82 protein-coding genes and 15 pseudogenes (2 of these 97 only partly in view) are annotated in these 115,343 nt (G+C 59.9%); 59 read left to right on the plus strand and 38 right to left on the minus strand.

Annotated elements, in window-relative coordinates; all coding sequences use genetic code 11:
• On the minus strand, positions 1-924 hold the 5' portion of the coding sequence (gene yejK, locus RHM58_RS14015) for a nucleoid-associated protein YejK (RefSeq protein WP_201200832.1). Its footprint begins 81 nt before the window's first position; the window shows 924 of its 1,005 coding nt (coding positions 1-924); the start codon lies at positions 922-924; its stop codon lies off the left edge, out of view.
• Between the two features lie 486 nt (positions 925-1,410).
• Between yejK and RHM58_RS14020 the strand changes: the two genes are divergently transcribed.
• On the plus strand, positions 1,411-1,692 hold the full coding sequence (locus RHM58_RS14020) for an HU family DNA-binding protein (protein WP_007905514.1): 282 nt from the start codon (positions 1,411-1,413) through the stop codon (positions 1,690-1,692).
• Positions 1,693-1,891: 199 nt separating this feature from the next.
• Here RHM58_RS14020 and rlmF read toward each other — a convergent pair whose 3' ends face one another.
• From rlmF to RHM58_RS14045, 5 genes are all read right to left on the minus strand, one after another.
• The gene (rlmF, locus tag RHM58_RS14025; protein ID WP_322270596.1) at positions 1,892-2,914 is read right to left on the minus strand and encodes a 23S rRNA (adenine(1618)-N(6))-methyltransferase RlmF; all 1,023 of its coding nucleotides are present in this window, start codon (positions 2,912-2,914) and stop codon (positions 1,892-1,894) included.
• Positions 2,915-3,148: 234 nt separating this feature from the next.
• Positions 3,149-5,995, minus strand: coding sequence for a valine--tRNA ligase (locus RHM58_RS14030; RefSeq protein WP_322270597.1), 2,847 nt, complete (start codon positions 5,993-5,995; stop codon positions 3,149-3,151).
• Positions 5,996-6,208: 213 nt separating this feature from the next.
• Positions 6,209-6,592, minus strand: coding sequence for a DNA polymerase III subunit chi (locus RHM58_RS14035; protein ID WP_322270598.1), 384 nt, complete (start codon positions 6,590-6,592; stop codon positions 6,209-6,211).
• Positions 6,593-6,600: 8 nt separating this feature from the next.
• Positions 6,601-7,029 (minus strand): DNA polymerase III subunit chi, encoded by a 429-nt coding sequence (locus RHM58_RS14040; RefSeq protein ID WP_201200843.1) that lies wholly within the window; start codon positions 7,027-7,029, stop codon positions 6,601-6,603.
• A 60-nt stretch (positions 7,030-7,089) separates the two neighbouring features.
• Positions 7,090-8,580 (minus strand): leucyl aminopeptidase, encoded by a 1,491-nt coding sequence (locus RHM58_RS14045; RefSeq protein WP_322270599.1) that lies wholly within the window; start codon positions 8,578-8,580, stop codon positions 7,090-7,092.
• Between the two features lie 307 nt (positions 8,581-8,887).
• Here RHM58_RS14045 and lptF point away from each other — a divergent pair, with 307 nt between their 5' ends.
• From lptF to pdxJ, 8 genes and pseudogenes are all read left to right on the plus strand, one after another.
• On the plus strand, positions 8,888-10,006 hold the full coding sequence (gene lptF, locus RHM58_RS14050; RefSeq protein ID WP_201200847.1) for an LPS export ABC transporter permease LptF: 1,119 nt from the start codon (positions 8,888-8,890) through the stop codon (positions 10,004-10,006).
• The gene (lptG, locus tag RHM58_RS14055) at positions 9,999-11,066 is read left to right on the plus strand and encodes an LPS export ABC transporter permease LptG (protein WP_201200849.1); all 1,068 of its coding nucleotides are present in this window, start codon (positions 9,999-10,001) and stop codon (positions 11,064-11,066) included. The genes lptF and lptG overlap by 8 nt, the downstream gene beginning before the upstream one ends.
• 171 nt (positions 11,067-11,237) lie before the next feature.
• Positions 11,238-13,039, plus strand: a pseudogene (lepA, locus tag RHM58_RS14060) (translation elongation factor 4).
• A gap of 5 nt (positions 13,040-13,044) precedes the next feature.
• Positions 13,045-13,899 (plus strand): signal peptidase I, encoded by an 855-nt coding sequence (gene lepB, locus RHM58_RS14065; protein ID WP_201200851.1) that lies wholly within the window; start codon positions 13,045-13,047, stop codon positions 13,897-13,899.
• 184 nt (positions 13,900-14,083) lie between these two features.
• Positions 14,084-14,773: a ribonuclease III gene (rnc, locus tag RHM58_RS14070; protein WP_201200852.1), complete on the plus strand. Its 690-nt coding sequence runs from the start codon at positions 14,084-14,086 to the stop codon at positions 14,771-14,773.
• Entirely contained in the window at positions 14,766-15,668 is a 903-nt protein-coding gene (gene era / locus RHM58_RS14075; RefSeq protein ID WP_123405550.1) for a GTPase Era, read from the plus strand. The genes rnc and era overlap by 8 nt, the downstream gene beginning before the upstream one ends.
• A gap of 175 nt (positions 15,669-15,843) precedes the next feature.
• A complete protein-coding gene (gene recO, locus RHM58_RS14080) occupies positions 15,844-16,533 on the plus strand; it encodes a DNA repair protein RecO (protein WP_322270600.1) in 690 nt (229 codons plus the stop codon).
• A gap of 49 nt (positions 16,534-16,582) precedes the next feature.
• Positions 16,583-17,329 carry a pyridoxine 5'-phosphate synthase gene (gene pdxJ, locus RHM58_RS14085; RefSeq protein WP_201200854.1) on the plus strand — a complete coding sequence of 249 codons (747 nt, stop codon included), beginning with the start codon at positions 16,583-16,585 and terminating at the stop codon, positions 17,327-17,329.
• Positions 17,330-17,455: 126 nt separating this feature from the next.
• Here pdxJ and mltF read toward each other — a convergent pair whose 3' ends face one another.
• Positions 17,456-18,916 carry a membrane-bound lytic murein transglycosylase MltF gene (mltF, locus tag RHM58_RS14090; protein ID WP_201200855.1) on the minus strand — a complete coding sequence of 487 codons (1,461 nt, stop codon included), beginning with the start codon at positions 18,914-18,916 and terminating at the stop codon, positions 17,456-17,458.
• A gap of 274 nt (positions 18,917-19,190) precedes the next feature.
• On the opposite strand from mltF, the pseudogene purL reads away from it, so the two are divergent.
• Together purL and RHM58_RS14100 are read left to right on the plus strand one after the other, a co-directional pair.
• A pseudogene (gene purL, locus RHM58_RS14095) lies at positions 19,191-23,086 on the plus strand (phosphoribosylformylglycinamidine synthase).
• 5 nt (positions 23,087-23,091) lie between these two features.
• On the plus strand, positions 23,092-23,403 hold the full coding sequence (locus RHM58_RS14100) for a YqfO family protein (RefSeq protein ID WP_201200858.1): 312 nt from the start codon (positions 23,092-23,094) through the stop codon (positions 23,401-23,403).
• Positions 23,404-23,506: 103 nt separating this feature from the next.
• Here RHM58_RS14100 and RHM58_RS14105 read toward each other — a convergent pair whose 3' ends face one another.
• The 8 genes and pseudogenes from RHM58_RS14105 to RHM58_RS14140 form a co-directional block, all read right to left on the minus strand.
• The gene (locus RHM58_RS14105) at positions 23,507-29,329 is read right to left on the minus strand and encodes a membrane-targeted effector domain-containing toxin (protein ID WP_322270601.1); all 5,823 of its coding nucleotides are present in this window, start codon (positions 29,327-29,329) and stop codon (positions 23,507-23,509) included.
• Positions 29,330-29,893: 564 nt separating this feature from the next.
• Positions 29,894-31,605 (minus strand): annotated as a pseudogene (gene nagE / locus RHM58_RS14110) (N-acetylglucosamine-specific PTS transporter subunit IIBC).
• Between the two features lie 43 nt (positions 31,606-31,648).
• Positions 31,649-34,165, minus strand: coding sequence for a phosphoenolpyruvate--protein phosphotransferase (ptsP, locus tag RHM58_RS14115; protein WP_201200862.1), 2,517 nt, complete (start codon positions 34,163-34,165; stop codon positions 31,649-31,651).
• 38 nt (positions 34,166-34,203) lie between these two features.
• Positions 34,204-35,227: pseudogene (locus RHM58_RS14120) on the minus strand (SIS domain-containing protein).
• Positions 35,208-36,314, minus strand: a complete 1,107-nt coding sequence (nagA, locus tag RHM58_RS14125; RefSeq protein ID WP_322270602.1) for an N-acetylglucosamine-6-phosphate deacetylase — start codon at positions 36,312-36,314, stop codon at positions 35,208-35,210. The pseudogene RHM58_RS14120 and the gene nagA overlap by 20 nt, the downstream one beginning before the upstream one ends.
• A gap of 37 nt (positions 36,315-36,351) precedes the next feature.
• Positions 36,352-37,083 carry a GntR family transcriptional regulator gene (locus tag RHM58_RS14130; RefSeq protein WP_092272830.1) on the minus strand — a complete coding sequence of 244 codons (732 nt, stop codon included), beginning with the start codon at positions 37,081-37,083 and terminating at the stop codon, positions 36,352-36,354.
• A gap of 492 nt (positions 37,084-37,575) precedes the next feature.
• Positions 37,576-38,079 (minus strand): L,D-transpeptidase family protein, encoded by a 504-nt coding sequence (locus tag RHM58_RS14135; RefSeq protein WP_201200870.1) that lies wholly within the window; start codon positions 38,077-38,079, stop codon positions 37,576-37,578.
• 52 nt (positions 38,080-38,131) lie between these two features.
• The gene (locus tag RHM58_RS14140; RefSeq protein ID WP_201200872.1) at positions 38,132-38,683 is read right to left on the minus strand and encodes an NUDIX hydrolase; all 552 of its coding nucleotides are present in this window, start codon (positions 38,681-38,683) and stop codon (positions 38,132-38,134) included.
• A gap of 303 nt (positions 38,684-38,986) precedes the next feature.
• Between RHM58_RS14140 and RHM58_RS14145 the strand changes: the two genes are divergently transcribed.
• The 5 genes and pseudogenes from RHM58_RS14145 to purT all read left to right on the plus strand — a co-directional run bounded on the left by RHM58_RS14145 (position 38,987) and on the right by purT (position 42,302).
• On the plus strand, positions 38,987-39,586 hold the full coding sequence (locus RHM58_RS14145; protein WP_201195620.1) for a CoA pyrophosphatase: 600 nt from the start codon (positions 38,987-38,989) through the stop codon (positions 39,584-39,586).
• A 55-nt stretch (positions 39,587-39,641) separates the two neighbouring features.
• Positions 39,642-40,166, plus strand: a complete 525-nt coding sequence (locus RHM58_RS14150) for a gamma carbonic anhydrase family protein (protein WP_201200874.1) — start codon at positions 39,642-39,644, stop codon at positions 40,164-40,166.
• The gene (locus RHM58_RS14155; RefSeq protein ID WP_201200876.1) at positions 40,163-40,378 is read left to right on the plus strand and encodes a DUF1289 domain-containing protein; all 216 of its coding nucleotides are present in this window, start codon (positions 40,163-40,165) and stop codon (positions 40,376-40,378) included. Before RHM58_RS14150 ends, RHM58_RS14155 begins: the two co-directional genes overlap by 4 nt.
• Positions 40,379-40,555: 177 nt before the next feature.
• Complete coding sequence (locus tag RHM58_RS14160; RefSeq protein WP_201200880.1) at positions 40,556-41,023, plus strand: VUT family protein; 468 nt, start codon at positions 40,556-40,558, stop codon at positions 41,021-41,023.
• Positions 41,024-41,122: 99 nt separating this feature from the next.
• Positions 41,123-42,302, plus strand: a pseudogene (purT, locus tag RHM58_RS14165) (formate-dependent phosphoribosylglycinamide formyltransferase).
• A gap of 116 nt (positions 42,303-42,418) precedes the next feature.
• On the opposite strand, the pseudogene RHM58_RS14170 reads toward purT, so the two are convergent.
• The 3 genes and pseudogenes from RHM58_RS14170 to RHM58_RS14180 form a co-directional block, all read right to left on the minus strand.
• A pseudogene (locus tag RHM58_RS14170) lies at positions 42,419-43,737 on the minus strand (MFS transporter).
• A 344-nt stretch (positions 43,738-44,081) separates the two neighbouring features.
• Entirely contained in the window at positions 44,082-45,323 is a 1,242-nt protein-coding gene (locus RHM58_RS14175; protein WP_201256225.1) for a transporter associated domain-containing protein, read from the minus strand.
• A gap of 12 nt (positions 45,324-45,335) precedes the next feature.
• On the minus strand, positions 45,336-46,148 hold the full coding sequence (locus RHM58_RS14180; RefSeq protein WP_201200891.1) for a cytochrome C assembly family protein: 813 nt from the start codon (positions 46,146-46,148) through the stop codon (positions 45,336-45,338).
• Positions 46,149-46,358: 210 nt separating this feature from the next.
• Between RHM58_RS14180 and ffh the strand changes: the two are divergent.
• The 12 genes and pseudogenes from ffh to RHM58_RS14240 all read left to right on the plus strand — a co-directional run bounded on the left by ffh (position 46,359) and on the right by RHM58_RS14240 (position 57,461).
• A pseudogene (gene ffh / locus RHM58_RS14185) lies at positions 46,359-47,734 on the plus strand (signal recognition particle protein).
• Between the two features lie 250 nt (positions 47,735-47,984).
• Positions 47,985-48,236: a 30S ribosomal protein S16 gene (gene rpsP, locus RHM58_RS14190; protein WP_201195607.1), complete on the plus strand. Its 252-nt coding sequence runs from the start codon at positions 47,985-47,987 to the stop codon at positions 48,234-48,236.
• A gap of 5 nt (positions 48,237-48,241) precedes the next feature.
• Positions 48,242-48,778, plus strand: a complete 537-nt coding sequence (rimM, locus tag RHM58_RS14195; RefSeq protein WP_201195606.1) for a ribosome maturation factor RimM — start codon at positions 48,242-48,244, stop codon at positions 48,776-48,778.
• Complete coding sequence (gene trmD / locus RHM58_RS14200; RefSeq protein WP_201200902.1) at positions 48,760-49,533, plus strand: tRNA (guanosine(37)-N1)-methyltransferase TrmD; 774 nt, start codon at positions 48,760-48,762, stop codon at positions 49,531-49,533. The genes rimM and trmD overlap by 19 nt, the downstream gene beginning before the upstream one ends.
• A 45-nt stretch (positions 49,534-49,578) precedes the next feature.
• Positions 49,579-49,929 carry a 50S ribosomal protein L19 gene (rplS, locus tag RHM58_RS14205; RefSeq protein ID WP_003175895.1) on the plus strand — a complete coding sequence of 117 codons (351 nt, stop codon included), beginning with the start codon at positions 49,579-49,581 and terminating at the stop codon, positions 49,927-49,929.
• A gap of 193 nt (positions 49,930-50,122) precedes the next feature.
• Positions 50,123-51,019: pseudogene (xerD, locus tag RHM58_RS14210) on the plus strand (site-specific tyrosine recombinase XerD).
• A gap of 324 nt (positions 51,020-51,343) precedes the next feature.
• On the plus strand, positions 51,344-52,075 hold the full coding sequence (gene dsbC / locus RHM58_RS14215; protein WP_201200916.1) for a bifunctional protein-disulfide isomerase/oxidoreductase DsbC: 732 nt from the start codon (positions 51,344-51,346) through the stop codon (positions 52,073-52,075).
• A gap of 131 nt (positions 52,076-52,206) precedes the next feature.
• Entirely contained in the window at positions 52,207-53,511 is a 1,305-nt protein-coding gene (locus RHM58_RS14220; protein ID WP_092281511.1) for a homoserine dehydrogenase, read from the plus strand.
• Positions 53,512-53,577: 66 nt separating this feature from the next.
• Positions 53,578-54,987: a threonine synthase gene (gene thrC / locus RHM58_RS14225; protein ID WP_201200918.1), complete on the plus strand. Its 1,410-nt coding sequence runs from the start codon at positions 53,578-53,580 to the stop codon at positions 54,985-54,987.
• Between the two features lie 120 nt (positions 54,988-55,107).
• Positions 55,108-56,487 (plus strand): transporter substrate-binding domain-containing protein, encoded by a 1,380-nt coding sequence (locus tag RHM58_RS14230; protein WP_322270603.1) that lies wholly within the window; start codon positions 55,108-55,110, stop codon positions 56,485-56,487.
• A 111-nt stretch (positions 56,488-56,598) separates the two neighbouring features.
• Positions 56,599-57,006: a response regulator gene (locus RHM58_RS14235; RefSeq protein WP_201256223.1), complete on the plus strand. Its 408-nt coding sequence runs from the start codon at positions 56,599-56,601 to the stop codon at positions 57,004-57,006.
• 167 nt (positions 57,007-57,173) lie between these two features.
• On the plus strand, positions 57,174-57,461 hold the full coding sequence (locus tag RHM58_RS14240; protein WP_201200924.1) for a DUF3509 domain-containing protein: 288 nt from the start codon (positions 57,174-57,176) through the stop codon (positions 57,459-57,461).
• Positions 57,462-57,631: 170 nt separating this feature from the next.
• On the opposite strand, the pseudogene RHM58_RS14245 reads toward RHM58_RS14240, so the two are convergent.
• Together RHM58_RS14245 and RHM58_RS14250 are read right to left on the minus strand one after the other, a co-directional pair.
• Positions 57,632-58,584: pseudogene (locus RHM58_RS14245) on the minus strand (TIGR02285 family protein).
• Complete coding sequence (locus tag RHM58_RS14250) at positions 58,538-59,737, minus strand: CaiB/BaiF CoA transferase family protein (RefSeq protein WP_201200928.1); 1,200 nt, start codon at positions 59,735-59,737, stop codon at positions 58,538-58,540. The pseudogene RHM58_RS14245 and the gene RHM58_RS14250 overlap by 47 nt, the downstream one beginning before the upstream one ends.
• 146 nt (positions 59,738-59,883) lie before the next feature.
• Between RHM58_RS14250 and RHM58_RS14255 the strand changes: the two genes are divergently transcribed.
• The 3 genes from RHM58_RS14255 (at position 59,884) to RHM58_RS14265 (ending at position 63,665) form a co-directional block, all read left to right on the plus strand.
• Positions 59,884-60,426: a YaeQ family protein gene (locus RHM58_RS14255; protein ID WP_008151638.1), complete on the plus strand. Its 543-nt coding sequence runs from the start codon at positions 59,884-59,886 to the stop codon at positions 60,424-60,426.
• 66 nt (positions 60,427-60,492) lie between these two features.
• Entirely contained in the window at positions 60,493-62,202 is a 1,710-nt protein-coding gene (recJ, locus tag RHM58_RS14260) for a single-stranded-DNA-specific exonuclease RecJ (protein ID WP_201256221.1), read from the plus strand.
• Between the two features lie 356 nt (positions 62,203-62,558).
• Positions 62,559-63,665: an NADH:flavin oxidoreductase/NADH oxidase gene (locus tag RHM58_RS14265; RefSeq protein ID WP_322270604.1), complete on the plus strand. Its 1,107-nt coding sequence runs from the start codon at positions 62,559-62,561 to the stop codon at positions 63,663-63,665.
• 192 nt (positions 63,666-63,857) lie between these two features.
• On the opposite strand, the gene RHM58_RS14270 is transcribed toward RHM58_RS14265, so the two are convergent.
• A complete protein-coding gene (locus tag RHM58_RS14270; RefSeq protein WP_322270605.1) occupies positions 63,858-65,483 on the minus strand; it encodes a glucan biosynthesis protein D in 1,626 nt (541 codons plus the stop codon).
• 410 nt (positions 65,484-65,893) lie between these two features.
• On the opposite strand from RHM58_RS14270, the gene RHM58_RS14275 reads away from it, so the two are divergent.
• On the plus strand, positions 65,894-66,079 hold the full coding sequence (locus tag RHM58_RS14275; protein ID WP_154850916.1) for a hypothetical protein: 186 nt from the start codon (positions 65,894-65,896) through the stop codon (positions 66,077-66,079).
• A 177-nt stretch (positions 66,080-66,256) separates the two neighbouring features.
• Here RHM58_RS14275 and RHM58_RS14280 read toward each other — a convergent pair whose 3' ends face one another.
• Complete coding sequence (locus RHM58_RS14280; protein WP_322270606.1) at positions 66,257-66,760, minus strand: Bro-N domain-containing protein; 504 nt, start codon at positions 66,758-66,760, stop codon at positions 66,257-66,259.
• A 439-nt stretch (positions 66,761-67,199) separates the two neighbouring features.
• On the opposite strand from RHM58_RS14280, the gene RHM58_RS14285 reads away from it, so the two are divergent.
• On the plus strand, positions 67,200-68,453 hold the full coding sequence (locus RHM58_RS14285; protein WP_322270607.1) for an AAA family ATPase: 1,254 nt from the start codon (positions 67,200-67,202) through the stop codon (positions 68,451-68,453).
• A gap of 2 nt (positions 68,454-68,455) precedes the next feature.
• Positions 68,456-69,082, plus strand: a complete 627-nt coding sequence (locus tag RHM58_RS14290; RefSeq protein ID WP_322270608.1) for an RloB family protein — start codon at positions 68,456-68,458, stop codon at positions 69,080-69,082.
• 37 nt (positions 69,083-69,119) lie between these two features.
• Here RHM58_RS14290 and RHM58_RS14295 read toward each other — a convergent pair.
• The 8 genes and pseudogenes from RHM58_RS14295 to RHM58_RS14330 form a co-directional block, all read right to left on the minus strand.
• Positions 69,120-70,603 (minus strand): annotated as a pseudogene (locus RHM58_RS14295) (APC family permease).
• Positions 70,604-70,838: 235 nt separating this feature from the next.
• Positions 70,839-72,263, minus strand: coding sequence for a gamma-aminobutyraldehyde dehydrogenase (locus RHM58_RS14300; RefSeq protein WP_322270609.1), 1,425 nt, complete (start codon positions 72,261-72,263; stop codon positions 70,839-70,841).
• Between the two features lie 174 nt (positions 72,264-72,437).
• The gene (locus RHM58_RS14305) at positions 72,438-73,265 is read right to left on the minus strand and encodes an ABC transporter permease (protein ID WP_108574865.1); all 828 of its coding nucleotides are present in this window, start codon (positions 73,263-73,265) and stop codon (positions 72,438-72,440) included.
• Positions 73,255-74,202: an ABC transporter permease gene (locus RHM58_RS14310; RefSeq protein WP_201200941.1), complete on the minus strand. Its 948-nt coding sequence runs from the start codon at positions 74,200-74,202 to the stop codon at positions 73,255-73,257. The genes RHM58_RS14305 and RHM58_RS14310 overlap by 11 nt, the downstream gene beginning before the upstream one ends.
• A gap of 1 nt (position 74,203) precedes the next feature.
• Positions 74,204-75,250 (minus strand): annotated as a pseudogene (locus RHM58_RS14315) (ABC transporter ATP-binding protein).
• A gap of 244 nt (positions 75,251-75,494) precedes the next feature.
• Complete coding sequence (gene ydcS / locus RHM58_RS14320) at positions 75,495-76,646, minus strand: putative ABC transporter substrate-binding protein YdcS (RefSeq protein ID WP_322270610.1); 1,152 nt, start codon at positions 76,644-76,646, stop codon at positions 75,495-75,497.
• An 82-nt stretch (positions 76,647-76,728) separates the two neighbouring features.
• Positions 76,729-78,185, minus strand: a pseudogene (locus RHM58_RS14325) (gamma-aminobutyraldehyde dehydrogenase).
• Between the two features lie 132 nt (positions 78,186-78,317).
• On the minus strand, positions 78,318-79,232 hold the full coding sequence (locus tag RHM58_RS14330; protein WP_201195580.1) for a LysR family transcriptional regulator: 915 nt from the start codon (positions 79,230-79,232) through the stop codon (positions 78,318-78,320).
• A 198-nt stretch (positions 79,233-79,430) separates the two neighbouring features.
• Between RHM58_RS14330 and RHM58_RS14335 the strand changes: the two genes are divergently transcribed.
• From RHM58_RS14335 to RHM58_RS14405, 15 genes and pseudogenes are all read left to right on the plus strand, one after another.
• Positions 79,431-80,153 carry a tellurite resistance TerB family protein gene (locus RHM58_RS14335; protein ID WP_201256217.1) on the plus strand — a complete coding sequence of 241 codons (723 nt, stop codon included), beginning with the start codon at positions 79,431-79,433 and terminating at the stop codon, positions 80,151-80,153.
• A gap of 316 nt (positions 80,154-80,469) precedes the next feature.
• Positions 80,470-82,092, plus strand: coding sequence for a methyl-accepting chemotaxis protein (locus tag RHM58_RS14340; protein ID WP_322270611.1), 1,623 nt, complete (start codon positions 80,470-80,472; stop codon positions 82,090-82,092).
• Entirely contained in the window at positions 82,092-82,622 is a 531-nt protein-coding gene (locus RHM58_RS14345; protein ID WP_201200963.1) for a chemotaxis protein CheW, read from the plus strand. The genes RHM58_RS14340 and RHM58_RS14345 overlap by 1 nt, the downstream gene beginning before the upstream one ends.
• Positions 82,619-83,890 carry a CheR family methyltransferase gene (locus RHM58_RS14350; RefSeq protein ID WP_201200964.1) on the plus strand — a complete coding sequence of 424 codons (1,272 nt, stop codon included), beginning with the start codon at positions 82,619-82,621 and terminating at the stop codon, positions 83,888-83,890. The genes RHM58_RS14345 and RHM58_RS14350 overlap by 4 nt, the downstream gene beginning before the upstream one ends.
• A complete protein-coding gene (locus tag RHM58_RS14355) occupies positions 83,887-84,570 on the plus strand; it encodes a chemotaxis protein CheW (protein ID WP_322270612.1) in 684 nt (227 codons plus the stop codon). The genes RHM58_RS14350 and RHM58_RS14355 overlap by 4 nt, the downstream gene beginning before the upstream one ends.
• The gene (locus tag RHM58_RS14360; protein ID WP_201200966.1) at positions 84,567-86,858 is read left to right on the plus strand and encodes a hybrid sensor histidine kinase/response regulator; all 2,292 of its coding nucleotides are present in this window, start codon (positions 84,567-84,569) and stop codon (positions 86,856-86,858) included. Before RHM58_RS14355 ends, RHM58_RS14360 begins: the two co-directional genes overlap by 4 nt.
• Positions 86,855-87,865, plus strand: a complete 1,011-nt coding sequence (locus RHM58_RS14365) for a chemotaxis response regulator protein-glutamate methylesterase (protein ID WP_322270613.1) — start codon at positions 86,855-86,857, stop codon at positions 87,863-87,865. The genes RHM58_RS14360 and RHM58_RS14365 overlap by 4 nt, the downstream gene beginning before the upstream one ends.
• 48 nt (positions 87,866-87,913) lie before the next feature.
• A complete protein-coding gene (locus RHM58_RS14370) occupies positions 87,914-88,915 on the plus strand; it encodes a response regulator (protein WP_201200968.1) in 1,002 nt (333 codons plus the stop codon).
• Between the two features lie 295 nt (positions 88,916-89,210).
• Positions 89,211-90,306, plus strand: a protein-coding gene (gene prfB / locus RHM58_RS14375; protein WP_322270614.1) for a peptide chain release factor 2 whose coding sequence is annotated in 2 segments (ribosomal slippage) — positions 89,211-89,282 and positions 89,284-90,306 — 1,095 coding nt in all. Because the reading frame shifts where the segments join, the coding sequence is not laid out codon by codon here.
• Between the two features lie 103 nt (positions 90,307-90,409).
• Positions 90,410-91,913: pseudogene (gene lysS / locus RHM58_RS14380) on the plus strand (lysine--tRNA ligase).
• Positions 91,914-92,015: 102 nt separating this feature from the next.
• Entirely contained in the window at positions 92,016-92,732 is a 717-nt protein-coding gene (locus RHM58_RS14385) for a TetR/AcrR family transcriptional regulator (RefSeq protein ID WP_201256215.1), read from the plus strand.
• Positions 92,733-92,893: 161 nt separating this feature from the next.
• A complete protein-coding gene (locus RHM58_RS14390) occupies positions 92,894-93,454 on the plus strand; it encodes a hypothetical protein (protein WP_201200972.1) in 561 nt (186 codons plus the stop codon).
• Positions 93,455-93,490: 36 nt separating this feature from the next.
• Positions 93,491-94,768, plus strand: a complete 1,278-nt coding sequence (locus tag RHM58_RS14395; RefSeq protein ID WP_201195562.1) for a flavohemoglobin expression-modulating QEGLA motif protein — start codon at positions 93,491-93,493, stop codon at positions 94,766-94,768.
• A gap of 213 nt (positions 94,769-94,981) precedes the next feature.
• Positions 94,982-95,896, plus strand: coding sequence for an alpha/beta hydrolase (locus tag RHM58_RS14400; protein WP_201200973.1), 915 nt, complete (start codon positions 94,982-94,984; stop codon positions 95,894-95,896).
• Positions 95,893-96,222 (plus strand): hypothetical protein, encoded by a 330-nt coding sequence (locus RHM58_RS14405; protein ID WP_201200974.1) that lies wholly within the window; start codon positions 95,893-95,895, stop codon positions 96,220-96,222. The genes RHM58_RS14400 and RHM58_RS14405 overlap by 4 nt, the downstream gene beginning before the upstream one ends.
• Positions 96,223-96,468: 246 nt before the next feature.
• Here RHM58_RS14405 and RHM58_RS14410 read toward each other — a convergent pair whose 3' ends face one another.
• The 3 genes from RHM58_RS14410 to RHM58_RS14420 form a co-directional block, all read right to left on the minus strand.
• Positions 96,469-97,257 (minus strand): OmpA family protein, encoded by a 789-nt coding sequence (locus tag RHM58_RS14410; protein WP_201200976.1) that lies wholly within the window; start codon positions 97,255-97,257, stop codon positions 96,469-96,471.
• Between the two features lie 55 nt (positions 97,258-97,312).
• The gene (locus tag RHM58_RS14415) at positions 97,313-97,726 is read right to left on the minus strand and encodes a DUF4398 domain-containing protein (RefSeq protein ID WP_201200977.1); all 414 of its coding nucleotides are present in this window, start codon (positions 97,724-97,726) and stop codon (positions 97,313-97,315) included.
• Positions 97,727-98,102: 376 nt separating this feature from the next.
• Positions 98,103-98,447 (minus strand): pilin assembly protein, encoded by a 345-nt coding sequence (locus RHM58_RS14420; protein WP_201195553.1) that lies wholly within the window; start codon positions 98,445-98,447, stop codon positions 98,103-98,105.
• A gap of 200 nt (positions 98,448-98,647) precedes the next feature.
• Here RHM58_RS14420 and ppc point away from each other — a divergent pair, with 200 nt between their 5' ends.
• From ppc to RHM58_RS14455, 7 genes and pseudogenes are all read left to right on the plus strand, one after another.
• Complete coding sequence (gene ppc / locus RHM58_RS14425) at positions 98,648-101,278, plus strand: phosphoenolpyruvate carboxylase (RefSeq protein WP_322270615.1); 2,631 nt, start codon at positions 98,648-98,650, stop codon at positions 101,276-101,278.
• Positions 101,279-101,566: 288 nt separating this feature from the next.
• Entirely contained in the window at positions 101,567-102,214 is a 648-nt protein-coding gene (adk, locus tag RHM58_RS14430; protein WP_054047246.1) for an adenylate kinase, read from the plus strand.
• Positions 102,215-102,307: 93 nt separating this feature from the next.
• A complete protein-coding gene (tsaB, locus tag RHM58_RS14435) occupies positions 102,308-102,982 on the plus strand; it encodes a tRNA (adenosine(37)-N6)-threonylcarbamoyltransferase complex dimerization subunit type 1 TsaB (RefSeq protein ID WP_322270616.1) in 675 nt (224 codons plus the stop codon).
• Positions 102,983-103,258: 276 nt separating this feature from the next.
• On the plus strand, positions 103,259-103,567 hold the full coding sequence (locus RHM58_RS14440) for a hypothetical protein (protein WP_201200986.1): 309 nt from the start codon (positions 103,259-103,261) through the stop codon (positions 103,565-103,567).
• Entirely contained in the window at positions 103,567-104,427 is an 861-nt protein-coding gene (locus RHM58_RS14445; protein WP_322270617.1) for a DUF72 domain-containing protein, read from the plus strand. Before RHM58_RS14440 ends, RHM58_RS14445 begins: the two co-directional genes overlap by 1 nt.
• A gap of 32 nt (positions 104,428-104,459) precedes the next feature.
• Positions 104,460-105,282 (plus strand): annotated as a pseudogene (locus RHM58_RS14450) (isocitrate lyase/PEP mutase family protein).
• A gap of 2 nt (positions 105,283-105,284) precedes the next feature.
• Entirely contained in the window at positions 105,285-105,980 is a 696-nt protein-coding gene (locus RHM58_RS14455) for an extensin family protein (RefSeq protein WP_201256214.1), read from the plus strand.
• 4 nt (positions 105,981-105,984) lie between these two features.
• On the opposite strand, the gene RHM58_RS14460 is transcribed toward RHM58_RS14455, so the two are convergent.
• Complete coding sequence (locus RHM58_RS14460) at positions 105,985-106,605, minus strand: energy transducer TonB (RefSeq protein ID WP_322270618.1); 621 nt, start codon at positions 106,603-106,605, stop codon at positions 105,985-105,987.
• Between the two features lie 93 nt (positions 106,606-106,698).
• On the opposite strand from RHM58_RS14460, the gene RHM58_RS14465 reads away from it, so the two are divergent.
• On the plus strand, positions 106,699-107,481 hold the full coding sequence (locus RHM58_RS14465) for a class I SAM-dependent methyltransferase (protein WP_207200186.1): 783 nt from the start codon (positions 106,699-106,701) through the stop codon (positions 107,479-107,481).
• Positions 107,482-107,598: 117 nt separating this feature from the next.
• On the opposite strand, the gene RHM58_RS14470 is transcribed toward RHM58_RS14465, so the two are convergent.
• Entirely contained in the window at positions 107,599-108,243 is a 645-nt protein-coding gene (locus RHM58_RS14470; RefSeq protein ID WP_201201002.1) for a TetR/AcrR family transcriptional regulator, read from the minus strand.
• Positions 108,244-108,337: 94 nt separating this feature from the next.
• Here RHM58_RS14470 and RHM58_RS14475 point away from each other — a divergent pair, with 94 nt between their 5' ends.
• Positions 108,338-109,438: an efflux RND transporter periplasmic adaptor subunit gene (locus RHM58_RS14475; protein WP_201201005.1), complete on the plus strand. Its 1,101-nt coding sequence runs from the start codon at positions 108,338-108,340 to the stop codon at positions 109,436-109,438.
• A gap of 6 nt (positions 109,439-109,444) precedes the next feature.
• Positions 109,445-112,514, plus strand: a pseudogene (locus RHM58_RS14480) (efflux RND transporter permease subunit).
• Positions 112,515-112,609: 95 nt separating this feature from the next.
• Here the strand turns inward: RHM58_RS14480 and RHM58_RS14485 are convergent.
• From RHM58_RS14485 to plsB, 3 genes are all read right to left on the minus strand, one after another.
• Entirely contained in the window at positions 112,610-113,299 is a 690-nt protein-coding gene (locus RHM58_RS14485) for a DUF4197 domain-containing protein (RefSeq protein WP_201256211.1), read from the minus strand.
• A 27-nt stretch (positions 113,300-113,326) separates the two neighbouring features.
• Positions 113,327-113,725 (minus strand): YbaY family lipoprotein, encoded by a 399-nt coding sequence (locus RHM58_RS14490; RefSeq protein WP_322270619.1) that lies wholly within the window; start codon positions 113,723-113,725, stop codon positions 113,327-113,329.
• 116 nt (positions 113,726-113,841) lie between these two features.
• Positions 113,842-115,343: the 3' portion of a glycerol-3-phosphate 1-O-acyltransferase PlsB gene (gene plsB, locus RHM58_RS14495; RefSeq protein ID WP_201201022.1), read on the minus strand. It continues 1,000 nt past the right edge of the window; only the last 1,502 of its 2,502 coding nucleotides appear in the window; the start codon falls outside the window, past its right edge — the gene reads right to left on this strand; its stop codon occupies positions 113,842-113,844.

Raw genomic sequence — 115,343 nt, forward strand, 5'->3', positions numbered from 1 at the left:
GATCTTCGAGCCCAGCAGGTGCGCTTCAAAGCTGATGGACAGCCCTTCAGCGCGCCCGGTGAAGCGGCGGAACTGGTTCAGGGTGCGCTTATCCGCCGGAATCTCCGGGGACAGGCCGTAATCCTTGTTGCGGATGTGATCGTAGAAGGCTTTCGGGCGTTCTTCGTCGATCAGCTCCGAGAGTTCTTCCAGGCCCATCGGCTCGCCGAGTTTGGCTTGGCTGCTGGCGTAATCAACCAGGGTTTTGGTTTTCTCGCGGGCGGACTCTTCCGGCAAGTCTTCGCTTTCGACGAAGTCACTGAAGGCTTTGAGCAAGGTGCGGGTTTCGCCGGGGCCGTCGACGCCTTCCTGGCAGCCGATGAAGTCGCGGAAATACTCCGAAACCTTTTTGCCGTTCTTACCTTTGATAAACGAAATGTACTGCTTGGATTGCTTGTTGTTCTGCCACTCGGAAATGTTGATCCGCGCCGCCAGGTGCAACTGGCCCAGATCAAGGTGGCGGGACGCGGTGACGTCCAGCGCTTCGGTCACGGCAACGCCTTCGCTATGGTGTAACAGGGCGATGGCCAGGTAATCGGTCATGCCTTGCTGGTAGTGCGCAAACAGCACGTGGCCGCCCACCGACAGGTTCGACTCCTCCATCAGCTTTTGCAGGTGTTCCACCGCCACCCGGCTGAACGCCGTGAAATCCTTGCCGCCGTCGAGGTATTCCTTCAGCCAGCCGCTGAACGGATGCGCCCCGGACTCGGCATGGAAGAAACCCCAGGCCTTGCCTTGTTTGGCGTTGTAGCTCTCGTTGAGGTCGGCGAGCATGTTCTCGATGGCGGTGGACTCTGCAAGTTCCGAGTCGCGAGCGTGAAGAACTGCAGGTGTGCCGTCGGGTTTTTTGTCGATCAGGTGGACGATGCAATGACGGATCGGCATGGGCTTCTCGGCTGATTGAAGAGAGGAGGGCGTGCTCCCCCAAAAAGTGCCAAGTGTACCGCAAACAGGCCAGCACGCCCCCTTTGTAGGAGCTGCCGAAGGCTGCGATCTTTTGATCTTGTTTTTTAAAATCAAAGTCCAAAGATCGCAGCCTTCGGCAGCTCCTACAGGGGCGGGAAGGCAAAATCGCCGGTGCGCGATGGCCCTTATGCAGTTTTTTACCGGTTTAGAGCAATAAAGCTGACCAAATGGGTAGCAAGAGGCGGATATTTCCCCGTCTCTGTGCTAGTTTTGCCCCGTCTTACGCGAAGTCACTGCGTTAAGCGTGCATTCAGCATTTGTCAGGTCGAACCAAACCCTGATTTCGGTATCTATAACCCCGACTCGTCGCGGTTATGGCCGAGGGTGCCAGATCCAGAAGATCGGGCTCGATGGCTGACACTGCACTCTGCAATCCATATGAATTTGATAGGGAAGGAACACTACATGGCTCTTACTAAAGACCAACTGATCGCCGACATCGCTGAAGCTATCGACGCGCCAAAAACCACCGCGCGTAACGCTCTGGACCAACTGGGCCAAATCGTTGCCGATCAGCTGGAAAACGGCGGCGAAATCACTCTGCCGGGTATCGGCAAACTGAAAGTGACCGAGCGTCCTGCCCGCACTGGCCGTAACCCTTCGACTGGCGCTGCCATCGAAATCGCTGCCAAGAAAGTTATCAAGCTGGTTGTGGCCAAAGGCCTGACCGACGCTGTTAACAAGTAAGACGCAGTAAAAAAGCCGTGCACCGGAGTGATCCGGGCACGGCTTTTTTGTGTCTGCGATTCGGCCCTTAAAACACCTCGAAACCAATGTGGGAGCGGGCTTGCTCGCGAAGGGGCCTTAACATTCAGCATCAATGTTGAATGTTAGACCGTATTCGCGAGCAAGCCCGCTCCCACAGTTGATCTGCGTCGCTAGTGACTCAGCCCTTGCGAACCCAGCGCTCGCGCCAGACTTGCTGCTCGGATTTGGTCTGGAAGGTCCAGGCAACGAAGCGACTTTGCTTCTGCCCTTGGGACATTTCCACGACCTGGCTTTCCAGGACGCCGGCCTTTTTCAGCGCGGTCTGGATCGCTGGCAGGTTCGAGGCTTTCGACACCAGCGTGCTGAACCACAGCACTTTGTGTTGGAAGCTCGCGCTTTCGGCGATCAGTTGGGTCACAAAGCGTGCTTCGCCACCTTCACACCACAATTCGGCGGATTGACCGCCAAAGTTCAGCACCGGCAGTTTGCGTTTCGGGTCGGCACGGCCCAGGGCGCGCCATTTACGCTCGCTGCCCTTGGTGGCCTCGTCCATCGACGCGTGGAACGGCGGGTTGCACATGGTCAGGTCGAAGCGTTCGCCGGGCTCGAGCAGGCCCAGCAGAATGTGCTTGGGATTGCTTTGCAGTCGCAGCTGGATGGCTTTGTTCAGCCCGTTGGACTGGACGATGGCTTTGGCGGCGGCCACGGCCGTAGGGTCAATTTCCGAACCGAGGAAGTGCCAGCGGTAGTCGCTGTAGCCGATCAGCGGATAAACGCAGTTGGCGCCCATGCCGATATCGAGCACTTTGACCGGAGCGCCACGCGGGATCTCGCCGTCGTTGACGCTGGCCAGCAGGTCGGCCAGGAAGTGCACGTAGTCGGCACGCCCCGGAACCGGTGGGCATAGGTAGTCAGCCGGGATGTCCCAGTGGGCCACGCCGTAGAACGACTTGAGCAGCGCCCGGTTGAACACCCGCACCGCGTCAGGGCTGGCGAAGTCGATGCTTTCCTTGCCATACGGGTTGAGGATCACGAACTTCGCCAGTTCCGGCGTGCTCTTGATCAGCTCCGGGAAGTCGTAACGACCCTGGTGACGGTTGCGCGGGTGCAGGCTGGCCTTCGGACGTGGTTCCACGGCGTTGGCCGGGGTGGCGGAGTCAGGCTTCTTGCGCGCAGGGCGGGGTGTGCGGGGGGCGTTCATGGGTGTGGTCGATTCGGGTATGGCTGAAAGTGGGGGGCATTGTCCCACAGACGATGGCCGCGCGGGGATCCTGTAGGAGCGAGGCTTGCCCGCGAAGGCCGCGACACGGTCAATAAGATACACCGCGTTATCGTTCTTCGCGGGCAAGCCTCGCTCCTGCGGACAGCATGGGAGAATGTGGCGGGCATAAAAAGGGAGGCCACAGGGCCTCCCTCCTTCATTGCGATTTAGCAGTTACAAACTGGCAATCCGCGCATGTTGCTCCGCCAACTTGCCCAAAGCCTGTTCAGCTTCGGCCAATTTGGCGCGTTCCTTGTCGATGACTTCAGCCGGGGCCTTGTCAACGAAACCAGCGTTGGACAGTTTGCCGCCCACGCGCTGGACTTCGCCCTGCAAACGCAGGATTTCCTTGTCCAGACGCGCCAGTTCGGCGTCCTTGTCGATCAGGCCGGCCATCGGCACCAGCACTTCCATCTCGCCAACCAGAGCGGTAGCGGACAGCGGTGCTTCTTCGCCAGCAGCCAACACCGTGATCGACTCCAGACGCGCCAGCTTCTTCAGCAGCGCTTCGTTCTCGGTGAGACGACGCTGGTCTTCGGCACTGACGTTTTTCAGAAACAGGTTCAGCGGCTTGCCTGGACCGATGTTCATCTCGGCGCGAATGTTGCGCGTGCCGAGCATCAGCGTCTTCAGCCACTCGATGTCATCTTCGGCGCCCTGATCGATGCGTGCTTCGTTGGCCACAGGCCAAGGTTGCAGCATGATCGTCTTGCCTTCGATACCGGCCAGCGGCGCGATGCGCTGCCAGATTTCTTCGGTGATGAATGGCATGAACGGGTGCGCCAGACGCAATGCGACTTCCAGCACCCGAACCAGGGTGCGGCGGGTGCCGCGCTGGCGTTCAACCGGGGCGTTTTCGTCCCACAGCACAGGCTTGGAGAGTTCCAGGTACCAGTCGCAATACTGGTTCCAGATGAACTCGTACAAGGCTTGTGCCGCCAGGTCGAAGCGGAACTGGTCGAGTTGACGGGTCACTTCGGCTTCGGTGCGTTGCAGTTGCGAGATGATCCAGCGATCCGCCAGGGACAGTTCGTAGGCTTCGCCGTTCTGGCCGCAGTCTTCGCCCTTGTCCAGAACGTAACGCGCGGCGTTCCAGATCTTGTTGCAGAAGTTGCGATAGCCTTCGACGCGGCCCATGTCGAACTTGATGTCACGACCGGTGGACGCCAGCGAGCAGAAAGTGAAGCGCAGAGCGTCGGTGCCGTAGCTGGCGATGCCGTCGGCGAACTCGTCGCGGGTCTGCTTCTCGATCTTCTTCGCCAGTTTCGGCTGCATCAGGCCGTTGATGCGTTTGTGCACCAGGTCTTCCAGCTCGATACCGTCGATGATGTCCAGCGGGTCCAGGACGTTGCCCTTGGACTTGGACATCTTCTGGCCCAGGCCATCGCGTACCAGACCGTGAACATAAACGGTCTTGAACGGAACCTGCGGCGTGCCGTCTTCGTTCTTCACCAAGTGCATGGTGAGCATGATCATCCGGGCAACCCAGAAGAAAATGATGTCGAAACCGGTCACCAGCACGTCGGTGGAGTGGAATTTCTTCAGGAACTCGGTTTGCTCAGGCCAGCCGAGCGTGGAGAAGGTCCACAGGCCCGAACTGAACCAAGTGTCGAGAACGTCGTTGTCCTGCTGCAACGCAACGTCCGGGCCGAGGTTGTGCTTGGCACGTACTTCGGCTTCGTCGCGACCGACGTAGACTTTGCCCGACTCGTCGTACCAGGCCGGAATCCGGTGGCCCCACCACAGCTGACGACTGATGCACCAATCCTGGATGTCGCGCATCCACGAGAAGTACATGTTTTCGTATTGCTTTGGCACGAACTGGATGCGGCCGTCTTCAACGGCAGCAATCGCAGGCTCGGCCAATGGCTTGGTCGACACGTACCACTGGTCGGTCAGCCACGGCTCGATGATGGTGCCGGAGCGATCGCCTTTCGGCACTTTCAGGTTGTGATCGTCGACGCTGACCAGCAGGCCGGCCGCATCGAACGCAGCAACGATCTGCTTGCGCGCTTCGAAGCGGTCGAGGCCAGCGTATTCTGCCGGGATCTTGCCGTCGATGCTTTCGTTCAGCGTGCCGTCGAGGTTAAACACCTGACAGGCCGGCAGGACGGCGGCGTTCTTGTCGAAGATGTTCAGCAGCGGCAGGTTGTGGCGCTTGCCGACTTCATAGTCATTGAAGTCGTGGGCCGGGGTGATTTTCACGCAGCCGGTGCCGAATTCAGGGTCGCAGTAATCGTCGGCGATGATCGGGATGCGGCGGCCAACCAGTGGCAGCTCGACAAACTTGCCGATCAGGGCTTTATAGCGCTCATCGTTCGGGTTCACCGCGACGGCGGAGTCGCCGAGCATGGTTTCCGGGCGAGTGGTCGCGACGATCAGGTAATCGTTGCCTTCAGCAGTCTTGGCGCCGTCGGCCAGCGGGTACTTCAGGTTCCACAGGAAACCTTTCTCGTCGTGGTTTTCCACTTCGAGGTCGGAAATCGCCGTGTGCAACTTGGTATCCCAGTTGACCAGGCGCTTGCCGCGGTAGATCAGGCCGTCTTCATGCAGGCGCACGAAGGCTTCTTTAACGGATTCCGAGAGGCCGTCATCCATGGTGAAGCGCTCACGGCTCCAGTCTACGGACGAGCCAAGGCGACGGATCTGACGGCTGATGTTGCCGCCGGATTCATCTTTCCATTCCCAGATTTTCTCAAGAAATTTCTCGCGGCCCAGGTCGTGGCGGCTCTGGCCTTTGGCTTCGAGCTGACGCTCCACCAGCATTTGCGTGGCGATACCGGCGTGGTCGGTGCCCGGCTGCCACAGGGTGTTGCGACCCTGCATGCGACGGAAACGGATCAGGGCATCCATGATCGCGTTGTTGAAGCCGTGACCCATGTGCAGGCTGCCGGTGACGTTCGGCGGCGGGATCATGATGGTGTAGGACTCGCCCGCGCCTTGCGGGGCGAAGTAATTCTCGGACTCCCAGGTGTTGTACCAGGAAGTTTCAATGGCGTGCGGCTGGTAGGTCTTATCCATGCGCGGCGGGACCCTATTGGCATTTATTCAGGAAAAGCCGGCAAGTATAGCGGGGCATGGGGCATAGGGCGAGCAGGGGCGGACAGCACGCATTTTCTGTCAGTGGCGCAAATCAATGTGGGAACGAGCCTGCTCGCGATGCAGGCGCCTCGGTCTTTCATGAGACCGAGGTTATGCAATCGCGAGCAGGCTCGCTCCCACAGGGATAGATGCTTATTCGTACTGGCTGAGCAACCGCTCCATCCGCGCATCCAGCCGACGTTTGATCTCGGTTTCAATATGCGGAGCGAAGTCGTCGATCACGTCTTGCATGATCAATTGCGCGGCGGCGCGCAGTTCGCTGTCCAGGTGCAGCAGGGCGTCGGGGCCTTTGCTGGCGGCCGCTGCCGGTTGGGCGGCAGGGGCGGGAGGCGGTTCGACGGCTTGCGGCGCGGCGCTAACGTTATCGAACAACATCGGAATCTGTTCCTGATCACCGTCATGGACCGTGTCGGTCAGCAACGGCGGTTGCAGGTTGTCATCACCGAGCAGTTGGCGGATCGACTCAAGGTCATCCAGCAGGTGCGCGGACTTTTGCTGCGGTTTTGGAGTGTCCATCGGAATGCTCAGAGTCGCTGTAAACGGTGATCTTGCAGAGGATAGCCCTGTTCGCGGTAGAAACGGAAACTCTCCCGCGCAGCCGCACGAATCGTCGGATCTTCCACCACCACTTCCGCCACTCGGGCGAATTTGTTGGCAAAGGCCGGGACTTTCAGGTCGAGATTGACCAGCAGATCCTGATGCGCACCGCAGTCATCGCCAAGTCCCAGGACAATCAAACTGTCCGGTTCGCTTTCAGCGGGACCGTGAGGTACGAAGGTTTCACCTTTGAACGTCCACAGGCGTGCATCGAGGTCGTCACGCTGGGCGGCATCGCTGCAATGCAGGTAGATGCGGTGCCCCATGCGCCAGGCTTTTTCGGTGAGCTTGCAGGCAAAGTCCAGCCGCGCTGATGGATCGGCGCTGGGCAGGATATAGAAGTCGACTTTGGTCATTGCGGTTCCTGAGCCTTGTACGGCGTCACTCGAAAGTGACGCCGTACAAGTTCATTGGTTTCAGGCTTTGGCGCGGTCCAGCAGGTATTGGGTCAGCAGAGGAACCGGACGGCCAGTGGCGCCCTTGTCCTTGCCACCGCTGGTCCACGCGGTGCCGGCGATGTCCAGGTGCGCCCAGTTCAGGTTCTTGGTGAAGCGCGACAGGAAGCAGGCCGCAGTGATGGTGCCGCCCTTCGGGCCGCCGATGTTGGCGATGTCGGCGAACGGGCTGTCCAGCTGCTCTTGATACTCATCGAACAGCGGCAGTTGCCAGGCGCGATCGTCAGCCGCTTGGCCGGCGCTCAGCAGTTGACCGATCAGTTCGTCGTTGTTGCCCAGCAGGCCCGAGGTGTGGGCGCCCAGTGCAACGACGCAAGCGCCGGTCAGGGTTGCGATGTCGATCACGGCTTGTGGCTTGAAGCGCTCGGAGTAGGTCAGTGCATCGCACAGCACCAGACGGCCTTCGGCGTCGGTGTTGAGGATTTCCACGGTCTGGCCGCTCATGGTGGTGACGATGTCGCCAGGACGCGAAGCGTTGCCGCTCGGCATATTCTCGGCGCAGGCCAGGATGCACACCAGGTTGATCGGCAGTTTCAGCTCGAGCACAGCACGCAGGGTGCCGAACACGCTGGCCGCGCCGCCCATGTCGTACTTCATCTCATCCATGCCGGCGCCCGGCTTCAGGCTGATGCCGCCGGTGTCGAACGTGATGCCCTTGCCAACCAATGCGTACGGCTTCTCGGATTTCTTGCCGCCGTTGTATTGCATGACGATCAGGCGCGGTGGCTGGGCGCTGCCCTGGCCAACGGCGTAGAACGAGCCCATGCCCAGGTCCTTGATCTTCTTCTCATCGAGGACTTCGACTTTCAGGGTTTTGAATTCTTTGCCCAGGTTCTTGGCTTGTTCACCAAGGAACGTCGGGTGGCAGATGTTCGGCGGCAGGTTGCCCAGGTCGCGGGTGAATGCCATGCCGTTGGCGATAGCGGTGGCGTGGGCTACGGCGCGCTCGACTTCAGCCTGGGCAGCCTTGATGGTCACCAGGGTGATTTTCTTCAGGGCGCGAGGTTCGGCTTTCTGGCTCTTGAACTGGTCGAAGGTGTATTCGCCGTCCACCAGGGTCTCGGCCAGCAGGCGGGTCTTGCCGTAGCTATCGCGGCCCTTGACCACCACTTCATCCAGCGCCAGCACAGCGTCAGTGCCGCCCAGACCTTTCAGGGTGTTGAGGACGCCGGCGATGATTTTGCGGAATGGACGGTCGCCCAGTTCTTCATCCTTGCCCACGCCAACCAGCAGCACGCGCTCGGCTTTGAGGTTTGGCAGGCTGTGCAGCAACAGGCTCTGGCCGACTTTGCCGGCCAGGTCGCCGCGCTTCAAAACGGCGCTGATGGCGCCGCCAGTCAGTTCGTCGAGTTGTTTGGCGACGGCGCCGAGCTTGCGGTTTTCGCCGACGGCGACCACCAGAGTGGCGGTTTTCAACGTTTCTGGGCTAACGCTTTTTACAACCAGTTCCATGTCCGGGTCCCTGAATTAATGGTCAACACGCAGCGTTCGGCAGTGTGCACAAACGCCTGCTTATATAGATAGAAAGACGCAGGTCACGGCCCGCGACAAAGGCCGCAGTTTGAACCCCGCTACCGGCGCCTGACAACCCTCGGTTGTACGATCTTCGGTGCTTTGACCACCTGCTTGAGCATGCGCAGTGACAGGCGCACCCAATCACAGGATAATGCGCCATCTTTTTCGGTGGCTCTGCCCTGCGGGCCACCCGATACGTTTGCTTGTTTGGCCGCCTTAGCCTGACAACCCTGGAGTGTCTGGTTTGATTGTCTTCCGTTATCTATCCCGCGAAGTCCTGTTGACCTTGAGCGCCGTCAGCGCCGTGCTGCTGGTCATCATCATGAGCGGTCGCTTCATTAAATACCTCGCGCAGGCGGCTTCGGGCCAATTGGACCCGAGTTCACTGTTCCTGATCATGGGCTTTCGCCTGCCGGGCTTCTTGCAGCTGATCCTGCCATTGGGTCTGTTCCTGGGCATTCTGCTGTCGTATGGCCGGCTGTACCTGGAAAGCGAAATGACCGTGCTGTCGGCCACCGGCATGAGCCAGCAGCGTCTGCTTCGCATCACCCTGTTTCCCGCCACCCTGGTGGCGCTGGTCGTGGCCTGGCTGAGCCTGAGCCTGGCACCGCAAGGGGCTAATCAGTTCCAGTTGTTGCTGAACAAGCAGGACGCCCTGACCGAGTTCGATACCCTTGAACCGGGTCGCTTCCAGGCCTTGCGTGACGGTACGCGGGTGACCTACACCGAGCAGCTGTCGGCGGATCGCGTCAATCTGGCCGGCGTGTTCATTTCGCAGAAGAATATTTCCTCCGACCAAAAGGACCGCGGGATTTCCGTGCTGGTGGCCGAGAAGGGTCGTCAGGAAATCCGTCCCGATGGCAACCGCTACCTGATTCTCGACAACGGCTATCGCTACGACGGTAATCCGGGGCAGGCCGACTACCGGGCCATCAAATATGACGAGTACGGCGTTTTGCTGGCCAAGCCGGACGTCAGCGACGAAGTCACGGACCGTGATGCAATGACCACCAACTCCTTGCTGGCCAGTGACGATGTGCGTTCGCGCGCCGAGCTGGAGTGGCGCCTGTCCTTGCCATTGCTGGTGTTTATCGTGACCCTCATGGCTGTTCCGTTGTCGCGGGTCAATCCGCGCCAGGGCCGATTCCTCAAGCTGCTGCCGGCGATTCTTCTATATATGGCTTACCTGACCATCCTGATTGCCGCGCGCGGTGCCCTCGAGAAGGGCAAGATCCCGACAGCACTTGGCCTGTGGTGGGTGCATGCGATCTTCCTGGTCATCGGTCTGGGGTTGCTCTACTGGGAGCCCATGCGCTTGAAGATGGCGAGTCGCCGCGCTGCGCTGGAGGTGGCTCGTGGTTAAGCTCGATCGCTACATTGGTGGCAGCGTTCTCATGGCGATCCTGGCGGTGCTGGGGATCATTCTCGGTCTGGCGACGCTGTTCGCCTTCATCGATGAAATGAGTGACGCCAGCGATACTTACACCTTGATGGATGTCTTGAGCTACGTGCTGCTCACGGCGCCGCGACGTCTTTACGACATGTTGCCGATGGCGGCGCTGATCGGTTGCCTGATTGGTCTCGGCAGCCTGGCCAGCAACAGCGAACTGACCATCATGCGCGCCGCCGGTGTATCCATCGGTCGGATCGTCTGGGCGGTGATGAAGCCGATGCTGGTCCTGATGATCGTGGGTGTGTTGATCGGCGAATACGTGGCGCCCGCCACCGAGAATGTCGCTCAGGCCAATCGCTCCCTGGCACAGGGCAGTGGTGATGCACAAAGTGCAAAGCACGGTTTGTGGCATCGCCAGGGTGATGAGTTCATTCACATCAACTCCGTGCAGCCCAATGGGGTGCTGTATGGCGTGACTCGTTATCGCTTCGACAAAGAGCGTCACATGTTGTCGGCCAGCTTCTCCAAGCGTGCGGAGTTCGACAAGGATCACTGGACGTTGAGCGACGTCACTACCACGCTGTTCCATGAACAGGAAAAGCGCACTGAAGTGGTGAGCGCCCCGGTCGAACGCTGGGATGTGGCCTTGAGCCCGCAATTGCTCAATACCGTGGTAATGACCCCTGAGACGCTGTCGATCAGCGGTTTGTGGAGTTACATCCACTATCTGGCTGACCAGGGCCTGAACAATGGCCGTTACTGGCTGGCATTTTGGGTCAAGGTATTGCAGCCGTTGGTCACTGCCGCGCTGGTGCTGATGGCCATTTCCTTCATCTTTGGTCCGCTGCGTTCGGTGACCCTGGGTCAGCGGGTGTTTACCGGCGTACTGGTCGGCTTCACCTTCCGCATCGTTCAGGATTTGCTCGGGCCTTCGAGCCTGGTGTTCGGTTTCTCGCCGCTATTTGCGGTGCTGGTGCCGGCCACTGTCTGTGCCTTGGCCGGGGTCCTGTTGTTGCGTCGGGCCGGGTGATTCCGGGTCTTTCCTGACTTTTCCGGTTGCTCGAAACGCCCTTGTCGCAAGACCGGGGCGTTTTTGTATTCTCCGTCTGACCTGCGAACGTGACGCTTGCGCCGTGGATCAGGTACAATTCCCGGCTATTTTTCGGCGGGCTATGCCTGCAGCCTTTTTGAGTGTTGATCCGTGAGTGATTTGAGTCATATCCGCAATTTCTCCATCATCGCCCACATTGACCATGGCAAGTCGACGCTGGCCGATCGCTTCATCCAGATGTGCGGCGGCCTTGCCGAGCGCGAAATGGAAGCCCAGGTTCTGGACTCCATGGACCTGGAACGTGAACGCGGGATCACCATCAAGGCCCACAGCGTTACCCTTTATTACACCGCCAAAGATGGCATCAAGTACCAGCTGAACTTCATTGACACCCCGGGCCACGTCGACTTCACCTATGAAGTCAGCCGGTCGCTGGCAGCGTGTGAAGGTGCATTGCTGGTGGTCGATGCCGGTCAGGGCGTCGAAGCGCAGTCGGTTGCCAACTGCTACACGGCGATCGAGCAGGGCCTGGAAGTCATGCCGGTCCTGAACAAGATCGACCTGCCACAGGCCGATCCGGACCGCGTCAAAGAAGAAATCGAAAAAATCATCGGCATCGATGCCACCGATGCGGTCGAGTGCAGCGCCAAGACTGGCCTGGGCGTCGACGAGGTGCTCGACGCGATCTGGTCAAGACCATTCCTGCGCCAACCGGCAACTACGAAGATCCGCTGCAAGCGTTGATCATCGACTCCTGGTTCGACAACTACTTGGGCGTTGTCTCCCTGGTTCGCGTGCGCCACGGCCGTGTGAAGAAAGGCGACAAGATCCTCGTCAAATCCACCGGCAAGATCCACCTGGTGGACAGCGTCGGTGTCTTCAACCCGAAACACACCGCCACTGTCGACCTGAAGGCCGGCGAAGTGGGCTTCATCATCGCCGGTATCAAGGACATTCACGGTGCGCCGGTCGGTGACACCCTGACCTTGAACACCACCCCCGACGTTGACGTGCTGCCCGGCTTCAAACGCATTCAGCCGCAGGTTTACGCCGGCCTGTTCCCGGTCAGCTCCGACGACTTCGAAGATTTCCGTGAAGCCCTGCAAAAGCTCACGCTCAACGACTCGTCCCTGCAGTACACCCCGGAAAGCTCCGACGCTCTGGGCTTCGGCTTCCGTTGCGGGTTCCTCGGCATGCTGCACATGGAAATCATCCAGGAGCGCCTTGAGCGCGAGTACGACCTGGACCTGATCACCACGGCGCCGACGGTTATTTTCGAGCTGTTGCTGAAAACCGGTGAAACGATTTACGTCGACAACCCGTCCAAGCTCCCGGACGTGTCTTCGATCGAAGACATGCGTGAGCCGATCGTGCGGGCCAATATTCTTGTACCGCAAGAGCACTTGGGCAACGTCATTACCCTGTGCATCGAGAAGCGTGGCGTGCAGCACGACATGCTGTTCCTCGGGACCCAGGTCCAGGTGACCTACGATATTCCGATGAACGAAGTGGTCCTGGACTTCTTTGACCGTCTGAAATCCACCAGTCGCGGCTATGCTTCGCTGGATTACCATTTCGATCGTTACCAATCGGCTAGTCTGGTGAAGCTGGATGTGCTGATCAACGGTGACAAGGTCGACGCCCTGGCGTTGATCGTGCACCGAGATAACGCGCACTACAAAGGTCGCCAGTTGACCGAGAAGATGAAAGAACTGATTCCGCGCCAGATGTTCGACGTCGCGATCCAGGCCGCCATTGGCGGGCAGATCATTGCGCGAACCTCCGTCAAGGCACTCAGAAAGAACGTATTGGCCAAATGCTACGGTGGTGACGTTAGCCGTAAGCGCAAGCTGTTGGAAAAGCAGAAGGCCGGTAAAAAACGCATGAAGCAAGTCGGTAACGTGGAAATTCCACAAGAAGCCTTCCTTGCAGTGCTCAGGTTGGATAGTTAGGTCCTATGTCACTAAATTTCCCGCTGTTGCTGGTCATCGCCGTATTCGTTTGCGGCCTGTTGGCGTTGCTCGATCTGGTTTTCCTGGCACCGCGTCGGCGTGCTGCCATTGCCTCCTATCAGGGCAGCGTCAGCCAGCCCGATGTGGTGGTGGTCGAGAAACTGAACAAAGAGCCGCTGCTGGTCGAATACGGCAAGTCGTTCTTCCCGGTGTTGTTCATCGTGCTGGTGCTGCGTTCGTTCCTGGTGGAACCGTTCCAGATTCCTTCCGGCTCGATGAAACCGACCCTGGACGTTGGCGACTTCATTCTGGTGAACAAGTTTTCTTACGGGATCCGCCTGCCGGTGATCGACCAGAAAGTCATCGAAGTCGGTGATCCACAGCGTGGCGATGTGATGGTGTTCCGCTATCCAAGCGATCCGAACGTCAACTACATCAAGCGTGTCGTCGGCTTGCCGGGTGACCAGATTCGCTACACCGCTGACAAGCGTCTGTTCGTCAATGGCGAATCGATCGCCGAGCAGCTGGTCGGCTCCGAGCCGGGCACGTTGGGCAGCGCCGAGCTCTACAAGGAAAAACTCGGCGCAGCCGAGCACTTGATCCGCAAGGAAATGAGCCGTTACCGCGCAACGCCGGACCATACCTGGACCGTGCCTGCCGGGCACTACTTCATGATGGGCGACAACCGCGACAACTCGAACGACAGTCGCTATTGGGATGATCCGACTATTCCCAAGGATCTGCTGGGCATGGTTCCCGACAAGAATATCGTCGGCAAGGCCTTCGCAGTCTGGATGAGCTGGCCGGAACCCAAACTCAGTCACCTGCCGAATTTCTCGCGGGTTGGCCTGATCAAGTAATCACCCACGGCGCTGTTGAACACAGCGCCGAATGCATTTCTGGATCCGACACAATCGACCACGAAAGCATGAAGCCAACGATATTCAGGACGTTATTTTTGAACACAGCGTTAATTGTCCCAAGCCTGCGCCGCATCACGGCGATGGCGGTGGAAACCAGCCACGAACTCAGCGTGGGTAAACCGTGAGCGTCTCCTTAAGCCGTCTAGAGCGTCAGCTCGGCTACACCTTCAAGGATCAGGAACTGATGATCCTGGCCCTGACTCACCGCAGCTTTGCCGGGCGCAACAACGAACGCCTGGAATTCCTCGGTGATGCCATCCTTAACTTCGTCGCTGGCGAGGCGCTGTTCGATCGCTTCCCGCTGGCCCGCGAAGGCCAGTTGTCGCGTTTACGCGCACGCCTGGTGAAAGGTGAGACCCTGGCCGTATTGGCCCGTGGTTTCGATCTGGGCGACTACCTGCGTCTGGGTTCCGGCGAATTGAAGAGCGGCGGTTTCCGTCGCGAGTCGATTCTGGCCGATGCCCTGGAAGCGCTGATTGGTGCGATCTACCTCGACGCCGGCATGGACATGGCGCGCGAACGCGTGCTGGCCTGGCTGGCCGGGGAGTTCGAGGGCCTGACCCTGGTCGACACCAACAAAGATCCAAAAACCCGCCTGCAGGAATTCCTGCAGTCGCGCGGTTGTGAGCTGCCACGTTATGAAGTGGTGGATATCCAGGGTGAGCCGCATTGCCGAGTCTTCTTCGTCGAATGCGAAATCACCTTACTGAATGAAAAAAGCCGAGGTCAGGGTGTGAGTCGTCGTATTGCCGAACAGGTAGCGGCCGCCGCAGCACTGATTGCCCTGGGCGTGGAGAATGGCCATGACTGATTCAACTGCAACTCGCTGTGGCTATGTCGCCATCGTCGGCCGTCCTAACGTGGGCAAGTCCACGCTGCTGAACCACATTCTGGGTCAGAAGCTGGCGATCACCTCGCGCAAGCCGCAAACCACCCGTCACAACATGCTGGGCATCAAGACTGAAGGCGCCATTCAGGCGGTTTACGTCGATACCCCGGGCATGCACAAAGGTGGCGAGAAGGCCCTGAACCGCTACATGAACAAGACCGCTTCAGCGGCGTTGAAAGACGTCGACGTGGTGATCTTCGTGGTTGACCGCACCAAGTGGACCGACGAAGACCAAATGGTCCTCGAGCGCGTCCAGTACGTGACCGGCCCGCTGATCGTGGCGCTGAACAAGACCGACCGCATCGAAGACAAAGCCGAGCTGATGCCGCACCTGAGCTGGTTGCAGGAACAGCTGCCGAACGCGCAGATCATGCCGATCTCGGCCCAGCACGGGCACAACCTCGAAGCGCTGGAGCGAGTGATCGCTGGCTACCTGCCGGAAAACGAGCACTTCTTCCCGGAAGACCAGATCACCGACCGCAGCAGCCGTTTCCTCGCCGCTGAACTGGTGCGTGAAAAAATCATGCGCCAGATGGGCGCCGAGCTGCCGTACCAGATCACCGTCGAAATCGAAGAGTTCAAGCAGCAGGGCAAAACCCTGCACATCCACGCCTTGATCCTCGTCGAGCGCGATGGCCAGAAGAAGATCATCATTGGCGACAAGGGCGAGCGCATCAAGCGCATCGGCACCGAGGCGCGCAAGGATATGGAGTTGCTGTTCGACTCCAAGATCATGCTCAACCTCTGGGTGAAAGTGAAAGGCGGCTGGTCCGACGACGAACGCGCCCTGCGTTCGCTGGGTTATGGCGACCTGTAACACCCAGATTTCTGCTACACCGATGAACCCCTGTGGGAGCGAGCTTGCTCGCGATGAGGCCCTGAAATTCAACATCCGTGTTGACTGACAGACCGCAATCGCGAGCAAGCTCGCTCCCACATTGGTTTCTGGTTGTTCATAAGATCGCGTTCCACTATTGAGAACCCTGACTTCCATGTCCCCAACCCCACCCATCGGCCAACTCGCCTACGTGCTCCACTCCCGCGCCTACCGCGAAAGCAGTGCGCTGGTGGATTTCCTCACGCCGCAAGGTCGGCTGCGGGCGGTGTTGCGCAGTGCGCGGGGCAAGGCTGGAACCTTGGCGCGGCCATTCGTGCCGCTGGAAGTCGAGTTTCGCGGGCGCGGTGAGCTGAAGAATGTCGGGCGCATGGAAAGTGCGGGTACTTCGACATGGCTCATCGGTGAGGCGCTGTTCAGCGGTCTTTACCTCAACGAACTGCTGATTCGCCTGTTGCCGTCAGAAGATCCCCATCCCGGGGTGTTCGATCACTACGCCGCGACCCTGATCGCCTTGGCCGAAGGCCGTCCGCTGGAGCCGTTGCTGCGCTCCTTCGAATGGCGACTGCTGGACGATCTCGGGTACGGCTTTGCGCTGAACACTGACATCCACGGCGAGCCTATCGCGCCGGATGGGCTCTACCGTTTGCAGGTGGATGCGGGTCTGGAGCGGGTCTACCTGCTGCAACCCGGGCTGTTCAACGGCACTGAATTATTGGCCATGGCCGAAGCCGACTGGTCTGCGCCCGGTGCGTTGTCTGCTGCCAAGCGTTTGATGCGCCAAGCGTTGGCCGTGCATCTCGGCGGTCGTCCTCTCGTTAGTCGCGAGTTGTTTCGCAAGCCCTGATCACCCCGTATGCTGTGCACCGAACTTTCCCCTCTTCAGGAGCGCTTCCGTGACCACCAGCAATCGCATTCTTCTTGGCGTGAACATCGACCACGTTGCCACCCTGCGTCAGGCCCGGGGCACGCGTTACCCGGATCCGGTCAAGGCAGCACTGGACGCGGAAGAGGCGGGCGCCGATGGCATCACCGTGCACCTGCGCGAAGACCGCCGGCACATCCAGGAGCGCGACGTGCTGTTGCTCAAGGACGTGCTGCAAACCCGCATGAATTTCGAAATGGGCGTCACCGAAGAAATGATGGCGTTCGCCGAGCGCATCCGCCCGGCGCACATTTGCCTGGTGCCGGAAACCCGTCAGGAGCTGACCACCGAGGGTGGCCTGGACGTGGCTGGGCAGGAAGCGCGGATCAAGGCTGCCGTGGAGCGCCTGTCGAAGATCGGTTGCGAAGTGTCGCTGTTCATTGATGCTGACGAGCGGCAGATCGAGGCATCCCGTCGTGTCGGTGCGCCGGCCATCGAGTTGCACACCGGCCGTTACGCCGATGCCGAGACGCCGACTGACGTGGCTGAAGAGCTGAAGCGCGTGGCGGATGGCGTGGCGTTTGGTTTGACTCAAGGGTTGATCGTCAACGCCGGTCACGGCTTGCACTATCACAACGTCGAAGCGGTAGCGGCGATCAAAGGCATCAACGAACTGAACATCGGCCATGCGCTGGTGGCACATGCGTTGTTCGTCGGGTTCAAGTCGGCCGTGTCTGAAATGAAAGCGCTGATCCTGGCCGCCGCTGCAAAAGCTTAAGCATCAACGCATAACCCCTGTGGGAGCGAGCTTGCTCGCGATTAGGCCCTAACATTCAGCAGAGATGTTGACTGGCAGGCCGCCATCGCGAGCAAGCTCGCTCCCACATTTGATTGGTGGTGACTGTTAAAGCGGCGGGTTTTCCTGACTTGGCTTGGTCTTGTCGATTCCCGGCACATGCAGGTTGCCTTCGGCCACTTGATCGCCTTCAAGCTGCGGCTGCGTGACCCACGTCAGGATGTCGTAGTAGCGACGGATGTTCGCCACGAAGTGCACGGGTTCGCCGCCCCGGGCGTAGCCGTAGCGGGTTTTGCTGTACCACTTCTTCTCGGACAGGCGCGGCAGGATTTTCTTCACGTCCAGCCACCTGTTGGGGTCGAGCCCTTCCTTGGCCGTCAACTTGCGTGCGTCATCCAGGTGACCACTGCCGACGTTGTAGGCCGCCAGCGCAAACCAGGTGCGATCCGGTTCCTTGATCGAGTCGTCCAACTGATCCTTCATGTAGGCCAGGTACTTCGCGCCGCCCATGATGCTCTGCTTGGGGTCGAGGCGATTGGACACGCCCATGGCTTGCGCGGTGTTCTGGGTCAGCATCATCAGGCCGCGCACGCCGGTCTTGGACGTGACTGCCGCTTGCCATAGCGATTCCTGATAACCAATTGCCGCCAGCAGGCGCCAGTCAACTTTCTCTTTCTTGGCGTAGGCCTTGAAGTGCTGTTCGTATTTCGGCAGCCGCTGCTGCAAGTGCTGGGCGAAGGTGGTGGCGCCCATGTAGCCGAGGACGTCGACGTGGCCGTAGTAACGGTCTTTCAGGCGTTGCAGGGTGCCGTTCTTCTGCACCTTGTCGAGGTAGGCGTTGATCTCGTTGAGCAGGCTGTTGTCTTCGCCGGCGGCCACGGCCCAGCTCTGGTTACTGGCATCGCCGAGGTCGAAGGCGACCTGGATGTTGGGGAAGTAGACCTGGTTCATCGCCACTTCGTTGGAATCGACCAGGGTCAGGTCGATCTGACCTTCATCCACCATCCGCAACAGGTCGACGACTTCAACCGCGTCGGACTCTTCGTATTCAATGCCGGGGTATTTCTTTTTCAGCTCGGCCAATTGCTCGGCGTGGGTGCTGCCCTTGAGCACCATGATCTTCTTGCCGACCAGATCGCGGGCCTCCGTCGGCCGTGACTGGCCGTTGCGGTAGATGACCTGTGGGGTGACTTCCAGGTAGGAGTGGGAAAACCGGACCTGCTTTTTGCGTTCCTCGCTGCTGACCAGGCCGGCAGCAGCCAGCACCGGGCCGTTAGGCTTGCCCACCTGATTGAACAGGTCGTCGAGGTTGTCCGCGGTTTCGATTTTGAGCTTGACCCCCAGATCTTCGGCAAAGCGCTTCACCAGCTCGTATTCGAAGCCGGTTTCGCCGTTACGATCCTGGAAGTAGGTGGCGGGGCTGTTTCGGGTGATCACCCGCAGCACGCCATCCTCCTTTACGCGCTCAAGCGTGTTGGGTTTATCAACACAGCCACTGAGCATCAGGAAGAGTCCGGTTGCGATCAGCCATTTGGCGTACCGCGGACGCAAAGCCGTTGGGGAAAACATCTGCGCAGTATACGCAAAGGACCGCGAGCGCCATATCTCGACAGCGAAGGGCTTGTCTGCTAGGCAACCAAAAACCTGTCTGGAGCCCGCAGGAATGGGCTCGAGCGGAAATTTATGACAGTAAAAATAACCCCCGGACAGGGGCTGTTTGAGGCCTGAATACCCCGCCCGGCGCCCGGGTGACACCGCCCGTACCGTTTCGGGTGATGTCGCGGGCGGTTTAGGCTAGAATGCACGGCCTCAAAGCACACCCCTTCCCGAGGCTGTCCCGAAGATGTTGATCCTGCGCGGCGCTCCTGCCCTTTCTGCCTTTCGCCACAGCAAACTCCTTGAGCAACTGAGCCAGAAGGTATCGGCTGTCAGCGGCTTGTATGCTGAATTCGCTCACTTCGCCGAAGTCACCGGCGTCCTGACCGGCGACGAACAGCAGGTGCTTGCGCGCCTTCTGAAGTACGGCCCAAGTGTCCCGGTGCAAGAACCGACCGGTCGTCTGTTCCTGGTGTTGCCGCGTTTCGGCACCATCTCGCCGTGGTCGAGCAAGGCCAGCGACATCGCTCGCAACTGCGGCCTGGCAAAAATCCAGCGCCTGGAGCGCGGCATCGCGTTCTACGTGGCCGGCCAGTTCAGCGACGCGCAAGCCCAGCTGATTGCTGATGTGCTGCACGACCGCATGACCCAGATCGTATTGGGCAACCTCGAACAGGCCGCCGGCCTGTTCAGCCATGCCGAGCCCAAGCCCCTGACCGCCATCGACGTGTTGGGTGGCGGCCGCGCCGCGCTGGAAAAAGCCAACACCGAGCTGGGCCTGGCCCTGGCCGAAGACGAGATCGACTACCTGGTCAATGCCTTCGTCGGTTTGAAGCGCAACCCGCACGACATCGAATTGATGATGTTCGCCCAGGCGAACTCCGAGCACTGCCGTCACAAGATCTTCAACGCCAGTTGGGACATCGACGGCCAGAGCCAGGAAAAAGCCTGTTCGGCATGATCAAGAACACCTACGTGATGCACAGCGAAGGCGTTCTGTCGGCTTATAAGGACAACGCTTCGGTCATCGTCGGCAACGTCGCCGGCCGTTTCTTCCCGGACCCTGAAACCCGCCAGTACGGCGCGGTGCAGGAGCCGGTGCACATCCTGATGAAAGTCGAGACGCACAACCACCCGACTGCGATTGCCCCGTTCCCGGGTGCAGCCACCGGTAGTGGCGGCGAGATTCGCGACGAAGGCGCAACCGGTCGTGGCGCCAAGCCAAAGGCTGGCCTGACCGGTTTCACCGTATCCAACCTGCAAATCCCGGGCTTCGAACAGCCGTGGGAAGTGCCGTACGGCAAGCCTGAGCGCATCGTTACTGCGCTGGACATCATGATCGAAGGCCCACTGGGTGGCGCCGCGTTCAACAACGAATTTGGCCGTCCAGCCCTGACCGGTTACTTCCGTACCTTCGAACAGTCGATCACCACCCCGCGTGGCGACGAAGTTCGCGGTTACCACAAGCCGATCATGCTGGCCGGCGGCATGGGTAACATCCGTGCCGAACACGTACAGAAAGCCGAAATCACCGTTGGCTCCAAGCTGATCGTCCTCGGCGGCCCGGCCATGTTGATCGGTCTGGGCGGCGGCGCAGCTTCCTCCATGGCCACCGGCACCAGCTCGGCCGACCTGGACTTCGCTTCGGTACAGCGCGAAAACCCGGAAATGGAACGTCGCTGCCAGGAAGTCATCGACCGTTGCTGGCAATTGGGTGACAAAAACCCGATCAGCTTCATCCACGATGTGGGCGCGGGCGGTCTGTCCAACGCCTTCCCGGAACTGGTCAACGACGGCGACCGTGGTGGCCGTTTCGAGCTGCGCAACATTCCAAACGACGAGCCGGGCATGGCCCCGCACGAAATCTGGAGTAACGAATCCCAGGAACGCTACGTTCTGGCAGTCGGCCCGGCCGACTTCGAACGCTTCCAGGCGATCTGCGAACGTGAGCGTTGCCCGTTTGCCGTGGTCGGCGAAGCCACTGCCGAGCCGCAACTGACGGTCACCGACAGCCACTTCGGCAACGATCCGGTCGACATGCCACTCGAAGTGCTGCTGGGCAAAGCCCCGCGCATGCACCGTTCGGCCGTTCGTGAAAACGAACTGGGCGACGACTTCGATCCAAGCACCCTGGAAATTGCCGACTGCGTCGAACGCGTTCTGCATCACCCGGCCGTGGCCAGCAAAAGCTTCCTGATCACCATCGGCGACCGCACCATCACCGGCCTCGTGGCCCGTGACCAAATGGTTGGCCCGTGGCAGGTTCCGGTGGCCGACGTTGCCGTCACCGCCACCAGCTTCGACGTCTACACCGGTGAAGCCATGGCCATGGGCGAGCGCACTCCGCTGGCCCTGCTGGACGCTCCGGCGTCGGGCCGCATGGCCATCGGCGAAACCCTGACGAACATCGTCGCTTCGCGCATCAACAAGATCTCCGACATCAAACTGTCGGCGAACTGGATGTCGGCTGCCGGTCACCCGGGTGAAGACGCGCGTCTGTACGACACCGTGAAAGCGGTCGGCATGGAGCTGTGCCCGGACCTGGGTATCACCATTCCGGTAGGCAAGGACTCCATGTCCATGGCCACACGCTGGAACGATGAAGGCGTCGACAAGACCGTTACTTCGCCGATGTCCTTGATCGTGACCGGTTTCGCACCAGTGGCTGACATCCGTCAGACCCTGACGCCGGAACTGCGCATGAATAAAGGCACCACCGACCTGATCCTGATCGATCTGGGCCGTGGCCAGAACCGCATGGGCGCCTCGATCCTGGCCCAGGTTCACGGCAAGCTCGGCTCGCAAGCGCCGGACGTCGATGATGCCGAAGACCTCAAAGCCTTCTTCGCGGTGATCCAGGGCCTCAACGCCGACGGTCACCTGCTGGCTTACCACGACCGTTCCGACGGTGGTCTGCTGACCAGCGTGGTGGAAATGGCCTTCGCTGGTCACTGTGGCCTGAGCCTGAACCTCGACGGTCTGGCTGAAACCTCCGCCGACATCGCCGCGATCCTGTTCAACGAAGAATTGGGCGCTGTGATCCAGGTTCGCCAGGACGCCACCCCGGACATCCTCGCGCAGTTCAGCGCGGCCGGTCTGGGCGACTGCGTGTCGGTGATCGGTCAGCCGATGAACAACGGCCAGATCAACATCACCTTCAATGGTGAAACCGTATTCGAAGGTCAACGTCGTCTGCTGCAACGTCAGTGGGCTGAAACCAGCTATCAGATCCAGCGTCTGCGCGATAACGTCGACTGCGCCGAGCAAGAGTTCGACGTGCTGCTGGAAGAAGACAACCCTGGCCTGAGCGTTAAGCTGAGCTACGACGTCAACCAGGACGTCGCTGCGCCTTACATCAAGAAAAACATCCGCCCACAAGTTGCCGTACTGCGTGAGCAGGGCGTCAACGGTCAGGTGGAAATGGCTGCCGCGTTCGACCGCGCCGGTTTCAACGCGATTGACGTGCACATGAGCGACATTCTGGCCGGCCGTGTCGACCTGAACGACTTCAAGGGTATGGTCGCTTGCGGCGGTTTCTCTTACGGCGACGTACTGGGTGCCGGTGAAGGCTGGGCCAAGTCCGCGCTGTTCAACAGCCGTGCTCGCGATGCGTTCCAGGGTTTCTTCGAACGTAACGACAGCTTCACCCTCGGCGTGTGCAACGGTTGCCAGATGATGTCCAACCTGCACGAACTCATCCCGGGCAGCGAGTTCTGGCCGCACTTCGTGCGTAACCGTTCCGAGCAGTTCGAAGCCCGCGTGGCGATGGTTCAGGTCCAGGAATCGAACTCGATCTTCCTGCAAGGCATGGCCGGCTCGCGCATGCCAATCGCCATCGCTCACGGTGAAGGTCATGCCGAGTTCGAAAGCGAAGAAGCGTTGCTGGAAGCCGATCTGTCGGGTTGCGTAGCGATGCGTTTCGTCGACAACCACGGCAAGGTCACCGAGAAATACCCGGCCAACCCGAACGGCTCGCCGCGCGGGATCACCGGTTTGACCAGCCGTGACGGTCGCGTAACCATCATGATGCCGCACCCGGAACGCGTGTTCCGCGCCGTGCAGAACTCGTGGCGTTCGGAAGACTGGAACGAAGACGCACCTTGGATGCGTATGTTCCGTAATGCGCGCGTCTGGGTGAACTAAGGGCTGTGTATAAGCTCAGCTTTTTTGTTCCGGCCAGTCATGTGGAGCAGGTCAAAAACGCCGTATTCGCCGCCGGTGGCGGGCGGATCGGTGCTTACGACCACTGCGCGTGGCAGGTGCTGGGTCTGGGTCAGTTTCGACCTTTGGATGGCAGTCAGCCGTTTATAGGTGAAGCGGGGCAGGTCGAGCAGGTTGAGGAATGGAAGGTTGAACTGGTGGTCAGCGACGAGTTGATTCGGGCGGTGGTGGTGGCTTTGAAAGAAAGCCATCCCTATGAGACGCCGGCTTATGAAGTGTGGCGGTTGGAGGATTTCTGATTCGCCGACCGCTGTACAAAAAACCCGCTGGGCCATCACGGCCAGCGGGTTTTTTGTTGGGCCTGATATTTACGCGCCGGCACTTGATGAGTGCCGGCTCTGTTCAGGGGACAGGGGTCAAATTTACCTCTCTTTCAAGCATGCCGACCAGGGTGTGCAGGTACTTGAACCGCTGTTCCTTCTTGCCCCAGCGATCAATAAAGAACAGCCCGCTGTCGTCCACCTGAATCGGCGTAGCGATAATTTCTCCGGTGGTAGAACGGTGCACCAGTAGCGTCTCGGCAGCGGATGGGCGTTCGATCAAGAAGTACCCGGGCCTGGTCAACCTTGATCTATCGATAGGAACAAAAGGCGAAGGTGCGGACATCCCGGCAGTACCGACTTCCAGTTTGAAGTCGCTGCGCAGTGCTATCGACGAAGGATTCCTGATATCCGTTTCCCAAGTGCCAAGATGAATGCCTCTGGATAACGTTGGGGCCGTATCCCTGACGTGCAGACTGACCGCCCCCAGCATCTCCGCCAGCCCCGGTACCCCCAGGTTGTTGTTGGTATGCTTGCTGCCGACGAAAGCTATCCATTTATGCGGGCCCTGTGCCGCCTGATCGGCCTGAATGACCTGGGCGGCAAAGTAGCTGAACATCTGATTTCGCGCCGTGTCTGTCGGTGTCGGCAACCCTTTCAGGTGATAGCTGGCGGTACAGTCAAGCGCCCGGACGCGGATGCCATATTTGCCTGCGGCCTGGACCACTTCCGAATAAGTATTGGGGCCGCTGTACAAAGGCATATGGCCTCGGTCCTGTCTTCTGAGATAGGCCTTGAGCTTGCGGGGAAGTTGCTGGGTGCGATGGAATATATCCAGTTCGGCCTGATGCAGGTCCGTGAGCAGGTGTTCAACGTAGAGTGTCTTGAAACCCGCCTCCTGGATTTGTTTCATATGCTTTCTCAGCAGGGCCTTGCTCGACTCATGAATGTGACCTTCACCGATCACCAGCCCCGCCAGGTCGCTATCGCCAATCTGTTTCAGGAACGATTGCGGCGTGGTGCTGGAGGTGATCGCCGGGAGTGTCGGCCTGGAAGGCGGCACGTAATCGGCAAAGAAGCTCTCGGCCTTGGTCTTCAGGCTTGAGCGTGTCTCGACGAATGTGCGAAACGCTTCATGGCGAGCCGGATTGAATGGTGCATAGCGGGTGTCCAGGCCATGTGGATCATCAGCCAGATGGACAATATCGTCTCTGAGCGACGGAGCAATGTCGAAGTCGCTGAAATGCTGCACATCGGAAGTGGACGCAACGGCTACCGGTGCCGCGGGTTCGGGCGCCTTGTATGGCGTTTGCAGTGTCATGCGGTAGTCGCCTCTGGCCAGCGCGTCGCCGGGTATCGCGCCCGGCGTGTCCGTCCAGACGCCCACGGGCTGATTCGGGCCCACATCTTCAATGCGCAGTGCCACGGCTTTTTGCAGTTCATCCAGGCCGAGGGCCTGATTGAACGTGGTCATGCGCGACTGATCGACCAGGGCAATCCAGCGTTCGCCCGGTGCGTCTGCCGCATCGGCTTCAATCACTTTGTGGGAATAGAAGTTTCTCAGGCGGTTGTCCCGTGTCGTCGTCGGCGGGGTCTCGCCCATGACCAGGGCATCGTCCAGTTGATAAGAAGTCGAGGCGTCGAGCGCCATGACTTTCACGCCCTTTTCCCGAGCCTGGCGCACAAGCGCGAGGTATGAGTATTCAGCGTCCGGGGCGAAGCCGAAAGATGTGTCGATAGCCTTCAAATGCTGCTCGATGTGTTGCCACGATTGGCCGTTGTTGAGCTTTACAAGTTTTGGTCTGAACACGTCGCCCGGTAGGTATTCCACATACAGGCGCTTAAAGCCTTGTTCGACCAGAGTGTCCATGTTCGTGATCAGTGCCTGCTTGCTGGCGATGGAACCCGGTACGGCGCCGACGATCAGGTTTTTGTTTTCGCCAAGGGCGTCGCTGGCAATCAGTTGTGCAAATGAAGCACTGGCCTCCACGGGCGGAACGTCAGCACGGGCCGGCAGGGGAGCGAGGGTTTCGAAAAAGCTCTGTGCGTCCTTTTTCAGGCGCTCGACCTGTTGCAGGTAAACAACGCGCAAATTTTGCAGCTGCTCGGCAGCTGATTCCAAAATGACGTGTGGACTGTTAAAGAGGTTTTCGCTGTTACTCATCAGGCTGGCCCGCAGTTGCGGATCCAGGACAGACTCAAGCCGGCCCCAGTATTTCGGTGGCATCCCGTAGTCTTTATGTGGCCCGGGTGTTTCAGGCATGGATTCATACTTGGGCGCTCCTCCGGACATTCCGCTGCGAACCAGAATACCTTCCGAATTCGGCGTGACCAGCCGACCGGTCGAGACCCACGTGCCATTGACCGGGTGAAGGCGATACAGCAAGTAGCGGCCGATGGCATCCGGGGTCTTTGGCGCCCAAAGGCGTCGCCCTTCGAAGAACACCGGGCGCATGTTCGTCGAATCCAGCGTAACGGGTTCCAACTGACTGATGAGTTTCATGGCCTGGCTCTCTTCAGCGCTTGCCGCAGCCAGACGCAATGATTTGCCGACGGGTTTGAGCGAGCGCAGTGCCGGACGCAGATCGGTAAACAATGCGCCGGCACTGTTAAACAAATAACCGATGAAGTGCTCAAGCGCCGCCGAGGTATCGCCCTGGTTGTAGGCATGCAGCGCGAGCATGGCGTCCTTGAAAGCCAGCAACAGGCCGGTACTCAGACTCAGGATGGGGAACGGGGCCGTGGCAATGGCGGCCACCCATTCCACGCAAGTCCAAAGAATGCCGGCAATCATTTGTGTGCGGTTGAGGGTGGTTGCAGCAACGTTGTCGATCTTGCGTTGCATCTTCATGTCATACAGCGCCCGGCGCAGGTCCAGCACCGGTGCTGTTGAGCGGATCGAGTCGTAACGCGCAGGGCTGACGCTGGTTTTATCAAGCTGTTCAGGCAGCCCTCTTTTTGCTTCTTCCAGAAAAGCCTGGACCCTGACCTGGGACTGGACGCCGACCCGGCCGGTGAAGTAAGCGATCATGCCGGGTTGTTTTTTTAGCAGGTAATTGAACAGCCGGGCTTCACGAAAGCTGATGCCGTCCGGTGCCTGTGGGGTGTAGAGCAGGACGGGGTTGTTGCCGTGGCTGAACAGCCAGGTGTCGATAACCCATTCGCCATCGATCAACAGGCGATGGATGGCGTAATTGTTACGCGCCTGCACCGAGGTTTCGCCCATGCTGGCGATGCTTTGTTCAAGCCATTGCAGGTCAACCCCTGCAATATGCCCCTGCAGGTGGCACTCAAGTGCGGCGCTTTGCAGTTGCCGCTGGGTGATGGCCAGGATCGCATTGCGCCTGAAGGAGTAGTTCGGACTGTCGGCATTGAGCTGTTCGGTCTTGAGTTTGTCGATATAGCGCTGGCCGATCCAGACGCCAGTGACCGAACGCGCGACTTTTTCGGCAGTCAGGGGGCTCAGATCGATACCTGGCGGGCCTTTGAAGCGTGCCGAGCGCGAGAATTTTTCATCGAGAATGCCCACGCCGTCAGCGTACCCATCGCGATACAACTGGGTATACGTCAGCGGCGGCGGTGTCCAGACGCCGACCAGCGCGGGCGGCGAGTAGGCCCATACAGAGTCCGGGTCAACATCGTTGCGGGTGCGGCCCAGCAGTTCGTTCAAGCTTTTCCTGGCCTGTTCATGCAGGTAGGTGGCAAAGGCGGGAAAACGGCTTTCAGACGCGGGATGGTCGGTGTAGGTCCGCAGTGTGCCGTCGGCGTCTTCGGCCAGTGTCGTGAGTTTCCTGCGGATCTGGGCGGAGGCCGAGCGATACCAGTTTGGCGTGCTGAATTCATAGTCATCAGCCCGTGTGGCCAGCACATGTTCTGCCATCGCTTGCAGGCATTGACTATGGCTGCCGGCATTGTTCAACGTCAGCTCTTTATAGTCCTGGGCATGAGGCTTGAGGCTCAGCCCGGTCAGGACATTCTTCATGCTGTTGCGATAACGCAGAGGGGCCCGGCTGATCAAGTAGTCGGTCATGCTGCCGGGAACGGCCTTGAGACCGTTGTCCTGAGTCCAGCCAAGGATGTGTTGCTGGCACGCGAGCTCATTGTCGAAGACCTGAAAGTGCTGATCGCCGGGTGCTTGCGGCGTGCAGAGCAATACGCGTTTGACCGTACCGCGAGCGTCAGTCTGGCGCAGTATCCAGATGTCGAGGAGTTGCGCGCCGTGGAGCGACAGTGCGTTGGCGCTGAGTGTTGCTGCGCTCAACTGCGTATCGGCGCCCGCCCGCAGACGCTGGATCAATTCAAAGTCATCTTCGCGCAGGTGACCTTGCAGTACGGCAGTCCAGGCCAGTGCGTTGATGCGCTGATCGAGCATGTGTTCTATGGCGAGTCTGACTTCAGCCCGGCCGTGGGCTTGTTGCTGCACTTCGGCAAAATCGACCCTGGGTTGCAAGGTGAGCAACTGCTGCGCGAGCCACGCGGATGTCAGGTCCTTGTACGACTCGGCCAGGGGCGTCCCGTTGTAAGTGAGGAGGGTTCTTGTGAGGAAGTCCGAGCCGGGCAATTCGTCGCCGGTGTGCAGGCCCCGCAAGGCCAGGTCAATCAGGTTTTGCTGATGCCCGTAGAAACCAAAACCGGCGACATGGCGGCGGGTACTGACTTGCAGGTGTTCCGGGTTCAGGTCATCAATTTCCAGTTCATCGCTCAGCCGTTCAAGCCATTGATAACGAGCCAAGGTTTCGGGGGTCGCGGCAGGGCCGAGCAGACCCAGCAAGCTCTGGCGGGCCTGGTTGTAGCGGCCCAGGTGTTCGGCCAGCGTGGCCCGCCGAGCCTCGCTGGCGCTGCGATACCAATCCGGAGCGCTATTGCGCAGGCACCGTTCGAACAGGGCCTGGGCACGCAGTTCGAGGCGGGCGGTAAGGTCGGGCAGTGCGGCGCCGATGGCACGGTCCAGGGCGCTGATCAAACGGGCGGAGTCTTGCGCCGGGTTGTCCGCGAGGCTCAAGGCTTGCTCGATATCCTGTGTGCGTTTGTCAATCAGTGCGCCATAGGTGTGTTCAAACAACGGTTCGGCGTCGATGGGCGAAAGTTCCAGGGGCCAGATCCCCGCAGTACTCAAGGAGTGATAGCGGGTGGGCAGCATCGCCTTGAATTCGTTGCTCCCTGCTGCGTGCTCCATGTTTCGCAACAAATGAGCGTTGAGTTCTGCCAGGGAATCGAAGGATTCGATGCCCCGTGACGGCGTGAACAGCAAGACCTGACCAACCTCTTCGGTGGACATCAGATCCTTGACCACGGGGTTGTTTTTTTCCGTGGCGACAAAGGCGCCGGCCAGTTCAACAGACTTCTGCTGATAACTGAATTTCACGGCATACAGGCCCGGACGCAGCGTAGGCCCCAGCGTAAGGTTGTCTATTAGCGTGCCGGTCTGAGGGTGTAACAGACGGTCCTGAATACCCATCCTGGCTTCATGGCCGATGGCGGTGAATCCCGCTTCATAAGTCATGAAGGCTTTGCGGCCCATGCCGTCGATCTGCTCGCGCAGGTCCATGTCCAGCAATTGTGCGTTTAGCGCGGCCTTCAGGGTTACGAGCAGACTCAGGCCTGCCTGGCTTCGCAGATCGCTGTGTTCCAGTGCTTGATAGTGCGCACGGCTTTTGCGCAGGAATTGCTCGCGGTCGTTCTTCAGGATGCCGTTCAGGCGCTTCAGGTAGAGCTGTTCGGTGGAGGGCTTTTGTTCAGGCAGCAGCGAAGTATCGGTCCTGAACAGATGATGGCCGATTTGATTGAGATAGCCTTTGATCTCGTCAAAGGAAGGGGAGGTAGCGGGGGGCTCATTGGCACAGGCTCCATACGGGTGGCGGAAACCATCAGCATGGGGTGGGCGGCAGGAGTGGTGGCGGTACATATTTATCGCATTTCGTGGTGTGGGATGTGCATGTCAGATCACTAAACGGCGCTGGAGGGTGCTCGTTTAAAACACCCTCTAAGTAACTTCCTGAGAGCTACAAGATCTTGCGTCGTTGCCTACGGCTACGCCAGAATCCGCCGGCTTGTGCGCCTTGGGGCTGCTCGGTAACTTGATTCCTGTCACTGACCATCAGTGATCGGGTTTAGCAGCCCGGGGTATCTAGTGAGTTGCACAAGCTCCGTCAGTCAGGCATGCCCATGCCTGCACTCGATGGTGGCTGTGCGCAGGGCGCCTTCGGGCGCGCCGGCTTTGCTAGATCCCCGGCCTGCTAACCTGCGTACAGCTGCCTCCCACGCGAGTAGAGCCGGGCCGCCTGACACCGCTCCCACATTGGATCTGGGTACACCGAGCCATTGTGGCGAGGGAGCTTGCTCCCGTTGGGCTGAGAAGCGGCCCGAAAACCATCCGCCCGGTTCTGTCAGGTGAACCGCGTCTGACCGATTGACGACTGCGGCGCAGCCGAGCGGGAGCAAGCTCCCTCGCCACAGGTTTTTTGTGGGCTCAGACTTTGGCACTCACCTCACTGCTATTCACCAGCGCCTCCAACGCCCCACTCAAACTCGGCGCTTTATCGCCAACCAGCAAATGCCAGACACCGCCCTCAAGTTGGCTGACGCCATGGCATCCCAGTTCCTTCAACTGACACTCCGACAACGCCTTGCCATCCGCCAGTTGCAGCCGAATCCGGGTCATGGCGATGCAATCCATCTGCAACACATTCTCCCCCCTCCCAGCGCATTCAGCCACTGCTGCGCTTCGGGCACAGCGACAGGTTTTGCCACTTCAGCAACCAAAGCGGGGGTGGCAATAACCGCGCGACCCAAGGCCGGCATCGCCAACCGAATCTCATCGGCAATGCTGTCGGCCATCGGCCCAACGACCACCTGCAAACTCCCGCCCTTGCCCGGACGCACCACCGCCATCGCCCCGAGTGCTTTCAACTGCGCATCGTCTGCCTTGTTGCGATCCACCATGTCCAGACGCAACCGGGTGGTACACGCACCCACGGTGATCAGATTTTCTGCACCGCCCAACGCCTTGATATACGCCCCGGCCCGTTCGTTTTCAGCGAACACCACTTTGTCGCCAGTCGGCACATCTTCACGTCCCGGCGTCTTCAGGTTGAAGCGGCGAATACAGAAATCAAATACCACGTAGTAGATCGCCGCATACGCCAGCCCTACCGGCACCACCAGCCAGCCATTGGTGGATTTACCCCAGCCCAACACCATGTCGATGAAGCCGCCAGAGAAGGTGAAGCCCAAATGGATGTTCAAGGCGTTGGTGATGGCCATCGACAATCCCGTCAACAGCGCATGCACCAGGTACAACATCGGTGCGAGGAACATGAATGCGAACTCGATCGGCTCGGTCACCCCGGTCAAAAATGAGGTCAGTGCCATCGACAGGAAGATCCCGCCCATGACTTTGCGGCGTTCCGGCAGGGCGTTGCGGTACATCGCCAGGCACGCGGCGGGCAGGCCGAAGATCATCATCGGGAACATGCCGGTCATGAACTGGCCACCTTTCGGGTCGCCGGCAAAGTAGCGCGACAGGTCGCCGGTGACGATGGCGCCAGTGGTCGGGTCGGTGAAGTTGCCGAACACGAACCACGCCATGTTGTTGAGGATGTGGTGCAGGCCGGTGACGATCAGCAAGCGGTTGAACACGCCGAAAACGAACGCGCCGAAACTGCCACTCTCCATCATCAACGCGCCGAAGCTGTTGATGCCTTGCTGGATCGGCGGCCAGATCAGGCCGAAAACCAGCCCGAGGCCAACAGCGGCGAACCCGGTGACGATGGGCACAAAGCGCCGGCCACCGAAGAATGCCAGGTACTCCGGCAGCTTGATGTCCTTGAAGCGGTTGTACAGCGCGCCGGCCATCAAGCCGCTGACGATCCCGGCGAGCATGCCCATGTTGATGCTCGCATCGAGCACCTTGAGCGTGGAGATCATCACCAGGTAACCAATCACTCCGGCGAGGCCTGCAGTGCCGTTGTTGTCCTTGGCGAAGCCGACCGCGATGCCGATGGCGAAGATCATCGCCAGGTTGGCGAAGATCACCTGACCGGCGTCGTGGATGATCGCGATGTTCAGCAGGTCGGTGTCGCCCAGGCGCAGCAACAGGCCGGCGATAGGCAGGATCGCGATCGGCAGCATCAGCAGCGCTGTGCCGAGGCGCTGCAGGCCTTCGATGAAGTATTGGTACATGGCGTTTCTCCCTGATTCTTTTTTGTTATAGAGCTTTTGTTGTTCAGCTCAGAGGCCAATGTTGGTGACAGGCATGACGCACAGCGGCGGCGCTGCTCAACTTGAGCAAGCCCTGGCTGATGCGTCGGCATTCGCTCGCGTCCAGATGGCGCACGCGGTCCTTGATTTCACCGATCTGCACCGGGCTTACAGACAACTCGCTGATACCCAAACCGATCAGTACCGGCGTGGCCAGCGGATCGGAGGCCAGCGCACCGCACACCCCGACCCAACGGTTATGCACCGCCGCGCCCGCGCAGGTCTGGGCGATCAATCGCAGCAGCGCCGGGTGCAACGCGTCGACTCGTGAAGCGAGGCCGGCGTGGTCGCGGTCCATGGCCAGGGTGTACTGGGACAAATCGTTGGTGCCGATGGACAGGAAGTCCGCATGCTCTGCAAGCTGCTCGGCCAGTAGCGCGGCGGCCGGGACTTCGATCATCACGCCCAGCTCCGGGCGCTGCGTCAGTTCCAGCTCGGTGCACAAGGCGTCGAGGCGTTGGCGGATGTGCAGCAGCTCATCGACTTCGGTGACCATCGGCAACAGGATCCGGCAGCGCGATAACGGGCTGACGTGCAGCAGCGCGCGCAGTTGTTGATCGAGCAGTTCCGGCCGTACCTGAGCCAGGCGAATACCGCGCAGACCGAGTACCGGGTTCGCTTCGACCGGCAGCGGTAGATAGTCGAGTTGCTTGTCGCCGCCGACGTCGATGGTGCGGATGATCACCGACTTGTCGCCCATGGCGTCGAGCACGGCTTGGTAGGCGAGGCGCTGCTCCTGTTCGTCCGGCGCGGTGTTGCGATCAACGAAGAGAAACTCGGTGCGCAACAGACCGACGCCATCGGCGCCATTGGCCAACGCATCGGCTGCTTCAGAACTTGATGCCACGTTGGCTGCGATTTCAATGTGCACGCCGTCGAGGGTTCGCGCCGGGGTGTGCGCCTGGGCCTGTTGCTCGGCGCGACGTTGTTGGTGATCGAGTTGTGCCTGACGAACCTCGGCCAAGCGCTCGGCGGTCGGCGTCAGTTCGAGGCGACCGCCGTCGGCATCCAGCACCACCGCTTGGCCTTGCTTCTGATCCAGCAGCGCCGAACCCAGCGCAACCATGCACGGCAGACCTTTGCCGCGAGCCAGAATCGCCACGTGGGACGTCGCGCCGCCCGCCGCCATGCACAAGCCAGCGACACCTTGCTGGCTCAGTTGCAGCAAGTCCGAAGGCGTTAATTCGTGGGCGACGACGATGGCAGCGGCCGGCACGTCGTAGTGCCAGGCTTCACCCAGCAAGGCACGCAATACCCGTTGTTTGAGGTCGCGCAGATCGTTGGCGCGTTCGGCTAGCAATGCGCTGCCGAGTTGCTGAAGGACGTCGCATTGCACGTCGATCGCTTGGCTCCAGGCGTGGGTTGCGGCCATGCCTTGGCCTATTGATTGTGCCGCCGCATCCAGCAACGCCGGGTCTTCGAGCAACGCCACGTGCGCGGCGAAGATCGCTTCTTCGTCGGTGTTTTTGTGCTTTCTGGCCTGGGTCAGGGTGTGATCGATTTCGCTGCGCACGACGTTCAGCGCAGTGTCGAGGGCGCGCAGTTGTTGCTCGGGATCGTGGCTGCCGGCGTCCACAGGCAGACTGATCGCGTTCAACTGAAACAGTGGCCCAGCGACCAGACCGGGCGCCGCGCAAACACCGTGCAACACACCCACTTCAGCCGCGCGATGACGCTGGGCAATCGATACTGGCGCCGCAGCGTGACTGTCTTCGACCAGGGCTGTGGATAACGCGCTCAACAACGCCTGCAACGCCGCTTTAGCATCCGGGCCCTGAGTGCTGACTTGAACTTCTTCCTGCTCGCCGATGGCCAGGCTCATGAGCCCGATCAAACTGTCGCAAGACGCCGACTTACCGGCGAAATGCAGCAGCGACTTGCTCTTGAAGCCTTGCGCTGTCTGACGAATCAGCGCGGCTGGCCGTGCATGTAACCCACCGCGATGAGCGATGCGCACATGGCCGTGAACTTCAATACCGGACACTTCGACTTCAGCCTGGGCACCATTGGCCAGTCGTCGAACGATGTGCAGGAGCGGATCACCAACCTTCACCGATTTCAATGTAATCGGCCGCGCCTGAAAGTCCTGGCTGTTGGTCAGGATCATCAGGCTGACCAGGCTTTTGCACTGCTGTGCGACCTTGTCCAGGTCATAGCGCAGCAACGGCTGGCCATTGCTGACCCGCGCGCCTTCCTTGACCAGCACCGAGAAGCCTTCGCCCTGCAACTCGACGGTGTCGAGGCCCAGGTGCAGGAGCAATTCGGCGCCGTTGTCGGCGCGCAAGGTGATGGCGTGGCCGGTGCGGGCGACGTGCACCACGACACCGGCGCAGGGTGCATGCAGCGTGTCGTTCAGCGGGTCGATGGCGATCCCGTCACCCATGGCGCCACTGGCGAACACCGGGTCCGGGACTTTGGCGAGCGTGAGCACCGGGCCGCTGAGCGGGGCGCTTAAGGTCAGCTCTTTATTATTGTTGTGCATGGCTCGGTACTCATCAGGAATGCAGTCAAAGTTCAGGCTTAGTGCGTGCGCGTCACTTTGCTCAAGTGCCGCGGCTGGTCCGGGTCCATGCCACGGGCGACGGCCAAACCGGCGGCCATCACATAGAAACTCTGGATTGCCAGAATCGGATCGAGGGCCGGGTGCTCTGCGCGGGTCAGGGTCAGGTCGCGCTCAGTGACGTCATCCGGCGCAGCCAGCAATACGCGGGCGCCGCGCTGGCGCATGTCGGCGGCCAGACTCAGCAAACCGGCCTGCTCGGCACCGCGGCGGGGCGAACACCAGCAGCGGGTATTGCTCGCCGATCAACGCCATCGGGCCGTGACGGACTTCGGCGCTGCTGAAGGCTTCGGCCTGGATCGCCGAGGTTTCCTTGAATTTCAGCGCGGCTTCCTGAGCGATGGCAAAACCGGCGCCACGGCCGATCACCATCAGGCGCTGGCAATCGCGTAAGGCGTCGATGGCCAGGCTCCAATCCTGCTGCGCTGCATCGCGCAGACCTTGCGGCAGGGCGTTGCCGGCCTCCAGCAATTCCACGTCGTCTTTCCAGTGCGCAATAAGCCGCGCGCTGGCGCTGAGGGTGGCGATAAAACTCTTGGTTGCGGCGACGCTGCTTTCGGTGCCGGCCAACAGCGGCAAGCTGAACTCACACGCCGCTTCCAGCGGTGAACCTTCAGCGTTGACCATCGAAATGCTCAGGGCGCCACGTTTGCGCAGCAGACGCAGGCTGTTCACCAGGTCCGGACTTTGCCCCGATTGCGAGAAGGCGAACGCGACCTGGCCGCTGACCTTCAACGGCGCCTGTTGCATGGTCACCACCGACATTGGCAACGACGCCACCGGAATGCCCAGTTGCTGCATGGTCAGGTAGGCAAAGTAACTCGCCGCGTGGTCGGAGCTGCCACGGGCAATGGTCATCGCCACTTGCGGTGGCTGACGGCGCAGGCGTCCGGCGATCTCGATCATCTGTGGGTCGAGTTGTTGCAATTGGGCTTGCACGGCCTCGAACGAGGACAGCGCCTCTTCAAGCATTTTTGAAGTCAATGTCTTCTCCTTCGACCATGACGGCGGTCAGTGTGAGTGAGCGATCCAGGCGCACGCAGTCGGCCCAGCTGCCGGGTTGCAGGCGGCCGCGTTCGGGGATGCCGAGGTAGTCGGCGGGGAATTGCGAAAGACGTTGCGAGGCCTCGGCGATTGGCAAACCGATCTTCACCAGGTTGCGCAACGCCTGATCCATGGTCAGGGTGCTGCCGGCCAGGGTGCCGTCGGCCAGGCGCACACCGCCCAGGCATTTGGTCACGGTGTGGCTGCCGAGCTTGTATTCACCGTCCGGCATGCCAGCGGCGGCGGTGGAATCGGTGACGCAATACAGGCACGGGATCGAGCGCAGTGCGACGCGCATCGCGCCGGGGTGAACGTGCAGCAAGTCTGGAATCAGTTCGGCGTATTTGGCGTGGGCCAATGCCGCGCCGACGATGCCCGGCTCGCGGTGATGCAGCGGGCTCATGGCGTTATAGAGGTGGGTGAAACTGGTGGCGCCGGCATCCAGTGCGGCCACGCCTTCCTCGTAACTGCCGAGCGTATGGCCGATTTGCATGCGCACGCCGCGAGCGCTGAGGGCCCGGATCAAACCGTCGTGGCCGGCGATTTCCGGGGCAATGGTGATCACACGGATCGGCGCCAGCGCCAGGTATTCTTCGACTTCGGTCATCAACGCGGTGTGGGCGAAATTCGGTTGCGCGCCGAGTTTGCCGGGGTTGATGTACGGGCCTTCAAGGTGCACGCCGAGCACCCGGGCGCTGCCTTTCGGCCGCTGCTCGCAGTATTCGCCGACGGCTTTGAGCACGCTGGAAATCTCTTCCGATGGCGCGGTCATGGTGGTCGCCAGCAGCGAGGTGGTACCGAAACGCACGTGGGTTTTGGTGATGGTTTCGAAGGCTGTGGCGCCTTCCATGATGTCTTTGCCGCCGCCACCGTGAACGTGCAGGTCGATGAAACCTGGCAGCAGGTAAGGCAGGTCGTTGTCGGCCGGATCGCAGGGCACGCCTTCGATGGACACGACTTTGCCGTGTTGGTGAATCAGCCGGCCGCGAACCCAGCCGTGGGCGGTGAGGATGTTGTCTTCGGACATGATCGGTTCTCGGTTGCGTATTTATCGACGACGCTCTTTATCTACGGAGCTCTGCGACAAAGTCGTAGTAGTCGTTGCGGCAATAGGTGTCGGTGACTTCGATCGGGGTGTTGTCTTCCAGATAGCCGACCCGGGTCATCAGCAACATGGCAGTGCCGGGGGCGATGCCGACCAGCGCGGCGAATTCGTCCGAGGCGTTGATCGCCTGAATGTGCTGCAAGGCGCGGACGATCGGTTTGCCGATGCCGTCGAGGAATTCGTAGAGGGAATCGCCCACCGCTTGCGGCTTGGGAATGATCGAGGCGGGCAGGGTGCTCATCTCGATCGCCATCACCGTGTCATCGGCTTTGCGCAGGCGTTTGAGCCGCGCGACCTTGTCGTTGGGCGAGAGGCCGAGGCGGATCAGTTCTTCGTGGGTTGGCGGGGTGATTTCCCGCTCCAGCCACTGCGAGCCGGGGACGAAGCCTTTGAGACGGAGCATTTCGCTGAAGCCGGAGAGGCGCGACAGCGGTTGTTCCAGGCGTGGGGTGATGAAGGTGCCGGAACCCTGGTTGCGGCGGATCAGGCCTTGATCGAACAAGACTTCCAGCGCCTTGCGCGCGGTGACGCGGGAGATGCCCAGCAATTCACTGAGGCTGCGCTCCGACGGCATGGCTTGTTCGGCTTTCCATTGGCCAGCGTGGATCGCCGCTTCCAGGTTGCGCGCCAGTTGCAGGTACAGCGGCGTCGGCTGGGAGTCGTCAGGACGTAGGGCCTGGATGTCATTCATGTAGGTTGTTTCCGATGCGGATATTGGATTGTTGTCGCCCGGTTGTAGGACGAAACGTAATACCACTTAAATACCATGTCAATGAGACCACTTTGCTCGAAGCGCAGGAAAACCGGGCCTGCTGGGCTGGTTTAGTGGGGGTTGGCTTTAAGTGGTATTACGGGCGGGGATTACAGAAGCAAAGATCGCAGCCTGCGGCAGCTCCTACAGTGGGAATTGGTATCTCCACCGTGGGAGCTGCCGAAGGCTGCGATCTTTTGATTTATTTTTTCGGAGGGCGACAGAAGGTAGCGGTCGAGAGAGGGGATTTGCGGCGACGCGATGCTTTTGTGGCGAGGGAGCTTGCTCCCGCTGGGGCGCGAAGCGGCCCTAAAATCAGAGAGCGCGGTGCCAGATCAAATTTGGGGCCGCTTCGCAGCCCAGCGGGAGCAAGCTCCCTCGCCACAAAAAGCCCCCTGGCCGCAAAGGCTCGGCGCAATTGCAGAAGAGGGGTTAAGGCCGAATCTCGATCATCGTGCCATCCGGCACAAGTCCCCAGACCTCGCGCATGTCCATGTTGCGCATGGCGATGCAGCCGTCGGTCCAGTCCAGGGTGTGGAACAGGTTTTCCGGGTAGTCGTAGGTGTCGGGGGTGCCGTGGATCATGATCATGCCGCCGGGATCGACGCCTTCGCGCCGGGAGCGAGCGGAATCGGCAATGTTCGGGTAGGAGATGTGCATCGCCAGGTTGAAACGGTCACTGACCTTGCGCCAATCCACCCAGTAAAAACCCTCTGGCGTGCGCTTGTCGCCTTCCATCAGCTTCGCGCCCCGGGGTTGTTTGCCCAAGGAGATACGGTAGGTTCGTAGCGGCTTGCCGTCGGCGATCAATTGCAATTGATGGGCGGATTTGAGTATCAGCACTTTTTCGATGGGCTTGCCATCCAGAGTGACCACGGTGGAGGCCTGGGACACGACAACGAATGACAGGCAAAACAGGGCAAGCAACCAGCGCATTGAAACGATATCCCTAGAGGTGTCGCGACTATTTATAAGTACTGATAAGAGCTTAGATGATGGCTGGCTGAGTCAGTGGCGGAATCGACTCGGAACGCACCGGGTAGACCTCCGTCTGCCGGTCAGCGAAGAAGCATTCTAAAGTACGGCCCACCGTGCGGAAAGCCAGCTCGGACCAAGGGATATCGGCTTCTTCGAAAAGCTGCACTTCCAGGCTCTCGGGGCCGGCGCAAAAGTCCAGGTCCACCAGCTCGGCGCGGAAGAATACATGCACCTGACTGATGTGCGGCACATCAATCAGCGTATAGATGCTCAGGTTGCGGACCCGGGCGCAGGCTTCTTCGGCGGTCTCGCGCACGGCGGCCTGCTCGACAGTCTCGCCGTTTTCCATGAAGCCGGCAGGCAGCGTCCAGTAGCCGAGTCGTGGCTCGATGGCTCGCCGGCACAGCAACACCTTCGAGCCCCAGGTCGCGACGCAACCGGCGACGATATTGGGGTTCTGATAGTGAATGGTCTGACAGCTGTCACAGACAAATCGCAGGCGCGAATCGCCTTCGGGAATGCGCTGGGTGACCGGGTTGCCGCACTGGCTGCAAAATTTCATGCTTGGGTTCCTGAATGCTGCGCCTATCTTGGCGTGCGGCAGTGTCTGTCGGCAAGTTGTCGTTTCGCGACATGCGGTAGTTCGGGGGTTGGGCGGTCGGTGTGATTGGTGCATGATGCATAGGGTCTGTTGACGTTTGCTGGCGAACCGCGTTGCAGTGCCAACGCGTGCGAGGCAAGGCGCGGGATGCAGCTAATGTCTGTTCCCTTGGCAAATCCCGCAACGCAGCATCGCGCGCGTTGGCGCGCAACGCGGTCGTCAGCAAACGTCAACAGACCCTACAGGCACAGATCGAGAACACTCATGCTGGACGAGCTACTGCATCGGGTAAGCAACCACACGCCACGCACCCTGGAAACCGACAAGCGTTTCCCCGAGGCGGCGGTACTCGTGCCGATCACCCGCAGTGACGAACCGGAACTGGTTCTGACCCTGCGCGCCAGCGGGCTCTCGACCCATGGCGGCGAAGTCGCCTTCCCCGGCGGGCGACGCGACCCCGAAGACCCTGACCTTATTTTCACTGCCTTACGCGAAGCCGAAGAAGAAATCGGCCTGCCGCCGGGGCTGGTGGAAGTGATCGGCCCGCTCAGTCCGCTGATCTCCCTGCACGGCATCAAGGTCACGCCCTATGTCGGCGTCATTCCTGATTACGTCGAATACCTGGCCAACGATGCCGAAATTGCGGCTGTGTTCAGCGTGCCTCTGGAGTTCTTTCGAGAAGACCCGCGCGAACACACGCATCGCATCGATTACCAGGGTCGCAGTTGGTATGTGCCGAGCTATCGTTATGGTGAATACAAGATCTGGGGTTTGACCGCGATCATGATCGTCGAGTTGATCAACCTGCTTTATGACGCCGACATCAGCCTGCACCACCCACCCAAAAGCTTTATCAATATTTGAAGCCATCTTTCGTATGGCAAGACAGCGCGGCTGCCTGAGCCTTGAGGACAATAAGATGAAATATCGCCTGGGCGACGCCCGCGTCGAAACCCATCCACAGAGCTGGGTTGCCCCCAATGCTGTGCTGGTGGGCAAGGTCAAGCTGGAAGAGGGCGCCAATGTCTGGTTCAACGCCGTGTTGCGTGGCGACAATGAACTGATCCTGATCGGCAAGAACAGCAACGTCCAGGACGGCACGGTGATGCACACCGACATGGGCTACCCGCTGATCATCGGCACCGGCGTGACCATCGGCCACAACGCCATGCTCCACGGGTGCACGGTGGGCGACTACAGCCTGATCGGCATCAACGCGGTGATCCTCAACGGCGCGAAAATCGGCAAGAACTGCATCATCGGCGCCAACTCGCTGATCGGTGAAGGCAAGGAGATCCCGGACGGTTCGCTGGTCATGGGCTCGCCGGGCAAGGTTGTGCGCGAACTCACCGAGCCACAGAAGAAAATGCTCGAAGCCAGCGCCGCCCACTATGTGCATAACTCGCAGCGCTACGCCCGCGATCTGGTCGAGCAGGAAGAATGAACGCCACTGAACGACCGGTGCTATCCCCCTGCGTAAACATTTGCGCACTGGATGAGCAGGATATTTGCACCGGGTGCCAGCGCACGGTGGAAGAGATTACCCGTTGGAGCCGGATGGACAATGCGGAGCGGCGCAAGGTGTTGGGTTTGTGTCATGAGCGGGCCAAGTCGAGCGGGTTGCTTTGGATGATCGGGGTCAAATCCGATAATTGAGGTGCGGCCTTCGCGAGCAAGCCCGCTCCCACAGTAGACCGAGTTGTCTTGGCGGGCGCGGTCCAATGTGGGAGCGGGCTTGCTCGCGAAGAGGCCATCACCCTCACTACCTCTCTTGGCCCAATTCACCTGTCTGAAGTACCCTGTCCACCAAACTGACAGGTATCCCCACGCCCCATGCTCTTCCTGATCTCCTACATCAGCAGCGTCGTGCTGATCAACTACGCCTTTTCCACCGCCCCGCACCTGGACATCATCTGGTCGGCCTGGGGCGGGCTGGTGTTTGTGCTGCGCGACATGGTGCAAACCCGCTTCGGCCACGGCGCCATCGCCGCGATGCTGGCGGCGCTGGTGCTGTCTTACGTGACGTCCGATCCATCCATCGCCCTGGCCAGTGCCACGGCATTCGCGGTGTCCGAGTGCATCGACTGGCTGGTGTTCAGCATCACCAAGCGCCCGTTGCACGATCGGCTGTGGATAAGTTCGGCCCTGAGCATTCCCCTCGATACCTTCATCTTCTTTGGCATGATCGGCGCGTTCACCCCGGCCGTCATCCTCACCGCCATGGGCTCGAAGTTCGTCGGGGTGACGGCCGTCTGGCTGATCATGGCCTGGCGCCTGCGCAAACAGGCCGTCGCCAGCTAAAGCCAAACCCTCAGGTTCATGTAAAATGCCGCGCTTTCTCCCCATGGGAAGCGCGCCAAGCGTTGTTCCCTCGATGATCCGCTTCTTTGAGGACCTGAGATGACCCGTATCGGAACTCCATTGTCGCCAACCGCGACCCGCGTATTGCTGTGTGGCTGTGGCGAGTTGGGCAAGGAAGTGGTGATCGAGCTGCAACGCCTGGGCGTTGAAGTGATTGCCGTCGATCGTTACGCCAACGCGCCGGCCATGCAAGTCGCCCATCGCAGCCATGTGATCAACATGCTCGACGGCGCCGCCCTGCTGCCGTAATCGAAGCCGAGAAGCCGCACTTCATCGTGCCGGAAATCGAAGCCATCGCCACCGCGACCCTGGTCGAGCTGGAAGCCGAAGGCTTCACCGTGATCCCGACCGCGCGCGCCGCGCTGCTGACCATGAACCGCGAAGGCATCCGTCGCCTGGCCGCTGAAGAGCTGGACCTGCCGACCTCGCCGTACCACTTCGCCGACACCTTTGAGGATTACAGCAAAGCTGTCGAAGACCTCGGTTTCCCATGCGTGGTCAAACCGGTGATGAGTTCCTCGGGCAAAGGCCAGAGCCTGCTGCGCAGCGCCGCTGACGTGAAAACCGCGTGGGACTACGCCCAGGAAGGGGGCGTGCCGGTAAAGGTCGGGTGATCATCGAAGGCTTCATCGACTTCGACTACGAAATCACCTTGCTGACTGTGCGTCACGTCGGCGGCACCACGTTCTGCGCGCCGGTCGGTCACCGTCAGGAGAAGGGCGACTACCAGGAATCCTGGCAGCCACAAGCCATGAGCCCGATTGCCCTGGCTGAATCCGAGCGCGTCGCCAAAGCCGTGACCGAAGCCTTGGGTGGTCGTGGTCTGTTTGGCGTCGAGTTGTTCATCAAAGGTGATCAGGTGTGGTTCAGCGAAGTGTCGCCGCGCCCGCATGACACTGGCTTGGTGACCCTGATTTCCCAGGACCTGTCGCAGTTCGCGCTGCATGCTCGGGCGATTCTGGGGCTGCCGATTCCGTTGATCCGTCAGTTCGGGCCTTCGGCTTCGGCGGTGATTCTGGTGGAAGGGCAGTCGACTCAGACCGCTTTCTCCAACCTCGGTGCGGCATTGAGCGAACCGGATACGGCGTTGCGTCTGTTCGGTAAGCCTGAAGTTAACGGTCAGCGCCGGATGGGCGTGGCGTTGGCACGGGATGAATCGATTGAAGCGGCTCGTGCTAAAGCGACCCGTGCATCTCAGGCTGTTGTAGTAGAGCTGTAAACCGAGGCGCGGCTATCGCGAGCAAGCTCGCTCCCACAGGGTTCTTGGTTGTCCACAGATTGTGTGTACACCCCCGATTCCCATGTGGGAGCGAGCTTGCTCGCGATGGCGGTCTATCAGGCCACCCGATTCAAATCGTTGTGACGCGTCTCTTTCAGGCACAGCACCGCTATCAAGCTGAGCACCGCCGCCCCCGACACATACCCGCCGACATAACTCAAACCCCCCATCGCCACCAGTTTCTGCGCAAAGAACGGCGCCGCTGAGGCCCCGACTATGCCGCCGAGGTTGTAGGCTGCCGACGCACCGGTATAGCGCACGTGAGTCGGAAACAGCTCCGGCAACAACGCGCCCATCGGCGCAAATGTCACGCCCATCAGAAACAGCTCGATGCACAAGAACAGCGCCACGCCCCAGGTCGTGCCGTGGGTCAGCAGCGGTTCCATCAAGAACCCGGACAGAATCGCCAGCACGCCACCGATGATCAGCACTGGTTTGCGCCCGTAACGGTCACTGGCCCACGCCGATAAAGGCGTAGCGGCGGCCATGAACAGTACGGCAAAGCACAGCAGCGCGAGGAAGGTTTCGCGGGTGTAGCCCAACGTCGATACGCCATAACTCAGGGAAAACACCGTCGAGATATAGAACAGCGCGTAGCAGACCACCATCGACCCGGCACCCAGCAACATCGGCGCCCAGTATTGGCTGAACAGCTCGACCAGCGGGATCTTCACCCGTTCCTGACGGGCCATGGCATTGGCGAACACCGGAGTTTCGTGGAGTTTGAGGCGCACGTACAGGCCGACCATCACCAGTAAGGCGCTCAACAGGAACGGAATCCGCCAGCCCCAGGCGCGGAACTGTTCGTCGTTCAGGGTCATGGCCAGCGTCAGGAACAAACCGTTGGCCGCCAGGAAGCCGATCGGCGCGCCGACCTGCGGGAAGGTTCCGTACCAGGCGCGTTTGCCCTTCGGAGCGCATTCTCCGTTGCTAACAGCGCCGCGCCGCCCCATTCGCCGCCCAATCCCAGGCCTTGGCCGAAGCGCAGCACACAGAGCAGGATCGGCGCCCAAGCCCCGATGCTGTCGTAACCCGGCAGCACACCAATCAGCGTGGTGCAGACGCCCATCAGCAGCAACGACGCGACCAGTGTCGATTTGCGCCCAATGCGGTCGCCGAAGTGGCCAAACAGTGCTGAACCCAATGGTCGTGCAAGGAAGGCAATGCCGAACGTGAGAAACGCCGAGAGCATCTGGGCAGTGCCGGAGGTCTGTGGAAAGAACACCGGCCCGATCACCAGCGCGGCGGCGGTGGCATAGACGTAAAAATCGTAGAACTCGATGGCAGTGCCGATGAAGCTCGCGGTGGCCACGCGGGTGGCGGAGTTCGTCGGTTGGACAGGCGCGGTGTCGCTGTAAACGGTGCTGGTCGTCATGCGGTGATCCCTGACAGTCATGCTCCAGTGGAGCGAATTATTATGGTCGAACACCCAGGGATGTGGGTTTAACGCAGCGTGCGGGTAGCACTGGGGTAGGGCGGGGCTTGGGTAAGCGGCTCGATTATAGGAAGGCGGCTAATGATTCAACAAGGGGCTTAGAGTTTGCGGGGGCTTAGTGGTTATGGGGGCAACCCCAATGCCAGTCAGTCAGGTGAATTCCATGTGGGAGCGGGCTTGCTCGCGAAAGCGGGCTATCAGTCAACATCTCTGCTGAATATGAAATCGCCTTCGCGAGCAAGCCCGCTCCCACTGGGTTCTGCGCCTTAAGCAAAAGGACCGCGTCAGATTTTGGAAAGCACCGGAACCGAACTGGTATGCCACACCATCACCCGAGTAACCCGGTTGTCTTCGGTCTCGAGAATCTCCAACCGATAACGCCCGATCTTCAGGCAAACCGCGCTTTCGGGAATGGTTTCCAGCGCCTCGGTCACCAAGCCGTTCAGGGTTTTTGGCCCATCGCTGGGCAGGTGCCAGCCCAGGCTCTTGTTCAGTTCGCGAATCGACGCCGCGCCCTCAATCACCAGTCGACCATCGGCCTGCGGGTGGACATGTGGGTTGTCCAGGCTGTGCTCGCTTTCGAACTCGCCGACGATTTCCTCGAGGATATCTTCCAGGGTGACGATGCCAAGCACTTCGCCGTACTCGTCCACCACCATGCCCAAACGCCGCTGTTGCTTGTGGAAGTTCAGCAGTTGCAGTTGCAGCGGAGTGCTTTCCGGGACGAAGTACGGTTCGTGGCTGGCCGCCAGCAACGCTTCGACCGTCAGGCTTGCGTCCGGCAGCAGATGGCGGATCTGCCGGGTGTTGAGCACGGCTTCGACCTGGTTGATGTCGCTATGGAACACCGGCAGGCGCGTGCGGCGGTTTTTGCGCAACTGTTCGATGATCTCTTCGATGGAGTCGTCGAGGTTGATCCCGTCGACCTCACTGCGCGGCACCAGGATGTCGTTGACCGTGATGTTGTCCAGGGCGTGGATGCCCGACAGCGCGTGCGGGCGGCAGTTGGCGTGTTCCTGATCGTCGTGGCGCTCCGCCGGCGCCTCGTCTTCGCTCTGTTGCACCACGTTGACCTTGCGGGCGAACGGTCGCATCAGCAATTGACTGAAGCCATTGAGCAGCCAGGCGATGGGATAGATGATTTTCAGCGGCGCGCCGAGCAAGGTGTTGCCCAGGCTCAGAATCGCGTCCGGATAGCGTACGGCGAGGGTGCGAGGCAGGTAGTCGGCGAGCACCAACAAGATGGCGCCGGCTCCGAGGCAGGCGGCCCATGGGCCCTTTTCCGCCCAGGCGAAAATCGCCAGCAATGTGGCGATGACCATGACCAGTGCACGGCACAGGGTGTTGCAGAGGATCAGGCTGTTGAGCGGGAAGTTCAGCTTCGCCACAGGTTTGTCACTGGCGCGCGACGCCGTGCGTTGGGCCAGCAGGTGCTGTTGCGCGACTTCGATGGCGGTAAACAGCCCCGACCACAGAATCAGCAGAACCATCACTGCGAGCATCGGCCCTATGGGCAAGTCGTCCATTATTGCCGCCCGTCAGATGTGCAGAATGTATTCACGAACCAGCTTGCTGCCGAAATAGGCCAGCATCAGCAGGCAGAAACCGGCGAGGGTCCAGCGGATCGCCTTATGCCCGCGCCAGCCGAGGCGATTACGGCCCCAGAGCAATACGCTGAAGACGATCCAGGCCAGGCAGGCCAGCAGGGTCTTGTGTACCAGATGTTGGGCAAACAGGTTCTCGACGAACAGCCAGCCTGAGATCAGCGACAGCGACAGCAGCGTCCAGCCGGCCCAGAGGAAGCCGAACAGCAGGCTTTCCATGGTTTGCAGCGGCGGGAAGTTCTTGATCAGCCCGGACGGATGCTTGTTTTTGAGCTGGTGGTCTTGCACCAGCAACAGCAAGGCCTGGAACACCGCGATGGTGAACATGCCGTAGGCGAGGATCGACAACAGAATGTGGGCGAGGATGCCTGGCTCCTCATCGATGATCTGCACCGTACCGGCCGGGGCGAACTGTGCCAGCAGCACGGTTGCGGCCCCGAGCGGGAACAGCAACACCAGCAGGTTCTCGACCGGAATCCGCGAGCAGGCCAGCAGGGTCAGGGCGATAACCGCCGCGGCAATCAGGCTGGCGGCGCTGAAGAAGTCCAGGCCCAGGCCGATCGGCGTCAGCAAATGAGTGAACAGACTGGCGCTGTGGGCCAGCACGGCCAATACGCCGAGCGTGACCAACAGGCGCTTGTTCGCCTTGGCGCCACTGGCCAGACGAGTGCCCTGATAGAGGGTCGCAGCGGCATATAAGCAGGCGGCGGCGAGGGTAGTAAGCAAACTCGGTGACAAGGGGAGCATAAATCCTGTTAGGCAAGCCCGAAAGGCGCTGAGTTTGGCATAGAACCCTCATTGCACGAAAGACCATACAACCTGACAGCGAGGTGTCCGCCGGACGCAGTCTTCGCTATAATCCGCGACCTGCCCACGCCGCAGGCTCGCCGAGCACATGTTTATTCCGGTCTGGGCCGCCATTATCCCGGTCTACACAGGGCCTGAAAGGATCGCGCAATGTTTGAAAACTTAACCGACCGTCTCTCGCAGACGCTGCGCCATGTCACCGGCAAGGCCAAGCTGACCGAGGACAACATCAAAGACACCCTGCGCGAAGTGCGCATGGCGTTGCTCGAAGCCGACGTCGCCCTGCCGGTGGTCAAGGACTTCGTCAATTCGGTCAAGGAACGCGCCGTCGGCACCGAGGTGTCGCGCAGCCTGACGCCGGGCCAGGCCTTCGTGAAGATCGTCCAGGCCGAACTCGAAAGCCTGATGGGCGCGGCCAACGAAGACCTGAACCTGAGCGCCGTTCCGCCAGCCGTCGTGCTGATGGCCGGTTTGCAGGGCGCTGGTAAAACCACCACCGCCGGTAAACTCGCGCGCTTCCTTAAAGAGCGCAAAAAGAAATCGGTCATGGTCGTGTCCGCGGACGTTTACCGTCCGGCCGCGATCAAGCAGCTGGAAATGCTTGCCGCTGAAGTGGGTGTTACCTTCTTCCCGTCCGACCTGAGCCAGAAGCCGGTCGACATCGCGCAAGCAGCTATTAAAGAAGCAAAACTGAAATTCATCGACGTGGTGATCGTCGATACCGCCGGTCGTCTGCACATCGACGAAGAGATGATGGGCGAGATCAAGGCGCTGCATGCCGCGATCAACCCGGTCGAAACCCTGTTCGTGGTCGACGCCATGACCGGCCAGGACGCCGCCAACACGGCCAAGGCCTTCGGTGATGCGCTGCCGCTGACCGGTGTGATCCTGACCAAGGTCGACGGCGACGCTCGGGGCGGTGCCGCCCTGTCGGTCCGCGCTATCACTGGCAAGCCGATCAAGTTCATCGGTATGGGTGAGAAGAGCGAAGCGCTCGAACCGTTCCACCCTGAGCGTATTGCTTCGCGCATCCTCGGCATGGGCGACGTGCTCAGCCTGATCGAACAGGCCGAAGCGACCCTCGACAAGGACAAGGCCGACAAACTGGCCAAGAAGCTGAAGAAGGGCAAGGGCTTCGACCTCGAAGACTTCCGCGATCAGCTGCAACAGATGAAGAATATGGGCGGCCTCGGCGGCCTCATGGACAAGCTGCCGAACATCGGCGGCGAGACCTGGCGCAAATGGGCAATGCCCAGGGCGCGGCAGAGAAACAGTTCAAGCAGATGGAAGCCATCATCAATTCCATGACCCCGGCCGAACGCCGCGACCCTGACCTGATCAGCGGTTCGCGTAAACGTCGGATTTCGTTGGGTTCCGGCACCCAGGTGCAGGACATCGGTCGCTTGATCAAGCAGCACAAGCAGATGCAGAAGATGATGAAGAAATTCTCCGCAAAAGGCGGAATGGCCAAAATGATGCGCGGCATGGGCGGTATGTTGCCCGGCGGCGGCATGCCGAAAATGTAAAGAATTCGCGCCGGCAGTCATGTCGGCGCAGTACCACAGAAATGTGGGAACTCCAGCAAACCCGCACTTGGCGGGAGCTGACTGGCCGTTTTCAACGACGGCTCTATAGCAAATCTGGATGACGACCGAAAGGCCGTCGGAAAAAGACATTTGCAAAAGTCCGGATATTCCTTAGAATATGCGGCCTTTCGGGCACCTATGCCCGCTGTGCCTTTAGATTTGCAGCACCGACTACAGGAACGATGTTCACATGCTAACAATCCGTCTTGCCCTTGGCGGCTCCAAAAAGCGCCCGTTTTACCACTTGACCGTAACCGACAGCCGCAACCCGCGCGACGGTTCGCACAAAGAACAGGTTGGTTTCTTCAACCCTGTTGCTCGTGGTCAAGAAATCCGTCTGTCCGTGAACCAAGAGCGCGTAGCCTACTGGCTGAGCGTTGGTGCACAACCTTCTGAGCGTGTTGCTCAGTTGTTGAAGGATGCATCTAAGGCTGCGGCCTGAGCAATATGAACGCGACGCCAGCCATTGCTGATGATTTGATCGTTATCGGCAAGATCTATTCTGTTCATGGCGTTCGCGGCGAAGTGAAGGTTTACTCCTTTACTGATCCGACTGAAAACCTGTTGCAATACAAAACCTGGACGCTCAAGCGCGAAGGCAGCGTCAAACAGGTTGAGCTGGTCAGCGGACGAGGGAACGACAAGTTCCTGGTCGCAAAGCTCAAGGATCTTGATGACCGTGAAGAAGCTCGTCTTCTGGCCGGTTATGAGATCTGCGTGCCGCGCAACCTGTTCCCTGAATTGACCGACGGCGAGTACTACTGGTACCAGCTGGAAGGTCTGAAGGTTATTGACCAACTCGGGCAATTGCTCGGGAAGATCGATCATCTTCTGGAAACCGGCGCCAATGATGTAATGGTGGTCAAGCCTTGCGCTGGCAGCCTGGATGATCGCGAACGCCTGTTGCCCTATACGGAGCAATGCGTGTTGGTTGTCGACCTTGCCGCAGGCGAGATGAAGGTGGAATGGGATGCGGACTTCTAAGCGTGGCTAACTTGCGCGTAGAAGTGATCAGTTTGTTTCCCGAGATGTTCTCCGCCATCAGCGAGTACGGCATCACCAGTCGTGCGGTGAAACAGGGGCTGTTGCAGCTCACCTGTTGGAATCCGCGAGACTACACGACGGATCGACATCACACTGTGGACGATCGCCCATTTGGCGGTGGCCCGGGCATGGTGATGAAGATCAAGCCCCTGGAAGATGCTCTGGTTCAGGCCAAGGCAGCAGCCGGGGAGGCGGCGAAGGTAATTTACCTGTCCCCCCAAGGCCGTCAACTGACTCAGTCGGCGGTACGCGAGTTGGCGAATTCGGATGCATTGATCCTGATTGCCGGCCGCTATGAAGGCATTGACGAGCGTTTTATTGATGCTCATGTCGATGAAGAGTGGTCGATTGGCGACTATGTACTGTCTGGCGGCGAGCTGCCGGCGATGGTCCTGATCGATGCGGTTACACGACTGCTGCCTGGAGCTTTAGGGCATGCAGACTCCGCCGAGGAAGATTCCTTTACGGATGGTCTGCTGGATTGCCCGCACTACACCCGACCGGAGGTGTATGCGGATCAGCGTGTTCCCGACGTGTTGCTAAGTGGCAATCACGCGCATATCCGGCGATGGCGTTTACAGCAGTCCCTTGGTAGGACCTTTGAACGACGCGCCGATCTTCTGGAAAGCCGCTCGCTTTCTGGAGAAGAGAAGAAGCTGCTCGAGGAATACATCCGCGAGCGGGACGATAGTTAACAACGTATCGATGGTAGATCCGACGATTTACCTTAGGAGCACAGCATGACTAACAAAATCATCCTTGCACTCGAAGCAGAGCAGATGACCAAAGAGATCCCTACCTTTGCCCCGGGCGACACTATTGTCGTTCAGGTGAAAGTGAAGGAAGGCGACCGTTCGCGTCTGCAAGCGTTCGAAGGTGTTGTTATCGCCAAGCGTAACCGCGGCGTAAACAGTGCATTCACCGTTCGTAAAATCTCCAACGGTGTTGGCGTAGAGCGTACTTTCCAGACCTACAGCCCGCAAATCGACAGCATGGCCGTTAAACGTCGCGGTGACGTACGTAAAGCCAAGCTGTACTACCTGCGTGACCTGTCCGGTAAAGCAGCTCGCATCAAGGAAAAACTGGCTTAAGTCCAGCTTCCGATGCAGAAAAAAGCAGCCTACGGGCTGCTTTTTTGTTGCCTGCGATTTACCTCGGATAAGCCTGTGGGAGCGTGGCTTGCCCGCGAATCGATCCATTAAACGCCGCAATGACAACAGGCCCTGTAAAGCCACAGCAGGCTATGAAAGACTTGCCGTCAGTTTTCCAGTTGCCTGAGCCTCTATGCCCGCCATCGACCATCCCCTCATAGACCAATTCCTCGACGCCCTGTGGCTGGAGAAAGGCCTTTCCGACAACACCCGCGATGCCTATCGCAGCGACCTGGCGCTGTTCAACGGTTGGTTGCAGGAAAAGAACCTGGAGCTGATCAACGCCGGCCGCGAGCTGATCCTCGACCACTTGGCCTGGCGCCTTGAGCAAAACTACAAACCCCGCTCCACCGCGCGTTTTCTCTCTGGCGTGCGTGGCTTCTATCGCTATCTGTTGCGGGAAAAGCTGATCGGCGTCGATCCGACTTTGCGCGTCGATATGCCGCAACTCGGCAGGCCGCTGCCAAAATCCTTGTCGGAAGCGGATGTGGAGGCTCTGTTAAAAGCCCCGGACTTGAGCGAAGCCATCGGCCAACGTGACCGCGCCATGCTTGAAGTGCTGTACGCCTGCGGCTTGCGGGTGACCGAATTGATCAGCCTGACTCTGGAGCAGGTCAACCTGCGTCAGGGTGTGTTGCGGGTGATGGGCAAGGGCAGCAAGGAGCGTCTGGTGCCAATGGGCGAGGAAGCGATTGTCTGGGTCGAGCGCTATATGCGTGACGGCCGTGGCGAACTGCTCGGCGGGCGCCTCGCGATGTGATGTTCCCGAGCCAGCGCGGCGAACAGATGACCCGCCAGACCTTCTGGCATCGCATCAAGCACCAGGCCAAGGTCGCCGGGATCGGCAAGTCGCTGTCGCCGCATACCTTGCGCCATGCCTTCGCCACGCATCTGCTCAACCACGGTGCTGACCTGCGGGTGGTGCAAATGCTGCTCGGCCACAGCGACCTGTCGACCACCCAGATCTACACCTCATGTCGCTCGAGCGCGCCTGCAAGACCTGCATGCCAAACACCACCCGCGCGGCTGACATAATTCCTGAAATTGAAATGCTGACCTGTGGCGAGGGGGTTTACCCCCGTTGGGTTGAGAAGCAGCCCCAAAAATCGTCACTCGGTTTAACTAAAGACACCGGGAGTCTCGGTTTGCGACTGCTGCGCAGCCGAACGGGGGTGAACCCCCTCGCCACAATGAGTATTGCCAATCGTGCATCGTGTTTTCTCTTGCATCACCCGCATTCGGCCACGCCAGCCTTATGTGGTAGGCTTTGCCGGTTTGCACGATGGGCGTTTATGACCCGGTGTTTCGGCACGGGCGTTCTGATCGTCCCATTTGTCCGCCTTCAGGAGTTCTCATGCGTCTGACCCATATTTTCGCCGCCGCAGCCATTGCGTTGGTCAGCACCTTTGCCGTCGCCGATGACGCGGCTGACAAAGCCATTCGTAAAAGCCTGGAAAGCCTCCAGCTGGATACACCGATCGAAACCATCAGCGCGAGCCCGCTGGCCGGTCTGTATGAAGTCAAACTCAAGGGCAGTCGCGTGCTCTATGCCAGCGCCGACGGCCAGTACGTGGTTCAGGGCTATATGTTCCAGCTCCAGGACGGTAAACCGGTCAACCTGACCGAGAAAACCGAACGCCTGGGCATTTCCAAACTGATCAACGACATTCCGGTCGCAGAAACCGTGGTCTACCCGGCCATCGGCGAAACCAAGTCGCACATCACCGTCTTCACCGACACCACCTGCCCGTACTGCCACAAACTGCACGCCGAAGTACCTGAGCTGAACAAGCGCGGCATCGAAGTGCGTTACGTGGCGTTCCCGCGCCAGGGCCTGGGCTCGCCGGGTGACGAACAGCTGCAAGCTGTGTGGTGCTCGAAAGACAAGAAAGCCGCGATGGACAAGATGGTCGATGGCAAGGAAATCAAGGCCGCCAAGTGCGATAACCCGGTTTCCAAGCAGTTCGCCCTTGGTCAGTCGATCGGTGTGAACGGCACGCCGGCCATCGTTTTGGCCGACGGTCAGGTCATTCCGGGCTACCAGCCTGCGCCACAAGTCGCCAAACTGGCGCTGGACGCGAAATAATTCGCATCGTCACGGTCAGCCTTTGACGATCATGGTTCGGCGGTAACTTCGCCGGACCATTAATAGAGAGCCGCAGCATGCGGCTGTTTTCACGGCCGACCTTGCGTCGGCCGTTTTATGGGGAGTTCACAGTGAAACCGGTCAAAGTAGGCATCTGTGGGTTAGGGACCGTCGGTGGCGGTACCTTCAACGTACTTCAGCGCAACGCCGAGGAAATTGCTCGTCGTGCCGGGCGTGGAATCGAAGTGGCACAAATTGCCATGCGCACGCCAAAGCCTCAGTTCCAAACGACCGGTATTGCGATTACCAACGATGTCTTCGAAGTGGCCACGAACCCTGAGATCGACATCGTTATAGAGCTGATGGGTGGCTACACCGTTGCCCGTGAGCTGGTACTCAAGGCCATCGAGAATGGCAAGCATGTGGTCACCGCGAACAAGGCACTGATCGCCGTTCACGGTAATGAAATTTTCGCCAAGGCTCGTGAGAAGGGCGTAATCGTTGCGTTTGAAGCGGCGGTTGCCGGTGGCATTCCGGTGATCAAGGCAATCCGTGAAGGTTTGTCCGCCAACCGCATCAACTGGGTCGCCGGCATCATCAACGGCACCGGCAACTTCATCCTCACCGAGATGCGCGAGAAGGGTCGCACCTTCGAAGACGTACTTGCCGAGGCGCAAGCCCTGGGTTACGCCGAAGCCGATCCGACCTTCGACGTTGAAGGCATCGACGCAGCTCACAAGCTGACGATCCTGGCGTCCATCGCGTTCGGCATTCCGCTGCAATTCGACAAGGCCTACACCGAGGGCATCACCAAGCTGACCACTGCTGACGTGAACTACGCCGAAGCGCTGGGCTACCGCATCAAGCACTTGGGCGTGGCCCGCAGCACTGCGGCCGGTATCGAACTGCGTGTGCACCCGACGCTGATCCCGGCTGATCGCCTGATCGCCAACGTCAACGGCGTGATGAACGCGGTAATGGTCAACGGTGACGCTGCCGGTTCGACCCTGTTCTACGGCGCTGGCGCCGGCATGGAGCCGACCGCTTCGTCGGTGATCGCCGACCTGGTGGACGTGGTTCGCGCCATGACCTCGGACCCGGAAAACCGTGTGCCGCATCTGGCCTTCCAGCCGGACTCGCTGTCGGCGCACCCGATCCTGCCGATCGAAGCTTGCGAAAGCGCTTACTACCTGCGGATTCAGGCCAAGGACCATCCAGGCGTGCTGGCCCAAGTGGCGAGCATCCTGTCGGAACGCGGCATCAACATCGAATCGATCATGCAGAAGGAAGTCGAGGAACACGACGGCCTGGTGCCGATGATCCTGCTGACCCACCGTGTGCTGGAACAGCACATGAACGACGCGATCGCCGCCCTCGAAGCGCTGGCGGGCGTGGTCGGTCCAGTTGTGCGGATCCGCGTCGAGCACCTGAACTAAGCCGTTATCGTTCACCGGGCTCGCGTGCGGGCCCGGGTTTGCGAACACTGTCTATTGGAGCCAGTCATGCGTTATATCAGTACCCGCGGCCAGGCACCGGCCCTGAATTTCGAAGACGTTTTGCTGGCCGGTCTGGCCACTGACGGCGGCCTGTACGTGCCGGAATGCCTGCCACGTTTCACCCAGGAAGAAATCGCTTCCTGGGCCGGCCTGCCGTATCACGAGCTGGCCTTCCGGGTGATGCGCCCGTTCGTTGCCGGCAGCATTCCTGATGCCGATTTCAAAAAGATTCTTGAAGAAACCTACGGTGTGTTTTCCCACAGCGCCGTTGCACCGCTGCGTCAGCTGAACGGCAACGAGTGGGTCCTGGAGCTGTTCCACGGCCCGACCCTGGCGTTCAAAGACTTCGCCCTGCAACTGCTCGGTCGTTTGCTCGACTACGTGCTGGAAAAACGCGGCGAGCGCGTGGTGATCGTCGGTGCGACCTCCGGTGATACCGGTTCGGCCGCCATCGAAGGCTGCAAGCACTGCGAAAACGTCGACATCTTCATCCTGCACCCGCACAACCGTGTGTCTGAAGTGCAGCGTCGCCAGATGACCACCATCTTCGGCGAGAACATCCACAACATCGCCATCGAAGGCAACTTCGATGACTGCCAGGAAATGGTCAAGAACAGCTTCGCCGACCAGAGCTTCCTGAAAGGCACGCGCCTGGTAGCCGTGAACTCGATCAACTGGGCGCGGATCATGGCCCAGATCGTTTACTACTTCCACGCAGCCCTGCAACTGGGTGGCCCGGCGCGTTCGGTGTCGTTCTCGGTACCGACCGGCAACTTCGGCGACATCTTCGCCGGTTACCTGGCGCGCAATATGGGCCTGCCGATCAACCAGTTGATCGTCGCCACCAACCGCAACGACATCCTGCACCGTTTCATGAGCGGCAATCAGTACGTCAAGGAAACCCTGCACGCCACGCTGTCGCCGTCGATGGACATCATGGTGTCGTCGAACTTCGAACGTCTGCTGTTCGACCTGCACGGTCGCAATGGCGCTGCAATTGCCGGTTTGATGGACAGCTTCAAGCAAGGTGGCGGTTTTAGCGTCGAACAGGAACGCTGGACCGAAGCCCGCAAACTGTTCGATTCCCTGGCCGTGGATGACGCGCAAACCTGCGAAACCATCGCCGAGGTCTTCGAACAGACGGGCGAGTTGCTGGACCCGCATACCGCCATCGGCGTCAAAGCCGCACGCGAGTGCCGCCGTAGCCTGGATATCCCGATGGTGATCCTGGGCACCGCTCATCCGGTCAAATTCCCGGATGCAGTGGAAAAAGCCGGTGTAGGAAAAGCTCTCGAACTACCTGCACATCTTTCTGATTTGTTTGAGAGAGAAGAGCGTTGCACGGTGTTGCCGAACGACTTGAAAGCCGTGCAGGCCTTTGTCAGTCAGCATGGTAACCGCGGCAAGCCTCTCTAAACCCGCAAAGCTGTCACATTTTGAAGCCCGTCTCCTGACGGGCTTTCTTGTTTCTGCGTGCCACACTTGTCGCGTTTTCGCCCCTGAAGGACGGGCGAGTTGATCACGAAGGAAGTGGCAATGCGGTTTTTGAGAGGGTTCAGACCAGCCATGTGCTGGATTTTTTTGTTGGGCACCCTGGGCTTTGGCCCATGTGGATTGGCCGCGCAGTTGGCGACTTATGAGTCCCGGGAATCAGTCGTCGGTACAGCCATCGGGCTTGACGCTCTGGAGCGGCAATGGGTTCGCGAGCACCCGAAGGTGATCGTCGCGTCTATGCAGTACCCGCTTTACCTGTTCAAGGATGAACATGGCCACTGGGTTGGTTTGAACAACGATGTGCTCAATCAGATCAGTGCCATGACAGGGCTGCTGTTTATCCATGAAGAGTCGTTTTCCACCGATCAATTGCTTGGGCGCCTGGAAAGCGGCGAGGCGGATATGAGCACTACGCTGGCGATGAATGACCCACGCAAAGTGTTTCTGGATTTCAGTCATGCGTTTGGCGGTTCTGGCTGGGCGTTGGTCGGACGCTCGGGGGCGCCGCTGTTGCAGTCGTTGGAGCAGTTGTCGGAAAGGATTCTGGTATTACCTGCCAGGCATGCACTGGAAGAGACTATTCGTCGTGACTATTCGGACATCCAGCTGCGTACGGTCAAGACCTACGCCGAAGCTCGTGCGCTGGTTGAAAGTGGCGAAGCCTACGCCACCATCGAGAACGAAACCGGGGCGCAGCTGTATCCATTGGGGCTGCTGAAGGTAGGACATACGGTGGAAGGTATGTGGGAAGCCGACCATCTGTCCGTGCGCAAGGGGCAACCAGAACTGCTGAGCATCCTCAACAAGGCCCTTGAAGCCTTTCCGCCGGCCGAGCTGCGGGCCATTCGCCTGAAATGGCTCGAAGGTATTGCCCCCAAGCCTGCGCTCCCACTCTGGCGGCGTGTGACCCAATGGGGTTGCTGGGGAATGTTTATCGTCAGTATGTTCGGCGTGCTTTCCCTGTTCTGGAACCGACGACTGGCCGCACTGATCAAGCAGCGCCTGGACGCCGAGAAAGACCTCAGCGACCAGCTCGCTTTTCAGCATGCGTTGATCGATGCGATGCCCGATCCAATGTTTGTTCGTGATTTGGAGGGGCGTTTGATCATGTGCAACAAAAGCTATGAGGAAGGATTGTCGACCCGTTTCGACCAGGTTCAGGGGCGGCAGTTGATCGAAGTCGATGTCATGCCCAAGGAGACCGCCGAAATGTTGCATGCCGAGTTCATCTCCCAGCTCAATACACGCAAGACCCGGTTCAGTCATCGTCAGTTGCGGTTCAACAACGGTGTGAGGGACATCTACCAATGGACCGTGCCGTTTTACAGTGCAGACGGGCAGTTGCGCGGGCTGCTGGGAGGATGGACCGATATAGGCCAGCGCAGAGGCTCGGGTCAGTGTCGGTGTTCCTCGCGAATTTAGGAATTGTCCTATGGAGCGCGACTACTTTTCCGATGGGAGCCTGAAGGAGGCTCCCCTAGAGTGGTTGGCAACTGCGGTGAGAGTCCGCGAGTGTCGTTCCAGAGGTCGCTTATGCGCTCGCTCAAAATTCTGATTCTTGAACACAACCCTTTCCAGATGATGGCGTTGCACCAGATGCTCAACGCCGTGGGTATCTATGACGTGCTCACGGCGCCGTCAATGGCGGCGGCGCTGCGTTCCCTGGGTCGCAGGGGCGCGGTCGATATCGCGTTGTGCGATCCGCAACTCAAGGGCGGCGACGGGTTGGCATTGGTGCGACATCTGGTGGAGCACCACGAGGCACGCGCACTGATTCTGCTCGGGAGTGTGGTGTCGAGCGTCATGCCGGACTTGAAGGCGCTGCTAGCCACCAGCGACGTCAAACTCCTGGGGCACCTGCATACCCCCGTTTCTGCGGTGTTGATGCGAAGGCTGCTGGATGCCTATCTGCAGCAGGCAGCACTTCAAGTCAGGGCCTGAAGCCGGCTGTTTTATCCCTGTCATCTTTGCGGTGCATGCTCTATTTCCCGCAGATGCAGGTACCGTTCGCGGTCGGTATCCAGAACTTTCTTCTCGGGGCAGTGGTCATTTACTGTAGACACGCCCTCCCAGGCACTTTGTTTTCGGACTATTGAGTGGTGATCGAGATGGAAAGTATCAGTCTATTGCTCGGTGAGGCTCTGAGCCCGTATCAGGTTACGTTGACCCCGTCGGGTGCCCATGGCGAATGCCTGGTGACATTAAAAAGTGCTGCCGGTGCCATTGTCGTGGAGCGTGCGTTCAATCAGGCGCAGTTGACCGATAAGTGGCTGCTGACGGATGTCGTTGATGGATTGCACCGCGATGTGCTGATCGCCGAAGGACGTCTGGAGCCCTGCGTAATCGCGGCGTTGCGCAATGCGGCCCAGGACAAGATCCTGGCCAATCGTAATTGAATTGTTTTTTGTGGGAACCTTCCTGCGCCAAGGTCAGTCAGACCTTGTAACAGCAGGATCAAGCATTGTGCTCCGGTGCTTGTAGCTTGCTGCTACTGGTCTTTATGTAGGCCACGTTTAACCCCGAGTCGTCTCCCCACTTCTCGGGGTTTCTTTTTGCCCGAAATTCGTTACTGATTGGCCTGATGTTCGAAAAAGGCCTTGGCTTCTTCCAGGTAGTCGCTGCGCCGTTCCGGGTCGAGCCAGTCGGCATATGACTGGTTGAGCCGGTCGTGGGGCAGGGTGCGCAGCAGTTGATTGATCTCGCTGATCGCTTGCCGGCCCTGAGGTGTTGCCGAGCAACCGATGTAGCCAGGCAGGTACTTGCCCGCACCCTTGACCGGATAGAACGCTAGCTCGTCGTCGGCAATGTGTTCAATGCTGGCCCGGTAGCGGATTTCCGGCCAATAGCCCAGTACCATCTGCAGTCGGCCCAGGCGCTGCATCTGCAACAGACTTCCGAGCGCATCGTTTCCGTAGTGGGGCGTCAAAGCGCCGTCCGGCGCCTTTTGCAGCAGGGCGTCCAGGTAGGGGCCGTAACTGCGTTCGGCAATTATTCCCACTCTGTTGTTGCCGCTGCTCAGCAGTGCGGGCAGATCGACTTCGCCGTCGACTAGATAAGGCGCCAGCGTTGATCGGAACTCCTGGCGGACCACAAGGCCATTAGTCACCGCCAGAAAAACCGGGGTGGAAAACACGATCCACTTTTCCCGTTCTTTGGTCCAGATCAGCGAGGGATCGCATGTAAACGATTCTTCGTGGAGCATCTGCATGCCGCGCGCTCGGTTCACCCGCATCAGGGTGTGGTCGTATTGCGGCATACCCGCGATCAAAAGCGGCATCAGTTGGTCGATGACCCCCTGACTTTTTTCGGGCCTTCGAAGATCGTCATTGGCGGCAAGTCGCGCAACAGCCAGATCAAGTTCTCTTTTGGTTGTGCCCACGTGAATGACGCATGGCCTGCCAATAGTCCGATAAGCCCCACTGCACACCGGCGACGGGTGTGATGAAGGATGGATGAAATCAGGCGCTTCAGCTTAGATAGCCCCGTCTTCACGAAGTTTTGCGATCTGTCCCTCGTCATACCCAAGATCGTGAAGTACCTGCGCATTGTGTTCACCCAGCTGCGGTCCGACCCATTCGGAAGTGCCGGGTGTCTCAGAGAGTTTCGGCACAATCCCTGGCATCTTGAAGTCCTTGCCGTCTGGCAGTTTGGCTTGGAGGAACATTTCCCGGGCCAGGTACTGCGGATCGCTGAACATGTCTTCGGCACTGAAAATCCGGCTGGCCGGTACCTCGGCCTGTTTCAATTGCCCGATCACGCTGTCGAGCGGCAGTGAATTGACCCAGCGATCAATGACCCCGTAAATCTCGTCGCGACGGCTGTCTCGGCCATCATTGCTGGCCAGCAACGGGTCGTTGGCCAAATCTTCGCGGCCGATAATCAGCATGAAACGTTTGAAAATCGCATCGCCATTGGCGCCGATCTGCACGTGTTTGCCATCAGCGCTGGTGTGAATGGAGGAGGGCGTGATGCCGGGCATGATGTTGCCGGTGCGTTCGCGGATGAAACCGAACACATCGAACTCCGGCACCATGCTTTCCATCATGGCGAAAATCGCTTCATACAGCGCCACATCCACCACTTGGCCCAGACCGCCGTTCACCTCGCGATGACGCAAGGCCATCAACGCGCCGATCACGCCCCAGAGCGCGGCAATCGAATCGCCGATAGAAATCCCGGTGCGCACCGGTGGCCGGTCTTCGAACCCGGTGATATAGCGCAGGCCGCCCATGGATTCACCGACCGCGCCAAACCCAGGTTGGTCTTTCATCGGCCCGGTCTGGCCGAAACCCGAGAGGCGCACCATCACCAGTTTCGGGTTCAGCGCGTGCAGGACCTCCCAGCCCAACCCGAGTTTTTCCAGCACGCCAGGGCGGAAATTCTCGATCAGGATGTCGGCTTCGCTGAGCAGTTTTTTCAGAATGGCCAGGCCATCGGGGTGCTTGAGGTTCAGGGTCAGGGACTTCTTGTTTCGTGCCTGGACGAACCACCACAGCGAAGTGCCTTCATACAATTTGCGCCATTTGCGCAACGGATCACCGCCGTCCGGGGATTCGATCTTGATCACTTCGGCGCCGAACTCACCGCAAATGCGCGAGGCAAACGGCCCGGCAATCAACGTACCCAATTCGATGACTTTCAGACCTGAGAGCGGTTTTCCGGTGAATGGCATGACGGATCCTGTAGGACAAAGGGCGATCGATAGAGCGTTTTAACATAGCCGCGTGTCAGTCGCCCAAGGTTGATGGTCGTCAATTCGTTGATTGCCTACCGCATCGGTTAGACTTGCCGCCTTTCCTCGTATCAAGAAGCCCGTTCATGGCCCAGCCGTCCACGACCTACAAGTTTGAACTGAACCTTACCGACCTCGACCGCAGCGTCTACGAGAGCGTGAAGCAGACCATCGCCCGTCACCCTTCGGAAACCGAAGAGCGCATGACCGTGCGCCTGCTGGCCTACGCCTTCTGGTACAACGAGCAACTGTCGTTTGGTCGCGGTCTGTCAGACGTGGATGAACCGGCCCTGTGGGAAAAGAGCCTGGATGACCGTGTCCTGCACTGGATCGAAGTCGGCCAGCCGGATGCCGATCGCCTGACCTGGTGTTCGCGTCGCACCGAACGCACCAGCCTGCTGGCCTACGGCAGCCTGCGTGTCTGGGAAACCAAAGTGATCCCGGCGATCAAGAACCTGAAAAACGTGCACATCGCCGCCGTGCCGCAAGACGTGCTGGAAACCCTGGCCAAGGACATGCCCCGCGTTATCAAGTGGGACGTGATGATCAGCGAAGGGACGATTTTCGTCACCGATGACCGTGGTCAGCACGAAGTCCAGTTGCAGTGGCTGAGCGGCGAGCGCGGCTGATTTTTCGCCGCCCGTTCGCGTTATCCGGTTTTATCCTACGTATTCAAGAGAAGCACCTGTCACCCCATGCGCATCGAACCTCGCCTGTTGCCCGACACCCTGCCATTCCTCGGTGATCTGCCGCCACTGCTGACCCGCCTGTACGCGGCGCGTGGCGTGCAGAACGAGGCTGAACTGGACAAGAGCCTGGCGCGGCTGATTCCGTTCCAGCAGCTCAAAGGCATCGACGCGGCGGTGGATCTGCTGGTGACGGCACTGGAACAGCGTCAGCGGATTCTGATCGTCGGCGACTTCGACGCCGATGGCGCCACGGCCAGTACCGTCGGTGTGCTTGGCCTGCGACTGTTGGGCGCGGCTCACGTCGATTATCTGGTGCCGAACCGTTTCGAGTACGGCTACGGCCTGACCCCGGAAATCGTCGAAGTGGCGCTGACCCGCACGCCGCAACTGCTGATCACCGTGGACAACGGCATCTCCAGCGTCGAAGGCGTGGCCGCGGCGAAAAAGGCCGGGCTCAAGGTATTGGTCACCGACCACCACTTGCCCGGCGATGAACTGCCGCTGGCCGATGCAATCGTTAACCCGAACCAGCCCGGTTGCGAGTTTCCGAGCAAGGCGCTGGCCGGTGTCGGGGTGATTTTCTACGTGCTGATGGCCCTGCGCGCGCGCTTGCGCAATCTGGGCTGGTACGAGAGCAAGCCGCAGCCGAACATCGGCGAGTTGCTGGACCTGGTGGCACTGGGCAGCGTCGCCGACGTGGTGCCGCTGGATGCGAACAACCGCATCCTGGTGCACCAAGGCCTGGAACGGATTCGCGCCGGCCGCGCTCGGCCGGGGATCAAAGCGATCCTCGAAGTCGCCAAGCGTGACCATGCACGCATCACTTCAACAGATTTGGGTTTTATCGTCGGCCCACGCCTGAACGCGGCGGGACGCCTGGATGACATGAGCCTGGGCATCGAATGCCTGCTCACCGAAGACGCTGCCGGTGCCCGAGAAATGGCGGCCCAGCTCGACGGCATGAATCAGGACCGCAAATCCATCGAGCAGGGCATGCAGCGTGAGGCGCTGGCCCAGCTCAAGGATTTGCCGGTGGAATCGATGCCGTTCGGCTTGTGCCTGTTCGATCCCGAGTGGCACCAAGGTGTCATCGGCATCCTCGCCTCGCGTATGAAAGAACGCTATTTCCGTCCGACGATTGCCTTTGCCGATGCCGGCGATGGCTTGCTCAAGGGCTCGGGACGTTCGGTTCAGGGCTTCCATATTCGCGACGCCTTGAGCGTGGTGGCGGCGCAGCATCCGAATCTGATCAGCAAATACGGCGGCCACGCGATGGCGGCGGGTTTGACGTTGCCGGAAGCGAATTTTCCGCTGTTCGCCGAGGCCTTTGACGCTGAAGTGCGTAGGCAACTTCGCGAAGAAGACCTGACCGGTCGCCTGCTGTCGGACGGCACGTTGGCGGTCGAAGAGTTTCACCTGGAACTGGCCCGCGCCCTGCGCCACGCCGGACCTTGGGGGCAGCACTTCCCTGAACCGCTGTTTCACGGGGTGTTCCAATTAGTCGAGCAGCGGGTGGTCGGCGAGCGGCACCTCAAAGTGGTGCTGAAAAGTGAGTGTGGCTCGGTGAAGCTGGATGGCATTGCCTTCGGGATTGACCGCGATATCTGGCCGAATCCGACCATCAAATGGGTGGAATTGGCCTACAAGCTCGACCTCAACGAGTTTCGTGGGAACGAGACGGTGCAGTTGATGATTGCCCACATCGAACCTCGCTAATCGCTGACAGCTATTGTGGCGAGGGAGCTTGCTCCCGCCGGGCTGCGCAGCAGCCCCAAAACCTGCAATCGAATTTCGCCAGACACACCACGCAGGATGGTTTACGACTGCTGCGCAGCCGAGCGGGAGCAAGCTCCCTCGCCACAGGTTCGCGTTGACCTCGAATTTGGGGTGTTTCATTTCTTGAACCCTCCCTCATCCCCCGTTGTCGACTAGGCTCTAAGCACTGCTTGATTGGCCTTGTGACGTCTTGTCGAATTTTTTGCCCGCGGGGGCGGGTGCTGCACCTTTTCCTGTCACTCGTCGACTTTTCAAACAGAACCCTGGAGCCTGCCCACTGATTCGAGAGGTGCCCCATGAGTCTGCTGCTTGAACCCTATACCCTTCGCCAATTGACCCTGCTCAATCGCATTGCCGTATCGCCGATGTGTCAGTACTCCAGCGTTGATGGCCTGGCGAATGACTGGCACCTGGTCCACCTTGGCAGCCGCGCGGTTGGCGGGGCCGGTCTGATTTTTACCGAGGCCACGGCGGTGACTGCCGAGGGTCGCATCACCGCCGAGGACCTCGGCCTGTGGAATGACGAACAGATCGAACCGCTGCAACGCATCACCCGCTTTATTGCGGCCCAAGGTGCGATAGCTGGCATTCAACTGGCCCACGCCGGGCGCAAGGCCAGCACTCATCGGCCGTGGCTTGGCAAGCATGGCAGCCTCAAACCGGATGATGGCGGCTGGACTCCGGTCGGTCCTTCGCCGATTGCATTCGACCCACAACACACCGCGCCTAAACAACTGGATGAAGGGCAGATCGCTGAAGTCATTCAGGCGTTCGTCGAGGCGGCAAAACGCTCACTGACCGCCGGTTTCAAAGTGGTCGAGATCCACGCTGCTCACGGTTATCTGCTGCATCAATTTCTGTCGCCCCTGAGTAATCAGCGCCGTGATCAGTACGGTGGCTCGTTCGAAAATCGCATCCGGCTGGTGCTGCAAGTCACCGAAGCGGTGCGCGCGATCTGGCCTGAAGAGTTGCCGTTGTTTGTGCGGGTATCAGCCACCGATTGGGTGGAAGATGGTTGGAATCCGGATGAAACCGTGGAGTTGGCGCGACGCCTCAAGGACTTGGGCGTGGACTTGATCGACGTGTCGTCGGGCGGTACGGCGGCCAACGCGGAAATTCCGATAGGGCCGGGTTACCAAACCCGCTTCGCCGAACGGGTGCGCAAGGAGTCAGGTATCGCCACGGGCACGGTAGGAATGATTACCGAGCCGGCGCAGGCTGAGCACATTCTGCGGACCTGTCAGGCCGACATTATCTTCCTGGCTCGGGAGCTGCTGCGTGATCCGTACTGGCCGCTGCACGCCGATGATGATCTGGGCGGGCGCAAGGCTGTTTGGCCGGCGCAGTATCAGCGGGCGACGCATCGGGATCAGCCGATTCATGAGTCGGATTTGCGCGACTGAGTGAAGCTGTAGAAACAAAAAAAGCTCCGGTCAGGTTGATCGGGGCTTTTGAGTTTCTATGCGGGGATTTTGGTTGTCTGTAAGGCCGTCTTCGCGAGCAAGCCCGCTCCCACAGTGGATTTGTGGTGTACACACAACCAATGTGGGAGCGGGCTTGCTCGCGAAGGGGCCGGATCAGCCGACCCTTTACCCTCAGGTGTACTTACGCTTATCCGGCGCCGGCGGGAAATACTGGTACAACCAGGTTTCACTCAACGTCCGGTCATGGGTGCGAATAAACAACCGCAGTTCCACCGGTGCGACGCTGTCATTAGTCGGGTACCAGTCAAACGTAATCCGGTAACCCTTGATGTCATCGAGCACCAGCACGTTGAAGTCCTTTACCTCGCCATTCGAGCAATTGACCACCGGTTCGATCGCTGCACCCTCCGGCAAGCGGTCCAGGCCGCCGCCAGTGAAGTCCACGGCAAACCGGCGGGCCCAGACTTCCGGGTAGTGCTCGCCCGGCGCCCAGCCTTCAACGAAGCCGCCCATGCCCGAACGAGTCGCGTTGACCCGCGCCAGCGGCGTGCCGACCGGCGGCAGGGCGCTCCAGTAGAGCTTGTAGCCGTAATTCAGCGAATCACCGGCCGCTACAGGCTTCTTCGGCGTCCAGAACGCGACGATGTTATCCAGGGTCTCGCCGGTCGTAGGAATTTCCAGCAGATCGATAGAGCCTTCGCCCCACGCGGTTGTAGGTTCTACCCACAGGCTCGGGCGTTTGCTGTACCAGTCGACGGTGTCTTGATAGCTGGCGAACTCGTGATCGGTCTGCACCAGGCCGAAACCTTTCGGGTCGGTGTCGGCGAAGGCGTTGAACTGCAAGGTCGCCGGGTTGTTCAGCGGACGGCAGATCCACTCGCCGTTACCGCGCCACATGGCCAGTCGATCGGAGTCGTGGATTTGCGGGTGAATGGTGTCGCACATGCGCCGCTCGTGGGTGCCGCAGCTGAACATGCTGGTCATCGGCGCGATGCCCAGTTGTTCGATGGCCGTGCGGGCATTGATGTGCGCGTCGATGGCCATGACCACCTGATTGGCCTGGCAATCGATGTCGAAACGGTAGGCGCCGGTAGCGCTCGGCGAATCGAGCAGGGCGTAGACCACGAAGCGGGTGCTGTCCTTGTCCGGCGTCTCGAACCAGAATTTGGTGAAGTCCGGGAATTCCTCACGTTTCTTGGCATAGGTATCGATTGCCAGACCGCGAGCCGACAGACCGTACTGGCCAGAGGCGTCTACAGCGCGGAAATAGCTGGCGCCGAGGAAGGACAGCACATCGTGCTTGTCCAGTTCCGGGGCCTTGAACAGCTTGAACCCGGAGAAGCCCAGGTCGCCGGTGAGCTGCTTGGTGTCGACCGTGGTTTTTTCATAGTTGAAGAGCGACGGGCGGAAATGCACTTCCCGCGCCTGACGTGTCTTGGGGTCGACGCTGTACATGCGCACGGGTTGCTTAAAGCCCATGCCGACATGGAAAAACTGCACATCCAGCTGACCGTTCAACTCGTTCCACAGCGAGTGCTTGCCGTCGTACTGAATCGCATTGAAGTTCTGCGGCGTCATGGTCGCCAGTGTCGGCGGCAGCACCTGCTTGGTGTCCTGATAGCGACTGGTGGCGAGCTGTTTGGCCTGGATCTTCAGTGCTTCGAAGTCGAACGCCTGCGCGTCGCCGTCAGCCGCGCCATTCCCGGCCCAGGCGCGTGCGGCCAAAAGGCCGGAGGCCGACAGACCAGTGTAGGCAGCGATGGCCATGGATGCTTTGAGCAAATTCCTGCGGTGCATAAGTACAACCTGTCGTGAACAATCCCGCGCCGTTCCTGGCACTGCTGGATCAAAAATGGAGGTTCGGACATGCCTTCGGCCAAACGCAACGGACTTTAAACAGATGCCAAATAGCTTAAACCGTTCGGTTACAGAGAAAAAATGATTGATAGCACAACGATGTTGCAGCAATGAAACTAGAAGTCTCGGTTAGCGTTTCCCACAGTACTTTCTGATTTATAGGGCATTTCTGCTTTTTTCGACTAATTACTCTAAAAACCACTTTTCAGCGCCGATTAAGTTCCTATTCTATGGACATGACCGGTTTCGGCCCTTCAGGCCGGTGGGTTCAGCAGGCACAAAGCGCCTGCTGAAAGTAGCAGGGCGATGCGGTTTTCTGGAGTTTTTTGACGTATAGAAGGACATCGTCCATGTCGAAAGTACAAGGCATCACCGAACTGTTAGGAATCTTCCCGTGCCTGGCGTCCGGGCGGCGTAGGCGGCGGCTCAATTCGGAGGAAATGAAGTTGGTGGAACGGTATCGAGAGTTGTCGGAGAGCGACCGGATTGCGATGCGGTATCTGGTGGATGCGATGAGGAGTGTTTCGCGGTTTTGAGCGGCATACCAAGGGGCGGACTATGAAGTCTGCCCCTTTTACATTTTTCAGACACACCAGAATCCCTGTGGGAGCGGGCTTGCTCGCGAAGAGGGCGTGTCAGTCGACATTGATAGTGATTGACCCACCGCATTCGCGAGCAAGCCCGCTCCCACAGGTTTTGCATTTACCTGACCCTCAACTGCAAGTGCCCATGATCTTGAATGGTCTCTGTACCTGCATCAGATCTGGCATGTCGCGCCACTTGATCCAGGCTTGATGCTGCCAGTGCAGTAGCGGCACCGAGATGCCGGCCCACTGCAATGAGGTCAGGCTCGGAATGTTATCCACAGACGCCGCGTTTGAATCGCGCAGCATGGGGATGACTTCGTTGCTCAACCACTGGCGCAGGTTTCGGTTTTCCGGGATGAAATGGTGGACCAGCAAGGCATACATTCCTGATTCGCTTACCATCAGTGATTCTACGGTGTTGCCGCTTTTGAGTAGCCGGACAGTCCGGCGCTGATCAGGATCGAGTTTCAGGGTAAGGCGTTCGTCCATCGGGCGACCCATCAGGCGACCGAGGTCATGCACGCAGGACCAGGCTTGGTTGTCTTGCATGAGTGCGTGGAGGAAGCGGTTGTGGCGGGTGAAGACGGTTGGGATGAAATGAGGCGGTATTTCAGACGTGTGCTTGAGCATTTTTCGACTCCATGTTGAAAAGGGAGCCGCCACTAATCCTTCGACAGATTATGGGTGGCGGACCGTGCGGCGTTCGAAGTCGGAACATTCTCGATCAACACGGAAAAGCCGAGAGGCCCGCGCCACACGGCCCACCATAAAGTGAAGCTGAAAGGCAAAAATTGCCCCAGTTCATATGGGGGGCGGATACGCCATGTTGATAGTGTTTCGGCTTCGACCCCGGGTCGCTGATTTGGCAGCGACGAGGTAAAGCCTATCGTTCAGGCGCTCGCGGCGCCAAGTCTACTCTGGCGCCGCGTGTTGTAGGAATTGGAGCTTTTACCGGAAGGCTCGGTCTGTAGGAATTTCCTGTTTTTGCATGAGCTGCAGCGCCGCTGCACCAAGCCCCTGTTTTTTGCTTTATTTTTTGGCTTTCAGGAATGAACTGCGGGTTCGCTGCATGTTGATCGAATTTTCCGTTTCCAACTATCGCTCCTTCCGGGACAAGCAAACCCTGTCCATGGCGGCGGCGCCGCGCTTAAGCAAAAAACGCAACCTGCTGATGCCATCCGTCAGTGGAGAAAGGCTCCCGGATTTGTTGAAGGTGGCTGCGATCTACGGGCCAAACGCATCGGGTAAATCTTCGCTTATCCGGGCGATGGGGATCATGGGCCAGTTGATTGCAGCGCCTCCGACCTCAAATGAAGAGCTGCTACCGGTCTCTCCATTTCGTTTTGACCCGCACCTCCAAAACGACCCCAGTTGTTTTGAGTACAACTTCATTCAACACGGGCTCCGATATCGGTTTGTCCTGCGTCTGACGGCGCAGCGGGTCATTGAGGAGGAACTGGTTTCATATCCCAAAGGCAAAGAAACGCTGCTGTATCAGCGTCGTTTTACGCAGGAGGGAGAGCAGTACGTTTTCGGGGAAAACCTTCAGGGAGGCAAAGAAGTACACAATGCCTGGCGACGTCTGACGAACCCCAAGACACTCTTTATTTCGCAAGCTGTTGCGAACAGCAGCGAAGAGTTGGCCCAGTTGCGAAGTCCATTTAGCTGGTTTCAAACCGGTCTACTCGTTATTGAGCAGAACAACATGCTGGGGTTGTCAGCAGCGTCCATCAGATTTCTTCGGATGGCATCAGACTGCACACTAAATTTACGAGACTTTCTAAGGTCCGTGGATATTCCTGTATCTGCTATCCAGCTCAATACCGAAGACGCGGCGTCTGTTCAGATCACTAAAAAACTTACCTTGAAAGAGTTCTTCGCAGCTGCGCAGAAAGACAAAGTAACGCTGACCCATACGAGCCTTTTAGGCAAAGCCGAGTTTGATTTTTCAGAGGAGTCCGGCGGCACAAAAAACCTGATTGGGTTCTGGCTGCCCTGGTTCATGATCAATCATGCCGACGGGAGCGGGATCCTTTCTGTCGACGAGTTGGACAGCAGCCTTCACCCCTCAATAGTCGATGATCTCATTGCGAAACATCTGGACAGTGGGCTGAACACTCAGTTGATCTTTACCTCCCACGATACTCATCTCATGAACGCCAAAGTACTTCGGCGCGATCAGTTCTGGATTACCGAACGCGACGCTAACGGCGCAACGAGTCTTTTTTCCGTTCATGATTTTGAAGGGCGAGAGAGTGAGGATGTCGAGAAGCGTTACTTTGAAGGCCGTTATCGCGGGTTACCGCTGATAAGGCAGGGTTGATCATGGCGCGCTCAATACGGCTATTTGACCGAAAGGCACCACGGTTCAAGCCTCAACCCAGCGTGCTGATCCTCTGTGAAGACAGCAAGTCAGGAAAACGATATTTGGAGGAGGCTGCCTTTCACTTCCGTGCCAACGCTCAAGTGGAAATAGCCCACTGCGGCGTCACACACCCAAGTGGCATTGTCGAAATAGCCATTGCCCGCCAGAAAGGCTTCGACAAGGTGTTTTGTGCATTGGATCGCGATACGCACCTATGTTTTGACCGTGCATTAAATCTGGCTAAGCCTCACCCGAAAATCAGAGTCATTGCTTCGTATCCCTGTTTTGAGTTTTGGCTACTTCTGCACTTTGGTTTCAATAGAAAGCCATTTCGAGCGGTTGGGAAGTATTCTCCAGGTGACTTGGTGACCAAAAGCCACAGAGAAAAACCGAGCATGGATAAATACGAGAAAGGCGAAGGCTCTAACTATTTCTCCCATCTGTTGGGTGAGCCATTCCAAAAGGCTAGAGCTTTAGCGCCCAAGATCATCGAGGACGTCGCCATCAGCGGCGAACCCAACCCCAGCACCGAAATCCATCTGCTGATGGACGAGTTCGAGACCCTCTCCAAACCTCAACCGATCTAACAACCCAGCCCGCATCGCGCGGGCTGGGCAACATCATTTACCGACTAACCTTCCAGGCATCCCCAGCAGGCGCAGTCCCATGGTCATACGGCTTGGCCAGCCACATGTAGAGCAACCCCAACCCAATCACGATCGCCGTACTCAGCACCATCGCGTAGTTGATGTACCAAGCCGCATCCGGCGTACGCGGCCAGGCCATGTTGATGATCGCGCCGACACCGTAGATCAACGCACCAATGTTCACCGGCAAACCCCACGCGCCGAGGGTGAATTTGCCGCTTGGTTTCCAGCCTTTCATCCGTGCGTACAGCGCTGCCAGGACGATCATCTGGAATGCCAGATAGATGCCGATGGCCGCGAAGCTGACGATGGTCGCTACGGCGTCTTGCAGGAAAAATCCGAGGGCGATGATTACCGCTGGCAGGACGCCGGACACAAACAGCGCCGCAACCGGCACCTGGGTTGTAGGGGAAATCTTCTTCAGCAGTGTGCTGCCGATGACCATTTCATCCCGAGCGTAGGAATACAGCAGACGACTCGCTGCCGCTTGCAGGCTGATGACGCAGGAGATGAAGGAAATCATCACCACGCCCATCACTACTTTCGAACCCACCGGACCGAAAGCGTTGTTGAGGATGGTGGTGACCGGGTCTTTGTCGGTGCCGTTGATCACCGCTTGCATGTCCGGCACGGCGAGGATCACGCCAGGCAAGCGAACATCGCCGAGATGCCGCCGATGTAGATGGTCATGCGCATGGCAATCGGGATTTGCTTGCTCGGGTTCGGGGTTTCTTCGGCGACATCGCCGCAGGCCTCGAAGCCGTAGTACAGGAACATCCCGGCCAGCGAGGCGGTGAGGAAGGCCGGCAGGTATGAGCCGTCGATGCGGATGTCGAAGGTGTTGAATAACACGCTGATCGGTTGATGACGCTCGAAGACCAGCAGGTAGACGCCGACGATGACCGCGCCGATCAGCTCACAGAGGAAACCGAACATGGCGATCCGCGCCAGCACTTTGGTGCCGCTGAGGTTGACCAGGGTGGCGAACAGCGTCAGGAACAACGCGATGATGATGTTGGTGTTGTTGCTCGGTTCAAAACCCATCATCGCGGCCAGGTACGGACCGGCACCGACCGCCACGGCGGCGATGGTGACGCACAGGGCGATGGAGTAGATCCAGCCGACCATCCACGCCCATTTTTTGCCGACCAAGCGGCGCGCCCACGGGTAGACGCCGCCGGAAATCGGGAATTGCGAAACCACTTCACCGAAGATCAGGCACACCAGCAACTGGCCGCAACCGACCAGCAAATAGGCCCAGAACATCGGCGGCCCGCCTGCGGCCAGGCACAGGCCGAACAGGGTATAAACCCCTACAACCGGCGAGAGGTAAGTGAAGCCCAGGGCGAAGTTTTCCCACAGGCTCATGCTGCGATTGAAATTCGAGGTGTAGCCCAGCTTGCGTAGCTGCTCGGCATCGCTGTCGGCAACGGCTGCGGAGAGATCGGGTGATGCACTCATGGTCTGTTAGCTCCGGAAAATCGGCAGATTTCGGATGTCCGAAACCGTGACGGGGCCTTGGAGGCGCCGCCCGGGTCGGTGGTTATTGTTTTGGCTTGGTTGGGGTGGAACCTGGGTGGTGCTTAGTGCCGGTTTCTTCCCTGAGATTGCGGTGACGCCTTCGCGAGCAAGCCCGCTCCCACAGGGGAATGCGGTTGAATGTGGGAGCGGGCTTGCTCGCGAAGCTTTTAAGCTTTTAATGCTTGAACATCACATGCCGCACGGTGGTGTAGTCCTCAAGCCCGTACATGGACATGTCCTTCCCGTAGCCGGACAATTTCTGACCGCCATGGGGCATTTCGCTGACCAGCATGAAGTGCGTGTTCACCCAGGTGCAGCCGTATTGCAAGCGTGCAGCGAGGCGATGGGCGCGACCGACATCGGCGGTCCAGACTGACGATGCGAGGCCGTAGTCCGAATCGTTGGCCCAGCCCAGCACCTGCGCTTCATCGGTGAATTTGGTCACTGACACCACCGGCCCGAACACTTCACGACGGACGATTTCATCGTCCTGCTGCGCATCGGCCAATACGGTCGGTTCAAAGAAGAAACCATTGCCTTCCACAGCCTTGCCGCCCGTGACCAAACGGATGTGCGACTGCGCCACGGCACGCTCGACAAACCCGGCCACGCGGTCGCGATGTTGCGCGGTGATCAGCGGCCCCAACTCGGTCGCCGGGTCATCCTGCAAACCGTACTTGATGGTGCTGACCGCCGCGCCAAGCTTCTCGACGAATTTTTCGTAGATGCCGGCCTGGGCGTAGATACGGCATGCGGCGGTGCAGTCTTGCCCTGCGTTGTAGAAGCCGAAGGTACGAATACCTTCCACCGCGGCGTCGATGTCGGCGTCGTCGAACACGATCACCGGGGCCTTGCCGCCGAGTTCCATGTGCATGCGTTTAACGCTGTCGGCGGTGCTGGAAATGATGTTCGCGCCGGTGGCGATGGAGCCGGTCAGCGACACCATGCGCACTTTCGGATGCGTAACCAGCGGACTGCCGACGGTAGGACCACGACCGAACACCAGATTGAGCACGCCGGCCGGGAAGATTTCCGACGCCAGTTGCGCCAGACGCAATGCGGTCAGCGGGGTTTGTTCCGACGGTTTGAGCACCACGGTATTACCGGCGGCCAGGGCCGGGGCGATTTTCCAGGCGACCATCATCAGCGGGTAGTTCCACGGCGCGATAGAGGCGATCACGCCGACCGGATCGCGGCGGATCATCGAGGTGTGACCGGCCAGGTATTCACCGCCGGCCGAACCACTCATGCAGCGGCTGGCTCCAGCGAAGAAACGAAACACGTCGGCAATCGCCGGGATCTCATCGTTCAGCGCGGCACTGTAGGGTTTGCCGCAGTTGTCCGATTCCAGTTTGGCCAGCTCTTCGCCATGGGCTTCGATGGCGTCGGCGAGTTTGAGCAGCAGCAGCGAGCGGTCTTTCGGCGGGGTTTGCGACCAGCCTTCGAAGGCGTTGTCGGCGGCGCGCACGGCGGCGTCGACCTGGGCTTCGGTGGCTTCATTGATTTCGACCAGTACTCGGCCGAGCGCCGGGTTGAACACCTGCTGGGCGGGGCCTTCGCCGTCGATCAGTTGGCCGTTGATCAAGAGTTTGGTTTGCATCTCTATGTCCTCATCGAAACTATATTTTTCCTGCCGAAACCGAATCAATGTGGGAGCGGGCTTGCTCGCGAAGAGGCCATCACATTCAACATTGATGTTGGCTGAAACACCGCTTTCGCGAGCAAGCCCGCTCCCACAGTAAATTCGGTTCCCACAGTGAGTAATTGTTGTCAGTTATTTCCCGCCACTGCCCGCAACACTCTCGCCGCCACGGGTCAGGTAATAGGCGCCGAGGATCGGCAGCATGGTCACCATCATCACCAGCATCGCGACGACGTTGGTCACCGGCACGTCCCGTGGGCGGCTGAGCTGGTTGAGCAACCACAGCGGCAGGGTGCGTTCATGGCCGGCGGTGAAGGTGGTGACGATGATCTCGTCGAACGACAGCGCAAACGCGAGCATGCCGCCGGCCAGCAGCGCCGAACCGAGACTCGGCAGGACGATGTAGCGGAAGGTCTGCCAGCCGTCGGCGCCGAGGTCCATCGAGGCTTCGATCAGGCTGTGCGAGGTGCGGCGCAAACGGGCGATGACGTTGTTGTAGACGATCACCACACAGAAGGTCGCGTGGCCGACGATGATGGTGAACATCCCCGGCTCGATCCCCAGCGTCTTAAACGTCGCCAGCAACGCGATCCCGGTGATGATCCCCGGCAGCGCAATCGGCAGGATCAGCATCAGCGAGATGCCTTGTTTTCCGAAGAATTCGCGGCGGTACAACGCCGCCGACGCGAGGGTGCCGAGGACCATGGCAATCAACGTCGCGATGGCGGCGATTTGCGCCGAGAGCTTGATCGCTTCCAGTACGTCGGGGCGCGAAAACGCCACGCTGAACCAGTGCAGGGTGAAGCCTTTGGGCGGAAAGCTGAACGCAGCTTCTTCGGTATTGAAGGCGTACAGGAAGATGATCAAGATCGGGAAGTGCAGAAACACCAACCCGCCCCACGCGGCGATTTTCAGGCCCAGAGAGGCTTGATCGCCCTGTTTGATTGGCTTAGAGCGCATCGAAGGCCCCCATGCGTTTAACGATGGTCAGGTAAACGGCGATCAACACAATCGGCACCAGGGTGAACGCGGCTGCCATCGGCATATTGCCGATCGCGCCTTGCTGGGCGTAGACCATGCTGCCGACGAAGTAGCCCGGCGGGCCCACCAGTTGCGGCACGATGAAGTCGCCGAGGGTCAGGGAAAAGGTGAAAATCGAACCGGCGGCGATGCCCGGAATCGACAGCGGCAAAATCACCTGCATGAACGTTTGGCGCGGTTTGGCGCCGAGGTCAGCGGAGGCTTGCAGCAGTGACGGCGGCAGGCGCTCCAGCGAGGCCTGGATCGGCAGGATCATGAACGGCAGCCAGATGTAGACGAACACCATGAACCGGCCCAGGTGCGAGGTCGACAAAGTGCTGCCGCCAACGCCGGGAATGCCGAGCACGAATTGCAGCACCGGCTCCAGTCCCATGTGTTGAACGAACCACTGCGCCACGCCGCCCTTGGCCAGCAGCAAGGTCCAGGCGTAGGCCTTGACGATGTAACTGGCCCACATCGGCATCATCACCGCGATGTAGAAAAACGCCTTGGTCTTACCGGTGGTGTAGCGCGCCATGTAATAGGCGATCGGGAACGCGACGATGGCGCTGGCAATCGACACGACAATCGCCATGCTCAAGGTGCGCAGGATGATGTCGAAGTTCGACGGCTGGAACAGTGCAGCGAAGTTCGCCAGGGTCAGGTCGGGGGTGACCGCCATGGTGAAGTCATCGAAGGTGTAGAAACCTTGCCACAACAGCACCAGCAGCGAGCCGAGGTAGATCGCGCCGAACCACAGCAGCGGCGGCACCAGCAGCAGCGACAGATAGAAGTTGGGCCGGCGATACAGCAGATTGGAAAACCTGCGCAACGGCGAACCGCTGGCCGACGTTTGAGGGAGAGCCACGCTGTTCATCTCACACCCCGCCCACAACATTGTCGTGCAGCGGGATCATCGCCTCGCGTGCCCAGCGCGCGCTGATGCGTTGCCCGGTCTGGTGCTGGGCGCTGGTGTCCAGCCACTGGACGTTGGCCTGGCTGATGTTCAGGGTCTGGCCGTTTTCCAGTTTCACTTCATAGCGGGTGGCGCTGCCTTGGTACTGGATGTCGTGCAGCAAGCCGCTGACTTCAATCTCATGGCTGGCCAGCGGGCCTTCGGCGAAACGCACGTGTTCCGGGCGAATCGAAAACGGCTGCGGATTGCCGCTCAACTGCTTCGCCAGATCGCCGCGAATCACGTTGGAGGTGCCGACGAATTCAGCGACGAACGTGGTGGCCGGTTTCATGTAGAGGTTGCGCGGGGTGTCGACCTGCTCGATGCGACCCTTGTTGAAAACGGCCACGCGGTCGGACATCGACAGCGCTTCGGTCTGGTCGTGGGTGACGTAGATGAAGGTGATGCCGAGCTGGCGTTGCAGCTTCTTCAGCTCGCTTTGCATTTGCTCGCGCAGCTTCAGGTCGAGAGCACCGAGTGGTTCGTCGAGCAGCAACACGCGCGGACGATTGACCAAGGCGCGGGCCAGGGCCACACGCTGTCGCTGACCGCCAGACAGTTGCACCGGTTTGCGCTCGCCGTAGCCACCGAGGGCGACCATATCGAGGGCTTCTTCGGCGCGCTTCTGGCGTTCGGCTTTACCGACGCCTTTGACTTTCAAACCGTAGGCGACGTTGTCGCGAACGTTCATGTGCGGGAACAGCGCGTAATCCTGGAACACGGTGTTGACGTCACGCTGGTACGGCGGCGGCCCGGTCGGTCACGTCTTCGCCGTGAATACGGCATCGTGCCTGCGCGTCGGTTGTTCAAAGCCGGCGATCAGGCGCGGAGCACGGTCGTCTTTGCCGGAGCCGGAAGGGCCGAGCATGGAAAAGAACTCGCCGTCCTGAATATCGATGGAAACCCGGTCAACGGCCTTCACTTCGCCGAACTGACGGGAAACGTTGGTGAACTGGACTGCAAGCGTCATGGTGCGGTGCTCCAAAAAGGCGAAGGCCGTCGCAGCGGCCCTGCCTGGACTTCTGAAAAATCTGAATCAAGATCGCGTATCCGCGACTGGAATACTGATTGTGGTGAGGGGGCTTGCCCCCGTTGGGCTGCGCAGCAGCCCTGAAATGGAGAATGCGGTTTATCTGCTAGATCGCGGTGGCTGTTGCTGGGGCGGCTTCGCCACCCAACGGGGGCAAGCCCCCTCGCCACAGGTGATCGGTGTGTCAGCGACCGCCCATAATCGCGATGTAATCCTGGGTCCAGCGGCTGTACGGTACGAACTTGCCGCCTTCAGCCTGCGGGGTTTTCCAGAAGGCGATTTTCTCGAACTGGTCGAAACCGTTGGTCTTGCAACCCTCGGCGCCCAACAGTTCGCTGCCCTGGCAAGCCGCCGGCACCGCTGGCAACGAGCCGAACCACGCGGCGACGTCACCCTGGACTTTCGGTTGCAGCGACCAGTCCATCCACTTGTAGGCGCAGTTCGGGTGTTTGGCCTCGGCGTGCAGCATGGTGGTGTCGGCCCAGCCGGTGGCGCCTTCTTTCGGGATGGTCGAAGCGATCGGCTGCTTCTCGTTCATCAGGCCGTTGACCTGATACGGCCAGGCGCTGGACGCGACCACGCCTTCGTTTTTGAAGTCACTCATCTGCACGGTGGTGTCGTGCCAGTAGCGGTGGATCAGCGGCTGCTGGGCGCGCAACAGATCGAGCACGGCTTTGTACTGGGTTTCGGTCAGCTCGTACGGGCTCTGGATGCCCAGTTCCGGCTTGGTGCTTTTCAGGTACAGCGCGGCGTCGGCGATGTAGATCGGGCCGTCATAGGCCTGCACACGACCTTTGTTCGGCTTGCCGTCCGGCAGGTTTTGCGCGTCGAACACTACGTTCCAACTGGTCGGCGCAGTCTTGAACACGTTGGTGTTGTACATCAGCACGTTCGGGCCCCACTGGTATGGAGTGCCATAAGTCTGCTTGTTGACCACGTACCACGGCGCATCTTTGAGGCGCGGGTCGAGGCCTTTCCAGTTCGGGATCAACGCCGTGTTGATCGGTTGCACACGCTTGCCGACGATCAATCGCAGCGACGCATCGCCGGACGCGGTGACCAGGTCGTAACCACCCTTGGCCATCAAGCTGACCATTTCATCGGAGGTGGCGGCGGTCTTGACGTTGACCTTGCAGCCGGTTTCCTTTTCGAAACCGGTCACCCAGTCGTAGGCCTTGTCGCTCTCGCCACGTTCGATGTAGCCGGGCCAGGCGACGATATCCAACTGACCTTCGCCGGCACCGACGGCTTTCAGCGGTTCGGCGGCCTGGATACTGGCACTGGCCAGCAGTGCGGTGGTGATTGCACTGAGCAGTGCGGTCTTGTGCACGAACATGGGGTTTCCCTCTTCTTTAATTATGGTCGGGGCAGTTGTGAACGTGGTGAAGCGTGCCGTTTTCGGCTTGTTGTTAGCGTAGTCAGAGATGCTGGCCGTGGCGGGCCATGATGTGCCGCACCACGCTGTAGTCCTGAAGCGAATCGCTGGATAAGTCTTTGCCGTAGCCCGAACGTTTCAGGCCGCCATGGGGCATTTCGCTGACCAGCATGAAATGGCTGTTGATCCAGGTGCAGCCGTACTGAAGGCGCGCCGCGACCTGCATGGCTTTGTCGAGGTTCTGGGTCCAGACCGAAGAGGCGAGGCCGTATTCCGAGTCGTTAGCCCAGTCCACGGCTTGTGCCAGTTCATCAAAACGGGTCACGGTGACCACCGGCCCGAACACTTCGCGCTGGACGATTTCATCGCTCTGTTTGCAGCCGGCCAGCAGCGTCGGCTGGTAATAGAAGCCGGCGCCGGAATGCACGGCCGCGCCAGTAACGCGTTCGATGTGCGGCTGGCCGAGGGCGCGCTCGACGAAACTGGCCACGCGGTCGCGCTGGCGGGTGCTGATCAGCGGGCCGATTTCATTGTCGGCGTCGCGTTTACCGGCGAAGCGCAGGCTGCTGACGGCTGCGCCAAGTTCGGCTACCAAGCGGTCATGAATCCCGGCTTGTGCATAAATCCGGCACGCGGCGGTGCAGTCCTGGCCGCCGTTGTAATAGCCGTAGGTGCGCACACCGTCGACTACCGCTTGAATGTCCGCGTCGTTGCAGACGATCACCGGGGCTTTTCCGCCGAGTTCGAGGTGCGTGCGTTTGAGGGTTTTCGCCGCGGCCTGGAGGATTTTTTGCCACGGTGACGATATCGCCGGTGCGCAGCCAGCCGCACTTTCGGGTGGCTGACCAAATGGCTGCCAACGCCTTCACCTCCACCGCAGATGATGTTGATCACCCCGCGCGGCAGGATTTCGGCCAGCGCTGGCGCCAGGGCGAGGATCGACAGCGGCGTATGTTCGGAGGGCTTGAATACCAGGGTGTTGCCGGCGGCCAGGGCCGGGGCGATTTTCCACGCGGCCATCATGATCGGGTAGTTCCACGGCGCGATGGACGCGACGACCCCGATAGGATCGCGGCGGACCATGCTGGTGTAACCCGGCAGGTATTCGCCGCTGAGCTGACCGGTCTGGCAGCGCACGGCGCCAGCGAAGAAACGGAACACATCGACTGTGGCGCTCAGGTCGTCCTGACGGGCCAAGTGCAACGGCTTGCCGCAGTTCAGGGATTCGAGGCGGGCGAGCAGGTCGGCGTTTTTTTCGATGGCGTTGGCGATGTCCAGCAACAGATTCGAACGTTGCTGCGGCGTGGTGCGCGACCAACTGGCGAAGGCGCGGTGGGCGGCGAGGATCGCAGCTTCGACTTGCTCGGTGCTGGCTTCGGCGATGTGGGTCAGTACTTCGCCGGTGGCCGGGTTGAGGATCGGTTCGACAAAGCCCTGGCCCGCGACCAATTCGCCATCGATCAACAACGCGGTGAACAACGGGGTCTGCGCGCCAGCCATTTTTCGGGTTCTCTTTTCTTGTGTGGCCATGGTGCTCCCAGCGACTGGGGCACGGCCGTCTTATGTCGATGTCACAAGACTAGTGCGCGGGCCCGAGGTCGACAAATACTAAATACTGAAGGTGGCGTTCGATTAAATAGATGGCTTGCGCCCGCCGTGGGGTTGTTCCCGGGCGACGGTCAGGAACGGGTCGACCAGCGCCGGCCGGGCGGTGCCGCGACGCCAGGCCAGGCCGACGTCGAGGGTCTGGCTGAGGTCGGCAATCGGCCGGGCTTCGATGATGTCGCCCTCCAGTGACCAGGGGCGGTAGGTCATGTCGGGCTGGATCGACACGCCCAGTCCCGCCGCCACCAGGCTTCGCACGGCTTCCGTCGACGCAGTTTTGAGGGTGATGCGCGGTTGCAGCGAGGCTGCTGACCACATGCGCTGGGCGTTGCGGTCCATTTCATCGACGTTCAACTGAATCAGCGGTTCGCGGGCCACGTCAGCGAGGTTGATGCTGTCGTGTTCCAGCAACGGATGCTGCGCCGGCAGCCACAAGCGGTGGGGCGAGTGGGTCAGCACTTCGGTCTGCAAGGCGTGGCGGTCTTCGAGATTGGAAAGGATCAGCACGCCGACATCAATCTCGCCGCTGACCAGCAAATGCTCGATGTAAGGGCGCTCATCCTCCATCACCCGAATCTCGACGTTGGGGTAGGCGCGCTGGAATCGGGTGAGCAGATCCGCCAGGTAATAACCGGCAACGAGGCTGGTCACGCCGACGATCAACTGCCCGGCCACTTGGTCGGTGCTTTGCTGAAGGCTGCGCTTGGCGTTGTCCACGGTTGCCAGAATCAAGTGCGCCTGGCGCAGGAATTGATGGCCCTGGTGGGTCAGGGTCATGCCCTTGGCGTGGCGGTTGAACAGGCTGACGCCGATTTCCTGCTCCAGTTGCTGGATCGCCAGAGTCAGGGTGGACTGGGAAATAAACGCGGTTTGCGCGGCGGCGGAGATCGAACCGGTCTCGGCCACAGCGATGAAATGACGGATCTGACGCAAAGTCATCATGGGAACAGTACCCGGTGGGCGGTTTTTATAGATTTGTTCGAGTGTATATCTTTTTAATCGATGGCCCAGCCTGACGCCTCGGCGAGTCGCAAGGGCCGAGCAACATCTGGAAGCACTCTCGCGGGCAGGCACCGGGCACTTTCGATCTAGGCTGAGGGCCTGAATTATCCGGTTATCCCGAATTCGTGGAGGCAGCAAATGAACACCCGTGGATTGCTCGATCAGCTACTCAAATCCGGCCAGGACCTGTTGAAGGACAAGGCCGGCGGTCATCAGAACAAGTCATCCGGCGGTGGATTGGGTGGTTTGCTTGGCGGCAGCGGTGGCTCGGGCGGCCTCGGCAGCTTGCTCTCGGGGGCGGGGGGCGGTGCTTTGGCGGCCGGTGCAATGGGCCTGTTGCTCGGTAGCAAGAAGGGTCGCAGTGTCGGCGGCAAGGTCCTGACCTATGGCGGTCTCGCGGCGTTGGGCGTGATTGCCTACAAGGCTTTTGGCAACTGGCAAGCCCAGCAGGGCACGGCACCGAAGGCTGAGCCGCAAACCATCGACCGCTTGCCGGCGGCGCAGGTTGAACAACACAGCCAGGCGATTCTCAAGGCGCTGGTAGCCGCGGCCAAAGCCGATGGCCACGTCGATGAGCGTGAGCGCGCATTGATCGAAGGTGAATTCACCAAGCTCGATAACGACCAGGAACTGCAGCACTGGCTGCACACCGAACTCAACAAGCCCCTCGACCCAAGCGACGTCGCCCGCGCCGCCAGCACTCCGGAAATGGCCGCCGAGATGTATATCGCCAGTGTGATGCTGGTGGATGAGGAGAGCTTCATGGAAAAGTCCTACCTCGATGAACTGGCACGGCAGTTGAAGCTGGAGCCGGGGTTGAAGGCTGAGCTGGAGAAACAGGTGCGCCAGGCTTCGATGTAAGCCCCCAAACCGCCATCGCGAGCAGGCTCGCTCCCACAGGGATTTGCTGCGTACACAGCCTCTGCGTACGACCCGATCAAATGTGGGAGCGAGCCTGCTCGCGATAGCTTCTTCACATCACCTAATGACCAATCCACGGTCCATTTCTACCAAATCACCACTGGCAAGCCTCACCCCATCTGGCGGAAAGTCCCATTCCAGAGCCCGTCCCTGCTTTTTGCCATCGGGACGTGGGGCGGCGGGCATCCGTCTTATAAATGAAACACCGCCCTCAGCTATACTCCCCAGCATTTGAAAATGGCCCCGAGGACATACTGTGAAGAACTGGACGTTGCGCCAACGCATCTTGGCGAGCTTTGCGGTCATTATTGCCATCATGCTGCTGATGGTCATGGTCTCGTTCTCCAGTCTGCTGAAGATTGAGTCCAGCGAGGAAACGGTCCGAACGGATGCAGCGCCGGGGGTGTATTACAGTTCGATGATTCGCAGCGCCTGGGTCGACAGCTACGTCCTGACCCAGCGGATCGTTGGCCTCTCTGAACATCGAGACATGACTGCCGCTGACCTGGAACTGTACAGGAGCTACGAAGCGCGCCTCGAAGCGGAGATGGAAAACTATCGGAAAACCATCTTCGATGCCGGGGATCAGGCCGATTACGACGCATTCGAAGTTCGCCATAAAGCGTTCAATCAGGTGTTGAATAAAGTCGTCGATCTGTATCAGCACAAACAGTACGAACAGGCCCGCATTGCGCTGGAGCAGGAGTTGACACCCGCGTGGGGCGATGGCCGCAAGCAGTTGAGTATTGTGATTGATCGCAATCGTGATCAGACCGCTGGCGCCACCGAGGCAATCCGCCAAGCGGTGACCGCGGCAAAAATCAGCATGGGCCTCTCTTTGCTGGTCGCGATTCTCGCCGCCGGTCTCTGTGGCCTGCTACTGATGCGCGCGATCACGGCACCAATGAGCCGCATCGTGCAGATCCTCGAAATCATGCGTACCGGTGACCTCAGCAGCCGCCTGAACCTTGATCGCAAGGACGAGTTCGGCGCGGTGCAAACCGGCTTCAACGACATGATGACCGATCTGACCTCGCTGGTGTCCCAGGCTCAGCGTTCGTCGGTGCAGGTCACCACCTCGGTCACTGAAATCGCCGCCACCTCCAAGCAACAACAAGCCACCGCCACCGAAACTGCCGCCACCACCACTGAAATCGGTGCGACGTCCCGTGAAATCGCCGCCACGTCCCGTGACCTGGTGCGCACCATGACAGAAGTCTCCACGGCCGCCGATCAGGCCTCGGTGCTGGCCGGTTCCGGGCAGCAAGGCCTGGCGCGGATGGAAGACACCATGCACTCGGTGATGGGCGCGGCCGATCTGGTCAACGCCAAACTGGCGATCCTCAACGAGAAGGCCGGCAACATCAACCAAGTGGTCGTGACCATCGTCAAGGTCGCTGACCAGACCAACCTGCTGTCGTTGAACGCGGCCATCGAGGCCGAGAAGGCCGGTGAGTACGGTCGCGGTTTTGCCGTGGTCGCCACCGAAGTGCGACGTCTGGCGGACCAGACCGCCGTCGCCACGTATGACATCGAGCAGATGGTCCGCGAGATTCAGTCGGCGGTGTCGGCCGGGGTTATGGGTATGGATAAGTTCTCCGAAGAAGTGCGTCGCGGCATGTCCGAAGTGCAGCAGGTCGGTGAGCAGCTGTCGCAGATCATCCATCAGGTTCAGGCGCTGGCGCCGCGAGTGTTGATGGTCAATGAAGGCATGCAGGCCCAGGCCACCGGCGCCGAACAGATCAACCATGCGCTGGTGCAATTGGGCGATGCCAGCAGCCAGACCGTCGAGTCCTTGCGCCAGGCCAGTTTCGCCATTGACGAACTGAGCCAGGTGGCCGTCGGGCTGCGTGGTGGCGTCTCGCGATTCAAAGTCTGATGAGCGAACTCACGGCCAAACGCACTGCCGTGGCACCGGCCAGACAGGCGCTTTTCCTGGTGTTTCGCGTCGGTAACGAGCGTTACGCACTGCAAGCCATTGAGGTAGCCGAAGTGCTGCCGCGCCTGCCGTTGAAGCCGATTGCCCAGGCCCCGGCCTGGGTCGCCGGAGTATTCGCCTATCGCGGTGCAGTGGTGCCGGTGATCGACCTCAGTGCACTGACCTTCGGCCAACCGGCGCAGGCCCGCACCAGCACGCGGCTGGTGCTGGTGCACTACCGACCGGATGAAACCACGCCTGCGCGATTGCTCGGTCTGATCCTGGAACAGGCTACCGATACCGTGCGCTGCAACCCGGCGGATTTTCAGCCTTATGGCCTGGACAACCGCCAGGCGCCGTACCTCGGTCCGGTGCGCAAGGATGCTCAAGGCTTGCTGCAATGGGTCAGGGTTGCCGATCTGCTCGATGATCAAGTCCGGGCGCTGCTGTTTCCGTCGCAGCCTCTGGACCTCCTTGAGGAGCGGCCATGAGCAGCGATCAGCGGTTTTTCGATTTTCTCAAGGATCGCATCGGCCTCGATGTCGCCTCAGTGGGGCCGGCCATCATTGAGCGTGCCGTGCGTCAGCGCATGACGGCAGCCTATGCGCTGACGGCCGACGAGTACTGGCAGACTTTGCAAGGCTCGCGGGACGAGCAACAGGCGCTGATCGAAGGGGTGATCGTCCCGGAGACCTGGTTTTTCCGTTACCCGGAATCCTTCGCCACCCTGGCGAAACTGGCGGCCAAACGTCTGGCCGACCTCAACAATATGCGCGCCCTGCGGATTCTCAGTCTGCCGTGCTCCACCGGCGAAGAGCCGTACTCGATTGCCATGGCGCTGCTGGATGCAGGCCTCAAACCTCATCAATTCAAGGTCGAAGGCATGGATGTCAGTCCGCTTTCGGTGGAGAAGGCCAAGCGCGCGTTGTATTTCAAGAACTCCTTTCGTGGTCAGGACATCGCGTATCGCGAGCGGCATTTCAGCGCCGAAGACGAAGGCTATCGACTCAGCGAGCGGGTGCTGGAACAAGTCCGCTTGCAGGTCGGCAATTTGCTCGATCCGGCCTTGCTGGCCAGCGAACCGCCCTATGATTTTGTGTTCTGTCGCAACCTGCTGATCTATTTCGACCAGCCGACCCAGCAACAAGTCTTCGAAGTGCTCAAACGCCTGACCCATGTGGACGGCGTGCTGTTTATCGGCCCGGCCGAAGGCAGCTTGCTCGGACGTTTCGGCATGCGCTCGATCGGCATCCCGCAGTCGTTTGCCTTCAGCCGCCAAAGCGCGCCGGAGCCCGAGCCTTTTCCGGCCTTCGCTCCAACTGCGCTGCCGGTGCGTCAACCGGTGCGCAGCGTGATCCCGCCACCAGTACGCAGCCGTCCGTTCGCTAATGTCGCACCGCTGCCCAATACCGTGAAAACGGCCAATCCCGACGCCGCGACGCTGCTGGCGAACATCGCCGCCCTGGCCAACGAAGGCAAAAGTGCCGAGGCCCGTGCCGCGTGTGAAAGTTATCTGCGCAGCCACGAACCGGTCGCCCAAGTATTTTATTGGCTGGGACTGCTCAGCGATGTTGCCGGCCGTGCGCTTGAAGCCCAGGGTTTCTATCGCAAGGCGTTGTACCTCGAACCGCAACACCCCGATGCCTTGATGCACCTGGCTGCCTTGCTGCAATCGCTGGGCGACACCGCGGGCGCCAGACGATTGCAGGAACGTGCCGCCCGCAGCGAGCGTGCCGCCGACAGTGAGCGTAAACGATGAGCGTCTCCGACACCTTGAGCGTCACCCATGAAGATGCCCAGGCCATCGACGACTGCTGGAACCGCATCGGTATCCACGGCGACAAGTCCTGCCCGCTGCTGAGCGAGCATATTCACTGTCGAAATTGCGCGGTGTATTCGGCCGCCGCCACCCGCTTGCTCGACCGTTACGCCTTGCAGCAGGAAGATCGCGAGCAGGTGTTGACGGTGGTCGAAACCGACGTCAAAACCCGTTCGCTGCTGATGTTCCGCCTCGGCGAAGAATGGCTGGGCCTGGCCACTCGCAGTCTGGTTGAAGTGGCGCCGCTGCAAACCATTCACTCCTTGCCGCACCAGCGCTCCCGGGCTTTGCTCGGCGTGGCGAATGTGCGCGGGGCTTTGGTGGCGTGCCTGTCGCTGGTGGAATTGCTGGGGCTCGACGCCACCAACAATGTGTCTTCCGGTGCGCGGGTAATGCCGCGGATGTTGATCATCGCCGCCCGGGGTGGCCCGGTGGTGGTGCCGGTCGACGAAGTGGACGGGATTCACGCCATCGACGAACGCATCCTCGATGCCGCGTCGCAATCCGGGACCCAGGCCAGCGCCAAGTACACCCGTGGCGTGTTGCAATTCAAAGGTCGCAGCCTGCGTTGGCTGGATGAAGAACAGCTGCTGTCCGCCGTGACCCGGAGCCTCACATGACCCCCGAGCAAATGCGCGACGCCTCTTTGCTGGAACTGTTCAGCCTCGAAGCCGAGGCCCAGACCCAGGTGCTGAGCGCCGGCCTGTTGGCCCTGGAGCGCGATCCGACCCAGGCCGATCACCTGGAATCGTGCATGCGCGCGGCCCACTCGCTCAAGGGCGCGGCGCGGATTGTCGGCGTGGATGCCGGGGTCAGCGTGTCTCACGTGATGGAGGATTGCCTGGTCAGCGCTCAGGAAGGGCGCCTCTATCTGCGGCCCGAGCATATCGACGCGTTGTTGCAGGGCACTGACCTGTTGATGCGTATCGCGACGCCGAGCAATACACCGTCGGCGGTGGAAATTGATGCCTATGTAGCGCTGATGGGGCGATTGCTCGACCCGATGGCACTGGCGCCGCCGATCAGCACGCCGATTGCGCCGTTTATGGCCGAGCTTCAGTTGGAGCCACCAACCGTCGAGCCGATCGCCCCGGTCGTCGAACCGCTGGCCGTCGCGCCCGCCGAGCCGCCACGCAAGGCCAAACGCACCACCGAAAACGGTGAGCGCGTGCTGCGGGTCACCGCCGAACGGCTGAACAGCCTGCTCGACCTGTCGAGCAAATCCCTGGTGGAAACCCTGCGGCTCAAACCGCACCTGGCCACCATGCAGCGCCTCAAACGCATGCAGAGCAACGGCTTGCGGGCCTTGGAAAACCTCAATGTCCACCTCAAGGATCATGCCTTGAGCCTGGAAGCCCAAGAGGCTCTTGAGGATGCCCGCCGACTGCTGACTGAATCCCAGCAACTGTTGGTGGAAAAAAACGCCGAACTCGATGAATTCGCCTGGCATGCCAGTCAACGCGCCCAAGTGTTGTACGACACGGCTCTGGCCTGTCGCATGCGACCGTTTGCCGACGTGCTGACCGGGCAGGTGCGGATGGTCCGAGACCTCGGTCGCGACCTGGGCAAACAGGTTCGCCTGGAGATCGAAGGCGAGAAGACTCAGGTCGACCGCGACGTCCTGGAAAAACTCGAAGCGCCGTTGACGCACTTGCTGCGCAACGCTGTGGACCATGGCATCGAAACCCCGGAACAACGGCTGCTGGCGGGGAAGCCGGCGGAGGGTTTGATCCGTCTGCGTGCCTCCCATCAGGCCGGTCTGCTGGTGCTGGAGCTGAGTGACGACGGCAATGGCGTTGACCTGGAAAAAGTCCGTCGCAGCATCATTGAGCGGCAGTTGTCCCCGACCGAAACCGCTGCGCAGTTAAGCGAAGAGGAGCTGCTGACGTTCCTGTTCCTGCCGGGTTTCAGCCTGCGGGACAAGGTCAGCGAAGTCTCCGGGCGCGGCGTCGGGCTGGACGCGGTTCAGCACATGGTCCGGCAGTTGCGCGGCGCGGTGGTGCTGGAGCAGACGGCGGGCGAGGGCAGCCGCTTCCATCTGGAAGTGCCGCTGACCCTGTCGGTGGTCCGCAGCCTGGTGGTCGAAGTCGGCGACGAGGCCTATGCCTTCCCGTTGGCGCACATCGAGCGGATGTGCGACCTGGAACCCGAAGACATCGTCCAGCTCGAAGGCCGCCAGCACTTCTGGTACGAAGGCCGGCATGTCGGGCTGGTCGCGGCCAGTCAGTTGTTGCAGCGCCCGGCGAGCCAGAACAGCCAGCAAACCCTCAAGGTCGTGGTGATTCGCGAGCGCGATGCGATCTATGGCGTGGCGGTCGAACGCTTTATTGGCGAGCGGACCTTGGTCGTATTGCCGCTGGATGAGCGGCTGGGCAAGATTCAGGACATTTCCGCCGGGGCGTTGCTCGACGACGGTTCGGTGGTGTTGATCGTTGATGTCGAAGACATGCTGCGCTCGGTGGACAAACTGCTCAACACCGGGCGTCTGGAACGCATTGCCCGGCACAGCAACCAGGTCGCAGAAGTGGCGCGCAAGCGGATTCTGGTGGTGGACGATTCCCTGACCGTTCGCGAGTTGCAGCGCAAGCTGCTGCTCAATCGCGGCTACGACGTGGCCGTGGCGGTGGACGGTATGGATGGCTGGAACGCCCTGCGTTCGGAGGATTTCGATCTGTTGATCACCGACATCGATATGCCGCGCATGGACGGCATCGAACTGGTGTCTTTATTGCGCCGGGACAACCGTTTGCAATCGTTGCCGGTTATGGTGGTGTCCTACAAGGATCGTGAAGAAGACCGTCGTCGTGGACTGGACGCCGGAGCCGACTATTATTTAGCCAAAGCCAGTTTTCATGACGATGCCCTGCTTGATGCAGTGGTTGAGCTCATCGGAGGAGCACGGGCATGAAAATCGCTATCGTCAACGACATGCCCCTGGCGGTAGAGGCTCTGCGCCGAGCCTTGGCATTCGAGCCGGCACATCAGGTGATTTGGGTGGCCAGCAACGGGGCCGAGGCGGTGCAACGTTGCGCCGAGTACACCCCGGACCTGATCCTGATGGACCTGATCATGCCGGTGATGGATGGCGTGGAGGCGACCCGGCGAATCATGGCCGAAACCCCGTGCGCGATCGTGATTGTCACCATCGACCGCCAGCAGAACGTGCACCGGGTATTCGAAGCCATGGGCCACGGCGCGCTGGACGTGGTCGATACGCCGGCCATCGGTGCCGGCAATGCCGCAGAGGCGGCGGCGCCGTTGCTGCGCAAGATTTTGAACATTGGCTGGCTGATCGGCGACAAGGGTAACCGGGTGCGCTCGGCGCCGAGCCCGTTGCGCCACTCGGGCTCCCGGCAAAAACTGGTCGCCATCGGTTCGTCTGCGGGCGGGCCGGCGGCGCTGGAAATCTTGCTCAAGGGCCTGCCGCGGGATTTTTCGGCGGCCATCGTGTTGGTGCAGCACGTGGACCAGGTGTTCGCCGCTGGCATGGCCGAATGGCTCAGCAGTGCCAGCGGCCTCAACGTGCGCCTGGCTCATGAAGGCGAGTCGCCGCAGGCCGGCACGGTGTTGCTGGCCGGAACCAACCACCATATTCGCTTGTTGAAAAACGGGACGCTGGCCTACACCGCCGAACCGGTCAACGAGATTTACCGGCCCTCGATCGATGTGTTTTTCGAGAGTGTGGCCAGTTACTGGAACGGCGACGCCGTGGGCGTTTTGCTGACCGGCATGGGCCGCGATGGTGCGCAGGGGCTTAAACTCATGCGCCAACAGGGCTACCTGACCATCGCTCAGGACCAGAACAGCAGTGCGGTGTACGGCATGCCGAAAGCGGCTGCGGCCATCGACGCCGCCGTGGAAATTCGCCCACTGGACAAGATAGCGCCACGATTGCTGGAGATTTTCCCAAAATGAAGGCTTTTCACAGCAATCCTGGCCCAAGTAGTACTCAGGTGACCGCACATGAATGACTTACAGCTCGACGACTTCAAAACCGACGAAAACGCCGCGATGGTGTTGTTGGTGGACGATCAGGCGATGATCGGCGAGGCCGTTCGGCGCGGTCTGGCGAATCAGGAAAACATCGACTTCCACTTCTGCGCCGACCCGCACCAGGCCATCGCCCAGGCGATTCGGATCAAGCCGACGGTGATCCTTCAGGATCTGGTGATGCCCGGCCTCGACGGCTTGAGCCTGGTGCGCGAATACCGCAATCACCCGGCGACCAAGGACATTCCGATCATCGTCCTGTCGACCAAGGAAGACCCGCTGATCAAAAGCGCGGCGTTCGCGGCCGGGGCCAACGATTACCTGGTGAAGCTGCCGGACAACATTGAGCTGGTGGCGCGCATCCGCTATCACTCACGCTCCTACATGACTTTGTTGCAGCGCGACGCGGCTTACCGCGCATTGCGTGTCAGCCAGCAGCAGTTGCTCGACACCAACCTGGTGCTGCAACGCCTGATGAACTCCGACGGCCTGACCGGCCTGTCGAACCGCCGGCACTTCGACGAATACCTGGAACTGGAGTGGCGCCGTTCCCTGCGAGACCAGACTCAACTGTCGCTGTTGATGATCGATGTGGACTACTTCAAGTCCTACAACGACAGCTTCGGCCACCTGGAAGGCGACGAAGCCCTGCGTAAAGTCGCCACGGCGATTCGCGACGCCAGCGCCCGGCCTTCGGACTTGCCGGCCCGTTATGGTGGCGAAGAATTTGCGCTGGTGTTGCCCAATACCTCGCCGGGCGGCGCGCGGCTGGTGGCGGAAAAACTCCGTCAGACGGTCGCGGCGCTGAAGATTCCGCATGTGTTCCCGGTGGAAGGGTCGAACCTGACCATCAGCATTGGCCTGTCGACCATCACCCCGCAACAGGGCAGCGATTGCCGGCAATTGATCTCGGCGGCGGACAAGGGGCTGTATCTGGCGAAGAACAATGGGCGTAATCAGGTGGGGATTGAGTAGCGGGTGGCTTGAGCGAAGTTCTCCAGCCTAGCGCATCCTGTGGCGAGGGGGCTTGCCCCGTTCGGCTGCGAAGCAGTCGTGAAACCTGATTGCAGGGTATGACTGGAAGAATGCAGGGGGCCGCTTCGCGACCTAACGGGGGCAAGCCCCCTCGCCACAGCAAGCTCCCTCGCCACAGATTTACTCGGCGTTCGCTTTAATCATTCACCCCTAAAGCGCCAGGCGGGCTGCCGTGACAGCTTGATTACGTTATACTCGCCGGCTTTCAAAAGTTCGCCAACGAGTGCTGCCCGCCATGGAAATCAACCCGATCCTTAACAGTATCAAGGACCTGTCCGAGCGCTCCGAAACTATTCGGGGGTATCTTTGACTACGATCAAAAGCATGAGCGTCTGACTGAAGTCAATCGCGAGCTTGAAGATCCGGCTGTCTGGAACAACCCGTCGTACGCACAGGAACTGGGTCGCGAGCGCTCGCTGCTGGCTCAGATCGTCGAAACCCTCGACGAAATGCACACCGGTCTGGCCGATGCCAAAGACCTGCTGCTGATGTCCGCCGAAGAAGAAGACCAGGCCGCCGTCGATGACGTCGCTGCCGAAGTCGAACGTCTGCGCGAATCCCTGGAAAAACTCGAATTCCGTCGTATGTTCAGCGGTGAAATGGACGCCAACAACGCCTACCTGGACATCCAGGCCGGCTCTGGCGGTACCGAGGCTCAGGACTGGGCCAACATCCTGCTGCGCATGTACCTGCGCTGGGCTGACAAACGCGGTTTCGACGCGACCATCATGGAATTGTCGGCCGGTGAAGTCGCCGGTATCAAAGGCGCCACGATCCACATCAAGGGCGAATACGCCTTTGGCTGGTTGCGTACCGAAATCGGCGTGCACCGTCTGGTGCGCAAGAGCCCGTACGATTCCGGCAACCGCCGCCATACCTCGTTCTCGGCTGTGTTCGTCTCGCCGGAAATCGATGACAACATCGAAATCGACATCAACCCGTCGGACCTGCGCATCGACACCTACCGCTCCTCGGGTGCCGGTGGTCAGCACGTAAACACCACCGACTCGGCCGTACGTATCACCCACGTACCGTCCAACACCGTGGTCAGCTGCCAGAACGAACGCTCCCAGCACGCCAACAAAGACACCGCGATGAAAATGTTGCGGGCGCGCTTGTACGAGCAGGAAGTGCAGAAACGCAACGCCGCCTCCCAGGCCCTGGAAGACACCAAGTCCGACATCGGCTGGGGTCACCAGATTCGCTCTTACGTGCTCGATGCCTCGCGAATCAAGGATTTGCGCACTAACATCGAACGCAGTGACTGCGACAAGGTGCTCGACGGCGACATCGCCGAATACCTGGTAGCCAGCTTGAAACAAGGGCTCTAAGGCACGCCCTACAGAATCTGCGGATACCTGTAGGAGCGAGGCTTGCCCGCGAACCCCGGCTCACAGCCGGGGGCAACGAACCTGTGATGGAATTTTTAAAGACATGAGCGACCTAGAACTCGACCCGCAAGCCCTGCAACAGGAAGAAAACTCCCTGATCGCCCTGCGCAAGGAAAAGCTGGCTGCCGAGCGCGCCAAGGGCAATGCCTTCCCGAACGACTTCCGCCGTGAAAACTACTGCGAAGACTTGCAGAAGCAGTACGCGGACAAGACCAAGGAAGAGCTGGCAGAGGCTGCAATCCCGGTCAAGGTTGCCGGTCGCATCATGCTCAACCGTGGCTCGTTCATGGTGATCCAGGACATGACCGGTCGCATCCAGGTTTACGTCAACCGTAAAACCCTGTCCGAAGACACCCTGGCCTCGGTGAAAACCTGGGACATGGGCGACATCATCGCAGCCGTTGGCACCCTGGCCCGTTCCGGCAAGGGCGACCTGTACGTCGAAATGACCGACGTGCGCCTGCTGACCAAGTCCCTGCGTCCGCTGCCAGACAAGCACCACGGCCTGACCGACACCGAGCAGCGCTACCGCCAGCGCTACGTTGACCTGATCGTCAACGAAGACGTGCGCAAGACCTTCCGCGTGCGTTCGCAAGTGATTGCGCACACCCGCAGCTTCCTGATGCAGCGTGACTTCCTCGAAGTCGAAACGCCGATGCTGCAAACCATTCCGGGCGGCGCGGCGGCCAAGCCGTTCGAAACGCACCACAACGCCCTGGACATGGGCATGTACCTGCGGATCGCCCCTGAGTTGTACCTCAAGCGCCTGGTTGTCGGCGGTTTCGAGAAAGTCTACGAGATCAACCGCAACTTCCGCAACGAAGGCGTTTCAGACTCGTCACAACCCAGAATTTACCATGTTGGAGTTCTACCAGGCTTACGCCGACTATGAAGACAACATGGACCTGACCGAAGAGCTGTTCCGCGAACTGGCTCAGCTGGTTCTGGGCAGCACCGACGTCCCTTACGGCGACAAAGTGTTCCACTTCGGCGAGCCGTTCGTGCGCCTGTCGGTGTTCGACTCGATCCTCAAGTACAACCCTGAGCTGACCGCTGACGACCTGACCGACATCGACAAGGCTCGCGCCATTGCCAAGAAGGCCGGCGCCAAGGTGCTGGGCTTTGAAGGTCTGGGCAAGCTGCAGGTGATGATTTTCGAAGAGCTGGTCGAGCACAAGCTGGAACAGCCGCACTTCATTACCCAGTACCCGTTCGAAGTGTCGCCGCTGGCCCGTCGCAACGATGACAACCCGAACGTCACTGACCGTTTCGAACTGTTCATCGGTGGTCGCGAAATCGCCAACGCCTACTCCGAGTTGAACGACGCGGAAGACCAGGCCGAGCGCTTCATGGCTCAAGTGGCCGACAAGGACGCTGGTGACGACGAAGCCATGCACTACGACGCCGACTTTGTTCGCGCGCTGGAGTACGGCATGCCGCCAACGGCCGGCGAAGGTATCGGCATCGATCGCCTGGTGATGTTGTTGACCAACTCACCGTCGATTCGCGATGTGATCCTGTTCCCGCACATGCGGCCGCAAGCGTAAGCGTTTCAGTAAAAAAGCCGCCTAAAACAGGCGGCTTTTTATTGCCTGTCTGGTACAAACGTATCAACTGGTTACTTTTGGCGTGAGAGAGGAATACCTGTCGTGAATCGTGCAATGGCTCAAGAAGGTGCAGCGGGTATCGCCACTGCGGTCGCTGAAAGCGTTCAGTACCAGGGCCGCAAGGCCAGCCGACAGGGCAGCGAACAGCGTCGACAGGAAATTCTCGATGCGGCGATGCGCATTGTCGTGCGTGATGGCGTACGGGCGGTGCGTCACCGTGCCGTGGCGGCCGAGGCCGGTGTGCCGTTGTCGGCCACCACTTACTATTTCAAGGACATCGATGACTTGCTCACCGATACCTTCGCTCAATACGTGGAACGCAGTGCGGCCTACATGGGCAAACTGTGGGCCAGCAATGAAGGGCTGTTGCGCGAGATGGTCGTCAGCGGCGATGGCACGCCTGAGTCGCGCTCGCAGTTGGCAGACGATATTGCACAGCTGATGGCCGACTATGTTCACCGGCAATTGATCAACCGCCGCGAGCACTTGATGGCCGAGCAAGCCTTCCGCCAGGAAGCGTTGCTTAACCCGCGCCTGGCGCTGTTGGTGCGCTCCCATCAGCAAATTTTGCTGCAGGGCACCTGCCAGCTTTTTGAAGTGCTGGGTTCCCGTGAACCCCAACAAGATGCCAAGGTGTTGACGGCGATTATCGGACGGATGGAATATCAGGGCCTTCTCAACGAAGCCGAGCCTGAGGCCGAAGCGGAAATGCTCGGTATCCTCACGCGGTATATGCATTTGGTACTCGCGTCGGTGTAACCCCTGGGGAAACACCAAACCCTGTGGGAGCGGGCTTGCTCGCGAATGCGGTTTAACATTCGACATCTATGTTGTCTGGCATACCTCATTCGCGAGCAAGCCCGCTCCCACATGGGTTCGGTGGCCACTTCAGGTCGGCGTGTGTTCATAGGGAGTGTTGAATGAAAGCCTGGCGCGTCGTAGTGATCGCCTTGTCGTTCCTGCTGCTCAGTGGCTGTCTGGTGACCTTCAAGGAACCGCTGGCTTCGAGCGAACCCGCGCCCAAAGGACTGCTCGGCAAATGGACCAGCACCAACGCCTGGGGTGAACCGATGAACCTTGAGCTGACGCGCATCGGCGACAACCGCTATCAGGCCGTCAGCTACTTCAAGGCCAAGCCGCACGAGCGTGAAGCCTATCCTTTCACTGTGTCGCGCCACGGCAATCGCTGGTACCTGTCTGCTGCAGTGCCGGCCCAATTCGGCGGGCATTTCACGATTGCCGGTTTCGAGCTCAACGAACAGCATGAACTGGTGGTCTACAACCTCGACCTCGAGCAGATCAACCAGGCCGTGGGGCAAAAAGCCCTCAGTGGTGAAGGCTTCCAGACGGACGACGGCGACGGTGTGTTGATCAACAACAGCCTGGACCGAGTCTTCGCTTACCTCGACGACCCGGCCAATTCCGATGTATTCGTTGAAGCGGTGCGCTATCAGCGCCTGGCCAAAGCAAAAGTCAAATAAATCCAGTACGTTACGGTTTTTCTACAGGAGTTTCGGGTGGACGATTACCAGCAGACGATACGCATTTTGTCCGATCGCATAGTGCTGGCGCAGACGCCGATTCGCGTTCTGGATGCGGTCAAATGGGACGAAAACATCCGCAAGGGTTTCCTCAAGGCCAAGGGCAAGGAAATGCCGGCCGTGGACCGCGACTATTACCTGAACCGGCCGCTGTCCTTTGACTCCAGCAAGGTGAAGCTGGAATTCCAGAACATCGAGCGCGACATCACCCGTCAACTCGGCCAGTTCAACCCGGTCGGCCAGATCATGCGTCGCATGTGCAAGGAATACCGGATGGTGGTGCGCATGCTCGAAGCGCGCGGCACCGAGGATTTCGGGCTGATTTCCCAGGAATTGTATGGCGCCGCGTCCGACGCGTTCCACGCCGGCGACCCGACCCTGGCCGACCTGGGCCTGATGATGTCCGACTACCTGAACAACATCGACGGCCGTGGTGACCTGAAGGACGAACCGAAAATCCTCACCGCCAAGGACGCCGTTCACTTGCTGCAAACCCGTTTGAACAAGGTGTTTGGCGAGGCTGAGGAAACCATTCGGGTGTTCGAGTCCGACGGGATCGTCGCTGATGCGGCGGCGGGCGCCGACTACATCAAGATTCGCGCCGATGCGATGTTCAACGACCGTGATGTGCGGGCGCTGGAAGTCCACGAAGGCCTGGTGCATGTGGGCACGACCCTCAACGGTTTGAACCAGCCGATCTGCACCTTCCTGTCCAAGGGCCCGCCGTCGTCCACCGTGACTCAGGAAGGCCTGGCGATCCTGATGGAAATCATCACTTTTGCCTCGTACCCGAGCCGACTGCGCAAACTGACTAACCGTACCCGCGCCATTCACATGGTCGAGGAGGGCGCGGACTTCTTGCAGGTGTTCGAGTTCTTCCGCGAGCAAGGCTTCGAAATGGCCGAAAGCTACGGCAACGCCAGCCGGGTTTTCCGTGGTTCGGTGCCCAATGGGCTGCCATTTACCAAAGACTTGTCCTACCTCAAGGGCTTTATCATGGTTTACAACTACATTCAGTTGGCCGTGCGTAAAGGCAAGCTTGAGCAGATACCGCTGCTGTTTTGCGGCAAGACGACGCTGGAAGACATGCGGACCTTGCGCCAGCTGGTGGACGAAGGCCTAGTGGTGCCGCCCAAGTATTTGCCGGATCAGTTCCGCGACTTGAACGCACTGTCGGCGTGGATGTGCTTCTCCAACTTCCTCAATCACCTGAGCCTGGACCGGATCGAAGCGGATTACTCCAACATCCTGTGATCACACCAGATGAATGTGGAGGGTTACTGTGGTGAGGGGGCTTGTCGGAATGCCGCACCACCCCGTTGGGCCGCGAAGCGGCCCCCAACATTTGTTTCGTCACACCGCGTAATCAGGTTTCACGACTGCTTCGCAGCCGAACGGGGGCAAGCCCCCTCGCCACAATGATGTGTCAGGTTACGAACTCCAACATTCACTGCGAGGTTTCAACGGATGAGAATCCTCGGCATCTTCTGCCTGCTCCTGGCCCTCGGCGGTTGCAGCTCGCTGCTGTTTTACCCCGAGCCCGGCCAGCCATTCACCCCGGACAAAGCCAAGCTCGAATTTCGCGACGTCACCCTGACCACCGCCGATGGCCTGAAGCTGCACGGTTGGTGGCTACCGGCGGCAAAAGGCGTCGAAGTCAAAGGTACGGTGCTGCACCTGCATGGCAATGGCGGCAACCTTTCTTACCACTTGGGTGGCAGTTGGTGGTTACCGAAAGAGGGTTACCAAGTGTTGCTGGTGGACTACCGCGGTTATGGCTTGTCCGAAGGCAAACCGTCGCTGCCGGAGATCTATCAGGACATCGACGCCGCGTTCAAATGGCTCGACCAGGCGCCCGAGGTCAAGGGCAAGCCGTTGATCGTTCTGGGTCAGAGCCTCGGCGGCTCGATGGCCGTGCATTACCTGGTCCAACACCCGGAACGTCAGCCCCAGCTCAAGGCCTTGGTCCTCGATGGCGCGCCCGCCAGCTACCGGGATGTCGGTCGATTTGCCCTGACTACCTCGTGGCTGACCTGGCCATTTCAGGTGCCGTTGTCGTGGCTGGTGCCGGACGGTGACAGCGCGATCAACTCCATGGCGCAGCTCAAGGGCGTGCCGAAACTGATCTACCACAGCATCGACGACAACCTCGTGCCCCTTTCCAACGGCATTCGTCTGTATCAAGCTGCGCCGCCACCGCGGGTGCTGCAACTGACCCGTGGCGGTCATGTGCAGACCTTCGCCGACCCGGTCTGGCGTCAGGTGATGCTGCGCTACCTCGAAGACCCGCAGCATTTCAACGGTCTGCGCCGCCTGGGTGAAATCCCGAATTACCCGGTGCCCCTGAATTCAAAAGATGAACCACCAGAGAGTCCGCAATGAGTGAAGAACGTAACGCCATCCCGCTGATCATCACCGGTATCTGCACCATTCTCGGTACTGTCGGGGTGCTGTGGTACTACGGCTACCTGCATTTCGCCAAGCCTGAGGATGCGTTGCTGCTCAACGAATTCACCATGCTCAAGACCGTGCCGGGCGAAGACTACAAAATCGCCCTGGAACCGGCCGCGCAAGTCGCTCAGTGCGTCGATGGCGTACTGGTGCTGTTCGACACCGAACAGAAAGGCCTGAGTGGAGTGTTGATCAACGGCCAGAAAAAAGCCGTGCGCTGCATGGGGCAGGAAACGCCGCAGAAACTTGAGCCGTAACCCCCGATTCCGGCGTGGCGCTGATCCACTGTGGCGAGGGAGCTTGCTCCCGCTCGGCTGCGTAGCAGCCGCCAACCCATTAATGCCGTCTGCCTGAAGGAATACGGTGCGAGGTTTAGGGTCTGCAGCGCAGCCCAGCGGGAGTAAGCTCCCTCGCCACAAAAACAGTGGCAGCCATCAAGTCACCAGCAACAAAAAGCCCCGCCTGATCAGATCAGGCGGGGCTTTTACGTTACCGCGTGAAGCTTAGTTCGAACTGACTGCCGAACGTGGCACCACTGGCTGGTTGTCGTTGGAAATGGTCACTTCCACCCGACGGTTCATCGCACGGCCCGACACGCTGCCGTTTTCGGCAACCGGGTATTCCTTGCCATACCCCTGAACGACGATGCGCGCTGGATCAACGCCCATTTTCACCAGCGCTGTGCGTACCGAATCGGCACGACGCTCGGACAGCGACTGGTTATGGCTCGCGGTGCCGGTGCTGTCGGTGTAACCCTCGACAATCACTTTACGGTCCGGGTTTTCCTGAAGGAACTGCGACAGTTTGTTGATGTTCACCAGACCGCTGGACTTCAGGTCAGCACGGTCGGTAGCGAACAGCACATCACCGAAGGTGACCAAGGTGCCGCGATCGGTTTGCTTGGCGTTCAGGCTGTCTTGCAACTGCTTGATCTGCTGATCACGGGCATCCAGACGAGCCTGGGCACGTTGGGCTGCGGCGTTTTTCAGGTTGTTTTCAGCGGTGCGCAGGGCGATGGTCTGCTTGGCGACTTCCACGCGCTGGTTGGTCAGGTACGCCAGTTGGTCGACCTTGGCCTGGTTTTCCTTGTCCTGGTAGGCCTTGTCAGCCTTGTCCAGGTAATCGCTGGCGTCTTTGGTCTCAAGGGCCGCGACTTTGCTCGCTTGCGGGTTGGCTTGCAGGCCGGAGTAGTTCACGCGGGCCTGTTCCAGGTTCGCGTTCGGCGGGGTGGAGCAAGCTGCCAGGGCAACGCTTGCGGCCAGGAGAGCGGGGATCATCAATTGTTTACGCATAATGGTTCGTCCTTTCTATCGATAAGAGCTTCAGGCGTGTGGTCCGGATGCGCGCTTACTGCACAGTGCGCTGACTTTCCTGACGCAGTTCCTGAACACCTTTCTGGGAATCCTTCAGAGCCTGTTCGGCTTTCATCGCCTGAGCCTTGCGTTCCGCGACGCGAGCGTCCCATTCGGCTTGCTCGGCGAGGGTCCGGGCTTCGTCATACTTTTTGTCGTGCATGGCGATTTCGGCTTGTTTGAGCTTGTCCTGCGCAGACTTCATTTCCACGGCTGCGAACTCGGTACCGCCGGCGCTGACTGCGCTGTTAACGGCCGATTGGGTCACGGCGTATTGCTCGGTCGGCGGATTGCCAGCGCAACCGGCGAGTACGAAGGTGCTGCCGATCGCCAAGGCAGCCAGTTTCAGACCGCGCAGGTGGGTGAACGAGGATTTGGCAGTGCTGGTCTTCATGGTCTTCAACTCCATTGGATAACTCCTGAAAAACATCAAATTCCATCCTGGTTTAAGGAGCCGTCACCGAACATTCAAAGCGTGAAATGAAACGGCCGTACCAGGCGTGGTTAATGGGTACGACCCGAGGCGTTTTTCAAAAGTTCAGAGAAGATGGCCTATCGCCTGAAAAAACTTTGACCGAATGGACAAGGCTCTAAACCGGGAACTTTGGCGATGCGCAGCGGTATTGCCGGTCTTTTCGAGACTTGGGAACACGCCATTTTTGAAGGGATATGCAAGGCAATGTGGGAGCGGGCTTGCTCGCGAAAACGGTCTGATATTCATCATCTTTGTTGCCTGAAACACCGCTTTCGCGAGCAAGCCCGCTCCCACAGGTTCTGCGACGGGATCAATGTTTTTGCTTGTCGCTACCAGCCGATAAATCGTGCAAATGACGGCGGGACAATGCGAGAAAACGCGGGGTCGGACCGACGTCTTCGTACAGCGGGTCACCTTCTTCGTCGGTCGCCACCACGGTCTGGCCTCTCACGTAGGGGAAACTCGCCTCGAGCTCCTCAAGCGCCGCGCCGATCAACTCGCCCAGCAGTTCTTCGGGATGCCGTTTGGGGTACATCTCGGTAATCGCTGCCAGCCGGGCGGCGGCTTCCACGTCCAGGTGAATCGTGTAGCCAGTGTCGGTCAGGCGACCCTTGGCGTTTTCTTCCCAATGCTGGGCTAGCTCGCGAATTTTCATAATGACCTCATGGCACACCTGCTCGTGGCAGGCAGGGTGAGTGTCCGGCTTTGGCCGGCGGCAGCCGTTGTACGGCTTACTGTTGAGACTAGCTTTAACGCCTAAGGTTTAAAGTCCCTTCGTCGTTTGCTTGTAAGAACCGCTTTACGGCGGCACTCTTAACGTTCATAGCCGCCCGGATTTTTGCTGGAGAACTGCTGATGACCGATATTGATGCACGCTTGCGCGAGGACGTTCACCTGTTGGGTGAACTGTTGGGCAACACCATTCGTGAACAGTACGGGGATGGTTTTCTCGACAAGATCGAGCAGATCCGCAAGGGCGCCAAGGCCGACCGTCGCGGTTCGATGGACGCCGAACTCAGCGCCAGCCTCAACCAATTGAGCGAAGACGAGTTGCTGCCGGTGGCGCGGGCGTTCAACCAGTTCCTCAACCTGGCCAATATCGCCGAGCAATATCAGCTGATTCACCGCCGCGAAGAGTCGCAGCCCGCGCCGTTCGAAGCCCGGGTGCTGCCGGAACTGCTCGCCCGTCTGCGTGCTGAAGGCCACAGCGCCGAATCCCTTGCGCGACAGCTCGGTCGACTGGAAATCGAGTTGGTGTTAACCGCTCACCCGACCGAAGTGGCCCGCCGCACGCTGATCCAGAAATACGATGCCATCGCCGCGCAACTGGCGGCCCAGGACCATCGTGACCTGACCAGCGCCGAGCGCGAGCAGATCCAGGCGAAATTGCAGCGTCTGATCGCCGAAGCCTGGCACACCGAAGAAATCCGCCGCACCCGCCCAACGCCTGTCGACGAAGCCAAATGGGGCTTTGCGGTGATCGAACATTCGCTGTGGCAAGCGATTCCCAACTATTTGCGCAAGGCCGATCTAGCGCTGCACGCCGCCACCGGCCTGCGTTTGCCACTGGAGGCGGCGCCGATCCGCTTTGCTTCGTGGATGGGCGGCGATCGCGACGGCAACCCGAATGTCACGGCGTCCGTCACCCGCGAAGTGCTGTTGCTGGCGCGCTGGATGGCGGCTGATTTGTACCTGCGTGATGTCGATCATCTGGCCGCCGAGTTGTCGATGCAGCAGGCCAGTGAAGCCCTGAAAGCCAAGGCCGGCGACAGCGCCGAACCTTACCGCGCGGTGCTCAAGCAATTGCGCGAACGTCTGCGGGCAACTCGCAATTGGGCCCAGGCATCCTTGAAAGTGAGCACGCCAGCAACCGCCGATGTGCTGCAAAACAACCGCGACCTGCTTGATCCGCTGGAACTGTGTTTCAACTCGCTGCATGAATGCGGCATGGGCGTGATTGCCGACGGTCCGCTGCTCGATTGCCTGCGTCGTGCGGTGACCTTTGGCTTGTTCCTGGTCCGTCTCGACGTGCGTCAGGATTCGTCGCGGCACACCGCTGCCATGACTGAAATCACCGATTACCTGGGCCTCGGTCGCTACGAAGACTGGAGCGAGGAAGAGCGCATCGCCTTCCTGATGCGCGAGCAGAACAATCGTCGGCCATTGTTGCCGGCGTATTTCAAGCCGTCCGCTGACACCGCCGAAGTGCTGGCGACCTGCCGGGAAATCGCCGCTGCACCGGGCGCGTCCCTCGGCTCTTATGTGATCTCCATGGCCGGCGCCGCTTCCGATGTGCTGGCGGTGCAACTGTTGCTCAAAGAGGCCGGCGTATTGCGGCCGATGCGCGTGGTGCCGCTGTTTGAAACCCTCGCCGACCTCGATAACGCCGGCCCGGTGATCGAAAAGCTGTTGCTGCTGCCGGGCTATCGCGCGCGCCTGCAAGGGCCGCAGGAAGTGATGATCGGTTACTCCGATTCGGCCAAGGACGCCGGCACCACGGCGGCGGCCTGGGCGCAGTATCGGGCGCAGGAACGTTTGGTGGATATCTGCCGCGAGCAGCAAGTGGAGTTGCTGTTGTTCCACGGTCGCGGTGGCACCGTGGGCCGTGGTGGCGGCCCGGCGCACGCGGCAATTCTGTCGCAGCCGCCGGGTTCGGTGGCGGGGCGTTTCCGCACCACTGAGCAGGGGGAAATGATCCGTTTCAAATTCGGTTTGCCGGACATCGCCGAGCAGAACCTCAATCTGTATCTGGCCGCGGTGCTCGAAGCGACCTTGCTGCCGCCACCGCCGCCGGAGCCTGCCTGGCGTCATCTGATGGACGAATTGGCGGCGGATGGTGTCAGTGCTTACCGCGCCGTGGTGCGCGAGAATCCACAATTCGTCGAGTACTTCCGTCAGTCCACGCCGGAACAGGAACTCGGACGGTTGCCGTTGGGCAGTCGCCCGGCCAAGCGCCGCGCTGGCGGGATTGAAAGCCTGCGAGCGATTCCGTGGATCTTCGGCTGGACCCAGACACGCCTGATGCTGCCGGCCTGGCTCGGTTGGGAGGCTGCCCTGAGCAAGGCACTGGAACGTGGTGAAGGTGAGTTGCTGGGGCAGATGCGCGAGCAGTGGCCGTTCTTCCGCACGCGCATCGATATGCTGGAAATGGTGCTGGCCAAGGCTGACGCGGACATCGCGCTGTCTTACGATGAGCGGCTGGTGGAGCCGGATCTTCTACCTTTGGGCGCGCACTTACGCGACCTATTGTCGCAGGCCTGTGCGGTGGTCCTTGGCCTGACTGGCCAGTCGCAGCTACTGGCACATAGCCCAGACACCCTCGAATTCATTCGCCTGCGCAACACTTACCTCGACCCCCTTCATCTATTGCAGGCCGAGCTGTTGGCCCGTTCGCGGCAACAGGAAGTGGCGCAGGGCAGCCCGGTAGAACAGGCGCTGCTGGTGTCTGTGGCGGGGATTGCCGCCGGTTTGCGAAATACCGGCTAAGGTTTTCCTCTTGGGTCCGGGCGCTCGGCACGCAGGCCGGGTGCCCTTGGGCGAAGGCCGGAAAAGGTCTGGCAGGCGACAGTTAATGATGGGGTTGCGACTTGGGGTACCCCGTCCCAAGGTCACGATGGGCGCGGGTTTCTCCGACTTTCGGCGGCTTGTGTGGGCAGGGCCTGCTGTGTATCTTGATCAGCCTTTGGCCGTTTGGGCGGCCACGACCCTATTTTTGAGATTGGCCCCACGAGGCGAATCTGACGTTATCTATATAAAAAATTGAGGAGCACATCGATGCGCGTCATTCTGCTGGGAGCTCCCGGGGCCGGTAAAGGTACTCAGGCTAAGTTCATCACCGAAAAATTCGGCATTCCGCAAATCTCCACTGGCGACATGCTGCGTGCAGCGGTCAAGGCCGGCACTGAGCTGGGCCTGATCGCCAAGAGCGTCATGGACAGCGGTGGTCTGGTCTCCGATGACCTGATCATTAACCTGGTCAAGGAACGCATCAGCCAGGCCGATTGCGCCAACGGTTTCCTGTTCGACGGTTTCCCGCGCACCATTCCCCAGGCTGAAGCCCTGGTGAAGGCCGGCGTCGAACTGGACCACGTGGTCGAAATCGACGTCAAAGACGAAGACATCGTCCAGCGTATCGCCGGGCGTCGTGTTCACGAGGCTTCCGGCCGCGTGTACCACATCGTCTACAACCCGCCGAAAATTGCCGGTAAAGACGACATCACCGGTGACGAACTGGTGCAGCGCAAAGACGATACCGAAGAAACCGTGCGTCATCGTCTCTCGGTCTACCACGCTCAGACCGAGCCGCTGGTGAAGTTTTACCAGGAGCTGTCCACCGCTCAGGGCAAACCGAAGTACAGCCACATCGAAGGTGTTGGCTCGGTTGAAGCGATCACCGGCAAAGTGCTTGAAGCGCTGAACTGAAAAGTCTGAATCGCTTCATCTTCTACGGCCCGCTTGCGGGTCGTAGTTGTTTATACTGGCGCACTTTTTCTGACCTCTCTTACGGAAACATCGATGAGCACCTTGCTGGCCCTGGACACCGCGACTGAAGCTTGCTCCGTTGCCTTGCTGCATAACGGCAAGGTCACGAGCCATTACGAGGTGATCCCGCGCCTGCATGCGCAGAAGCTGCTGCCGATGATCCAGCAATTGCTGGCCGACGCCGGTACCACCCTGCAAGCGGTGGATGCCATCGCGTTCGGCCGTGGGCCCGGCGCTTTCACCGGTGTGCGGATCGCCATTGGCGTGGTGCAGGGTTTGGCGTTTGCGCTGGAGCGTCCGGTGTTGCCGGTGTCTGATCTGGCCGTACTGGCCCAGCGTGCCTATCGCGAACACGGCGTAAGCCAAGTCGCAGCGGCCATCGATGCGCGGATGGATGAAGTGTATTGGGGCTGCTACCGCGAAACGGCGGGGGAGATGCGGCTTGTCGGTAACGAAGCCGTGTTGCCGCCGGAAGTCGCAGCATTGCCGGCCGATGCCAGCGGCGAGTGGTTCGGCGCTGGCACCGGTTGGGGGTATGCCGAGCGTATCGGCGTTAACCTGATCGGGCAGGATGCGGGAATGTTGCCCCATGCTGAAGACCTGCTGACGCTGGCGCGGTTTGCCTGGGCGCGAGGGGCGGCGATTGTGGCGGATGATGCGCAGCCGGTTTATCTGCGCGACAAGGTCGCCACGCCCAAGGCCCGTTGACCGAGGGACTTTTGTGGCGAGGGGCTTGCCCCCGTTGGGCTGCGAAGCGGCCCCATATTTCATCAGGCACACCGCGTGTGCAGGTTTTACGACTGCTTCGCAGCCGAACGGGGGCGAGCCCCTCGCCACAATTGGTATTCCAGCATTAGCCAATCGTCAGTTTCTACCCGCCCGCTTTAAACCTTTTTCCTTTTATGTGTTCTAGTTATCACTCGACAGTTTGCGAAGTGGGTAATGCGCCACTAAACTGCCATCACTGATACCGAGCATGCACTTATGCGTATAGACGGCCTTTCCTCTCAGTCCTACCCCATCAAGCGCAAGCCTCGCAAAGGCAATGTCGCGCTGGATGAATCCGTCGATGACATCGACGGCGAGCTGGAATTTCCGACTGAAGAGCAACTGGCCGCCCGCGCTGCCAAAGCCTCCGCACAACGCTTGAGCAATCTCCCCGCCCGTCAGCAAGACATGATTTATCACCGCGCCATGAGCAAAAGCGTAGCGATGGCCCTGGCCAGCTACCTGAGCACCGCCGGTTTTGTCGATTGGGATGCTGATGTGCTGGGCCTCGACCTGTACATCTGATGCTGCTGCCTTACTACCTCGGCTGCCCGTCCTGGAGTGAAAACGCCTGGCGCGATTACCTCTATCCGCAAGACGCCAAACCCGCCGAATTCCTGAATCTCTATTCCCAAGTGTTCAACGCCGTCGAAGGCAACACGACCTTCTACGCGAGCCCGTCTGCCGCCACCGTGCAGCGCTGGGCCGAGATCATGCCCGAACACTTTCGCTTCACCGCCAAATTCCCCGGCGACATCAGCCACAGCGGTGACCTGCGTGAACAACTGACCGCTGCCGAAACCTTCCTTCAACTGCTCAGCCCACTGGGCGAGCGGGTTTCCCCGGTCTGGCTGCAATTATCCAAAAGCTTCACCCCGCAACGACTCTCCGAGCTGGCCGGTTTTATCGACGCCGTCGACCGACCGCTGGCGGTCGAAGTGCGGCATGACGCATTCTTTGCCAAGGGCGATGCCGAACGCATGCTCAATCGCCTGCTGCTGGACCGCGGTGTCGAGCGTATCTGCCTCGATCCACGCGCGCTGTTCAGTTGTATTTCTACCGACCCTTCGGTGCTCCACGCCCAATCGAAAAAGCCCAAAGTGCCAGTGCGCCCGGCGGCATTCACGCAATTTCCGCAGGTGCGTTTTATCGGCCATCCGCAGCTTGAGGCCAACGATCCATTCCTGGTGCCGTGGGTCGAGAAAATTGCCGTGTGGATCGAAGAGGGTCGTACGCCCTATATCTTCCTGCACACCGCCGACAACCTGCTGGCGGCGAAACTGGCGCAACGTTTTCACGCCAAGCTGATGACGCGTTTGCCTGGCTTGCTGCCGCTGCCTGAGCTATACAGAGAACCCGCCGCGGAGCAACTTGGTCTGCTCTGAGGTGGATTCTTCCTCTTCTCAGGAGCCTGCCAATGGATGCGCAAACCCTTCGAGCCCAGGCGTTCAAAGCACTGCATGAACGCGCGGGGGCTTTTGTCATTCCCAACCCTTGGGACGCCGGCTCGGCGAAAATGCTCGCCAGCCTTGGCTTCGAGGCGCTGGCGACCACCAGTGCCGGTTATGCTTTTTCTAACGGTCGTGCCGATGGTGCGTTGACCCTCGACGACACCCTGCTGAACGTCCAGGCGATTGTTGCGGCCACGGATCTGCCGGTGGCGGTCGATCTGGAAAACGGCTTCGCAGACGACCCGGCCGAATGCGCGCAGAGTATTTTGCGCGCAGCGGCGGCGGGCGCTGTCGGCGGCTCGATCGAAGATGCAACTGGCCGTGAAGAGGCGCCGATCTACTGCTTCGAACATGCCGTGGCGCGTATCGAAGCGGCGGTCGCGGCGGCGCGTAGCCTGCCTTTCCCATTCATGTTGACGGCCCGGGCCGAGAATTTTCTGCACGGCAATCCTGATCTCGCCGACACCATCCGCCGCTTGCAGGCGTTCGCCGAAGCGGGCGCCGACGTGTTGTATGCGCCGGGTCTGCGCAGTGCCGAAGAGGTGTTGGCGGTGGTCCGTGCCGTGGCGCCGAAACCGGTCAATGTGTTGATGTCCGGCGGGCTCAAGTTGACGGTCGAGGAACTGAGCGATATGGGCGTCAAGCGCATCAGCGTCGGCTCGGCGACGAGCCCTTGCGGCGTATGGCGAGTTCTTCCGCGCGGCTGAAGAGATCAAGACGTCGGGCACGTTCAGCTTTACGTCGCGCTCCATGCCGTACGCGCAGGCCAATAAGTTTTTCAAAGGCTGAAGATGCGGTTAGCAAAGGGATTGCTGCTGGTGTTGTTGCTCATCGGTGCGGCGGGGCTGAGTGTCTGGCGCGGCTGGATTCCTGTGCCGGCGCAGTGGAATCCTTGGGCGCCGCTGGACGTGAACGCGGCGCCGAACCTGCTGACCCGTTTCAAACTGATGCGCCTGCGCGATGATCCGCAATTGTGCGATCAGGTCCTCAGCAGTTCAGGTCTGCGCGTCACCCGTCAGGCCGACAGCCCGGGCGGGGACTGCCCGTTGACCAACACTCTGCGCGTTCAGGGCGGCGAGGTGGCCCTGAGCAGCAGTTTCCTCGCCAGTTGCCCGTTGGCGGTAGCGTTTGCCCTGTTCGAGCGCCACGCCTTGCAGCCAGCATCTCAGGCGGTTTACGGCCAGGCTGTGACGCGGGTCGATCACCTCGGCAGTTTCGCCTGCCGCAACATGTACAACCGCGAGCACGGCGCCCGCAGCCAGCACGCCAGCGCCAACGCGCTGGACATCGCCGGTTTTCGCCTGGCCGACGGCCGAACGATCAGCGTGCTCAAGGATTGGCCCAAGGATAATCAGGACGCGCGGTTCCTGCGGCAAGTGCGTGACGGCGCCTGCGACATGTTCAGTGTGGTGTTGAGCCCGGACTACAACGCCGCCCATCGTAATCACTTTCATCTGGATGTCGGGCCGTGGTGGGTGTGTCGCTGAAAGCTTAAGCGGCGATGCGCAGGTTCTGCAGAACGATCGGGCGAGCCCAGCCGTTATCGAAATCGAGTTGTTTCTGTTGCTCCACCAGCTCTGCGGGCGAGAACGGCGGGAACGGCTTGTCCAGCAGGTGCAGTTCGAACTCGGCGATTGGCAGGTGCAGCGGACGCGGCTGCGGTGCCGGGCCGGCTTCGGGCACAGGCTGGCCGGCGGTGAGCACGATCGGGCGCACCCAGCCGCTTTCGAAGTTCTGCTGTTGCTGTTGGGCGTCGATTTCTTCCGGCGGGAACGGTGGGAAAGGTTTGTCGACCAGGTCCATTTCGAACTCGGCAATCGGCAGGAACAGCGGCTCTGGCGGTTTGACTTCGGTTTCTTTCACATCGCATTCACGTTGGGAAACGATGTGCGCCAACAGCTCGCTGCCGACGGTCGGCTCGACCGGGCTTTCCAGATCAACCGGTGGAAAGGTACCGCACGCAGGCACAACATCGCTCGACTGTTCGGACAGGGCCTGGGCAAAAAAATCTTGCCACAGGTGACTGACGCCGCTCAGTGCCTGGGAGTTTCGCAGGCCATAATCGCCATGACGCGATATGTAGCCTACGGATGTGCGTTGAATGTCTGACATTTCTCTCGGTCGACGCTCAGGTCTGGCAAAATGCTCGATAGTTTTGTTATCGGCCGTTTTTGCCGATCATTAATTTTTTGAGCGTTTTTTCCCATGATTGAGCAACCCGCGGCCTGCCGCATCCATGTCGAGGCTTCGGCCCCGGCGTTTCAGCCACAGGCCGAGCAATGGGCCGAACGCCTGGGCCTGCCTATGCAAGTGGATGACGGCGAGTTTGCCCTGCAGGTCGGCGAGCAGGGCTTGCAGCTCCAGCAACTGGGGCCTGACGCGCCGGGGCCGGTGCGGGTGGACTTCGTCGAGGGTGGCGCGGCGCATCGTCGGTTGTTCGGTGGCGGCACCGGGCAGATGATCGCCAAAGCGGTCGGCATCGCCCAAGGCGTGCGCCCACGGGTGCTGGATGCCACGGCGGGGTTGGGTAAGGATGCGTTCGTGCTGGCGAGCCTGGGTTGCGAAATGAGCCTGATCGAGCGCCAGCCGCTGATCGGCGCGTTGCTTGAGGATGGCCTGGCCCGTGGCGCGGAAGATTTCGACGTGGCGCCCATCGTGGCGCGGATGCGTTTGCTCAAGGGCAATTCAATTGAAGTGATGCGCAATTGGGAAGGTGAGCCGCCGCAGGTGATCTACCTCGACCCGATGTTCCCGCATCGTGAGAAAACGGCATTGGTGAAGAAGGAAATGCGTCTGTTCCGCCCGCTGGTGGGCGATGACCCGGATGCGCCGGCATTGCTCGAAGCGGCATTGGCATTGGCCAGCCACCGGGTGGTGGTCAAGCGCCCGCGCAAGGCACCGTGCATTGAAGGGCCGAAGCCGAGTCATGCGCTGGACGGGAAATCCAGCCGGTATGACATTTATCCGAAGAAAGCGCTCAAGCCTTAAGACCGAGTCGCCCCCATCGCGAGCAAGCTCGCTCCCACATTGGATTTGTAGCGTTCACAAATCCCCTGTGGGAGCGAGCTTGCTCGCGATAGCGTCCTTCAAAACACTACAAAATGATCAGGCTGTCCCAGGCCGATAAGCCCGCATAAATAACCCCACCACTTCCCGCACATGGCTCTCGGCCGCGTCCCCTTCCAGCGGTTCGCCGCAGCCATACAGCAACCGAAAATTCCCCGCGCCCTTGAGCAGGCAAAAGAAATGCTCGGCCGCATTGCGCGGTTTATCGATGCCCAGTGCACCGGTCTGATCAATTTTGCTCAGCAACCGCTCCATCCCACTCAACATGCGCTCTGGCCCGGCTTCGAAGAAGATCAGCGAAAGCTTCGGGTCCTGGCTGCCCAGCGTCATCATCAAACGATGCAGGTTCACCGATTCATCGCTGTTGATCAGTTGATGAAAGCCGCGGGCGATGTTCAGCAGCACCGTTTCCACCGCGATGCCGTCGGGCAATTCGAAAAACAGCGGTGGCAGTTGCTCTTCGCACTTGGCCACCACGGCGGCGGAGAACAGCGTCTCCTTGTCGTTGAAGTGGCTGTAGACCGTCAGCTTCGACACCCCGGCCTCGGCGGCCACGGCATCCATGCTGGTGCTCGCGTAACCCTTCGTCAGAAACAGAATTTTCGCCGCGTCGAGGATGGCCTGGCGCTTGGCCAGATCCTTGGGGCGGCCCGGACCGTTAGGTGCTGAAAGATTGTTCGACATTATTCGCTTTTAATACTGGACTGGTGAGTTTGCTATTAATAACATACCGGCCAGTATAATTATTCCAAGCACCATTAGCGAAAGGTCCTTCACCATGTTCCGCTATGCCTTGCCCCTCGCATTGCCAGTCAGCCTGGCTTTTTTATTGTCGGCGTGCGGTCACGACGAGGCGCCGCAAGTCAGCGTGCGCCCGGCCATGGTGGTTCAGCCAGAGCCTTCGGCCCAGGCGATGGAAAGCTATCCCGGTGAAGTTCGCGCCCGTTACGAGCCGGATCTGGCGTTCCGCATTGGTGGCAAAGTCAGCCGACGACTGGTCGAGGAAGGCCAGCGGGTCAAGGCCGATCAGCCGTTGGCCGAGCTCGATCCCCAGGACGTACGTCTGCAACTGGAAGCCACTCGCGCCCAGGTGACCGCCGCCGAGGCCAACCTGAGCCTGGTCCGCGCCGAACGCGATCGCTACAAGACGCTGATGGACCGTCAGATGGTGAGCCGCTCTGCGTACGACAATTCTGAAAACCTCTACCGATCCGGCGAAGCACGCCTCAAGCAGATCAAAGCCGAGTTCAACGTCTCGACCAATCAGGCCAGCTACGCCGTGCTCCGCGCGCCTCAGGACGGTGTGGTCGCCAAACGCGCGGTCGAAGTCGGCCAAGTGGTGGCCGCCGGGCAAACCGTGTTCACGCTCGCCACCGATGGCGAGCGTGAAGTGTTGATCAGCTTGCCGGAGCAAAGCTTTGGGCGCTTCAAGGTTGATCAGCCGGTGACGGTGGAGCTCTGGACCCAACCCGATCAACGTTTTACCGGGCGCATTCGTGAACTGTCGCCGGCGGCCGATCCCAAATCGCGGACCTTCGCCGCGCGTATTTCCTTCACCTCCGGCAAAGTCCCCGCCGAACTTGGCCAGAGTGCCCGAGTGTTTATCCAGACCGCCCAGGTCGTGCCGCTGTCTGTGCCGCTGTCAGCCGTCACCGCCGAAAACGGAGCGACCTACGTGTGGATCGTTGGCGCCAACAACACCTTGAAAAAAGCCCCGGTGCGGATCGGTGCCTTCGGTGAGAAAACCGTACCGGTACTCGAAGGCCTGAACGCCAGTGACTGGGTGGTGGCCGCCGGCGTTCATGTGCTTCACGACGGGCAGCAAGTGCGCCCGGTGGATCGCTCCAACCGCGTGGTTAATCTGGCGGCCAAGGAGTAATCCCCGATGGGTTTCAATCTTTCCGAATGGGCGCTGCGTAATCGCCAGATCGTACTGTTCCTGATGCTCTTGCTGGCAATTGTCGGCGCGCTTTCCTACACCAAACTCGGCCAAAGCGAAGACCCGCCTTTCACCTTCAAGGCTATGGTGGTTCGTACCAGCTGGCCTGGGGCGACGGCCCAGGAAGTGTCGCGCCAGGTGACCGAGCGCATTGAAAAGAAGCTGATGGAAACCGGCGAGTACGAGCGCATCGTTTCGTTCTCGCGCCCCGGCGAGTCCCAGGTGACCTTCATTGCTCGCGACTCCATGCATTCGGCGCAGATCCCGGATCTCTGGTATCAGGTTCGCAAAAAGATCAGCGACATCCGCCAGACTCTGCCACCGGGCATTCAAGGCCCGTTTTTCAACGATGAGTTCGGCACCACCTTCGGCAATATCTACGCCCTGACCGGCGACGGGTTTGACTACGCGGTGCTCAAGGATTACGCCGACCGGGTGCAGATTCAACTGCAACGGGTCAAGGATGTGGGCAAGGTCGACCTGCTTGGCTTGCAGGACGAGAAGATCTGGATCGAACTGTCCAACGTCAAGCTCGCCACCCTCGGGCTGCCACTGGCGGCAGTACAGCAAGCGCTTGAAGAGCAGAACACGGTGTCCACCGCCGGGTTCTTCGAAACCAGCAGCGAGCGATTGCAGCTACGGGTCACCGGGAATTTTCAGACGGTCGACCAGATCAAGAACTTCCCGATCCGGGTCGGTGATCGTACATTTCGTATCGCCGATGTCGCCGACGTGCGTCGCGGCTTCAACGATCCACCGGCGCCGCGCATGCGCTTCATGGGCGAAGACGCCATCGGTCTGGCCGTGGCCATGAAGGACGGTGGCGACATTCTGGTGCTCGGCAAGGCTCTGGAAGGCGAGTTCGACCGCATCCAGAAAAACCTCCCCGCCGGTATGCAACTGCGCAAGGTCTCGGACCAGCCGGCCGCGGTAAAAACCAGTGTCGGCGAATTCGTTCAGGTGCTGGTCGAAGCCCTGACGATTGTGTTGCTGGTGAGCTTTTTCTCCTCGGCGTGCGCACCGGGATGGTGGTGGCATTGACCATTCCACTGGTGCTGGCGATGACCTTCGCCTGCATGTATTACCTTGGTATCGGCCTGCACAAGATTTCCCTCGGCGCACTGGTACTGGCCTTGGGGTTGCTGGTGGATGACGCGATTATCGCCGTGGAAATGATGGCGATCAAAATGGAACAGGGCTTCGACCGGATCAAAGCCGCCAGCTATGCCTGGACCAGCACCGCGTTCCCGATGCTCACCGGCACGTTGATCACCGCCGCCGGGTTCCTGCCGATTGCCACTGCGCAATCGGGCACTGGTGAATACACCCGCTCGATCTTCCAGGTGGTGACCATCGCACTGCTGGCGTCGTGGGTGGCCGCCGTGGTGTTCGTGCCGTACCTGGGGGAAAACTCCTGCCGGACCTGGCGAAAATTCATGCCGCCAAACACGGCACCGGCGACGGTCAACCCGACCCTTATGGCACGCCGTTCTATCAGCGCGTCCGGCGCTTGGTCGAGTGGTGTGTGCGCTGGCGCAAAACCGTGATCCTGCTGACCGTGGTGTTGTTCATCGGCTCCATCGTGCTGTTCCGTTTCGTGCCGCAGCAGTTCTTCCCGGCTTCGAGTCGTCTGGAGTTAATGGTCGATCTGAAACTGGCGGAAGGCGCGTCCCTGAGCAACACCACCGAGAAGGTTAAACGCCTTGAAGGCCTGCTGAAGGAACACGCTGGCATCGACAATTACGTGGCTTACGTCGGCACCGGTTCACCGCGCTTTTACCTGCCGCTGGATCAGCAACTGCCGGCGGCGAGCTTCGCCCAGTTTGTCGTCCTGGCGAAAACCATCGAGGAGCGCGAAGCCCTGCGCACCTGGCTGATCGAAACCCTCGACGAACAATTCCCGGAACTGCGTTCGCGAGTCACGCGGCTGGAAAACGGTCCACCAGTGGGTTATCCGGTGCAGTTTCGCGTTACCGGCGAGCACATCGAAGAAGTCCGTGCGCTGGCGCGTAAAGTCGCGGCCAAGGTTCGCGAGAACCCGCACGTGGTCAACGTCCATCTGGACTGGGAAGAGCCGAGCAAAGTGGTTTACCTGAACGTCGATCAAGACCGCGCCCGGGCACTCGGCGTGAGTACCGCCAACCTGTCGAGGTTTTTGCAAAGCTCGCTGACCGGTTCCAGCGTCAGCCAGTACCGCGAAGACAACGAGTTGATCGAAATCCTGCTGCGCGGCACCGTGCATGAGCGTACCGAATTGTCGTTGCTGCCGAGCCTGGCGGTGCCGACGGACAACGGAAAAAGCGTTGCCCTGTCGCAGATCGCGACCCTGGAATACGGCTTCGAAGAGGGCATCATCTGGCACCGCAATCGCTTGCCCAACGTGACGATTCGCGCCGACATCTACGGCAAGGAACAACCGGCGACCCTGGTTCAGCAGATCATGCCGACCCTCGACCCGATACGTGCTGAACTGCCCGACGGCTACTTGCTGGATGTCGGCGGTACGGTGGAAGACTCGGAGCGCGGGCAGAACTCGGTTAAGGCCGGTGTGCCGCTGTTTATCGTGGTGGTGCTGACCTTGCTGATGTTGCAACTGCGCAGCTTCTCACGCACGGCGATGGTGTTTCTGACCGCGCCATTGGGGTTGATTGGCGTGACGTTGTTCCTGTTGGTGTTCGGTCAGCCGTTCGGCTTCGTCGCCATGCTCGGGACCATCGCGTTGTCCGGGATGATCATGCGTAACTCGGTGATCCTGGTGGATCAGATCGAGCAAGACATCACCGCCGGGCTCAAGCCTTGGCAAGCGATCATCGAGGCGACAGTGAGGCGGTTCAGGCCGATTGTGCTGACGGCACTTGCCGCGGTGCTGGCGATGATCCCGCTGTCCCGCAGCGTGTTCTTCGGGCCGATGGCGGTGGCGATCATGGGCGGGTTGATTGTGGCGACGGCGTTGACGCTGTTGTTCCTGCCGGCGCTGTATGCGGCGTGGTTCAGGATCAAGAAAGACCCGGCGTGAACCTGTGGGAGCGAGCCTGCTCGCTCCGACAGTAGATCTTCAATGGATACAACATTCGCGAGCAAGCCCGCTCCCACAGGGTTTTGTGTACTGAGTTAAAGCGTGCCGAAGACTTTCTTGGCCAAGCTGGTCGCCGCGGCCGCCGGGTTCTGGCGAATGGTTTCTTCCTGTTTGCCGATCATCTCGAACAAGCCATTCAGCGCCTGCTCAGTCACGTAGTTTTCGATGTTGGCATTCTTCGCGTCCAACACACCCAAGGTCGCTGCCTGACCGGCGAACGAGTTGTACTGCTTGGCCAAACCGACCTGGTCGGTGGCTTGTTTAACGATCGGCAAGAACTTGGTGCGGATCTGCTCGCGGCTGGATTTGTCCAGGTACTGGGTGGCCGAGTCCTTGCCGCCGCTGAGAATGCCCTTGGCATCGGCCACGCTCATCTTTTTCACCGCATCCACGAGGATCGGCTGGGCCTGCGTCACGGCGGTTTCAGCCGCTTTGTTCATGCTGGTTTCCAGCTGATCGACCTGGTCGCCCATCCCGAACTGCTTCATTTTTTTCGCGACTTTGCCCAGCTTGCCCGGCAGTTCGATCTTCACGTCCGGGTTGTTGCTGAAACCGCCAGGGGCGCCCAGTTGCTTGACAGCGATTTGCGCGCCTTGGGTCAGCGCGTCCTTGAGGCCGCCAGTGGCATCGTTTTGCGACAGGTCACTGAGGGACAGCGCCAGGGCGTTGGCGGAAATCATCAAGCCTGCGCACAGGCCGGCAAAGCGAAGGGTAGGGCGGAACATGGCAGCTTCCTTGATCTTGAGCGGAATTTAACGAACGGCGTCGACGCGGATTTTCAGCGGTTGCGGATCGTTGCCGTCGAGTTTTACGGCGTGGTTTTCGGTGGTGATGAACATCAGTTCGCCGTTGACTTCGATCCGCGCCCTGACCGAGTAACGATGGCCAGGTTTGACCTGCGACGGATCGTAGCTCAGATGAAACGGTAGCGGCACCTGGCCTTTGACCGGGCCTTTCTGTTCGTCGATGACTACGGCTGGGGCGTCGGCCAGGGACACGTCCTGCAGGCTGACACTCAACGTGGCGCTTGGCGGCAAAGCGATGCGTTGCAGGTAGAACACTTCGCCATCGAGGCTGGTTTTAGCGGCGGGGTGCATGGATTGGCAGGCTCCCAGTAGCGCGGTCATGGCCAATAGAGAGAGTTTTTTCATCGAATATCTCCAATTAATGTGGGAGCGGGCTTGCTCGCGAAAGCGGTGCGCCAGACAACACAGATGTTGAATGTTGAACCGCCTTCGCGAGCAAGCCCGCTCCCACAGGGATTTCATCAAGTCTCGGGTTGTGTGGCGACCTGGTCCGCCGCATCTTCACTGCGATGCAACGCCACCTGACGGATCGACAAGCGAATCTCCGCCGGCAATACGCGTTTGGCCGCGCCTTCAGCCAGTTCGCCGAGCTGCGCGTGATAGCTCAGCTTCCCGGCTTCGTCGCGACGCAGCACGTCGAGGTCGAGCAAGGTCTGGATAAAGTGACGGAACAGGCTCTTGTCGAAAAACTCCGGGGCGTTCAAACCGTGGAGGATCGACAGGCGCTGGGCCATGACGGTGCACAGGTCTTCCAGTTCTTCGGCGCTAATACTGTTCTGGCCGCTGTTGAGCAGCAAGGAAACAGTCATGTAAAAACGTTGCAGGGTCTGGGCGATGCTTTTCGACAGCAGCGTCAGCAGTACGAAATGCCGCGAACTCGGTGCCGGACGCAGGTACACATCGTTCTCGAAACGCAGCAAGCCTTGCTCGACGAAGGCTTCGAGCCACTGATCGACCACGCCATCCAGCTCATCCATGGACCAGCGAATGAAAAGCTCTGATTGCAGGTACGGATACAGCGCGCGGGTGTAGCGCAGGATCTGTTCGCGGCTCATGCGCGACGCACTCTGGAAGAAACTCGCCAACAGCGCTGGCAAGGCGAAGATGTGCAGCACGTTGTTGCGGTAGTAGGTCATCAGGACAGCGTTCTGCTCGTCCAGGTACAAAATCTTGCCCAAGGCATCACTCTGTTCGGACAGCAGGTCCATGTCCTTCACGTGCTCGATTAGCGCCCGACCATCGCCTTCCGGCAACGTGGTGTGCGGCGAGTACGGGACCTTGCGCAACAGCGCCAGATACAGATCAAGCACCCGCGCCATGGCGCGATCATCCAGGGCCAAACGGCTGGTGGACAGCAATGCCAGCGCCACCAGGTTCACCGGGTTGATCGCCGCCGCTTCGTTCAGATGCTGCGCGACTTTCTCGCCGAGGCGGTTGGTGGTTTCGTTGAGCCAGGCCGGTTTGAACTGCGGGCCAAGCTCTTGGGAGCGCCAGTCGGGTTGTTCGCTGTCGAGGAACTCCGCCAGTTTGATCGGTTCGCCGAAGTTCACCGCCACTTGGCCGAAGCGCTGCTTGAGCGCGCCGATGACTTTGAAGATGTCGAAGATCGATTCTTTCTTCTTGGTCGCGCCACGCAGTTCGCCGAGGTAGGTCCGGCCTTCCAGAACCCGCTCGTAACCGATGTACACCGGGATGAACACGATCGGCATCCGCGACGAACGCAGGAAGCTGCGCAGGGTGATCGCCAGCATCCCGGTTTTCGGTTGCAGCATGCGCCCGGTGCGCGACCGGCCGCCCTCGACGAAGTACTCGACCGGGAAGCCTTTGGTGAACAGAGTGTGCAGGTATTCGTTGAACACCGAGGTGTAGAGCGGGTTGCCCTTGAACGTGCGGCGCATGAAGAACGCACCGCCGCGACGCAGCAGGCTGCCGATCACCGGCATGTTCAGGTTGATCCCGGCGG

Origin of the sequence: Pseudomonas sp. 10S4, assembly GCF_034344865.1 — a bacterium.
Classification (GTDB): domain Bacteria; phylum Pseudomonadota; class Gammaproteobacteria; order Pseudomonadales; family Pseudomonadaceae; genus Aquipseudomonas.

Coding starts and splice junctions, on each gene's coding strand:
- RHM58_RS14020 (WP_007905514.1), top strand. CDS start 1,411: ATGGCTCTTACTAAAGACCAACTGATCGCCGACATCGCTGAAGCTATC.
- rlmF (WP_322270596.1), bottom strand. CDS start 2,914: ATGAACGCCCCCCGCACACCCCGCCCTGCGCGCAAGAAGCCTGACTCC.
- RHM58_RS14030 (WP_322270597.1), bottom strand. CDS start 5,995: ATGGATAAGACCTACCAGCCGCACGCCATTGAAACTTCCTGGTACAAC.
- RHM58_RS14035 (WP_322270598.1), bottom strand. CDS start 6,592: ATGGACACTCCAAAACCGCAGCAAAAGTCCGCGCACCTGCTGGATGAC.
- RHM58_RS14040 (WP_201200843.1), bottom strand. CDS start 7,029: ATGACCAAAGTCGACTTCTATATCCTGCCCAGCGCCGATCCATCAGCG.
- RHM58_RS14045 (WP_322270599.1), bottom strand. CDS start 8,580: ATGGAACTGGTTGTAAAAAGCGTTAGCCCAGAAACGTTGAAAACCGCC.
- lepB (WP_201200851.1), top strand. CDS start 13,045: ATGTCACTAAATTTCCCGCTGTTGCTGGTCATCGCCGTATTCGTTTGC.
- era (WP_123405550.1), top strand. CDS start 14,766: ATGACTGATTCAACTGCAACTCGCTGTGGCTATGTCGCCATCGTCGGC.
- recO (WP_322270600.1), top strand. CDS start 15,844: ATGTCCCCAACCCCACCCATCGGCCAACTCGCCTACGTGCTCCACTCC.
- mltF (WP_201200855.1), bottom strand. CDS start 18,916: ATGTTTTCCCCAACGGCTTTGCGTCCGCGGTACGCCAAATGGCTGATC.
- RHM58_RS14105 (WP_322270601.1), bottom strand. CDS start 29,329: ATGTACCGCCACCACTCCTGCCGCCCACCCCATGCTGATGGTTTCCGC.
- ptsP (WP_201200862.1), bottom strand. CDS start 34,165: ATGCACAACAATAATAAAGAGCTGACCTTAAGCGCCCCGCTCAGCGGC.
- nagA (WP_322270602.1), bottom strand. CDS start 36,314: ATGTCCGAAGACAACATCCTCACCGCCCACGGCTGGGTTCGCGGCCGG.
- RHM58_RS14130 (WP_092272830.1), bottom strand. CDS start 37,083: ATGAATGACATCCAGGCCCTACGTCCTGACGACTCCCAGCCGACGCCG.
- RHM58_RS14135 (WP_201200870.1), bottom strand. CDS start 38,079: ATGCGCTGGTTGCTTGCCCTGTTTTGCCTGTCATTCGTTGTCGTGTCC.
- RHM58_RS14140 (WP_201200872.1), bottom strand. CDS start 38,683: ATGAAATTTTGCAGCCAGTGCGGCAACCCGGTCACCCAGCGCATTCCC.
- RHM58_RS14145 (WP_201195620.1), top strand. CDS start 38,987: ATGCTGGACGAGCTACTGCATCGGGTAAGCAACCACACGCCACGCACC.
- RHM58_RS14150 (WP_201200874.1), top strand. CDS start 39,642: ATGAAATATCGCCTGGGCGACGCCCGCGTCGAAACCCATCCACAGAGC.
- RHM58_RS14155 (WP_201200876.1), top strand. CDS start 40,163: ATGAACGCCACTGAACGACCGGTGCTATCCCCCTGCGTAAACATTTGC.
- RHM58_RS14160 (WP_201200880.1), top strand. CDS start 40,556: ATGCTCTTCCTGATCTCCTACATCAGCAGCGTCGTGCTGATCAACTAC.
- RHM58_RS14175 (WP_201256225.1), bottom strand. CDS start 45,323: ATGGACGACTTGCCCATAGGGCCGATGCTCGCAGTGATGGTTCTGCTG.
- RHM58_RS14180 (WP_201200891.1), bottom strand. CDS start 46,148: ATGCTCCCCTTGTCACCGAGTTTGCTTACTACCCTCGCCGCCGCCTGC.
- rpsP (WP_201195607.1), top strand. CDS start 47,985: ATGCTAACAATCCGTCTTGCCCTTGGCGGCTCCAAAAAGCGCCCGTTT.
- rimM (WP_201195606.1), top strand. CDS start 48,242: ATGAACGCGACGCCAGCCATTGCTGATGATTTGATCGTTATCGGCAAG.
- trmD (WP_201200902.1), top strand. CDS start 48,760: ATGGGATGCGGACTTCTAAGCGTGGCTAACTTGCGCGTAGAAGTGATC.
- rplS (WP_003175895.1), top strand. CDS start 49,579: ATGACTAACAAAATCATCCTTGCACTCGAAGCAGAGCAGATGACCAAA.
- dsbC (WP_201200916.1), top strand. CDS start 51,344: ATGCGTCTGACCCATATTTTCGCCGCCGCAGCCATTGCGTTGGTCAGC.
- thrC (WP_201200918.1), top strand. CDS start 53,578: ATGCGTTATATCAGTACCCGCGGCCAGGCACCGGCCCTGAATTTCGAA.
- RHM58_RS14230 (WP_322270603.1), top strand. CDS start 55,108: ATGCGGTTTTTGAGAGGGTTCAGACCAGCCATGTGCTGGATTTTTTTG.
- RHM58_RS14235 (WP_201256223.1), top strand. CDS start 56,599: ATGCGCTCGCTCAAAATTCTGATTCTTGAACACAACCCTTTCCAGATG.
- RHM58_RS14240 (WP_201200924.1), top strand. CDS start 57,174: ATGGAAAGTATCAGTCTATTGCTCGGTGAGGCTCTGAGCCCGTATCAG.
- RHM58_RS14250 (WP_201200928.1), bottom strand. CDS start 59,737: ATGCCATTCACCGGAAAACCGCTCTCAGGTCTGAAAGTCATCGAATTG.
- RHM58_RS14255 (WP_008151638.1), top strand. CDS start 59,884: ATGGCCCAGCCGTCCACGACCTACAAGTTTGAACTGAACCTTACCGAC.
- recJ (WP_201256221.1), top strand. CDS start 60,493: ATGCGCATCGAACCTCGCCTGTTGCCCGACACCCTGCCATTCCTCGGT.
- RHM58_RS14265 (WP_322270604.1), top strand. CDS start 62,559: ATGAGTCTGCTGCTTGAACCCTATACCCTTCGCCAATTGACCCTGCTC.
- RHM58_RS14270 (WP_322270605.1), bottom strand. CDS start 65,483: ATGCACCGCAGGAATTTGCTCAAAGCATCCATGGCCATCGCTGCCTAC.
- RHM58_RS14275 (WP_154850916.1), top strand. CDS start 65,894: ATGTCGAAAGTACAAGGCATCACCGAACTGTTAGGAATCTTCCCGTGC.
- RHM58_RS14280 (WP_322270606.1), bottom strand. CDS start 66,760: ATGCTCAAGCACACGTCTGAAATACCGCCTCATTTCATCCCAACCGTC.
- RHM58_RS14285 (WP_322270607.1), top strand. CDS start 67,200: ATGTTGATCGAATTTTCCGTTTCCAACTATCGCTCCTTCCGGGACAAG.
- RHM58_RS14290 (WP_322270608.1), top strand. CDS start 68,456: ATGGCGCGCTCAATACGGCTATTTGACCGAAAGGCACCACGGTTCAAG.
- RHM58_RS14300 (WP_322270609.1), bottom strand. CDS start 72,263: ATGCAAACCAAACTCTTGATCAACGGCCAACTGATCGACGGCGAAGGC.
- RHM58_RS14305 (WP_108574865.1), bottom strand. CDS start 73,265: ATGCGCTCTAAGCCAATCAAACAGGGCGATCAAGCCTCTCTGGGCCTG.
- RHM58_RS14310 (WP_201200941.1), bottom strand. CDS start 74,202: ATGAACAGCGTGGCTCTCCCTCAAACGTCGGCCAGCGGTTCGCCGTTG.
- ydcS (WP_322270610.1), bottom strand. CDS start 76,646: ATGTTCGTGCACAAGACCGCACTGCTCAGTGCAATCACCACCGCACTG.
- RHM58_RS14330 (WP_201195580.1), bottom strand. CDS start 79,232: ATGATGACTTTGCGTCAGATCCGTCATTTCATCGCTGTGGCCGAGACC.
- RHM58_RS14335 (WP_201256217.1), top strand. CDS start 79,431: ATGAACACCCGTGGATTGCTCGATCAGCTACTCAAATCCGGCCAGGAC.
- RHM58_RS14345 (WP_201200963.1), top strand. CDS start 82,092: ATGAGCGAACTCACGGCCAAACGCACTGCCGTGGCACCGGCCAGACAG.
- RHM58_RS14350 (WP_201200964.1), top strand. CDS start 82,619: ATGAGCAGCGATCAGCGGTTTTTCGATTTTCTCAAGGATCGCATCGGC.
- RHM58_RS14355 (WP_322270612.1), top strand. CDS start 83,887: ATGAGCGTCTCCGACACCTTGAGCGTCACCCATGAAGATGCCCAGGCC.
- RHM58_RS14360 (WP_201200966.1), top strand. CDS start 84,567: ATGACCCCCGAGCAAATGCGCGACGCCTCTTTGCTGGAACTGTTCAGC.
- RHM58_RS14365 (WP_322270613.1), top strand. CDS start 86,855: ATGAAAATCGCTATCGTCAACGACATGCCCCTGGCGGTAGAGGCTCTG.
- RHM58_RS14370 (WP_201200968.1), top strand. CDS start 87,914: ATGAATGACTTACAGCTCGACGACTTCAAAACCGACGAAAACGCCGCG.
- RHM58_RS14390 (WP_201200972.1), top strand. CDS start 92,894: ATGAAAGCCTGGCGCGTCGTAGTGATCGCCTTGTCGTTCCTGCTGCTC.
- RHM58_RS14400 (WP_201200973.1), top strand. CDS start 94,982: ATGAGAATCCTCGGCATCTTCTGCCTGCTCCTGGCCCTCGGCGGTTGC.
- RHM58_RS14405 (WP_201200974.1), top strand. CDS start 95,893: ATGAGTGAAGAACGTAACGCCATCCCGCTGATCATCACCGGTATCTGC.
- RHM58_RS14410 (WP_201200976.1), bottom strand. CDS start 97,257: ATGCGTAAACAATTGATGATCCCCGCTCTCCTGGCCGCAAGCGTTGCC.
- RHM58_RS14415 (WP_201200977.1), bottom strand. CDS start 97,726: ATGGAGTTGAAGACCATGAAGACCAGCACTGCCAAATCCTCGTTCACC.
- RHM58_RS14420 (WP_201195553.1), bottom strand. CDS start 98,447: ATGAAAATTCGCGAGCTAGCCCAGCATTGGGAAGAAAACGCCAAGGGT.
- ppc (WP_322270615.1), top strand. CDS start 98,648: ATGACCGATATTGATGCACGCTTGCGCGAGGACGTTCACCTGTTGGGT.
- adk (WP_054047246.1), top strand. CDS start 101,567: ATGCGCGTCATTCTGCTGGGAGCTCCCGGGGCCGGTAAAGGTACTCAG.
- tsaB (WP_322270616.1), top strand. CDS start 102,308: ATGAGCACCTTGCTGGCCCTGGACACCGCGACTGAAGCTTGCTCCGTT.
- RHM58_RS14440 (WP_201200986.1), top strand. CDS start 103,259: ATGCGTATAGACGGCCTTTCCTCTCAGTCCTACCCCATCAAGCGCAAG.
- RHM58_RS14445 (WP_322270617.1), top strand. CDS start 103,567: ATGCTGCTGCCTTACTACCTCGGCTGCCCGTCCTGGAGTGAAAACGCC.
- RHM58_RS14455 (WP_201256214.1), top strand. CDS start 105,285: ATGCGGTTAGCAAAGGGATTGCTGCTGGTGTTGTTGCTCATCGGTGCG.
- RHM58_RS14460 (WP_322270618.1), bottom strand. CDS start 106,605: ATGTCAGACATTCAACGCACATCCGTAGGCTACATATCGCGTCATGGC.
- RHM58_RS14465 (WP_207200186.1), top strand. CDS start 106,699: ATGATTGAGCAACCCGCGGCCTGCCGCATCCATGTCGAGGCTTCGGCC.
- RHM58_RS14470 (WP_201201002.1), bottom strand. CDS start 108,243: ATGTCGAACAATCTTTCAGCACCTAACGGTCCGGGCCGCCCCAAGGAT.
- RHM58_RS14475 (WP_201201005.1), top strand. CDS start 108,338: ATGTTCCGCTATGCCTTGCCCCTCGCATTGCCAGTCAGCCTGGCTTTT.
- RHM58_RS14485 (WP_201256211.1), bottom strand. CDS start 113,299: ATGTTCCGCCCTACCCTTCGCTTTGCCGGCCTGTGCGCAGGCTTGATG.
- RHM58_RS14490 (WP_322270619.1), bottom strand. CDS start 113,725: ATGAAAAAACTCTCTCTATTGGCCATGACCGCGCTACTGGGAGCCTGC.